This is a genomic window from Actinomadura meyerae (assembly GCF_900188445.1).
Classification (GTDB): Bacteria; Actinomycetota; Actinomycetes; order Streptosporangiales; family Streptosporangiaceae; genus Spirillospora; species Spirillospora meyerae.
Genome location: NZ_FZOR01000014.1, coordinates 1 through 112,669, shown reverse-complemented (window position 1 = coordinate 112,669; position 112,669 = coordinate 1). Strand labels below are relative to the sequence as shown.

Annotated in this window: 102 protein-coding genes, 2 tRNA genes and 1 pseudogene; 37 read left to right on the top strand and 68 right to left on the bottom strand. The window is 73.2% G+C overall.

Annotation, left to right across the window (positions count from 1 at the left end; translation table 11 throughout):
* Nucleotides 1-94: 94 nt before the first annotated feature.
* The 4 genes from CHF16_RS16700 to CHF16_RS16685 all read right to left on the bottom strand — a co-directional run bounded on the left by CHF16_RS16700 (nt 95) and on the right by CHF16_RS16685 (nt 4,066).
* Nucleotides 95-1,024 (bottom strand): 4-(cytidine 5'-diphospho)-2-C-methyl-D-erythritol kinase, encoded by a 930-nt coding sequence (locus CHF16_RS16700; protein WP_281259364.1) that lies wholly within the window; start codon nt 1,022-1,024, stop codon nt 95-97.
* A gap of 21 nt (nt 1,025-1,045) precedes the next feature.
* Nucleotides 1,046-2,164, bottom strand: a complete 1,119-nt coding sequence (locus tag CHF16_RS16695; RefSeq protein WP_143228008.1) for a glycoside hydrolase family 26 protein — start codon at nt 2,162-2,164, stop codon at nt 1,046-1,048.
* A gap of 127 nt (nt 2,165-2,291) precedes the next feature.
* Complete coding sequence (gene rsmA, locus CHF16_RS16690; RefSeq protein WP_089326964.1) at nt 2,292-3,173, bottom strand: 16S rRNA (adenine(1518)-N(6)/adenine(1519)-N(6))-dimethyltransferase RsmA; 882 nt, start codon at nt 3,171-3,173, stop codon at nt 2,292-2,294.
* Nucleotides 3,174-3,190: 17 nt separating this feature from the next.
* Nucleotides 3,191-4,066 carry a resuscitation-promoting factor gene (locus tag CHF16_RS16685; protein WP_245868636.1) on the bottom strand — a complete coding sequence of 292 codons (876 nt, stop codon included), beginning with the start codon at nt 4,064-4,066 and terminating at the stop codon, nt 3,191-3,193.
* 274 nt (nt 4,067-4,340) lie between these two features.
* Between CHF16_RS16685 and CHF16_RS16680 the strand changes: the two genes are divergently transcribed.
* Nucleotides 4,341-5,291, top strand: coding sequence for a hypothetical protein (locus CHF16_RS16680; protein WP_089326962.1), 951 nt, complete (start codon nt 4,341-4,343; stop codon nt 5,289-5,291).
* A gap of 31 nt (nt 5,292-5,322) precedes the next feature.
* Here the strand turns inward: CHF16_RS16680 and CHF16_RS16675 are convergent, their stop codons facing one another.
* Nucleotides 5,323-6,147 carry a TatD family hydrolase gene (locus CHF16_RS16675; RefSeq protein ID WP_089326961.1) on the bottom strand — a complete coding sequence of 275 codons (825 nt, stop codon included), beginning with the start codon at nt 6,145-6,147 and terminating at the stop codon, nt 5,323-5,325.
* Complete coding sequence (gene metG / locus CHF16_RS16670) at nt 6,144-7,940, bottom strand: methionine--tRNA ligase (RefSeq protein WP_089326960.1); 1,797 nt, start codon at nt 7,938-7,940, stop codon at nt 6,144-6,146. The genes CHF16_RS16675 and metG overlap by 4 nt, the downstream gene beginning before the upstream one ends.
* Nucleotides 7,941-8,037: 97 nt before the next feature.
* On the opposite strand from metG, the gene CHF16_RS16665 reads away from it, so the two are divergent.
* Nucleotides 8,038-9,654: an ArnT family glycosyltransferase gene (locus tag CHF16_RS16665; protein WP_089326959.1), complete on the top strand. Its 1,617-nt coding sequence runs from the start codon at nt 8,038-8,040 to the stop codon at nt 9,652-9,654.
* Between the two features lie 48 nt (nt 9,655-9,702).
* On the opposite strand, the gene CHF16_RS16660 is transcribed toward CHF16_RS16665, so the two are convergent.
* Both CHF16_RS16660 and CHF16_RS16655 read right to left on the bottom strand, forming a co-directional pair.
* Nucleotides 9,703-11,574: a hypothetical protein gene (locus CHF16_RS16660; protein WP_245868633.1), complete on the bottom strand. Its 1,872-nt coding sequence runs from the start codon at nt 11,572-11,574 to the stop codon at nt 9,703-9,705.
* Between the two features lie 73 nt (nt 11,575-11,647).
* Nucleotides 11,648-12,997 (bottom strand): glycosyltransferase family 2 protein, encoded by a 1,350-nt coding sequence (locus CHF16_RS16655; RefSeq protein WP_089326957.1) that lies wholly within the window; start codon nt 12,995-12,997, stop codon nt 11,648-11,650.
* Between the two features lie 748 nt (nt 12,998-13,745).
* Between CHF16_RS16655 and CHF16_RS16650 the strand changes: the two genes are divergently transcribed.
* On the top strand, nt 13,746-15,188 hold the full coding sequence (locus CHF16_RS16650) for a hypothetical protein (RefSeq protein ID WP_245868630.1): 1,443 nt from the start codon (nt 13,746-13,748) through the stop codon (nt 15,186-15,188).
* 39 nt (nt 15,189-15,227) lie between these two features.
* Here the strand turns inward: CHF16_RS16650 and CHF16_RS16645 are convergent, their stop codons facing one another.
* The gene (locus CHF16_RS16645) at nt 15,228-15,530 is read right to left on the bottom strand and encodes a hypothetical protein (RefSeq protein WP_089326956.1); all 303 of its coding nucleotides are present in this window, start codon (nt 15,528-15,530) and stop codon (nt 15,228-15,230) included.
* Nucleotides 15,531-15,651: 121 nt separating this feature from the next.
* Nucleotides 15,652-16,497, bottom strand: a complete 846-nt coding sequence (rsmI, locus tag CHF16_RS16640; protein ID WP_089326955.1) for a 16S rRNA (cytidine(1402)-2'-O)-methyltransferase — start codon at nt 16,495-16,497, stop codon at nt 15,652-15,654.
* 115 nt (nt 16,498-16,612) lie between these two features.
* On the opposite strand from rsmI, the gene CHF16_RS16635 reads away from it, so the two are divergent.
* Entirely contained in the window at nt 16,613-18,301 is a 1,689-nt protein-coding gene (locus CHF16_RS16635) for a dolichyl-phosphate-mannose--protein mannosyltransferase (protein WP_089326954.1), read from the top strand.
* A gap of 31 nt (nt 18,302-18,332) precedes the next feature.
* Here CHF16_RS16635 and CHF16_RS16630 read toward each other — a convergent pair whose 3' ends face one another.
* Nucleotides 18,333-19,523, bottom strand: coding sequence for an MFS transporter (locus CHF16_RS16630; protein WP_089326953.1), 1,191 nt, complete (start codon nt 19,521-19,523; stop codon nt 18,333-18,335).
* 114 nt (nt 19,524-19,637) lie between these two features.
* Here CHF16_RS16630 and CHF16_RS16625 point away from each other — a divergent pair, with 114 nt between their 5' ends.
* On the top strand, nt 19,638-20,666 hold the full coding sequence (locus CHF16_RS16625) for a LacI family DNA-binding transcriptional regulator (protein WP_089326952.1): 1,029 nt from the start codon (nt 19,638-19,640) through the stop codon (nt 20,664-20,666).
* A 149-nt stretch (nt 20,667-20,815) separates the two neighbouring features.
* Nucleotides 20,816-21,790, top strand: coding sequence for a class A beta-lactamase (gene bla / locus CHF16_RS16620; protein ID WP_089326951.1), 975 nt, complete (start codon nt 20,816-20,818; stop codon nt 21,788-21,790).
* A 43-nt stretch (nt 21,791-21,833) separates the two neighbouring features.
* Here the strand turns inward: bla and CHF16_RS16615 are convergent, their stop codons facing one another.
* Nucleotides 21,834-23,483: a penicillin-binding transpeptidase domain-containing protein gene (locus CHF16_RS16615; protein WP_089326950.1), complete on the bottom strand. Its 1,650-nt coding sequence runs from the start codon at nt 23,481-23,483 to the stop codon at nt 21,834-21,836.
* A 113-nt stretch (nt 23,484-23,596) separates the two neighbouring features.
* Here CHF16_RS16615 and CHF16_RS16610 point away from each other — a divergent pair, with 113 nt between their 5' ends.
* From CHF16_RS16610 to CHF16_RS16600, 3 genes are all read left to right on the top strand, one after another.
* Nucleotides 23,597-24,559, top strand: a complete 963-nt coding sequence (locus CHF16_RS16610) for a LysR family transcriptional regulator (protein WP_089326949.1) — start codon at nt 23,597-23,599, stop codon at nt 24,557-24,559.
* A gap of 14 nt (nt 24,560-24,573) precedes the next feature.
* Nucleotides 24,574-25,506, top strand: a complete 933-nt coding sequence (locus tag CHF16_RS16605; protein WP_089326948.1) for a serine hydrolase — start codon at nt 24,574-24,576, stop codon at nt 25,504-25,506.
* Between the two features lie 129 nt (nt 25,507-25,635).
* Entirely contained in the window at nt 25,636-28,437 is a 2,802-nt protein-coding gene (locus CHF16_RS16600; RefSeq protein WP_089326947.1) for an AAA family ATPase, read from the top strand.
* A 31-nt stretch (nt 28,438-28,468) separates the two neighbouring features.
* Here CHF16_RS16600 and CHF16_RS16595 read toward each other — a convergent pair whose 3' ends face one another.
* Complete coding sequence (locus CHF16_RS16595) at nt 28,469-29,761, bottom strand: amidase (protein ID WP_089326946.1); 1,293 nt, start codon at nt 29,759-29,761, stop codon at nt 28,469-28,471.
* A gap of 528 nt (nt 29,762-30,289) precedes the next feature.
* Between CHF16_RS16595 and CHF16_RS16590 the strand changes: the two genes are divergently transcribed.
* Together CHF16_RS16590 and CHF16_RS16585 are read left to right on the top strand one after the other, a co-directional pair.
* Nucleotides 30,290-32,647 carry a phosphoketolase family protein gene (locus tag CHF16_RS16590; RefSeq protein WP_089326945.1) on the top strand — a complete coding sequence of 786 codons (2,358 nt, stop codon included), beginning with the start codon at nt 30,290-30,292 and terminating at the stop codon, nt 32,645-32,647.
* 13 nt (nt 32,648-32,660) lie between these two features.
* A complete protein-coding gene (locus tag CHF16_RS16585) occupies nt 32,661-33,728 on the top strand; it encodes an acetate/propionate family kinase (RefSeq protein WP_089326944.1) in 1,068 nt (355 codons plus the stop codon).
* A gap of 11 nt (nt 33,729-33,739) precedes the next feature.
* Here the strand turns inward: CHF16_RS16585 and CHF16_RS16580 are convergent, their stop codons facing one another.
* Nucleotides 33,740-34,285, bottom strand: coding sequence for an Lrp/AsnC family transcriptional regulator (locus CHF16_RS16580; protein ID WP_245868626.1), 546 nt, complete (start codon nt 34,283-34,285; stop codon nt 33,740-33,742).
* A 61-nt stretch (nt 34,286-34,346) separates the two neighbouring features.
* Between CHF16_RS16580 and CHF16_RS16575 the strand changes: the two genes are divergently transcribed.
* The 3 genes from CHF16_RS16575 to CHF16_RS16565 all read left to right on the top strand — a co-directional run bounded on the left by CHF16_RS16575 (nt 34,347) and on the right by CHF16_RS16565 (nt 39,714).
* Complete coding sequence (locus tag CHF16_RS16575) at nt 34,347-37,844, top strand: indolepyruvate ferredoxin oxidoreductase family protein (protein ID WP_089326942.1); 3,498 nt, start codon at nt 34,347-34,349, stop codon at nt 37,842-37,844.
* A gap of 71 nt (nt 37,845-37,915) precedes the next feature.
* The gene (locus tag CHF16_RS16570) at nt 37,916-39,130 is read left to right on the top strand and encodes a protein kinase domain-containing protein (protein ID WP_143228007.1); all 1,215 of its coding nucleotides are present in this window, start codon (nt 37,916-37,918) and stop codon (nt 39,128-39,130) included.
* On the top strand, nt 39,127-39,714 hold the full coding sequence (locus CHF16_RS16565; RefSeq protein WP_089326940.1) for a hypothetical protein: 588 nt from the start codon (nt 39,127-39,129) through the stop codon (nt 39,712-39,714). Before CHF16_RS16570 ends, CHF16_RS16565 begins: the two co-directional genes overlap by 4 nt.
* Before the next feature lie 7 nt (nt 39,715-39,721).
* Here CHF16_RS16565 and CHF16_RS16560 read toward each other — a convergent pair whose 3' ends face one another.
* Nucleotides 39,722-40,534: a transporter substrate-binding domain-containing protein gene (locus CHF16_RS16560; RefSeq protein ID WP_089326939.1), complete on the bottom strand. Its 813-nt coding sequence runs from the start codon at nt 40,532-40,534 to the stop codon at nt 39,722-39,724.
* A 212-nt stretch (nt 40,535-40,746) separates the two neighbouring features.
* Between CHF16_RS16560 and CHF16_RS16555 the strand changes: the two genes are divergently transcribed.
* Nucleotides 40,747-41,166 (top strand): MarR family winged helix-turn-helix transcriptional regulator, encoded by a 420-nt coding sequence (locus CHF16_RS16555; protein WP_089326938.1) that lies wholly within the window; start codon nt 40,747-40,749, stop codon nt 41,164-41,166.
* Here CHF16_RS16555 and CHF16_RS16550 read toward each other — a convergent pair.
* Nucleotides 41,163-41,396 (bottom strand): DUF3040 domain-containing protein, encoded by a 234-nt coding sequence (locus tag CHF16_RS16550; protein WP_089326937.1) that lies wholly within the window; start codon nt 41,394-41,396, stop codon nt 41,163-41,165. The two genes, CHF16_RS16555 and CHF16_RS16550, sit on opposite strands and share 4 nt — an antisense overlap.
* 94 nt (nt 41,397-41,490) lie before the next feature.
* On the bottom strand, nt 41,491-42,189 hold the full coding sequence (locus CHF16_RS16545) for a helix-turn-helix transcriptional regulator (RefSeq protein WP_143228006.1): 699 nt from the start codon (nt 42,187-42,189) through the stop codon (nt 41,491-41,493).
* A gap of 134 nt (nt 42,190-42,323) precedes the next feature.
* On the opposite strand from CHF16_RS16545, the gene CHF16_RS16540 reads away from it, so the two are divergent.
* Nucleotides 42,324-42,863, top strand: coding sequence for a DUF2231 domain-containing protein (locus CHF16_RS16540; RefSeq protein WP_089326936.1), 540 nt, complete (start codon nt 42,324-42,326; stop codon nt 42,861-42,863).
* Nucleotides 42,860-43,288: a hypothetical protein gene (locus CHF16_RS16535; protein ID WP_089326935.1), complete on the top strand. Its 429-nt coding sequence runs from the start codon at nt 42,860-42,862 to the stop codon at nt 43,286-43,288. The genes CHF16_RS16540 and CHF16_RS16535 overlap by 4 nt, the downstream gene beginning before the upstream one ends.
* Nucleotides 43,289-43,681: 393 nt before the next feature.
* On the opposite strand, the gene CHF16_RS16530 is transcribed toward CHF16_RS16535, so the two are convergent.
* Nucleotides 43,682-45,100 carry an MFS transporter gene (locus CHF16_RS16530; protein WP_089326934.1) on the bottom strand — a complete coding sequence of 473 codons (1,419 nt, stop codon included), beginning with the start codon at nt 45,098-45,100 and terminating at the stop codon, nt 43,682-43,684.
* A gap of 65 nt (nt 45,101-45,165) precedes the next feature.
* Between CHF16_RS16530 and CHF16_RS16525 the strand changes: the two genes are divergently transcribed.
* Nucleotides 45,166-45,660 (top strand): winged helix-turn-helix transcriptional regulator, encoded by a 495-nt coding sequence (locus CHF16_RS16525; protein WP_218826693.1) that lies wholly within the window; start codon nt 45,166-45,168, stop codon nt 45,658-45,660.
* A gap of 42 nt (nt 45,661-45,702) precedes the next feature.
* On the opposite strand, the gene CHF16_RS16520 is transcribed toward CHF16_RS16525, so the two are convergent.
* The 15 genes from CHF16_RS16520 to CHF16_RS16455 form a co-directional block, all read right to left on the bottom strand.
* On the bottom strand, nt 45,703-46,338 hold the full coding sequence (locus CHF16_RS16520; RefSeq protein ID WP_089326933.1) for a GTP-binding protein: 636 nt from the start codon (nt 46,336-46,338) through the stop codon (nt 45,703-45,705).
* Nucleotides 46,319-46,765, bottom strand: coding sequence for a DUF742 domain-containing protein (locus CHF16_RS16515; protein ID WP_089326932.1), 447 nt, complete (start codon nt 46,763-46,765; stop codon nt 46,319-46,321). Before CHF16_RS16515 ends, CHF16_RS16520 begins: the two co-directional genes overlap by 20 nt.
* A 6-nt stretch (nt 46,766-46,771) precedes the next feature.
* Entirely contained in the window at nt 46,772-47,191 is a 420-nt protein-coding gene (locus CHF16_RS16510) for a roadblock/LC7 domain-containing protein (RefSeq protein WP_089326931.1), read from the bottom strand.
* On the bottom strand, nt 47,188-50,028 hold the full coding sequence (locus tag CHF16_RS16505) for a sensor histidine kinase (RefSeq protein ID WP_089326930.1): 2,841 nt from the start codon (nt 50,026-50,028) through the stop codon (nt 47,188-47,190). The genes CHF16_RS16510 and CHF16_RS16505 overlap by 4 nt, the downstream gene beginning before the upstream one ends.
* Nucleotides 50,029-50,193: 165 nt before the next feature.
* A complete protein-coding gene (locus CHF16_RS16500) occupies nt 50,194-50,595 on the bottom strand; it encodes a hypothetical protein (RefSeq protein ID WP_089326929.1) in 402 nt (133 codons plus the stop codon).
* Nucleotides 50,596-50,641: 46 nt separating this feature from the next.
* Entirely contained in the window at nt 50,642-51,193 is a 552-nt protein-coding gene (locus CHF16_RS16495) for an ATP-binding protein (protein ID WP_089326928.1), read from the bottom strand.
* Between the two features lie 111 nt (nt 51,194-51,304).
* Nucleotides 51,305-51,886: a PadR family transcriptional regulator gene (locus CHF16_RS16490; protein WP_089326927.1), complete on the bottom strand. Its 582-nt coding sequence runs from the start codon at nt 51,884-51,886 to the stop codon at nt 51,305-51,307.
* A gap of 76 nt (nt 51,887-51,962) precedes the next feature.
* Entirely contained in the window at nt 51,963-52,115 is a 153-nt protein-coding gene (locus CHF16_RS40305) for a hypothetical protein (protein WP_179271552.1), read from the bottom strand.
* A complete protein-coding gene (locus tag CHF16_RS16485) occupies nt 52,112-54,103 on the bottom strand; it encodes a fatty acyl-AMP ligase (RefSeq protein WP_089326926.1) in 1,992 nt (663 codons plus the stop codon). The genes CHF16_RS40305 and CHF16_RS16485 overlap by 4 nt, the downstream gene beginning before the upstream one ends.
* Before the next feature lie 6 nt (nt 54,104-54,109).
* Nucleotides 54,110-56,098, bottom strand: coding sequence for an acyl-CoA dehydrogenase family protein (locus CHF16_RS16480; RefSeq protein WP_218826692.1), 1,989 nt, complete (start codon nt 56,096-56,098; stop codon nt 54,110-54,112).
* A gap of 89 nt (nt 56,099-56,187) precedes the next feature.
* Complete coding sequence (locus CHF16_RS16475; protein WP_143228005.1) at nt 56,188-56,658, bottom strand: nuclear transport factor 2 family protein; 471 nt, start codon at nt 56,656-56,658, stop codon at nt 56,188-56,190.
* A 195-nt stretch (nt 56,659-56,853) separates the two neighbouring features.
* Nucleotides 56,854-57,714: an SGNH/GDSL hydrolase family protein gene (locus CHF16_RS16470; protein ID WP_143228004.1), complete on the bottom strand. Its 861-nt coding sequence runs from the start codon at nt 57,712-57,714 to the stop codon at nt 56,854-56,856.
* A gap of 35 nt (nt 57,715-57,749) precedes the next feature.
* The gene (locus CHF16_RS16465; protein ID WP_089326923.1) at nt 57,750-58,373 is read right to left on the bottom strand and encodes an SGNH/GDSL hydrolase family protein; all 624 of its coding nucleotides are present in this window, start codon (nt 58,371-58,373) and stop codon (nt 57,750-57,752) included.
* A complete protein-coding gene (locus CHF16_RS16460) occupies nt 58,373-58,630 on the bottom strand; it encodes an acyl carrier protein (protein ID WP_089326922.1) in 258 nt (85 codons plus the stop codon). Before CHF16_RS16460 ends, CHF16_RS16465 begins: the two co-directional genes overlap by 1 nt.
* Before the next feature lie 510 nt (nt 58,631-59,140).
* The gene (locus CHF16_RS16455) at nt 59,141-60,154 is read right to left on the bottom strand and encodes a sulfotransferase family protein (RefSeq protein ID WP_089326921.1); all 1,014 of its coding nucleotides are present in this window, start codon (nt 60,152-60,154) and stop codon (nt 59,141-59,143) included.
* A gap of 567 nt (nt 60,155-60,721) precedes the next feature.
* Here CHF16_RS16455 and CHF16_RS16450 point away from each other — a divergent pair.
* The 5 genes from CHF16_RS16450 (at nt 60,722) to CHF16_RS16430 (ending at nt 71,549) form a co-directional block, all read left to right on the top strand.
* A complete protein-coding gene (locus tag CHF16_RS16450) occupies nt 60,722-61,450 on the top strand; it encodes a hypothetical protein (RefSeq protein ID WP_089326920.1) in 729 nt (242 codons plus the stop codon).
* 111 nt (nt 61,451-61,561) lie between these two features.
* Nucleotides 61,562-63,580, top strand: a complete 2,019-nt coding sequence (locus CHF16_RS16445) for a flotillin family protein (RefSeq protein ID WP_089326919.1) — start codon at nt 61,562-61,564, stop codon at nt 63,578-63,580.
* Nucleotides 63,581-63,716: 136 nt separating this feature from the next.
* Nucleotides 63,717-68,768: a DNA repair ATPase gene (locus tag CHF16_RS16440; protein WP_245868623.1), complete on the top strand. Its 5,052-nt coding sequence runs from the start codon at nt 63,717-63,719 to the stop codon at nt 68,766-68,768.
* Nucleotides 68,769-69,139: 371 nt separating this feature from the next.
* On the top strand, nt 69,140-70,402 hold the full coding sequence (locus CHF16_RS16435) for an HNH endonuclease signature motif containing protein (RefSeq protein WP_089326918.1): 1,263 nt from the start codon (nt 69,140-69,142) through the stop codon (nt 70,400-70,402).
* Between the two features lie 637 nt (nt 70,403-71,039).
* A complete protein-coding gene (locus CHF16_RS16430; protein WP_089326917.1) occupies nt 71,040-71,549 on the top strand; it encodes a DinB family protein in 510 nt (169 codons plus the stop codon).
* 15 nt (nt 71,550-71,564) lie between these two features.
* Here the strand turns inward: CHF16_RS16430 and CHF16_RS16425 are convergent, their stop codons facing one another.
* The gene (locus CHF16_RS16425; RefSeq protein ID WP_089326916.1) at nt 71,565-72,170 is read right to left on the bottom strand and encodes a DUF6461 domain-containing protein; all 606 of its coding nucleotides are present in this window, start codon (nt 72,168-72,170) and stop codon (nt 71,565-71,567) included.
* A gap of 108 nt (nt 72,171-72,278) precedes the next feature.
* Between CHF16_RS16425 and CHF16_RS16420 the strand changes: the two genes are divergently transcribed.
* Both CHF16_RS16420 and CHF16_RS16415 read left to right on the top strand, forming a co-directional pair.
* Entirely contained in the window at nt 72,279-73,259 is a 981-nt protein-coding gene (locus tag CHF16_RS16420) for a zinc-binding dehydrogenase (RefSeq protein WP_089326915.1), read from the top strand.
* 128 nt (nt 73,260-73,387) lie between these two features.
* Nucleotides 73,388-74,335: pseudogene (locus tag CHF16_RS16415) on the top strand (DUF6065 family protein); the annotation flags it as partial.
* A gap of 23 nt (nt 74,336-74,358) precedes the next feature.
* On the opposite strand, the gene CHF16_RS16410 reads toward CHF16_RS16415, so the two are convergent.
* The 17 genes from CHF16_RS16410 to CHF16_RS16335 form a co-directional block, all read right to left on the bottom strand.
* A tRNA-Met gene (locus CHF16_RS16410) sits at nt 74,359-74,430 on the bottom strand.
* A gap of 84 nt (nt 74,431-74,514) precedes the next feature.
* Nucleotides 74,515-75,582, bottom strand: a complete 1,068-nt coding sequence (gene hypE / locus CHF16_RS16405) for a hydrogenase expression/formation protein HypE (protein ID WP_089326913.1) — start codon at nt 75,580-75,582, stop codon at nt 74,515-74,517.
* Complete coding sequence (gene hypD, locus CHF16_RS16400; protein WP_089326912.1) at nt 75,579-76,703, bottom strand: hydrogenase formation protein HypD; 1,125 nt, start codon at nt 76,701-76,703, stop codon at nt 75,579-75,581. The genes hypE and hypD overlap by 4 nt, the downstream gene beginning before the upstream one ends.
* Nucleotides 76,703-76,972, bottom strand: coding sequence for a HypC/HybG/HupF family hydrogenase formation chaperone (locus CHF16_RS16395; RefSeq protein ID WP_089326911.1), 270 nt, complete (start codon nt 76,970-76,972; stop codon nt 76,703-76,705). The genes hypD and CHF16_RS16395 overlap by 1 nt, the downstream gene beginning before the upstream one ends.
* Nucleotides 76,972-77,655 carry a D-sedoheptulose-7-phosphate isomerase gene (locus tag CHF16_RS16390; protein WP_089327017.1) on the bottom strand — a complete coding sequence of 228 codons (684 nt, stop codon included), beginning with the start codon at nt 77,653-77,655 and terminating at the stop codon, nt 76,972-76,974. Before CHF16_RS16390 ends, CHF16_RS16395 begins: the two co-directional genes overlap by 1 nt.
* Nucleotides 77,656-77,660: 5 nt before the next feature.
* On the bottom strand, nt 77,661-77,897 hold the full coding sequence (locus CHF16_RS16385) for a HypC/HybG/HupF family hydrogenase formation chaperone (RefSeq protein WP_089326910.1): 237 nt from the start codon (nt 77,895-77,897) through the stop codon (nt 77,661-77,663).
* Nucleotides 77,894-78,490 (bottom strand): D-sedoheptulose-7-phosphate isomerase, encoded by a 597-nt coding sequence (locus CHF16_RS16380; RefSeq protein ID WP_245868619.1) that lies wholly within the window; start codon nt 78,488-78,490, stop codon nt 77,894-77,896. The genes CHF16_RS16385 and CHF16_RS16380 overlap by 4 nt, the downstream gene beginning before the upstream one ends.
* On the bottom strand, nt 78,487-79,023 hold the full coding sequence (locus tag CHF16_RS16375) for a DUF892 family protein (protein WP_089326909.1): 537 nt from the start codon (nt 79,021-79,023) through the stop codon (nt 78,487-78,489). The genes CHF16_RS16380 and CHF16_RS16375 overlap by 4 nt, the downstream gene beginning before the upstream one ends.
* Nucleotides 79,024-79,067: 44 nt before the next feature.
* On the bottom strand, nt 79,068-79,199 hold the full coding sequence (locus CHF16_RS41865; protein WP_281259363.1) for a DUF6893 family small protein: 132 nt from the start codon (nt 79,197-79,199) through the stop codon (nt 79,068-79,070).
* A complete protein-coding gene (locus tag CHF16_RS16370) occupies nt 79,196-79,987 on the bottom strand; it encodes a hydrogenase maturation protease (protein ID WP_245868616.1) in 792 nt (263 codons plus the stop codon). The genes CHF16_RS41865 and CHF16_RS16370 overlap by 4 nt, the downstream gene beginning before the upstream one ends.
* Nucleotides 79,981-80,976, bottom strand: coding sequence for a hypothetical protein (locus CHF16_RS16365; protein ID WP_089326908.1), 996 nt, complete (start codon nt 80,974-80,976; stop codon nt 79,981-79,983). The genes CHF16_RS16370 and CHF16_RS16365 overlap by 7 nt, the downstream gene beginning before the upstream one ends.
* Nucleotides 80,964-81,707, bottom strand: a complete 744-nt coding sequence (locus tag CHF16_RS16360) for a DUF6084 family protein (protein ID WP_143228003.1) — start codon at nt 81,705-81,707, stop codon at nt 80,964-80,966. Before CHF16_RS16360 ends, CHF16_RS16365 begins: the two co-directional genes overlap by 13 nt.
* Nucleotides 81,708-81,817: 110 nt before the next feature.
* Nucleotides 81,818-81,997 carry a hypothetical protein gene (locus CHF16_RS16355; protein ID WP_245868613.1) on the bottom strand — a complete coding sequence of 60 codons (180 nt, stop codon included), beginning with the start codon at nt 81,995-81,997 and terminating at the stop codon, nt 81,818-81,820.
* A gap of 20 nt (nt 81,998-82,017) precedes the next feature.
* Entirely contained in the window at nt 82,018-82,650 is a 633-nt protein-coding gene (locus tag CHF16_RS16350) for a DUF5947 family protein (protein ID WP_089326905.1), read from the bottom strand.
* On the bottom strand, nt 82,647-83,132 hold the full coding sequence (locus tag CHF16_RS16345; protein WP_089326904.1) for a hypothetical protein: 486 nt from the start codon (nt 83,130-83,132) through the stop codon (nt 82,647-82,649). Before CHF16_RS16345 ends, CHF16_RS16350 begins: the two co-directional genes overlap by 4 nt.
* On the bottom strand, nt 83,129-84,931 hold the full coding sequence (locus CHF16_RS16340; protein WP_089326903.1) for a nickel-dependent hydrogenase large subunit: 1,803 nt from the start codon (nt 84,929-84,931) through the stop codon (nt 83,129-83,131). The genes CHF16_RS16345 and CHF16_RS16340 overlap by 4 nt, the downstream gene beginning before the upstream one ends.
* Before the next feature lie 39 nt (nt 84,932-84,970).
* Nucleotides 84,971-86,047, bottom strand: coding sequence for an NADH-quinone oxidoreductase subunit B family protein (locus tag CHF16_RS16335; protein ID WP_089326902.1), 1,077 nt, complete (start codon nt 86,045-86,047; stop codon nt 84,971-84,973).
* On the opposite strand from CHF16_RS16335, the gene CHF16_RS42070 reads away from it, so the two are divergent.
* The 3 genes from CHF16_RS42070 to CHF16_RS16320 all read left to right on the top strand — a co-directional run bounded on the left by CHF16_RS42070 (nt 85,976) and on the right by CHF16_RS16320 (nt 88,495).
* Nucleotides 85,976-86,575, top strand: a complete 600-nt coding sequence (locus tag CHF16_RS42070; protein ID WP_342750097.1) for a hydrogenase maturation nickel metallochaperone HypA/HybF — start codon at nt 85,976-85,978, stop codon at nt 86,573-86,575. The two genes, CHF16_RS16335 and CHF16_RS42070, sit on opposite strands and share 72 nt — an antisense overlap.
* A complete protein-coding gene (gene hypB / locus CHF16_RS16325; protein WP_089326900.1) occupies nt 86,568-87,353 on the top strand; it encodes a hydrogenase nickel incorporation protein HypB in 786 nt (261 codons plus the stop codon). Before CHF16_RS42070 ends, hypB begins: the two co-directional genes overlap by 8 nt.
* Nucleotides 87,354-87,442: 89 nt before the next feature.
* On the top strand, nt 87,443-88,495 hold the full coding sequence (locus tag CHF16_RS16320; RefSeq protein ID WP_089326899.1) for an aldo/keto reductase: 1,053 nt from the start codon (nt 87,443-87,445) through the stop codon (nt 88,493-88,495).
* Here CHF16_RS16320 and CHF16_RS16315 read toward each other — a convergent pair.
* The 3 genes from CHF16_RS16315 to CHF16_RS16305 all read right to left on the bottom strand — a co-directional run bounded on the left by CHF16_RS16315 (nt 88,488) and on the right by CHF16_RS16305 (nt 91,882).
* Entirely contained in the window at nt 88,488-90,632 is a 2,145-nt protein-coding gene (locus tag CHF16_RS16315) for an acyl-CoA dehydrogenase family protein (protein ID WP_089326898.1), read from the bottom strand. The two genes, CHF16_RS16320 and CHF16_RS16315, sit on opposite strands and share 8 nt — an antisense overlap.
* Nucleotides 90,633-90,746: 114 nt before the next feature.
* Nucleotides 90,747-91,226: a ribosomal protein L7/L12 gene (locus tag CHF16_RS42175; RefSeq protein WP_218826691.1), complete on the bottom strand. Its 480-nt coding sequence runs from the start codon at nt 91,224-91,226 to the stop codon at nt 90,747-90,749.
* Nucleotides 91,223-91,882: a TIGR03086 family metal-binding protein gene (locus CHF16_RS16305; RefSeq protein WP_089326896.1), complete on the bottom strand. Its 660-nt coding sequence runs from the start codon at nt 91,880-91,882 to the stop codon at nt 91,223-91,225. The genes CHF16_RS42175 and CHF16_RS16305 overlap by 4 nt, the downstream gene beginning before the upstream one ends.
* Before the next feature lie 128 nt (nt 91,883-92,010).
* Between CHF16_RS16305 and CHF16_RS16300 the strand changes: the two genes are divergently transcribed.
* Together CHF16_RS16300 and CHF16_RS16295 are read left to right on the top strand one after the other, a co-directional pair.
* Nucleotides 92,011-93,039 (top strand): permease, encoded by a 1,029-nt coding sequence (locus CHF16_RS16300; protein ID WP_089326895.1) that lies wholly within the window; start codon nt 92,011-92,013, stop codon nt 93,037-93,039.
* Nucleotides 93,036-93,770 carry a TIGR03943 family putative permease subunit gene (locus CHF16_RS16295; RefSeq protein ID WP_179271551.1) on the top strand — a complete coding sequence of 245 codons (735 nt, stop codon included), beginning with the start codon at nt 93,036-93,038 and terminating at the stop codon, nt 93,768-93,770. Before CHF16_RS16300 ends, CHF16_RS16295 begins: the two co-directional genes overlap by 4 nt.
* 48 nt (nt 93,771-93,818) lie before the next feature.
* Here the strand turns inward: CHF16_RS16295 and CHF16_RS16290 are convergent, their stop codons facing one another.
* On the bottom strand, nt 93,819-94,898 hold the full coding sequence (locus CHF16_RS16290; protein ID WP_089326893.1) for an oxygenase MpaB family protein: 1,080 nt from the start codon (nt 94,896-94,898) through the stop codon (nt 93,819-93,821).
* Between the two features lie 102 nt (nt 94,899-95,000).
* Between CHF16_RS16290 and CHF16_RS16285 the strand changes: the two genes are divergently transcribed.
* On the top strand, nt 95,001-95,627 hold the full coding sequence (locus tag CHF16_RS16285; RefSeq protein ID WP_089326892.1) for a TetR/AcrR family transcriptional regulator: 627 nt from the start codon (nt 95,001-95,003) through the stop codon (nt 95,625-95,627).
* Between the two features lie 53 nt (nt 95,628-95,680).
* On the opposite strand, the gene CHF16_RS16280 is transcribed toward CHF16_RS16285, so the two are convergent.
* Genes CHF16_RS16280 through CHF16_RS16260 form a run of 5 tightly spaced genes read right to left on the bottom strand, consistent with a single transcriptional unit; the run spans nt 95,681 to nt 102,277 of the window.
* Nucleotides 95,681-96,331, bottom strand: a complete 651-nt coding sequence (locus tag CHF16_RS16280; protein ID WP_089326891.1) for an isochorismatase family protein — start codon at nt 96,329-96,331, stop codon at nt 95,681-95,683.
* Entirely contained in the window at nt 96,328-98,223 is a 1,896-nt protein-coding gene (locus tag CHF16_RS16275; protein ID WP_089326890.1) for a hydantoinase B/oxoprolinase family protein, read from the bottom strand. Before CHF16_RS16275 ends, CHF16_RS16280 begins: the two co-directional genes overlap by 4 nt.
* Nucleotides 98,223-100,283, bottom strand: a complete 2,061-nt coding sequence (locus tag CHF16_RS16270) for a hydantoinase/oxoprolinase family protein (RefSeq protein WP_089326889.1) — start codon at nt 100,281-100,283, stop codon at nt 98,223-98,225. The genes CHF16_RS16275 and CHF16_RS16270 overlap by 1 nt, the downstream gene beginning before the upstream one ends.
* 26 nt (nt 100,284-100,309) lie before the next feature.
* Nucleotides 100,310-101,542 carry a CaiB/BaiF CoA transferase family protein gene (locus CHF16_RS16265; protein ID WP_089326888.1) on the bottom strand — a complete coding sequence of 411 codons (1,233 nt, stop codon included), beginning with the start codon at nt 101,540-101,542 and terminating at the stop codon, nt 100,310-100,312.
* Nucleotides 101,543-102,277, bottom strand: coding sequence for a GntR family transcriptional regulator (locus tag CHF16_RS16260; protein ID WP_245868609.1), 735 nt, complete (start codon nt 102,275-102,277; stop codon nt 101,543-101,545).
* Between the two features lie 127 nt (nt 102,278-102,404).
* Between CHF16_RS16260 and CHF16_RS16255 the strand changes: the two genes are divergently transcribed.
* Nucleotides 102,405-103,313 (top strand): hydroxymethylglutaryl-CoA lyase, encoded by a 909-nt coding sequence (locus CHF16_RS16255; protein ID WP_089326886.1) that lies wholly within the window; start codon nt 102,405-102,407, stop codon nt 103,311-103,313.
* 33 nt (nt 103,314-103,346) lie between these two features.
* Here the strand turns inward: CHF16_RS16255 and CHF16_RS16250 are convergent, their stop codons facing one another.
* Both CHF16_RS16250 and CHF16_RS16245 read right to left on the bottom strand, forming a co-directional pair.
* Entirely contained in the window at nt 103,347-103,772 is a 426-nt protein-coding gene (locus CHF16_RS16250) for a VOC family protein (RefSeq protein ID WP_089327014.1), read from the bottom strand.
* A gap of 7 nt (nt 103,773-103,779) precedes the next feature.
* Nucleotides 103,780-104,241: an ATP-binding protein gene (locus tag CHF16_RS16245; protein ID WP_218826690.1), complete on the bottom strand. Its 462-nt coding sequence runs from the start codon at nt 104,239-104,241 to the stop codon at nt 103,780-103,782.
* 298 nt (nt 104,242-104,539) lie between these two features.
* Here CHF16_RS16245 and CHF16_RS16240 point away from each other — a divergent pair, with 298 nt between their 5' ends.
* On the top strand, nt 104,540-105,733 hold the full coding sequence (locus CHF16_RS16240) for a class I tRNA ligase family protein (protein WP_245868607.1): 1,194 nt from the start codon (nt 104,540-104,542) through the stop codon (nt 105,731-105,733).
* 17 nt (nt 105,734-105,750) lie between these two features.
* Here the strand turns inward: CHF16_RS16240 and CHF16_RS16235 are convergent, their stop codons facing one another.
* Nucleotides 105,751-106,536 carry a DeoR/GlpR family DNA-binding transcription regulator gene (locus tag CHF16_RS16235; protein WP_089326884.1) on the bottom strand — a complete coding sequence of 262 codons (786 nt, stop codon included), beginning with the start codon at nt 106,534-106,536 and terminating at the stop codon, nt 105,751-105,753.
* Between the two features lie 143 nt (nt 106,537-106,679).
* Here CHF16_RS16235 and nagA point away from each other — a divergent pair, with 143 nt between their 5' ends.
* The 4 genes from nagA (at nt 106,680) to CHF16_RS16215 (ending at nt 109,354) form a co-directional block, all read left to right on the top strand.
* Complete coding sequence (nagA, locus tag CHF16_RS16230) at nt 106,680-107,795, top strand: N-acetylglucosamine-6-phosphate deacetylase (RefSeq protein ID WP_089326883.1); 1,116 nt, start codon at nt 106,680-106,682, stop codon at nt 107,793-107,795.
* A gap of 74 nt (nt 107,796-107,869) precedes the next feature.
* Entirely contained in the window at nt 107,870-108,499 is a 630-nt protein-coding gene (locus CHF16_RS16225; RefSeq protein WP_089326882.1) for a GNAT family N-acetyltransferase, read from the top strand.
* Nucleotides 108,500-108,714: 215 nt separating this feature from the next.
* Complete coding sequence (locus CHF16_RS16220; RefSeq protein WP_089326881.1) at nt 108,715-109,230, top strand: hypothetical protein; 516 nt, start codon at nt 108,715-108,717, stop codon at nt 109,228-109,230.
* Nucleotides 109,231-109,277: 47 nt separating this feature from the next.
* Nucleotides 109,278-109,354, top strand: a tRNA-Ala gene (locus CHF16_RS16215).
* Between the two features lie 348 nt (nt 109,355-109,702).
* Here the strand turns inward: CHF16_RS16215 and CHF16_RS16210 are convergent.
* The 5 genes from CHF16_RS16210 to CHF16_RS16190 form a co-directional block, all read right to left on the bottom strand.
* Entirely contained in the window at nt 109,703-110,323 is a 621-nt protein-coding gene (locus tag CHF16_RS16210; RefSeq protein ID WP_089326880.1) for a PIN domain-containing protein, read from the bottom strand.
* Nucleotides 110,320-111,180 carry an ImmA/IrrE family metallo-endopeptidase gene (locus CHF16_RS16205; protein WP_089326879.1) on the bottom strand — a complete coding sequence of 287 codons (861 nt, stop codon included), beginning with the start codon at nt 111,178-111,180 and terminating at the stop codon, nt 110,320-110,322. The genes CHF16_RS16210 and CHF16_RS16205 overlap by 4 nt, the downstream gene beginning before the upstream one ends.
* 18 nt (nt 111,181-111,198) lie before the next feature.
* A complete protein-coding gene (locus tag CHF16_RS16200) occupies nt 111,199-111,537 on the bottom strand; it encodes a helix-turn-helix domain-containing protein (protein ID WP_089327012.1) in 339 nt (112 codons plus the stop codon).
* 306 nt (nt 111,538-111,843) lie between these two features.
* Nucleotides 111,844-112,041 carry a DUF397 domain-containing protein gene (locus CHF16_RS16195; RefSeq protein ID WP_089326878.1) on the bottom strand — a complete coding sequence of 66 codons (198 nt, stop codon included), beginning with the start codon at nt 112,039-112,041 and terminating at the stop codon, nt 111,844-111,846.
* Nucleotides 112,038-112,598, bottom strand: coding sequence for a DUF5753 domain-containing protein (locus CHF16_RS16190; RefSeq protein WP_089326877.1), 561 nt, complete (start codon nt 112,596-112,598; stop codon nt 112,038-112,040). Before CHF16_RS16190 ends, CHF16_RS16195 begins: the two co-directional genes overlap by 4 nt.
* Nucleotides 112,599-112,669: the final 71 nt, after the last annotated feature.

Sequence of the window (112,669 nt, the reverse complement as noted above, 5' to 3'; positions counted from 1 at the left end):
TCGCTGTCACGGAGAGTAGGACGTCCGTCGCGGGCCGGTGGTTCGCTTGTGTGCCGAGCGCACCTAGTCGGCGCCCCGACAACGCGGCGGCGCGTCAGATCACGGTCGCGCCCGGAACCGGGCCGGACGCCCGGACGACCTGCGCGGCGACGCCGGCGCCGTCCAGCGCCTCCGCGAGCCCGGCGGCGTCCTCATCGGTCTCGGCGAGGAACGCGCAGGTCGGCCCGGATCCGGAGACCAGCGCGCCGATCGCGCCGAGGTCGCGGCCGGCGTCGAGGGTGCGGCGCAGCGACGGGCGCAGCGACAGCGCGGCGGGCTGCAGGTCGTTGGTCAGCGCGGCGCCGAGGGCCTTGGCGTCGCCGGTGGCGAGCGCGGTCATCAGCGCCTCCGACACCTCCGCCCGCTCCGGCGGCCGTCCCTCCGCCAGGCGGATCCGGTCGCACTCGCCGTAGACCGCGGGCGTGGACAGGCCGCCATCGGCGGTGGCGAACACCCAGTGGAAGACGCCGCGGGTGAGGGCGGGGGTGAGCCGCTCGCCGCGTCCGGTTCCGACGGCGGTGCCGCCGAGGACGGCGAACGGCACGTCGCTGCCGAGGTCCGCGCCGATCTCCACCAGGTCGTCGCGGGACAGGGCGGGCCGCTCCCGGTCGTCCCACAGGCGGGCGCACGCGACCAGCGCGGCGGCGGCGTCGGCGCTGCCGCCCGCCATCCCGCCCGCGACGGGGATCGCCTTGCGGATCCGCAGCGCGACCCGGGGTTCGGTGCCGAGCCGGGCCGCGACGGCGCGGGCGGCCTTCGCGGCGAGGTTGTCGCCGCCGGTCGGGACGCCGCCGACCGCCACCCGGGAGTGGGGCGCGGCCTCGACCCGGATCTCCAGCCGCTCCGCGGGCCGCGCCGTCACCTCGTCGAACAGGGACACGGCGTGGAAGACGTTGACGAGGTCGTGGTACCCGTCGTCGCGGAGCGGCCCCACGCCGAGCTGGAGGTTGACCTTGGCGGGGACGCGTACCGTCACTGCGCTCACGTGCGAAACCCTACGGGACCGCTACCCGCCGCTGATGACGGGGAGGTTGCGGGGATTGAAGTAGGGCGCCGTCGCCAGTTCCCGGAGCGCGGACATCGCGTGCGCGTCCCCGGTCACCGAGTAGGCGCGGCGCGTGTCGCGGGCGCCGTCGGCCTCCTCGTTGGAGTTGAAGTAGACGACGGCCTTGACCTGCGGGTCCTGCAGGGTCTTCGCGGCCTCCCGGAGCCATTCGGCGCGGCGGGTGCCGTAGGACTTCGGCACGCCGAACTCGGCGACCATGATGGGCTTCTGCCGCTTGCGCGCCCACTCCAGGAACGTCTTCATGACCTCCGACAGGTCGCGGTAGTCGTAGCCGCCGCTCGCGTCGGTGTCGGCGCAGATCCAGTCGACCTGGTCGTCGCCCGGGTAGTAGTCGCCGGCGTTCCCGCCGAACCCGCGTGCGGTGGGGCACCAGACCCAGGCGACGTTGTCGACCTTCTCCCGCCGGAAGACCTCGCGCAGGTGCTTCCAGGCGGCGATGAAGTCCGCCGGGGAGTGGACGCGCTTGCCCAGCGCAGCCTTGTCCATGTCCCGGGACCAGCGCACGAAGACCGGCTTCCCGAGGGCCTTGATGGCGCGCGCGCGGCGGGCGATGAGCGCGTCGTGCTCACCCCTGACGATCTCCTGGGTGTCGGCGCCGCCCCAGGTCAGCAGGAGGTACCGGTTGCCGTCCGCGACGGACTTCTCCAGGTCGCCGGGGAAGTCGCTCTTCCAGCCCCGGTAGCTCTGCACGATGTCGAGCTGGCGGCCGAGCCGCTGCTCGAAGCCCGCGACGGGGGCCATGCCGGGCTTCGCGGCGTCCTTGGCCGACGGGGAGCCCGACGGCGAACCCGAGGCCGGACCGGACGGCGTGGACGGATCGGACGGCGTGGACGGATCGGACGGGGAGTCCGACGCGGACGGCTTCGCCTTGGGCTTCTTCGCCAGCCCGGTGCCCTCCGGCGGCACCCACGCGCCGAAGTAGGCGCCCTGCCGCGGCGGGACGGGCGCGACCCCGGCCCGCGCCGTCGTCGTGATCTTGGGTACCGCGCCCGCGCCGTCCCCGCAGCCGGCCGCCACCGTCGCGACCACGACCGCGGTCGCGAGCAGCGCCGTCCCCACGAGGGGCAGCCCCCCGAAGGGCCCCCTGGTCCGCGCCGTACGCGAACGCGCCTTCACATCGACCTCCGGCTCGTGCTGGTGTTGTGCCGCCCCGCGCGGGGACCGCCCCCGGGGGAGATGCCCGCCACTAGGGGGCTGGGGACCGATCTCCCCGGCGGAAAGGACCATACTCGGCAATCCGGGCGAAGGCGGCCACGTCCAGCGCTTCGCCCCGTGACCTGGGGTCGACGCCCGCGGCGCGCAGCGCCTCCTCCGCCGCGGCGGCCGAGCCCGCCCACCCGGCGAGCGCCGCGCGCAGCGTCTTGCGGCGCTGCGCGAACGCGGCGTCGACGACGGCGAACACCTCCGCGCGGGACGCCGCGGTCGGCGGCGGGTCGCGGCGGGTGAACGCGACGAGCCCGGAGTCGACGTTCGGCGCGGGCCAGAACACCGCGCGCCCCACCGCCCCGGCGCGCCGCGCCTCCCCGTACCAGGCGAGCTTCACCGACGGGACGCCGTAGATCTTCCCGCCGGGCGCCGCGACCATCCGGTCGGCGACCTCGGCCTGCACCATGACCAGCGCGGACCGCAGCGAGGGCAGCTCGGCCAGCAGGTTCAGGACGACCGGGACGGCGACGTTGTACGGCAGGTTCGCCACGAGCGCCGTCGGCTCCGGCCCCGGCACCGCTGTGATCTTCATCGCGTCGGCCCGGACGACCTCCAGCCGCCCCGCGAGATCGGGCTCGCGCGCCGCGACCGTGGCGGGCAGCTCCGCGGCCAGCACCGGGTCGATCTCCACCGCGACCACGCGCCGCACCTCCGGCAGCAGCGCGAGCGTGAGCGACCCGAGCCCCGGCCCGACCTCGACGACGACGTCGTCGGCGGACAGCCCGGCGGCCCGGACGATGCGCCGGACCGTGTTGGCGTCGATGACGAAGTTCTGCCCGAGCGTCTTCGTCGGCCTGATGCCGAGCCGCGCCGCCAGCTCCCGCACGTCCGCCGGCCCGAGCAGCCCCCGTGTCTCCCCCATCCGCCGATTGTTTCAGCTCAGGAGAACAGGTACTTGCCGCAGTTGGGCCACTGGCCCTGCCAGCGCCCGTTCACCTTGTTGTAGAGCAGCTGCGCACGGTAGGTCTGCTCGCCCGCGCTGGCGTCCGACGGCTTGCCCGAGCCGCCGACGGACGTCCAGGTCTGCATCGAGAACTGGTAGAGGCCGTAGTACCCGGCGGGGTTCACCGCCTTCGGGTTCCCGCCCGACTCGCACTTGGCGAGGCCCGCCCAGTTCAACCGCGCCGCCGACCCGGTGCCGGCCGACTTCGGGCCGACCGCGAGGATCTTCGCGACCGGCTTGCGCTTCACCTTCTGCGCGATGACCTTCGGGACCTTCTTCCCGCCGCGCCGGACGTACGCCCACTTGACGATCTTGATGCCGTCCTTGCCCTCGCGCAGCACCTTCTCGCTCCACGGCGGCACCGACGAGCTCTTCTTGCGGATCGTCTCGGCCGGCGTCCGGACGACCTTGAGCTTCGGCTCCGACAGCAGCCGCATGATCGTGATCTTCTCGCCCGGCGGCTGGTCGGCGGCGGGCTTGACCAGGTCGTACGGGCCGAGCGCGATCTTCGCCTCGGCCAGCACCTGCTGGACGGTGGTCCCGGTCGTCATCGTCTCGGTCGGCTTTCCGTCCACCAGGACGACGACCTTGCGCGGCGACGGCGCGGCCTGCGGCGCGTCCGCGACCGGCGCGGTGCCCTTCGGCGCGGCCGTCTCGCCGCCACCGCCGCACGCCGTGGCCAGCAGCGCCGCCGCCACGACGACGGAGGCGGCCGGGAGCAGGCGCGTACGGCGCGCGGGGACGCGCGGCGCCGTACCGCCGGGCACGGTGTTGCTGAGCACGGTGCTGCCGAGCACCGAGTTTCTGAGCACCGAGTTTTTGAGCACGGTGTTGCTGAGCGCTGCGAAACGAAGCGCTGTGTACCGAAGCACGGGGGGTTTCCTCCAGGGGGCCGGGCTCGGGGGCGCCCGCTCGATTGGCCAGAGATTAGAGGCACCGGACGTTCTCCGCCACCTCATCGCCCTCATGGGACGCATTCGCGGGCTACATCCCCTCTTGGAGGCTTTGCCGCAGAAATCCGTTCCCGTCCCACTAAAATCGCCGATCATGGCATGGCGACGACATGCGGTCTTAGGTGTACTCACGGTGATCGCGGGCTTCGCGATCTTCTGGCCGGCCATGATGGTGTGGACGTACGCGACCGGCGAGAAGGCCACCGCGACCGTCACCGCCTGCGAGGAGCGGGCGAGCACCAAGTCCTCGGCGGGCGGCCGGTACTGCGAGGGCACGTGGCGTACCGAGAGCGGCGCCGAGGGCGAGGGGTCCATCTACGGGCTCGACACCGACACGCCCGACGGCACCCGCGTGCCCCTGCACATCGGTCCGCTGGGCCCGTACGCGGGCAGCCTCACCGACCAGTACAAGACCTTCACCCCGGCCGTCCTGCTCGCCCTGCTCGGCCTGCTGTGCTCGGTCCGGTCGATCCGGCGGGCCGCGTCCGGCCGCGCGACCGCCCGCGCGCTGCTGAACGCCGGACCGGACGGGACGACGCTCATCGTCGCGCGCACCAAGGCCAGGACGCCCGGCGGCGGCCGCTACGCGACGCTGGAGCCGGCGGAGCCGATCGACGACTACGCCTACCCGCGGGCCGAGGCCCGGCGGCTCGCGACCGCGCCATTGCTCATGGCGCCCGTGTGGTACCTCGGCGCGTTCCTCGACCCGAAGGGCTTCGCCGCGCTGCGCGCCGCCTCCGGGGAGACCCTTCTCTACGTCCACTACAACGCCGTACGGCGGCTCGAACCCGACTACGTGCTGCTCGACCCGTCCGGGAAGGCGCACCTGGTGATCCGGCGGACCCGCTGGAACCCGTCCGCCTACCGGCTGCTGCACGCGGACGGGACCGAGATCGGCCGAGCCGGACCCGCCGAAGGGCGCGGGCCCGGGGTGCTGGAGGTCAGGGACGCGACCGGCGCCCTCGCCGCCACCGCGGCGTGCCGCGGACGGACCTGGGTGCTGCGCGCGGAGCCGTCCGCCACTCCCCTGCTGCGGGACGCGAGCCTGGTCATCGCCTTCCTCCAGCACCGCCTCGGCGACTGACCGGGCACGGCCCGGACTCACCGGCCCCCGGTCACCAGGGGCCGAAGACGCGCTCCCCGTTCGCGGCGATCGCCGTGCACAGCTCCGCCACGTCCACGCCCTTGGCCTCGGCCATCGCCCGGACGGTGTGCGGGATCAGGTACGAGGCGTTCGGCTTGCCGCGGTGCGGGATCGGGGTGAGGAACGGCGCGTCGGTCTCCACGAGCAGCAGGTCGAGCGGCGCCGCCCGCAGCGCGTCCCGCAGCGGCTCGGCGTTCTTGAACGTGACGTTCCCGGCGAAGCTCATCACGTAGCCGCGCTCGGCGCAGACCTCCGCCATCGCGGCGTCGCCGGAGAAGCAGTGGAACACCACCTTCTCCGGCGCGCCCTCCTCGGCCAGGATCGCGAGGACGTCGTCGTGCGCGTCGCGGTCGTGGATGACCAGCGCCTTGCCCGTCCGCTTGGCGATCTCGATGTGCCCGCGGAACGAGCGGTGCTGGTCGTCCTTGGGCGCCCAGTCGCGGTAGTAGTCCAGGCCGGTCTCGCCGATCGCGCGGACCTTCGGGTGCGCGGCCAGCCGCGCGATGTCCTCCAGGACGGCGTCGGTGATCCCCGTCGTGTCGTTCGGGTGCATCGCGACGGCCGCGTACACGTCGTCGAACTCGGCCGCGGCGTCCACCGCGAACCGGGACGACGGCAGGTCGCAGCCGATCGTGACGATCCGGGTGACGCCCGCGGCCTTCGCCGACTTCAGCTGCTCGTCCACCGGCGTGTCGACGACGTCGAGGTGGCAGTGGCTGTCGAAGACGTCCACGGGCAGGCGCTCGGGCAGCGGGGGGTAGGACCGGGCGGCCTGCCCGTCGCCGTCCCGGGTCACGCCTCGCTCTCCAGCCGGGCGAGCTCCTCGTCCACGACGGAGGAGTCCAGCTTCTTGAACAGCGGCGTCGGCTTGGCCAGCGGCACGCCCGGCTTGATCGGGACGGACTCCCAGCGCGCCTCGGTCGCGTAGTCGCCGGTGAGGACGCGATAGTCGGGGCCGCCCTCCTCCGACACCGTCTCCAGGTCCGGCATGCCGCTCCACACGCCCTGGCCGCCGAGCATCTCGTAGACCTTCTGCGAGGAGTTCGGCAGGAACGGCGTCAGCAGCGTCTTCGCGTCGTCCACCACCTGGAGCGCGGTGTGCAGGATCGACTTGACCCGCTCCGGGTCGTCCTTCAGCTTCCAGGGCGCCTGGTCGGACAGGTACTTGTTGGCGTCGCGGACGACGTCCAGCGCCTCGGTGATCGAGCTCTTGAACCGGGACCGGCCGAGCTCGGCGCCCACCGCGCCGAAGGCGTTGCGGCTGCGCTCCAGCAGCGCCCGGTCGGCGTCGGTGAGCTCGCCCGCGTCCGGGATCGCGCCGAAGTTCTTCGCCGCCATGTTCACCGACCGGTTGACCAGGTTGCCCCACGCGGCGACCAGCTCGTCGTTGTTGCGGCGGACGAACTCCGCCCACGTGAAGTCGGTGTCCTGGTTCTCGGGGCCGGCGACCGCGACGTAGTAGCGCAGCGCGTCGACGTCGTAGCGCTCCAGGAAGTCCTTGACGTAGATGACGACGTTGCGGGACGAGGAGAACTTCCTGCCCTCCATCGTCAGGAACTCGGACGATACGACCTCGGTCGGGACGTTCAGCGCGCCGAGCGAGCCGGGCGTGCCGCCCTTGTCGCCCCGGCCGCTGTAGCCGAACAGCATCGCCGGCCAGATTTCGGCGTGGAAGACGATGTTGTCCTTGCCCATGAAGTAGTAGGACAGGGCCTCCGGGTCCTGCCACCAGGCGCGCCACGCCTCCGGGTCGCCGGACCGCTTCGCCCACTCCACCGACGCGGAGAAGTAGCCGACGACCGCGTCGAACCACACGTACAGCTTCTTCGCCGGGTTGTCGCGCCAGCCGTCCAGCGGGATCGGCACGCCCCAGTCGAGGTCGCGGCTGATCGCCCGCGGCTGCATGTCGTCCAGCAGGTTCAGCGCGAACTTCAGCACGTTCGGGCGCCACTGGCCCTGCTTGCCGCGCAGGTACCGGCCGAGGACCTCGGTGAACGCGGGCAGGTCGAGCATGAAGTGCTCGGTCTCCACGAACTTCGGCTTCTCGCCGTTGATCCGCGACACCGGGTTGATCAGGTCGATCGGGTCGAGCTGGTTGCCGCAGTTGTCGCACTGGTCGCCGCGCGCCCCGTCGAAGCCGCAGATCGGGCAGGTGCCCTCGATGTAGCGGTCCGGGAGGGTGCGGCCGGTGGACGGCGAGATCGCGCCCATCGTCTTGGTCGGGAAGATGTAGCCGTTGTCGTACAGGCCCTTGAAGATCTCCTGGACGACCGCGTAGTGGTTCAGCGTCGTCGTCCGGGTGAACAGGTCGTAGGACATGCCGAGGCCGTGCAGGTCCTCGGCGATCACGGAGCTGTAGCGGTCGGCGAGCTCGCGGGCGGTCACGCCCTCCTTGTCGGCCTGGACCTGGATCGGCGTGCCGTGCTCGTCGGTGCCGCTGACCATCAGGACCTTGTTGCCCGCCATCCGCTGGTAGCGGCTGAACATGTCGGCGGGCAGCGCGAATCCGGAGACGTGCCCGATGTGACGGGGCCCGTTGGCGTACGGCCAGGCGGGCGCGGTCAAGATGTGACGGCTTGACGAGGACATGTGTTCAAGGGTAGTCGCGTCGCGGGCGCCCCGGCACGCGAGTAACCTGGTCCGGGTTCCGGGGCAGGTTGATCAGCGGAGGCGGGGGACCCCAGGCATGGCCCAGACCACGTCCGACGAGGCCGTCGGCCGGTCCCCGAGCGCCGCACCGGACGCGCCGCCCCGGCGGCCCGCCGCCCGGCTGCTCGCCCGCGCGCGCCGCACCCGGCGGGTGGTGTGGCTGTCCCTGCTGGTGTCGGCGTCCGCGGTGCTGGCGCAGTGGGTGACCAAGCCGCCGCCGCTGTACTTCGACCCGTACTACGTGTGGCTCGCGGCCCGCGACTGGCCCGACATCCCGCTCACGCAGTGGCCGTTCGACGAGGTCCCGCACCAGGTCACCCGGATCGGCCTGGTGCTGCCGGCGCGGCTCGTCCAGGAGGTCCTCGGCCCCGGCCAGGCCGCCTACTTCACCATCGCGGCGCTCGGCGCGATCGCGTTCTTCACCGGGACGTACCTGGTCGTCCGGTCCCTGTTCGGGGACGTGGCGGGGGTCGCGTCCGCGCTGATCCTGCTGGTCCACCCGTTCTTCACGATGACGAACCCGTTCGGCCACGAGATCACCTGGTCGACCGGGGTGATGCTGCCGGACATGCCGGGCGCCGGGCTGTTCGCGATCGGGATGGCGGGCCTCGTCGTCGCGAGCCGCCGCACCGGGCGGGCGCAGACCCGGATGCTGCTCGCCGCCGGGGTGCTCCTCGGCGCCTCGTTCCTCGTCCGCGAGTTCCTCGCGTTCCTGTTCCTCGCGATCCCCGCCTACCTGGCGCTGCTGCGCATCCCGTGGCGGCGCAACATCACGGTCGGCGCGCCGATGCTCGCGATCCTGCTGCTGAACTTCGCGCACAACCAGCTCGTGTGGGGCAGCCCGCTCGCCGGGCTGATGTCGGCGGCCGAGCACGGCGGCCAGTCCCGCGACTACGTGACCCGCGAGCTCGCCGCCCGCTCGTTCCTGCGCGCGATGCACGACTGGAACCCGCTCGGCCTCGTCTTCACCGCCGCGCTCGCCCTCACGGTCGTCGGCTGGGCCGTCACCCGCGACCGGCGCCTCGCGCTCGTCCTGGTGTGGTTCCTCTCCCTCGCGATCCCGCTGACGCTGTGCGCGGGCGTCCTCGACCCGAACGACATCAAGCTGCGCGCGTGGCTCCAGCGGTACTGGTTCTCGGTGCTGCCCGCGCTCCTCGCCGGCGGGTTCGGGTCGCTGATCCTGATGTTCCGGATGGTGCCGCGGCAGTGGGCGTCGCGGCTGCGGCTCGCGACGGTCGTCGTGCCGGTCCTCGCGGTCGCGCTGGGCGGGACGTACACGGTCGCCGCCGTCCGCGCCGTCCCCGACCTGCCGCGCGACAAGGCGTGGGGCGAGCTGCGCGGCTACCTCGGCGGGCACCGCGACATCACGCTCATCTGCGCCGACCGGCGGCTCGCGCAGACCCTGACCTTCTACACCCGCGACGTGTGGGGCGACCCGGTCTGGCGCGGCGAGATCCGCGACTTCCCGCACTACATGCCGGTGCCGCGCGACGCGATGGAGGGCCCGATGCTCTACACGCGCTGGCGCGGCATGGAGTCGCAGATCGGCGGCGGGTGGCGCCCCGAGCCGGCCCAGGGCTGGACGCTGATGTGGCGATCGTCGGACGGCGTGCTGCAACTCTGGAACCCGCCGCCCCAGCCTCCCTCTTCGTAGGCGCGGCCCGTCCGGGGGCCGGGGGGTTCGGGGTCCGGCGGGCCGGGGTCAGCGGGTCCAGGCGACCCAGTCGCCCTGGACGGTGCGGCGGCTGTCGGCCACGTGCCATCCGGGCGGGGCGCCCTTCGGCCAGGACGCGGTGGCGGGGACGTCCTTCGGCCACGCCAGCACGACCATGTCCACGTTCTGCGGCGGCGCGACGTCGCGGGCGTTGAAGACGATGCCCTCGCTCCACCACGACCAGTAGAACTGGGACAGCCGGATCGTCCAGGGGACGTTCCAGTCGACGGCGACGGACCGCTGCGCGCGCAGGTCGACGTGGTCGCGCAGGTCGGTGTGCGCGGTCTCGGCGCGCACCATCGGCTGCGCGATGCGGTCGATGGCGGTGGCGCACATGGCGACCGCGACGGCGGCGACCAGCGCCGCGAGCAGGGTGGAGCCGTGCCTGCGCAGCCGCATGGCGGCCACCGACAGGGCCAGCAGGACGAGGCCCGCCACGGTGGCGTGCCAGAGGCGGAACGACGTCCAGTCCCAGGTGAGCAGGGAGGTCTCGGGGAAGTCGTAGGCCGTGTAGGTGTACTGGCCGAGCAGGTCGCCCGCGTACCACTGGACGACGCACGCCGCGGCGACGGTCAGCGCGGCGGCCGCCGACGCCGCCCGCAGCAGCGTCCTGGGCGCGGCGCGGAGCAGGACCGCGACTCCGGCCGCGAACAGCACCGGGGTGACGGAGGCGAGGTAGCGGCCGTAGACGTAGTTGCCGATGCGGTACTCGACGGGCAGCGCCGCCGACGTCGCGACCGCGATGCCCGCCACGAGCGCGAGGACGGCGAGGGCCAGCGCCCGGGTCCGGCCCGGCGAGCCCGCCGGCGCGCGCGGCGGCCGGACGGCGGCGCGCACCGCCGCGAGCAGCCCCACGGCGGCGAGGCCGCCGGTCGCCACGGCCGTGTACCAGACCTGGCCGGTGCCGAGCGACAGCATCCAGCCCCAGCCGTCGGCGGTGGTGAGCCGCCGCACGACGTTGCCGCCGAGGTCGTTGTCGCCGTAGGGGTACATGTGCGGCAGCAGGGAGCGGTTCAGCAGCGTCCCGGCGCCCGTCGCGGCGGCGAGGACGAGCCCGGCGGCGGAGGCGTTCCGCCACGACCGCCACCGGAACACCGGCGCGGCCGCGATCAGCGCCGCGTGCACGGCCAGCAGGATCACGCCGCGCGTGTGGCAGGTGGCGGCGTAGGCGACGATGAGGGACGCGCCCGTCCCGTACAGCAGCGGGCGGCGCGGGGCGCGCTCACCGGGGCGCGCGGGGGGCGCGGCCAGCCACGCGTGGGCCAGCAGCAGCCAGCCGGTGAACAGCACCGGCAGGATCGCGTCCGTGAGGACGAACGCGGAGTAGAACAGCACGCACGGCAGCAGCGCGGTGACGTGCGCGAAGACGTACGACCAGCGGCGCCGCACCTGGAGGCGGCGCAGCAGCAGGTAGGCCAGCGGCAGCATCAGCGCGCTGAGCAGCGCGTTGATCACCAGGGCCGTCCGGTAAACGCCGACCGGGCCGGTGCCGAGCCAGATGGCGGGGGTCAGCAGCAGCGGGTAGCCGCCCCGGTAGACCGTTCCGAACGACATGTCCGCGCCGGGGCCGCCGGTGAGGACGCGGGCGGCGAACAGGTAGCCGGACTCGTCCGGCGTCGCGACCGGGATCGTCTGGCCGGCGGCGAACCACAGCCGCAGCGCGACCTGCGCGGCCCAGCCCAGCAGGAACAGCCAGATCCAGCGGCGCCGGGCGGCCGGGGACGCGGCGGCGCCGGGCTCCGCCGGACCGGCCGAGGTCCGCGGGGCGGTGCGCGACGCGGTCCGGGCGCCCGCCGGGGGGCGGGTGCTCATCGGGCCGCGGCGCGGGCGGTCGGTGAAGGAAGATCCATCGCAGGTCAAGCCTGTCACAGTGCGGGCGGCGCGCCGGTCTCCGGGCCCGGGACGTTCAGCGGGCTTTCAGCCCGGGCGCCCGTCAGCGCTCGGCCGCACCGCCCTCGCCGGTCTCGCCGGTCTCCGGCGCGGCCTCGGCCGAGCCCGCGGCGACCTTCTCCTCGCTCCCAGCCTCCGCCTTCTTCGCCTCCACCTTCGCGTCCTCCGCCTTCGCGGCCTCGGCCTTCTCGGCGGCGCGCTTGGCCTTGTGCGCCGCGGCGTCCACGACGCCCGCGGCCTCCTCGGCCGGGTCGGTGAGCGGCGGGTGCTGGCGGCGGCGGATGCCGAGGATGCTGACGAACAGCGAGGCGAAGATCGCCTGGAAGCTCATCACCAGCGCGGTCGCGGCGGGCACGACGATGCGCAGCGAGTGCCGCGGGTCGAGCTCGCCGAAGCTGTTGACCCGCCAGTGCAGCAGCGACGCGACGAGCCCGGCGAGGCCCGCGGCCGCGAGCAGCCCGCCGATCAGCAGGCCGCGCTCCAGGCTCCACCAGTCGATGATCTTCTGGACCCGGCGGTCGTGCGGCAGGAATCCCTCCTGCATCGCGTAGACCTTCGTGAGCAGCGCGAACAGCACCGCCTGGAAGCCGATGACCAGCGCGGCGGACGCGCCGACCAGCGTGTCGACGTCGAAGGCGATCTCCCCGACGGTCACCGGGCCGGTCGACAGCGCGACCCCGGCGACGAGGCCGAGAGTCATGAAGACCAATCCGGGGATGAGGAAGAGCCAGCGGGGGCTGTAGAGGAGGAGGAAGCGCAGATGGCGCCATCCGTCACGCCAGGTGTTGAGGTGCGGTGCGCGGGTGCGGCCGTCGGGCGACAGCGTGGTCGGGACCTCGCGGATGTCGTAGCCCTGGAGGGTCGCCTTGACGACCATCTCGCTGGCGAACTCCATGCCGCCGGTCTGCAGGCCGAGCCGCATGATGGCGTCCTTGTCGAACGCGCGCAGCCCGCAGTGGAAGTCGCCGATCTTGCTGCCGAAGAACAGCCGGCCGATGAAGCTCAGCACCGGGTTGCCCAGGTAGCGGTGCAGCGGCGGCATGGCGCCGTCGGCGATGCCGCCCTTGAACCGGTTGCCCATGACGAGGTCGGCGCCGTCGCGCAGCTCGTCCAGGAACGGGCCGAGGGTGGTGAAGTCGTAGGAGTCGTCGGCGTCGCCCATCGCGACGTACTTGCCGCGCGCGGCCCGGATCCCGCCCATGAGGGCGTTGCCGTAGCCCTTGTCGACCACGGGCACGACGCGGGCGCCGGCGTCCCTGGCGAGCTGCTGGCTGCCGTCCGTGCTGCCGTTGTCGGCGATGACCACCTCGCCGTCGATGCCCTTGTCCTCGAAGAAGCCGATGGTCTTGCGGACGCAGGTCTCGACCGTTTCGGCCTCGTTCAGACATGGCATCACTACGGAGAGTTCCACGCGATCTCCTTCGTTACCCCTGGTGACCGTCTGCGGTGTTTTCCACTAATCTCAGTTGTTCCGCGGGGCGGCCCGTCGTCGTTCATGATGCCTGCCGGGGACGGGTAATGATGGCCGCTCTCGTCAAGAGCACCCGTATCGTGTTGCGCACTTGCAACCGAAAGACCCTCTCCGCCACGGTCGCGGGCGGCAGGCTAGGACGTCAAGCATACGGGCACGGCGGCCCGGAAAGGGTGGGTCTGCTGTGACGCGCGCCGGAGAACGCACCGTCGGCGGAGAGAGCGCCCGCGGAGAGAGCGATGCCACCGGACCGGGGGCCGGACACCGAAGGGGAGGTGCGGCAGTGGCGGGGGAAGCGCCGCGGGGCACCGCGCTGGAGACAGGGCTCGGCACCATGCCCGATGCCGCGGGGGACGCAGACGCGGAGGCGTCCGCCGAGGTCGGAGCGTCCGCCGGGGCCGGCGGCACCGCCCGCAAGGCCGCCGGGAAGGCCGCGGCCGGGGCCGACACGCCCGGCGGGACGGGTGGTGCTGGAAATCCCGGCAAAGCCATTGCGGACGGCTCCGAATCCCCAGCCGGGACCGACCGGAAGAAGGGCCGCGCGGCCTCCGAGGAAAAGGCCGCGGATGCACCGCCGATTGACGGAACCTCCGCGGACGCGACGGTTTCGAGTGGTAAGCGACGCGCGCGCGGGCTGTGGACGCTGGCGCGCCGCCATCCGGCATTCAGTGTGATCATTGCCACAGCGGCACTTCTCCGGCTGGTGGCGATGCTCGGCTACCAGCCGGTCATGTACTTCAACGACAGCTTCGACTACCTGCACGTCGCGACCGACCCGTACCCGCACCCGCTGCGCCCCGACGGCTACGCGTTCCTGCTCTGGATCCTCAAGCCGCTGCACAGCTTCGCGCTCATCGCCGGGCTCCAGCACCTGATGGGCCTGGCCATGGGCGTGATGATCTACGCCCTGCTGCGGCGCCGGTTCGGGCTGCCCGGCTGGGGCGCGGCGCTCGCCGCCGCGCCGGTGCTGCTGGACGCCTACCAGCTCCAGCTGGAGCACCTCGTCCTGTCGGACACGCTGTTCACCTTCCTGGTGGTGAGCGCCGTCACGCTGCTGCTGTGGCGGGACCGCCCGTCCTGGAAGGTCGCCGCGGCGGTCGGGCTGATCGTCGGGATGGCGTGGCTGACCCGCTCGGTCGGCCTGCCGGTGCTGCTCGGCGTGCTGGTGTTCCTGCTGCTCCGACGGGCCGGCTGGAAGCCGATCGCGGTGCTGCTCGCCGCGTGCATGCTGCCGGTGCTGGCGTACATGGGCTGGTACAAGGTCGACGGCGGCAAGTTCGCGATCACCGAGAGCAACGGGATCTTCCTGTACGCGCGGGTCTACAAGTTCGCCGACTGCCACCAGATGAAGGACCTGCCGGTCCGCGAGTACCCGCTGTGCACCGAGCCCGCGAACCGGCTGCCGAACTCCCAGGACGGCATCTGGAACGCCCAGTCCCCGCTGAACCGCTACACCGGCACCCGGTTCAGCCCCGAGAACAACGCGCTCGGCAACGACTTCGCCAAGCGGGCGATCATCGCGCAGCCCGGCGACTACCTGAAGGTCGTCGCGCACGACTTCTTCCGGGTGTTCCGGTGGGAGCGGACGGTCTTCCCCGACCCCGCCACCTACGGGCAGTACGAGTTCGAGAAGACCAGCCGCCCGCTGCCGGACTGGCACATGCCGGGCGGCGGGGTCGCCTCCCAGGAGGCCAAGGCGTACGAGCGCGGCAACGCCCGGACGCAGGTGGTGGAGCCGTTCGCCGGCGTCGCCCGCGGCTACCAGGACGTCTTCTACCTGCGCGGGACGATGCTCGGCGGCGTGCTGCTGCTCGGCCTGGCCGGGCTCGTCCCGCTGTGGCGGCGGTTCGGCGGCGCGGCGCTGCTGCCGTGGACGCTCGCGACCGGGCTGCTGCTCGCGCCCGCCGCGACCGCCGAGTTCGACTACCGGTACGTGCTGCCCGCCGTCCCGCTGGCCGCGCTGGCCGCCGGGGCTGCGTTCGCGCCGGACGTCCGCGCGACGGTCGCCGGGTGGGGGCGGCGGCTGCGGCGCGGGCCGGGCGCGGCGGCGGCCGCACCCGCGGCGGACGCCCCGGAGATCGAGGCCAAGGTCCCCGAGGTCGCCGCGAAGTGACGGTGGCGTGAGCCCGGGAGGGCGTGAGTCTCGGGCCCGCTACCAGGCGTGCATGCGGCGCAGGTGGAAGACCATCGCCACGTCGCTGCCGGAGCGGACCTTCGGGATCTCGCCCTCCCGGCCGCGCGTCGCCGAAAGCGCCTTGACGTTCTGGCTGCCGCACTTCGGGCAGGAGCGGTCCATCCAGGGCGTCGTGCAGGGCTGCCCGCCGCGCTCGTAGATGACGGCCTCGTTGCCGTGCCCGTCGCCCGCATGGCGGACCTCGAGCTCCTCGTTCCAGGTCGTCGTGCAGTTGAGGCACTCGAAGACCCACACCTCGTGGCTCGTCCATGTGTCCAGCACGGCACTCACCCCCTCGGAGACCGTCTCGGGCGCGTCCCGCTGACCGCGTCCACCATCCGGGTTTATGCCCAGTAAAGCCGAGTCTGGACCGCGCGTGCCGGGACTTCGTTCCATCCCGCGCCTACGTCCTGGACTTCACCACGGCGTCGTAGACCACCCGCTTCGGGGCGCCGTTCTCCTTCGCGACCTCCGCGATCGCCTGCTTGCGGGGCGTCCCGGCCTCCTCGCGGGCGGCGACGGCCGCGGCCAGCTCGGCGGGTTCGCGCAGCCCGGACGGCTCGGGCGCGCCCCCGACCACCAGCGTGATCTCACCGAGGACCCCGTCCGCGGCCCAGCCGGCCAGCTCGCCGAGCGTGCCGCGCCGGATCTCCTCGTAGGTCTTGGTCAGCTCCCGGCAGACCGCGGCGGGCCGGTCCGCGCCGAACGCCCCGGCCATCGCGCCGAGGGTGTCGGCCAGCCTGCGCGGCGACTCGAAGAACACCATGGTGCGGGGCTCACCGGCCAGCGCGCCGAACCGGCGGGCCCGCTCGCCGGGCTTGCGGGGCGGGAACCCCTCGAAGCAGAACCGGTCGGTGGGCAGCCCCGACACCGCCAGCGCGGTCGTGACGGCGGACGGCCCGGGCAGCGCCGAGACCGGCACCCCGGCCGCGACGGCGGCGCGCACCAGCCGGTAGCCGGGGTCGGACACCCCCGGCATCCCCGCGTCGGTGATCACCAGCACGTCCCGCCCGGCCAGCAGCTCCTCGACCAGGCCCTCGGCCCGCGCCCGCTCGTTCAGGTCGTTGTAGGACACGACGCGGCCGGCGGTCCGCACCCCGAGGTCGCCCGCCAGCCGGCGCAGCCGCCGGGTGTCCTCGGCCGCGATCACCGGCGCGTCCGCGAGCGCCGCGCGCAGCCGCTCCGACGCGTCCTCGGCCCGCCCGATGGGCGCCGCCGCCAGCAGCAAGGTCCCGGTCACGCGGATCATTCTCCCACCCGGGCGCCGTCTCCGGGCCGCCCGGCACCGCCCGCCGGGCCGCCCGGCGGGCCGCGGCGCCGCCGGGCGGGCCTGCGCGGGGCGGGGCCGCCCGTACGATGACGGGATGGCGACGACGGATACGGCCCCCGCTCCTGCCACCGCGTCCGGGCGCCGGACGTCCGCGCTGCGGGACTGGCTCGCGCCCGCGATCCCGGGCAGCGCGCCGCTGTCCTGGCTGGGCCCGCTGCTGGTGACGGCGCTCGCCGCGTTCCTGCGGTTCGACCGGCTGGGGTCGCCGAAGGCGGTGGTCTTCGACGAGACGTACTACGCCAAGGACGCGCTGGCCCTGCTGAAGTTCGGCTGGGAGCACAACACCGTCGAGAACGCCGACAAGATGCTGATCGCCGACCCGGACGCGAACATCTGGGCGAACGGCCCGGCGTTCGTCGCGCATCCGCCGTTCGGCAAGTGGATGATCGCGATCGGCGAGGCGATGTTCGGCGCGACGCCGTTCGGCTGGCGGTTCGTGCCCGCGCTGGCCGGGACGCTGTCGGTGCTGATCCTCTGCCGGGTCGCCCGCCGGATGACCGGGTCGACGCTGCTCGGCTGCGCCGCCGGGCTGCTGCTCGCGCTGGACGGGCTCGCGTTCGTGACCAGCCGGGCCGCGCTGCTCGACGTCTTCGTGATGTTCTGGGTCCTCGCCGGGTTCGCGTGCCTGGTGAACGACCGGGACCGGTCCCGCCGCGCCCTCGCCGAGCGGATCGACCGCGGCGAGACCTCGGTGTACGGGCCGTTCCTCGCGCACGGGTGGCGGTGGGGCGCCGGGGTCTGCCTCGGGCTGGCCTGCGCCACCAAGTGGACGGGCGTCTTCTACGTCGCCGCGTTCGGGATCATGGTCGTGCTGTGGGACTACGGCGCCCGCCGCGCGGCCGGGGTGCGCTCCCCCCTGACCGGGACCATGCTGCTGGAGGCCGTTCCCGCGTTCGTGCAGCTCGTCGTGGTGGGCCTGATGACCTACCTGGCGACCTGGTGGGGGTGGATCTTCAAGCCGGGCGGCTGGGGCCGCGGCGAGGCGTCCGGCAATCCGCTGTGGCGGCCGTTCGAGGCGATGCCGAAGCTGTGGGACTACCACGCGCAGATCCTCGGCTTCCACACCGGGCTGGACGCCAAGCACCCGTACCAGTCGTGGCCCTGGGACTGGCCGATCCTGCGCCGCCCGGTCGCCTTCTTCTACACCGAGCCGAAGGGCGGCTGCGGCGCGGGACGCTGCTCGCGGGAGATCCTCGGGATCGGCACGCCCGCGCTGTGGTGGGGCGCGCTCGTCGCGCTGGTCGTCGTCGCGTTCCTGTGGCTGATCCTGCGGGACTGGCGCGCGGGCGCGATCCTGCTGGGCTTCCTCGCCGGCTGGGCGACCTGGTTCCCGTCGGCGTTCTCGGACCGGACGATGTTCCTGTTCTACGCGACGCCGCTGATCCCGTTCATGGTGCTGGCGGTGGTGCTGGTGCTCGGCTACCTGATCGGTCCGGCGCCGGCCTGGGCGTCCGGCGTACACGCGGCCCGTCCCGGGGAGGCGTACGGCGCCGTCCCCGGCACTCCCCCCGAGCTTTCCGGGACGCCGTACGGGGAGGGCGGGGCGTACGCGCCCGTCCCGGTCCAGGGGGCGGGGGTCCGGCGGCTGGTCGGCGCCGCCGCCGCGGGCGCGTTCCTGCTGGTGGTGCTGGCGAACTTCGCGTACTTCCACCCGATCCTGTCGGCGCAGACCATCCCGTACGACGACTGGCACGAGCGGATCTGGTTCCAGTCCTGGGTGTGACCCGGCTCCTGGTGCGGCCGGCGATCCCGAACTAGGCGGTGACGGCCGTGCGGCGTCCGGGGCGGATCGTCCGTCCGCCGAGCAGGAAGAGGGCCAGCGCGAGCGCGCCGCCCGCGCCGGCGCCGGCGAACGCGCCCGGGACGCCCGCCGCGTCCTGCCCGACGCCGGCGACGAACGAGCCGAGCGAGCCGCCGGCACCGATCGCGGCGACGACCCACGCGAACGCCTCGGTGACGGTCCCGGCGGGCGCGAGCCGGTCGACGAGCGCGAAGCTGCACGCCAGCACGGGGGCGAGGAAGACGCCGGACACGAACGCCAGCACGGACATGACCGGCAGGGACGGCGCGAGGACGAGCGGGACGTAGCCGGCGGCGAGCGCGGCGAGCAGCCAGCGCAGCCTGCGGTGCGGCTCGCCCGGCCAGGGGCGGGCGCCGTAGCCGATCCCGCCGGCGAGGGCGCCGCCCGCCATGCAGGCCAGCAGCAGCCCGGAGGCGATGTCGCTGCCCTCCTCCTCGGCGTAGGCGACGACGGCGACGGCGTAGACGCCGAGCGCGATCCCGGCGCAGCCGAGCGACACCAGCAGCACCCGCAGGCCCGGGGAGCGCAGCGGCCCGGCCCAGTCGGCGGCGCGCGGCGCGCTCCGCCACCGGCGGGACGGCCCGGACAGCGCCACGACGAGCGTCCCGGCGATGCCGAGCACGCCGGTGAGCAGCAGCGCCGCCTCGGTGCTGAGCGCCGCCGCCGCGACGACGAGGAGCGGTCCGACGGTGAAGAGGAGCTCCTGGGCGGCGGCGTCGAGCGCGTAGGCGGCGTCGACCTGCTCCTGGCCGTCCAGGACGTCCGGCCAGAGCGCGCGCAGCCCGGCCTCCAGCGGCGGGGTGGCGAACCCGGCGAGGATGACGGCGACCACGGCCACCGGCAGCGGGTGGGCGCCCGCGAGCGCCAGGAGCGCGAACCCGGCCGCGGCGGCGCAGGCGGCGGGGAGCAGGACGGGCGGCTGGCCGTAGCGGTCCATGACGCGGCCGAGGACGGGCTGGCCGGCGGCGGTCGCGAGGCCGAGCAGCGCGGCGAGCGCGCCGGCGAGGGGGTAGCCGCCGTCGTCCGCCCGGACGTGCAGCACGACCGCGAGCATGCCCATCCCGTTGGGCAGCCGGCCGAGCAGGGTCCCGCCGAGCAGCCGCGCCGCGTACGGCCTCCGCAGGAAGACGACATAGCCGCGCATCGTTGGCCCCCGGAGTCCCCGTCATACGTAGTACTGAACCCGTCATACGTACCACTTCCGACAAGCCCGGCTCTAGTCTGTTTTTCAGCACAATGTCCGCACAGGGAGGCGCGGGTGCCGGCCATCAGCCGTCCCACCAGCAAAGACGTGGCCCAGGAGGCCGGGGTCTCGCAGTCCACGGTCTCCCTCGTGCTGGGCGGCAAGTGGAGCGGGCGCGTCTCCCCCGCCACCGCGCGCAGCGTCCGGGACGCGGCCGAGCGGCTCGGCTACCGGCCCAACCAGGCGGCCCGGAACCTGCGGCTCGGCACGACCCGGACCGTCCTGCTCATGGTCCCGACCCTGACCGCGCCGTTCTTCGGCCCCGTCTACACGGGCGCGGCGCGGGTCGCGGCCGCGCACGGCTTCGGCGTGGTGGTGTCGACGTGGCCGGACGACGCGCAGGGCCCGGCGGACAGCCCGTTCGGGTCGGAGGAGGCGATCGACGGGGTGCTGGCGTCCTCGATGGCGGTGGACGCCCTGGCCCGGTTCGGCGAGACGCCCGCCGTGATGCTCGACAGCGGCCCCGACCCGCGCACCGCCGGCGCCGTCCCCACGATCGACTTCGGGGTGGCGGACGGCATGCGCGCGATCGCCCGGCATCTCGCCGGCCTCGGCCACCGCCGTTTCGGCCACGTGGCCGCCGCCGTCGACCAGTGGACGTTCCGCGCGCGCGCCGCCGCCCTGGCCTCCGTCGTCGACGACCTGCCGAGCGGCGTCCTGCTGCGGGAGACGTGCGCGATCGATGTCGCGTCCGCGAAGGAGGCCGCGCTGCGGCTGCTGTCGGCCGACGACCCGCCGACCGCACTCGTCTGCGACGACGACCTGATCGCCGCGGGCGCCTACAAGGCGGCGCGGGCGTGCGGGCTGGACGTCCCGTCCGAGCTGTCGGTCAGCGGGTTCGACGACGTGCTGCTGGCCACCGCGCTGGAGCCGGAGCTGACGACCGTGCGGCTGCCCGCCGAGGAGCTGGGCGCGCAGGGCATGGCCGCGCTGCTCGACCTGCTCGCGGGCCGCCGCCCCGCCGCCCGGGTGCTGCCGGGCGACCTCGTCGTGCGCGCGTCGACGGCGCCGCCCCGGGCCGCATCGCCCGGCAGGCGGGCGTGACGGCGTGGCGCGGCGGATCTTCAGGCTCCGGACCCGCCGTGACCCGGACGGACGACCAGGTCAGCCCCCATGCATATGAGGCCGGATATCGCTCGGCGACCGATATCAATATTGGACATCGGTTCCGCGGCTCTGGTCTGCTCACCGGCATGACGAAACACGCTCCCGCCTTCCGGGCGGTCACCGCCGCCCTGCTCGCCGCGTCCGCCGTCGCCGGCTGCGGCGCCGGGAAGGATCCGGCCGCGAAGAGCGCGGCGCCCCAGGCCAACAGCTCCCAGACCGCCACCCCCGCCGCCGTGCGGACGGCCGAAGCGCAGGCGGACGTGACGAGGCAGTTGACCCGCCTTGAGAAGATCCGGAGCACGCGCATCGGCGCCTACGCGATCGACACGGGCACCGGGCAGGTCGTGGGCCACCGGGCGGACGAGACCTTCCCGTTCGCGTCCACGTTCAAGGCCATGGCGTGCGGCGCCGTGCTGCGCAAGGCCCGGCAGAGCGCCCCGGGCCTGCTCGACAAGGTGATCCACTACACCGAGGACGATCTGCAGGAGTTCTCTCCGGTCACCGAGAAGCACGTCGGCACCGGGATGACGGTCGCCGAGCTGTGCCACGCGGCGATCACCCGGAGCGACAACACCGCCGGGAACCTCGTGCTGGAGCAGATCGGCGGGCCCGCGGGCCTCACCGCCTTCTTCCGCTCCCTCGGCGACACGGTCAGCCGCAGCGACCGCACGGAACCCGGCCTGAACCTCTGGAAGCCGGGCGAGAAGCGCGACACGACGGCGCCGCGCCCCTGGGCGGACGACCTGCGCGCGCTCACCACCGGGAACGCGCTCGCCCCCGCCGACCGCACGCGGCTGATCGACTGGCTGAAGGCGACGGTGACCGGCGACAAGCGGATCCGCGCCGGCCTGCCGAAGAGCTGGACGGTCGGCGACAAGACCGGCACGGGCGGCGTCTACGGCAGCGCCAACGACATGGCGATCGCCTACCCGAAGCCCGGCGGCGCCCCGCTGATCATGGTGGTCACCACGACGCGGAAGGGCGAGGACGCCGCCGCGGACGAGAAGTCCATCGCGCTGACCGCCGGCGTCCTCGCCCGCGCCCTGCGGCAGGCGGGCTAGCGGCACGGTGCGCACCGGCCGCCGCCCGCCCGCGGCCGCGGGCTCAGAGGGAGCGCAGGAACTTCGCCGCGATGGGCGCGGCGGCCTCGGCGCCGGTGCCGCCGTCCTCCACGATCACCGCGAACGCGACGTCCTTGCGGTAGCCGATGAACCAGGCGTGGGTGGGCGGGTTCTCCCCCTCGCCGAACTCGGCGGTGCCGGTCTTGCCGGCCGTCCCCGCCGGGAAGCCCACGCCGGACGCGGTGCCCTCGCTCACGACGGCGGGCATCAGGGCGTGCAGCGCCTTCTCGACGGCGGGCTCCAGCTTCTTCGGCCGCTCCGCCTTGCGGCCGCGGGCGTCGGCGGCCTGGCTGACCAGGGCCGCGTCGACCACGCGGGGCGACCGCCACGTGCCGTCGGCCGCGGCGGCGGCGACGCTCGCCATGTTGAGCGGGCTGGTCAGCACCTGGCCCTGCCCGAACGCGGCGGCCGCGAAGGCGGTGTCGTCCTTGGTGGCGGGGAACGCGGCGCGGACGGAGGGCAGCCCGGAGACGATCGGGGCGTTGAACCCGAACTGGGCGGCGACCTGCGCGAGCCGCTTCTCGCCGAGCTTGTCGACCGCGAGCCGCGCGAACGTGGTGTTGCAGGAGTGCGCGAACGCCTCGCGGAACGGGACCGACCCGAAGTCCTCGTGCTGGTAGTTGTGGAAGGACCGGCCGCCGACGGTCGTGGTGGCGGGGCAGCCGACCTTCGTGGCCGGGGACACGCCGTCCGCGACGAGCGCGGCGGCGGTGACGACCTTGAACGTGGAGCCGGGCGGGTACTGGCCCATCAGCGCGCGGTTGTAGCCGCCGGGCTTGTTCGCGACGGCGAGGATCTCGCCGGTGGACGGGCGCAGCGCCACCATCGACGCGGGCTTGCTCGCGCCGGTCAGCGCCTTGCCCGCGGCGGCCTGGACCTTCGGGTCGATCGTAGTCCTGAGCGGCTCGCCGTCGGTGCCGCCGAACCGCTTCAGCGTCTTCACCGCGTTGCCGTCGCCGTCGACGATCTGGACGCTGAGCGCGGGCGTCCCGGCCAGCCGCCGCTCGTACTGCTTCTGCAGGCCGTCCGCGCCGACCAGGTCGCCCTTCTCGTAGGGCGCGCCCAGCCGCTTTGCGGCGTCCGCCGACGCGGCGGCGACCGGGCCGGCGAGCTGCCGCGCCGACCCCGACGGCGAGGAGCCCAGGTCGCTGCCGTCGGCGGCGAGCACGGCGGCGCGGTCGGGCCAGGCGCGTGCGGCGCGCAGCCGCTGGCCCTCCTCCAGCTCCGGGTACAGGAGCTTCGGGGACCACTGGACGAGCCAGTCGCCGTCCCGCTCGACCATCGGCAGCACGCCCTCGTAGGCCCACTTCCGGTCGCCGGCGAGGGTCAGCTCGGCGCTGTAGGCGCCGCCCGCCTTACCGCCGTCCGGCTTGCCGACCGAGGCGACGGTGAAGCGCTGCGCGGTGACGCCGAGGTCGTCGCGCATCCGGGTGAGCCGCTGCTCGAAGTCGGCGGGCGGCCCGTCGGTCAGCCTGCGCATGGCGGCGAGGTCGCCGCCGCTCCAGGCCGCGAGGAAGCGCCCGGCGGCGTCCTCCGGACCCTCGCCGTCGCGCAGGAACCACACCGCACCCGCCCCCACGACCAGCGCCACCACCGCGATCGCGGCGGCGGTGAGCACACGGGATCGGCGCATCGTCGATCTCCCTTCCCCCTGCTATGGAGGCACAAGGACACCAGGCATCGCCCAGAAAGTCCAAGATTGATATCAATGTCACAGATATATCCGAATCGATATCATCGCTGGTCGTGAACCTCGTCGGCCACCTGCGGTGCTTCGTCGTCGTCGCCGAAGAGCTCCACTTCGGCCGCGCGGCGGAGCGGCTCGGCATGGCCCAGCCGCCGCTCAGCCAGCGGATCCAGCGGCTGGAGCGGGAGCTCGGGGTGCGGCTGTTCGACCGGTCCAGCCGGAAGGTGGAGCTGACCGCACCCGGCAGGCTCCTGCTGGAGGAGGCCCGTGACATCCTCACCCGGGTGGAACGCGTCTACTCCGTCGCCGAGCGCGCCCGGCTCGGCGAGGTCGGCGCCGTGCGCGCGGGCCTGCCCGGCGGCCTCGGCGGCCGGGTCGTCGCCGCGCTGATCGCCGCGTTCCGGGACCGCCGCCCCGACCTGCGGCTCGACCTGCGCGAGACCGGGACGGACGAGCAGGTCCGCGCGCTCGCCGACGGCACGCTGGACGCCGGGGTGGTCCGCCACCCGTGCGACTCCCGGGACCTGGAGCTCGGCCCGATGCTCGCGCAGCCGCTCGGCGTGCTGCTGCCCGCCGGCTCCGGCCTCGCCGGCGCGCCGGAGGTGCACCTCGCCGACCTCGGCGGCCACGACCTCGCCGTGGTCCCGCGCGAGGAGGCGCCCGGCGCGCACGACGAGCTCCTCGCGGGCTGCCGGCGGCACGGGTACGCGCCCGCCGCCGTCCACGAGGCGCGCGATCCGCAGTTCATGCTCGGGCTCGTGCTCGCGGGCACGGCCGTGGCGCTCGTCCCGCGCACCGGCGACGCCGCCGGGGCGGTCTGGCGGCCGCTGGTGGGCGAGCCGCTGGCCTGGCGGACGTCCTGCGCGTGGCGGCGCGCCCGCGACCCCGAGCACGCCGGCGCGATCGCCGACTTCAGCGCGGTCGCGACCGCCGTCCTGCGCCTGGAGGCGGGCATGGTGCCGCTGGACGCGGCGCCCGTCCGCCGCGTCGTGCCCCGCCCGTCGTCGGGGTTCCTGGCATGACGGGGACCTCTGGCATGACGGGGGCTTCTGGCAGGAGCGGGGGTCCCGGCACGGGCGGGGCGGACGGCGCGATCCGGCGGATCGAGGCGGAGTTCCGGTCGGCGGGCGTCACCGGGTGGCTGCACGTCGCCGACATCGACACCGGGCGGGATGTCGCGGTCGGCGCGGCCGAGCCGGTGGTGCTCGCGTCGGTGTTCAAGCTGCCGCTGCTGGTGGCGTTCCACCGGCAGGCCGCCACGGGCGTCCTCGACCCGGCCGAGCAGGTCACGCTACGCCCGCAGGACCGCACCGCCGGGCCGACCGGGGTGTCGGCGCTGCTGGACGAGGTGCGCATGTCGCTGCGCGACCTCACCTGCCTGATGATCACCGTGAGCGACAACGCCGCCGCCGACACCGTGCTGGACCGGGTCGGCGGCCGGGACGCGGTGAACGAGGCCGCCGCCGCGCTGGGCCTGCGCGACACGGTCGTCGAGGTCACCGGGCGCGAGCTGCACGAGGGCCTGCTCGCCGACGCCGGCGCGGACAGCTTCGCGGACGTGTGGGCCAGGCTCGACGACCCCGGCCTGCTCGGCCGGCTTCGCGCGCTCGATCCGGCCCGCACCAGCCGCAGCACGCCCCGCGACATGACCCGGCTGGTGTCGCTGATCTGGCGGGACGAGGCCGCGCCCGCCGCGGACTGCGCGGCGATGCGGCGGCTGCTCGGGCTCCAGGTGTGGCCGCACCGGCTCTCGTCGGGCTTCCCGTACGACGACGTCCAGGTCAGCGGCAAGACGGGCACCCTGCTGACCGTCCGCAACGAGGTCGGCGCGGTCGAGTACCCCGACGGCGCCCGCTACGCCGTGGCGATCTTCACACGGTCGCTGCTGCCCGCCGCCGTGCTGCCGCGCGCGGACGCCGTGATCGGCACGACCGCGCGGCTGGCCATTGAGTTTCTCCGCCGCCCCTGACGCGGGGGCGCACCGGCCCCACTGGAACGTGTTGCATCCGATACCGCGCGGCCATGCGACAAACAACCCGGCACCGTCCCGGGAAACGTAGGCTGTACCCCGGTTTTGACTGTTCTTGGGGAGTGTTCTTTGCGGCTGCCGGAGCATCTGGAGCTACTGCTCACCGACGAGCCGGTGCTCGACGTCTATTCGTACGGTCCGTGGCGCGTCCCGGACGGGCTGTTCGAGGAGATCGCGGCGCGGATCGACGGGCTCGCGGCCGATCCGCGCGCGGTGGAGCTGACCACGGAGGAGCACAAGCTGCTCACGCTGCCCGCGTCGCTGGTCACCGCGGAGATCTTCGGGATGCTGGCGTTCCTGCCGGGCGGCGGCGCGATCAAGGCGGGGTCGTGGTCGCAGCTGCCCGAGCGGCTGCTCTACCGGCACCTGGCCGGGCCCGGTCCGCTCAGCACCCGCATGACGCGCTGGGACGCCCCGGGCGGCCGGTGGCGGCCCCCGGTGGACTGGCTGATCGAGGCCCCCGACCGGGGCCTGGCGATCGAGCTGGCCCGCGACTGCCTGTCGGTGCTGGAGGGCATCGAGCCGCTGGAGGAGCGCCGCAAGGCGCTGCTGCGGCTCTACGACGACCCGCCCCAGTGCGAGCTCGGCCTGCCGAAGCAGGAGCTGCGCGAGCACTGGCACGCCCACGCCGGCGACGACATCGTCGCGGCGGTGCCGGAGCTGCTCGGCCCGGTCGGCTACCTGGAGTGGGTGTGCGCGGGCCTGCTCGCGTCCTACGAGCGCGTGATCGAGGCGGCGCCGCGGGACGAGACCGTCGAGGTGCACCTGATCCACCTGCTGCTGCAGGGCAGCATCGAGCAGGTCCCGGCGGAGCTGGCGGTCGCGCTCGGCGAGGACCGCTACGGCGCGCTGCGGCAGCGGTTCGCCGCCGAGCGCCGCGGGTTCAAGGCGGGCGCCTGGCAGGAGCGGACGCGCGCGTGGCTGGCCGAGGCGCTGGTCGCGGGCGCGGCCGACGCCTGCCGCGGCTGGCTCGACATGGCGATGCGGTTCATCGCGACCGTGCAGGGGCTGCCCGGCGACCCGTGGTTCCCGAAGGCCGAGTGGATCCCGGTCGGCCAGTTCCAGACCGACCTGCGGCGCCTGTACGCGCCGCGCCGCCGGGTCGTGAACCCGCTGACCGAGACGCTGCGCAGCGTGCCCGGCGCGGGAGCGGGGGCGGCCGCGGGCGGCGGCTCCGCCGGGCGGGGCGCCCGGCCCGACATCGCGACCGCGCTGGTCGAGCAGCCCGAGGTGACGGCGGCGCTGGCCGAGCTGACCGGCGGCGCCGGCGGCGGCGCGCCGGTCCGGCTGCTGCTGGCGGGCCCCGACGGCACCGGCAAGCGCGACGCCGCACAGGAGCTCGGCCGGGCGCTCTCGCTCGGCCGCGACCCGCACTGGGTGACCGAGAACCTGTTCGCCGGGCAGCGGCTGCCGGACGCCGTCGCCCGGCTGCACGCCGACGCCCGCGACTGCGCGGGCGACCGGCTGCTCGTCATCGACGGCCTGGACGGGATCGTCACCGACCCCGGCAACGGGGAGGCCCTCGCCGCCGAGCTGCACCGGCTCCTCGCCGTCCACCCCGACCTGCACCTGGTGGCGCTGTGCGACGCGGGCGGGGACGAGCGGATCCGGGAGATCAACCCGGTGCTGCCGCAGCTCTTCCGCATCGCGCGGACGCAGCCGTTCACGGCGGACGGGCACGCCGAGCTGTTCCGCCGGGCGCTGGCCGCCCGCGGCGCCCGCGGCACCCGGCAGGCGGTCGCGGCGGCGGGCGAGCTGCTGGCCGCGACGCCGCCGATGCAGACGCTGCGCAACGCGCGGCTCGCGCCGCACCTCGCCGACCAGGTCGTCGCGGCGGCACGGGTGCGGCAGGAGGCGGCGGGCTCAGCGGCGGGCTCGCCGGCGGGCGGGGCGGCGGACGGGACCGCGGGCGGGGCGGCCGACGCCGAGCTCGTCGTCCGCAAGCAGGACCTCCCCGAGACGCTGGACACCTCGCGCGCCGCCGGGAACCCGCTGGCGGAGCTGCACGAGCTGACCGGGCTCGAGACCGTCAAGCACGAGATCGCGCTGCTCGTCGCCGGGACGCACGCGGCGCGGCTGCGCAGCGAGAACGGGCTGAAGATCACCCCGCCGACCCGGCACATGGTGTTCACCGGCAACCCCGGGACGGGCAAGACGATGGTCGCGCGGCTGCTCGGCCGCATCTACAAGCGGCTCGGCGTCCTGTCGTCCGGGCACCTGGTCGAGGCGTCCCGCGCGCACCTCGTCGGCGAGTACATCGGGCAGACCGCGCCCCGCACCCGCCGGCTGGTCGAGCGGGCGCTCGGCGGCGTGCTGTTCATCGACGAGGCGTACACGCTGACGCAGTCGCCGCTGAAGGGCGACTACGGGCACGAGGCGATCGCCGAGCTGGTGAAGCTGATGGAGGACCACCGCGACGACCTCGTCGTGGTCGTCGCGGGCTACCAGCAGGAGATGGCGGAGTTCCTCGCCGCCAACCCCGGCCTGGACTCGCGGTTCCCCAAGCAGATCCACTTCCCCGACTACACCGACGACGAGCTGATCACCGTGTTCGGGCAGCTCGCCGCCGCGGACGGGTTCCGGCTGGCGCCGGGCACCGACGACGTGCTGCGGGCGATGCTGCGCCGCGCGCCGCGCGGGCCGTCGTTCGGCAACGGCCGGCTGATGCGCAACATGCTGGACGTCGCCGTCGCCAACCAGGCCGACCGGGTCGCGTCCGCCGCCGTGCAGGCCAAGAAGGCCGGCAAGGGCAAGGGCGCGGCGCACGCCGAGGACGCCGCGCCCTCGAAGGACGAGCTGGTGACCCTCACCGCCGACGACCTCCCGCCGCTCCTGGACCACCCGGAGGAGTTCTTCGGCCTGTACCTGTAGACGGTTGTCCCTGTAGGCCCGGGACAGGTGGTCAGCCGCGGGCGAGGCGCGCGGCGGCGCGGAAGAGCACGTCCTCCGCGCCGCGCCGGGTGACGAGCTGCACGCCGACGGGCAGGCCGCCCACCGTTCCGGCGGGGACGGTCAGCGCGGGCAGCCCGAGCACGTTCCACGGCGAGGTGAGGCTGACCAGCAGGGCCGTCAGCGGGCCGAACTCGCATTCGGTGGCGCCGATCGGCGGGGCGGTGATCGGCATGGTCGGCATGACGAGGTGGTCGTACCGGTCGAGCAGCGCCGCGATCTCCGCCGCGTAGCGTTCCCGCTCGCGCAGCGCGCGGACGAGCCGCCAGCCCGGCATCCGGCCCGCCTCCTCCAGCCGCCCGAGCGTCACCGGCAGGTAGCGGCCGGGGGCCTCGGCGATCCGCTCGGCGTGCACGTCGTAGGCCTCGCTGAACTCGATCGCGAGGAACACCTCGCGCAGCCCGGCGAAGTCGAGCGGCTCGGCCGGGGCGTCCGGGAACAGGGACCGGACGGTCCGCACCACCTCGGGGTCGGCGGCAGGCGGCTCGATCCAGGCGACACGATCCTGTTCCGCGCGCCCCCGCAGCGGGCCGGCATCGCGGGAAGGGGGACCGCCGGTCAGCACCTCGTAGGCGAGCAGGCAGTCGGCGGCGGTCGCGGCGAGGACGCCCACATGGTCCAGCGAGCGCGACAGCGGGAACACCCCGTCGACCGGGACGGCGCCGTGCGCGGGCTTGAACCCGGCGACCCCGCAGAACGCGGACGGGATGCGCACCGACCCGCCGGTGTCGGTGCCGAGGGCGAGCGGCACCGCGCCCGCGGCGACGGCGGCGGCGCTGCCGCTGCTGGAGCCGCCCGCCATCCGCTCCGGGTCGTGCGGGTTGCGGACCGGCCCGCTCGCCGACACGTCGCCGGTGGCGCCGAACGCGAACTCCTGCGTGCCCGTCTTGCCGACGATCACCGCTCCGGCGTCGCGCAGCGCCGCCACGCAGGCGGCGTCGGCCTCCGCGACGTGCCCGGCGAAGTGCGCGGACCCCATCCCGGTCGGCAGCCCGGCGACGTCGATGATGTCCTTCACCGCGACGGGGATCCCGTGCAGCGGGCCCCGGTCGACACCGGACGCCAGCTCCTCGTCGGCCCGCCGGGCCGCGGCCGCGGCGCCCTCGGGATCGAGGGCCGCGAACGCGTTCAGACGGGGATCGGCCGAGTCGAGGACGCCCGCGACGAGGTCGCGCGCCGTCTCCTTCCCGGAACGCAGCCCCTGCCCGAGGTCCGCGAGCGTCCGCCCGGTGAAGAACCCGCCCATACCGCCTCCTACCTGATCAGCCGTCCCGCATTTGCTAGCACACCGGAGCCCGCCCGGGACAAGCCGAGACGGCGTTCGTAGCACTCCGTCCGCGATCAGTAGCGCTGTGTGAGCCGCTCGTCGCAGCCTTGCTACCGCCGGGCGACCGCACGCCCCGGCGCGTGAACCTACGGGCGAGTACGAGGCAGGCTTCAACACGCCAAAGAGGAGACGCGTCCACCGGTTCGCTGGGGGGCGGGGCGGAACCCGCACGGGGTCCGCCTCTGTAACCGGGTCGCGTCCATCCTGATACCGCGGTGCCTCCGGTGCGCGGACGCCGAGCCGTCCGGCACCGGGGGCGCCGGCGGCCACGCCGGCGACGCCGCCCAGCCCGACCGGCCCGACCAGCCCGGACGCGAGCACCCGCGCGGGGGACGTTGGACCCTGGGCGCGCCGTTGCCCGCGTGATGGGGTTTCCGTGACGGTTCAGCCCGCCGGAGCGGGGGACGTGATCCCTCTGAGACGGGACCGAGAGCGGAAGGACGCGCCATGGCCGAGTCCGTGTTGTCCGACGACGAGGTACGGGCGATCGATGCGTACTGGAGAGCCGCGAACTACCTGTCCGTCGGGCAGATCTACCTGCTGGCGAACCCGCTGCTGCGCGAGCCGCTCGCCCGCCGGCACATCAAGCCGCGGCTGCTCGGGCACTGGGGCACCTCCCCCGGCCTGAACTTCTGCTACGCGCACCTCAACCGCGCCATCCGGGCGCGCGACCTCGACATGATCTACGTGATGGGGCCGGGGCACGGCGGGCCCGCGGCGGTCGCGAACGCGTGGCTGGAGGGCACCTACAGCGAGGTGTACCCGCACGTCTCGCAGGACGCCGAGGGCATGGGACGGCTGTTCCGCCAGTTCTCCTTTCCCGGCGGCATCCCGTCCCACGTGGCGCCGGAGACGCCCGGGTCGATCCACGAGGGCGGCGAGCTGGGGTACTCGCTCGCGCACGCGTTCGGCGCGGCGTTCGACAACCCGGACCTCGTCGTCGCGTGCATCGTCGGGGACGGCGAGGCCGAGACCGGGCCGCTCGCCGCGAGCTGGCACTCCACCAAGTTCCTGGACCCGGTGCGCGACGGCGCCGTCCTGCCGATCCTGCACCTGAACGGCTACAAGATCGCGAACCCGGCCGTGCTGGCGCGCATCCCCGAGGAGGAGCTGGTCCAGCTGCTGGACGGGTACGGGTACCGGCCGCTGCTCGTCGGCGGCGACGAGCCGGCGTCCGTGCACCGCAAGATGGCCGCCGCGCTCGACCAGGCCCTCGACGAGATCGCCGGCATCCAGCGCGACGCCAGGGAGGGGCGCTCCGGGCAGCGCCGCCGCTGGCCGATGATCGTGCTGCGCACCCCGAAGGGCTGGACGGGCCCGAAGGAGGTCGACGGGCTTCCCGTCGAGAACACGTGGCGCTCCCACCAGGTCCCGCTCGCGGGCGTCTGCGACAACCCGGAGCACCTGGCGCAGCTGGAGGAGTGGCTGCGCTCGTACCGTCCGGACGAGCTGTTCGACGCGGACGGCCGCCCGGTCGAGGCGCTGCGGGCCCTCGCCCCCGAGGGCGAGCGGCGGATGAGCGCCAACCCGCACGCCAACGGCGGCCTGCTGCTGAAGCCGCTCGCCCTGCCCGACTTCCGGGACTACGCCGTCCCCGTCGACAAGCCCGGCACGACGTCCACCGAACCGACCCGCACGCTCGGCACGTGGCTGCGCGACGTCGTCAGGGCCAACCCGTCCAGCTTCCGGATCATGGGCGCGGACGAGACGGCGTCCAACCGGCTCGGCGACGTGTTCCAGGCGACCGACCGCGTCTTCCAGGGCGAGCGGCTCGCGACCGACGAGCACCAGGCGCCGTCAGGGCAGGTCATGGAGGTGCTGAGCGAGCACCTGTGCCAGGGCTGGCTGGAGGGCTACCTGCTGACCGGGCGCCACGGGCTGTTCAACAGCTACGAGGCGTTCGTCCACATCGTCGACTCCATGTTCAACCAGCACGCGAAATGGCTGAACGTGACCCGGCACCTGCCGTGGCGGCGGCCGATCGCGTCGCTGAACTACCTGCTGTCGTCGCACGTGTGGCGGCAGGACCACAACGGCTTCACCCACCAGGACCCCGGCTTCCTCGACGTCGTCATGAACAAGAAGCCGGAGATCGTCCGGGTGTACCTGCCGCCGGACGCGAACACGCTGCTGTCGGTCGGCGACCACTGCCTCCGCTCCCGCGACTACGTCAACGTCGTCGTCGCCGGGAAGCAGCCCGCGCTGAACTGGCTGCCGATGGACGCCGCCATCGCGCACTGCACGCGCGGCATCGGCATCTGGGAGTGGGCCTCCACCGACGGCGGTGAAGACCCCGACGTGGTGCTGGCCTGCGCGGGCGACATCCCCACGCTGGAGACGCTCGCCGCCGCCGACATGCTCCGCCGCCTCTTCCCCGACCTGCGCGTCCGGGTCGTGAACGTCGTGGACCTCATGCGGCTCCAGCCGCCCAGCGAGCACCCGCACGGGATGCCGGACCGCGAGTACGACGCCCTGTTCACCACCGACAAGCCCGTCATCTTCGCCTTCCACGGCTACCCGTACCTCGTCCACCGGCTCACCTACCGCCGCGCCGGGCACTCCAACCTGCACGTCCGGGGCTACAAGGAGGAGGGGACGACGACCACGCCGTTCGACATGGTCATGCTGAACGACCTCGACCGCTACCACCTGGTGATGGACGTCATCGACCGCGTCCCGTCCCTCGGCGGGCGGGTCGCGCACGTCCGGCAGCGGATGGCCGACCAGCGCCTCGCGATGCGCGCCTACACGCGCGAGCACGGCGAGGACGCGCCGGACGTCCGCGACTGGACCTGGCCGTACTAGGAGGGCCGCGGCGATGCGCGTCCTCACGGTCAACCCCGGATCGAGCAGCCTGAAGGTGAGCCTGCTCGACGCCGACGACACCGTCCTCGCCGAGGACTCCGGCGCCGGCCACGAGATGGCGGACCTGGTCGCGGGCATGCCGCGGCCGGACGCGTTCGGCGTCCGGTTCGTGCACGGCGGCACCGACTACACCGAGCCCGTCCGCGTCGACGCCGCCGTCACCGAGCGCCTGCACGCCCTGGCCGACCTGGCCCCGCTGCACCAGCCCGCGTCCCTGCACGCCCTAGCCGAGATCACCGAGGCGCTGCCGGGCGTCCCGGCCGTCGCGTGCTTCGACACCGCATTCCACGCGACGCTGCCGGACGCCGCCGCGACCTACGCGCTCCCGGCCGCCTGGCGCGAGCGGTTCGGGCTGCGCCGCTACGGCTTCCACGGCCTGTCGTTCTCCTATGCCGCCCGCAGGACGGCGGAGATGCTCGGTTCGGTTCCGCCCCGGGCGGTGGTCTGCCACCTCGGCTCCGGCGCGTCCCTGTGCGCCGTCGCCGAGGGCAGCTCGGTCGACACGACGATGGGGTTCACGCCCCTCGAAGGGCTGGTCATGGCGTCCCGCGCGGGCAGCATCGACCCCGGCATCCCGTTGTGGCTGATCAAGCACGGCCTCGACCCCGCCGACGTCAACCGAACCCTCGAACGCGACTCCGGGCTGCGCGGCCTCGCCGGCACCGGCGACATGCGCCGCGTCCGCGAACTGGCCGAGGCACACGACGTGAACGCCCTGGCCGCCCTCGACGTCTACCACCACCGGCTGCGCGCCTGCGCCGCCGCCATGGCCGCCTCCCTCGGCGGCCTGGACGCGCTCGTCTTCACCGGCGGCGTCGGCGAGCACGACCCGGCCGTCCGGATGCGGCTCGGCGAGGACCTCGCCCACCTCGGCGTCTCCGTCGATCCCGGCCGGAACGCGGCGGCGGACGGCGACACCGACATCACCGCGCCCGGCGCCGCCGTCCGCACCCTGGTGATCGAGGCGCGCGAGGACCTGGAGATCGCCTCCGGCGTCCGCGCCGCCATGGGGGCCCGGTGACCGCGATGGCGCTACGCGCCCGGCTTGCCCTCCTTGGCCTGGCGGGCGCGGCGCTCCTCGTCCTCCAGCAGCGGGCCGACCCGGAACGGGACCTGGTGGGTGAGGACGATCGAGGTGGTGCTGCGGCGGACGCCGGGGCAGGCGAGGATCGCGTCGATGACCTCGTGGAGCTGCCGGCCGTTCGGGGCGACCGCGCGGACGAGCAGGTCGCCCTGGCCGGTGATGCCGAGGACCTCCAGGACGCGCGGGATCGCCGACAGCGCGGCGGCGGCCTCGCGGAGCCGGCCCTGCGCGACCTCCAGGGTGACGAACGCGGTCAGCTCGAAGCCGAGGGCGCCGAGGTCGACCTCGCGGCCGCGGTGCCCGATGACGCCCTCGCGTTCGAGGCGTTCGACGCGCGCGTGCGCGGTGTTGCGGGCGATGCCGAGCTTGGCGGCCAGTTCGGTGACGCCGATGCGGGGCTGCTCCACCAGGCGGCGGAGGATCTGGAGGTCGAGGAGGGTGGCGCGGGTCACAATGCTCAGCTCCAGCGAGTAACTCGGTTCTGACTTGAGCAATCTGCTCAAGTATTGCTGCGACATCTTGCACTCCGCTCAGCCAGGCGGGCTCAATGCAAGCATGACCACCGTTTCTTCCTCCCCGCTCCGGGACCGGCTGGAGCTGGAGCGCGGCCGGATCGCGCTCGGCGGCGTGCACGCGCTCGTCCGGCTGCTGCTCGACCAGCGGCGGGCGGACGCGCGGCGCGGCCTGCGGACCGCCGGGTTCGTCTCCGGCTACCGGGGCTCCCCGCTCGGCGGGCTCGACCAGCAGCTGGCGCGGGACGCGAAGCTGCTGGAGGGCAACGACATCCGGTTCATCCCCGGGGTGAACGAGGAGCTCGCGGCGACCGCCGTGTACGGGTCGCAGCTCGCCGAGCACCTCCCGGGGCCGCGCTACGAGGGAGTCTTCGGGCTCTGGTACGGCAAGGCGCCCGGCGTCGACCGGTCGCTGGACGCGTTCAAGCACGCCAACTGGCTCGGCACGTCCGCGCTCGGCGGGGTGCTCGCGGTGGTGGGCGACGACCCGTCGTGCAAGTCGTCCACGCTGCCGTCGGCGACGGAGGGCGCGCTGGCGGAGGCGTTCATGCCGGTGCTCGTGCCGGGCTCGGTCGCGGACCTGCTCCGGCTGGGACGGCACGGGTTCGAGATGTCCCGGTTCAGCGGCGCCTGGACCGGATTCAAGGTCGTCACCGACGTCGCCGACTCGCACGAGATCGTCGCCGCCGAGCCGGTCGCCGACCCGGTGCTGCCGGAGTTCGCGTGGCGGGGACGCCCGTGGCGGCCGACGCGCCGGCCGGGCGTCGACCTGAAGGACACGACGTCCCTGGAGCCGGAGGTCCTGGAGGGACGGCTCCAGGCGGCGGCCGCGTACGCGGCGGCCAACGGGCTCGACCGGATCGAGGGCGCCGATGACGCCGCCCTCGGGCTCGTCGCCGCCGGGCGCACCTACCTGGAGCTGCGCGAGGCTCTCGACCGGCTCGGGCTGGACGACGCGGCGCTCGCCCGGCGGGGCGTCCGGCTGCTGCGCCTCGCCATGATCCACCCGCTCGACCGGGACCGGATCCGCGCGTTCGCGCGGGGCCTCCGCGAGATCGTCGTGGTGGAGGAGAAGCGCGGGTTCGTCGAGGCGCAGATCCGCGACGTCCTGTACGACCAGGCGGAGCGGCCCGCCGTCTACGGCAAGTACGGGCCCGGCGGCGCGGCCCTCGTCCCGCCCGACGGGGGCCTGGACGCGGACCGCCTCGTCACGGCCCTCGCCCGGTTCCTCGCCGACCGCGTCGGCGCGGAGCACGTCGACCTGCGCGACCCGGTGCTCGCGCCGCGCAAGCCCGCGATCAACCTGCTCGCGCCCGCGCGCACCCCGTACTTCTGCTCCGGCTGCCCGCACAACCGGTCGACGGTCGTCCCGGACGGGTCGGTCGCGGCGAGCGGCATCGGCTGCCACGTCATGACGGTGTTCCAGGACCGCAGCATCGGCACGACGCAGATGGGCGGCGAGGGCGCGATGTGGGTCGGCGCGGCGCCGTTCAGCGGCACCGGGCACATGTTCCAGAACCTCGGCGACGGGACGTTCTTCCACTCCGGCAGCCTCGCCGTCCGGCAGGCCGTCGCGGCGGGCACGAACATCACCTTCAAGCTCCTCTACAACGCGGCGGTCGCGATGACCGGCGGGCAGGACGCCGACGGCGGCACCGACCCGGCCGCGATCACCCGGATGCTGCACGCCGAGGGCGTCGCGAAGATCGTCGTGGTGGCGGACGACCCGTCCCGCTACCCGCGCGGCACCGCGTGGGCGCCCGGCGTGCGGGTCCGGCACCGCGACGACCTCGACGCCGTGCAGCGCGAGCTGCGCGAGATCCCCGGCGTGACCGTGCTGCTGTACGACCAGGCGTGCGCGGCGGAGTCGCGGCGCAAGCGCAAGCGCGGCCTCGTCCCGGACCCGCGGACGCGGGTGGTGATCAACGAGGCGGTCTGCGAGGGGTGCGGCGACTGCGGCGTGAAGTCGAACTGCCTCAGCGTGGAGCCCGTCGAGACCGAGTTCGGCCGCAAGACGCAGATCAACCAGACGTCCTGCAACAAGGACTACTCGTGCGTGGACGGCGACTGCCCCTCGTTCGTCACCGTGACCCCCGGCGAGAAGAAGGCGCGGCCGTCACTGCCGGAGATCGGTGAGCTGGACGAGCCGGAGGCGCGTCCCGGCACGGCGGACGTCCTGCTCGTCGGCATCGGCGGCACCGGCGTCGTGACCGTCAACCAGGTGCTCGCCACGGCGGCGCTGATCGACGGACTGCACGCCCGCGCGCTCGACCAGACCGGGCTGAGCCAGAAGGCCGGCGCGGTCGTGTCGCACCTGCGGATCGGGGACGCCGACCGGGACCGCCCCGGCATGGTCGGCGCGGGCGGCGCCGACGCCTACCTGGTGTTCGACGCCCTCGCCGGGACCGCCGAGCCGAACCTGCGGCGCTGCGCGCCCGGCCGGACCGCCGCGGTCGTGTCGACCAGCGAGGTCCCCACCGGCCGCATGATCACCGACATGGCGGCGGCGCTGCCGCCGAGCGCGTCGCTCGTCCAGCGGATCGCGGACCGGACCGACGCCGGCCGCCTCGTCGCGCTGGACGCCCTCGCGCTCGCCGAGCGCTGGTTCGGCGGCACGACCACGGCCAACCTGATCGTGGTCGGCGCCGCGTACCAGGCGGGGCTGCTGCCGCTGTCGGCGAAGGCCATCGAGGAGGCGCTCGCGCTGAACGGCGTGCAGGTCGCGGCGAACGTCCAGGCGTTCCGGGCGGGGCGGCGCCTCGTCCTCGAACCGGACTGGGCCGCCGGGCCCGCCCCGGCCGCCGCCGAGTCCGCGCCGCGCCCGCTGGACGCCACCGCCCCGGCGGCGACGGCGCTGGTCGAGGCGTCCGGCGCGGAGGGCGAGCTGGCCCGCGTGCTGCGGATCCGCGTCCCCGACCTCGCCGCCTACCAGGACCTCGCGCTCGCCAAGCGGTACCTGGACGCCGTCCTGCGCGTCGCCCGCACCGAGCGGGAGGCGGGCGGCACGGAGCAGCGGCTCGCGGTCGCCGTCGCGCGCAACCTGTACAAGCTGATGGCCTACAAGGACGAGTACGAGGTCGCGCGGCTGCACCTCGATCCCGCGCTCGCGCGCCGGGTCGAGGAGCAGTTCGGGCCGGGCTCGACCGTGTCGTACATGCTGCATCCGCCGCTGCTGCGGGCGGCCGGCCTGGACCGGAAGATCGCGCTCGGCCGGACGGCCCGCCCGGCGTTCCGCGCGCTGCGCGCCATGCGGCGGCTGCGCGGCACCCCGTTCGACCCGTTCGGCGCCGCCGCGCAGCGCCGCGCCGAGCGCCGCCTCGTCACCGGCTACGTCGCGGTCGTCAACGAGCTGGTCGCGCGCCTGCGCGCGGACCGGATCGACCTGGCGGTCCGGATCGCGGAGCTGCCCGACATGGTCCGCGGCTACGAGGAGGTGAAGACCGCGAACATCGCCCGCTACGAAGAGGCCCTCGGCGAGTTGCTCGCGGCGTGGCGCGCGCAGCCCGTCGAACCCGCGGGGACGGCCGCGCGTACCTCCTGACGCGCGCCCTTGACCGGTCCCGGCGCGGGCGCGCGGACGCCGACATCGAGCGCGGACGAGGGTGACGTCCAGTGGAATCGGGCTTGCGGCTGGCCTCGGGTCTACGGCTGGCGGACCGCTACCGGCTGGTGGAGCGCCTCGGCGACGGCGGGGCGATGGAGGTCTGGCGCGCCGTCGACGAGCTGCTGGACCGCCCCGTCGCGGTCAAGCTCCCCGCGCCCGGCGGGCCGCCGCGGGCGTTCCAGGAGGGCGTCAACCGCGCCGCCGGGCTGTCGCACGCCGCGCTGGAGACGGTCTTCGACAGCGACGTGACGCGGGACGCCTCCGGGCGGCTCATCCCCTACCTGGTGACCGAGTTCCTGGACGGCGAGACCCTCGCGGACCGGCTCCGCCGCGGCCGGCTCACCGCCCCCGAGGCCGCCTCGGTCTGCGGCCGGACCGCCGCCGCGCTCGCCGCCGCGCACGCGGCCGGCGTCACGCACGGCGACCTGCGGCCCGGCAAGATCATGCTGCTGGGGGACGGGGTGAGGCTGGTCGACACCGGCATCGGCGGGATCGTCCGCGGCGCCCCGGCGGAGGTCCCGCCGGCGGCCGACATCCGCGCCCTCGGCGCCGTCCTGGCCGCCTGCCTGCCGCCCGGTACGGCGGGGGAACTGCCCGCGCTCGCCGCCCGCTGCCTGAGCGAGGACGGCCCATCCGCCCGCCAGGTCGCCGACGCCCTGACCCCGGACGACGCGCCGCTTCACCGCGTCCGCGCAGGGCTCCCGGCCACCGCCGCACCGCGGCGGACGATCGTCCTGCCCCCGCCCGCCGAACCGGGCCCGCGCCACCGCCGCGGCCTGCGCGTCGCCGCCGGGCTCCTCGCCGCCGCCGTCCCGGCCGCGGTCGCCGCGGTCCTCGCGGCGGCACCGCGCGCCCCGGTGGCCGTCGTGCCGCCCGTCCGGTCCGGTGCCCTCCCGCCCGCCACGGCGACCGGGCGCCCGCCCGCCGCGGCGCCCGCCGAGCCGGCCGAGCCGGCCGGGACGCGGGTGCGCGGCGCCCTCGGCCGGCTGCGGCCGATCGTCAGCCGCGGCCACGCCGCCGGGCAGATCCGCTCCGACGTGGCCCTCGACCTCACCAACGTGATCACCAATCTGGAGAACGACCTGACCGCCGACCGGGACGTGGACGTCGGCCGCCGGATCGCCCTGCTGCACGACAAGATCGCCACTCGGCGCCGCGAGAACGCGCTGAGCCCCGGGGTCGCGGACGAGCTGAACCGCGTCCTCGCGACGATCGCCGCATGAGCGCCGCACCCGACCCGGGAGGGTGGCGGCGGGAGGAGGTCCGCCACCCGAGGCGCGGCGTGCGGATCCCCTGGCTGGCCCTCGCGGGCGCCGCCGCCACGGCCGTCGCCGCGACCGTCCTCGTCGCCGGGATCGGCGACGCGCTCGCCGGCCCGGACAGCTCCGCCGGCCGCCTGCTCCCCCTCCAGGCGGCCTCCCCGCCGATCACGAAGACGCCGTCCCCATCTCCGTCCTCGCCGCCGACCGGCCAGAGCTACACCCCGCCAGCCACCCCGCCTGCCACCCCGCCGCGCACCGAACCGCCACCGGACCGCGTCCCACCCGGCCTCCGCATCGCCGAAGCACTGGTACGCCTGCGCGCGTCGGTGGACCAGGGAGTCGCGGCCGGCGACGTCCGCGACGACGTCGGCCTCGACCTGGCCAACGTGATCGACGACATGCTGGACCGCCGCCACTCCCCCCTCGACCACCGCCGCGCCGACGTCGCCGCCCTCCAGCGGAAGATCGCCACCCGTGCCCGCGAGGGCGCCATCGCCGGAGGCCGCGCCGCGCGCCTCGACCGCATCCTGGCCGACGCCGTCTGACCGCCCGCTACACGCAGCCCTCGAACTGCGGGACCTCGATGATCGACAGGTCCAGGCCCGTGCCGCCGAACCACTTGTGCATCAGACGCTCGGCGGTGCCGTCCTGGTACATCCCGGTGATGACCTTGTTGAGCGCCTCGCAGCCCTCGACGTCGCCCTGGCGGATCCCGATGCCGGTGTTCTGCTCGCTGATCCGCGCGTTCACCAGCCGGAAGCCCTTGCCCTCGCGCCGGATGAGCCCGGCCAGGATCACGTCGTTGGTGGTGATGGCGTCGACCGTCCGCGCCTTGATCATGCCCATGCACTCGTCGTAGCTCCTGGCGGGGACGGTCCGCGCCGTCATCCCGCTCAGCGCGCGGAGGCGCTGGATCGGGTCCGCGCCCTCGACGGCGCAGAACCGGCGCCCGCTGAGGTCGCGCACGCCCTTGACGCCGCGCTCGTCCGTCCGCACGAGGACGTCCTGGTGGGACATGTAGTACGGGCCCGCGAACGCGATCCGCGTCTTGCGCTCGGGCGTCACCGACAGCGTGGCGAGGACGAGATCGGCCCGGCCCGACGTCAGCACCGGGAGCCGCTCGGACGCCAGCACCTGGATGAACTGGATCTTCTTGCCGAGCCGCCGGCCCACGTACCGGGCCACGTCGATGTCGAACCCCTCGTACCCGCCGGCGGAGTTCCGCAGCCCGAGCCCCGGCAGGTCCGGCCGCACGCCGACCACCAGCGTGGGCTTGTCGAGCAGCGACTCCTCGCCGCCCCGCCCGCAGCCCGCGAGCAGCGCGGCGGCCAGGACCGCCGCCGCGAGCATCCGCCCCGCGCCCATCCCCGAACCTCCAGCCAGTCGAACATTCGGGCATTGCGCGCATGACCAAAGCAGCCCGGGAATTCGGTAAAAGGCACTCTATTTCCCCCAACGGAGATCGTCACGGGTTCGGCCGAAGCAGGGCGCCCGCCGAACCGCGGCCCCGAACACGCAGGGTGAAGTAGCATCGAGGCACCACAGACCGGACTCTCACCTCCAGGGACGGGGTACGCGTGCAGCAGCTCAGCCAGGAGGAGTTCACCGCGCTGCTCGCCTTCCGCACCGGGCTGCGCCGGTATCTGCGTTGGAGCGAGGAGGCCGCCCGCGCCGCCGGGCTGACGCCGGCCCAGCACCAGCTGCTCCTCGCGGTCAAGGGGCACGACGGCCCCCGCCCGCCCACCATCGGGGACCTCGCCGACTACCTGCTGCTCCGCCACCACAGCGCCGTCGAACTCGTCAACCGGGCCGAGCACGGCGGGCTCGTCGTCCGCCGGCGCGACCCCGACGACAACCGGGTGATGCGGGTGCGGCTGACCGGCACCGCCGAGCGGGTGCTTGCCGAGCTGACCCGCGTGCATCTCGCCGAACTGCGCGACCTCGCGCCGATCCTGGACCGCCTGACCGCCGAGCTGAAGACCCTGGAGGAGGGCTAACCGGCCACCGCGGCGGCGATCGCGCCGAGGACGGCGACCGACACCACGACCACCGCCGCCATGATCCAGGACAGCCGCCGCCGCGGTTCGAGGTCCTCCCGGCAGGGCGGCGGCTCACCCGCCGCAAGCCGGTTGAACATCGCGAACCGGGCCGCGAGCTCCCGGTCGTCTCGGCACAGTCCCATCTCGATGAGCGCGAGAACGCGGCTCTCGTGCAACGGCAGGCTCATCGCTCGCTCCTCCGGCTAGACCTTCTGTCTGCCTAACCGGGAGAAGCAAGATCTATCGTCTAAATCCAGTACACCCCGCTAATAACCAGGCATATCACCCATTACGCGGGCCGAACTCGACGCAGCAGTAGCCCTCCTCCGGCGCGAGCCTGGCCTCGACTCCGGACGCGCCGAGACCGTCCACCACACCGGACAGGAAGGCGTGGTTCACCCCGCACACCAGGTCCGGATCGTCGGCCGCCATGGGGTGGAACGGGCAGTTGCGCAGCCGCAGCCGCTCCGGCCCCTCCCGCTCCGGCTCGAACCCGTGCCCCTCCAGGACCTCCGCCGCGCGGGTGAGCGCGCGCTCGGCGCCAAGCCGCCCGCCCCGGACGGGACGGCGCTCCGCCTCGCCCAGCGCGCGGCCCCGCTCGCCGGCCGCCCGCAGCGCCGCGTCCCGCCCGCTCTCGCCCGGCTCCTGCCCGCGCACGGCGTCCAGCAGGATGCCCGCGAGCAGCCCGTGCTCGCGCTGCGGAATGCTGACCCGCACGTCGACCCCGGACGGCTCGTACACCTTCGGCGCCCGCCCCACCCGCCGGACGCCGGACGGGTCGGCGTACCGAGCGCTCAGCAGCCCGGCGTCCACGAGCTTGTCGAGATGGAAGGCCGCCAGCTTCCGGGAGATGCCGACGCTCGCCGCCGCCTCGTCCCGGGTCACCGGCGCCTTCGCCGCACGGATGAACGCGTACATCCGGCGCCGCAGGTCGTCGCTGAGGATCGCGGCGGCCTCCAGCCCGGCGGAGTCGGAAGTCACCCCACCACCCTAGTCGCCGATCACCATAACACCCAAAAACAGAGTCGAACCAACCCAACACCCCGGCTGACCTCCACACCATTGACGTGCTACTGCTATAACACCAATACTTGTTGGTGAAATAGGAGGTCGTCATGGACGATCCGCAGCGGCAGTCGAAACGCCCGGTGAGCGCGCTCGCCGGGAGCTACGGCCATCCCCTGCACCCGGTCCTCGTGACCGTGCCGATCGGGGCGTGGGCGGGCAGCCTGGTGTTCGACGCCGCCTCGCACCTGACCGGCGACCCGGACTTCCTGGCCAGGGGCTCGCTGTGGCTCATCGGGCTGGGCATCGCGGGGGCGCTCGCCGCCGCGGCCACCGGGTTCCTCGACCTGCTCGCCGTCCCGCCCGGGACGCGCGCCTTCCGCACCGCGCTCGTCCACATGTCCCTGAACCTCGCCGTCACGGCCGCCTACGCGGCCGGTTTCGGCTGGCGCTACGGGGACGTCACCGGATCCGTCGCCCCGGGCCGGATCGCCCTGTCGGCGGTGTCCCTGGCGGTCCTGGCCGTGTCCGGCTTCCTCGGCGGCCGCCTCGCCTACCGCTACGGCGTCCGCGTCGCCGACGAGCTGACCCAGTCCGAGGGCTTCGCCCCCGCATCCCGTCCCACCACCGACCGAGGAGAACGACCATGAGCATCGCCGCACTGGCCACCTGGCTGATCACCGCCCTGGGCGGCTTCTCCATGCTGGGCACCTGGATCGCCCGCGGCGGCGTCCGCGGCGGCACGTCCCGCCTCCCCGTCCCCGTGATCTTCGGCCACTTCCTGCTGGCCGCCGCCGGCCTGGTGGTCTGGATCATCTACCTGCTCGCCGACGCGAAGCCCCTGGCCTGGACGGCCTTCGCCCTCCTGCTCCCAGTGGCCCTGCTCGGCTTCGTGATGTTCTTCCGCTGGCTACAGGTGACGAGGACCCCGTCCGTCAACCCGGCGGGTGCCCCCGGCTCAGCGCAGGCCGCAACCCCACCCGAGCGAGCGTTCCCGATCCCCGTAGTCCTGGCCCACGGCGCCTTCGCAGTAGCAACCCTGCTGCTAGTCCTCGTATCCGCCCTACAGTCCTAACCCCTTACCTTCCAGCGCCCCACTCCAGCCCAGCCACCACCCCACCCCAACCACCGCCAGAAAAGGTGGACCACCAACCCCAGCCACCACCTCAGCCCCGCGACAACCGAAACCGTCGCGATTGCGTCCGAAGGCAGGTTCGAGCGAAGCAAAGAACCTGATCGCGAAGCGAGCCGCAAGGCGAGCCGAAGCGATGCAGCAATCGCACGTTCTGCCCGCCGAAGGGAGGGCCCCCAGGGCCCGACCGCCAAGGGCAGAACAATAAATACAGCAGGCACCTCATCCGGATTGAGGTGCCTGCTGTGTGTCGGGCGGTCGGGCGAACCGGGCCTTCCGGTCCGGGTCAAGGCTTCGTCCGATGCCCGGGTTCTGCGGTTCTCTGCAAGGCGGGGGTTAGGTGCCGGCGACCACTTCCTTCTCTGGCTCGGGGACGGTGGTGGAGGGCCGTGGCCTGCGCGGGGTCATGCCAAGGGCGGCGATCGCTGCGATCACCATGAACCCGCCGACCATCAGCCAGGCGTTGGTGTAGGCGGTGTGGGCTTCGGGCCAGCCGCGGGGGGTGCCGAGGGCGGCGACGGCGAGGCTGACGCCGAGGACGGTGCCGATCTGGCGGCTCATGTTCACGACGGCGCTGCCGGTGGCGTAGCGGTGCGGCGGCAGGTCGACGGCGGCGGCGGACAGGATGGTGGGGAGGGCGAGGCCGACGCCGATCCCGCCGATGAGCCAGCCCGGCAGCAGTTCCGTGGCGTAGGCCGGTGCCGGGCCGAGGCTCATCGCGATCATGGCGACGCCGAACCCGCACAGCATGCACCCGGCGGCGGTGATCAGACCGACGGGGACGCGGGCGGCCAGGCGGCCGGCGATGAGCGCCATGACGGGGACCATCAGGGGGCCGGGCGCGACGGCGAGCCCGGTCCTGATGGGCGAGTAGTGCCAGACCTGCTGCATCCACAGCACGCCGAGCAGGAGGTTGGCGGCGAACGCGACGGTGAAGAGCAGGACGGCGGCGTTCGACCAGAAGAAGGTGCGGACGGCGAGGAGGGCGGGTTCGATCACCGGGGCGGGGTGCCGGAGCGAGCGCACGAAGAACCAGGCGAGGCCGAGCAGGGCGGCGCCGACGGCGAGGACGGTGTGCTCGGCGGGCCAGTCGTTGATCTTCACCAGGCCGAGGGCGAGGAGGGCGACGGCGGCGGTCAGCACGGCGGTGCCGGGCAGGTCGGGGACGCGGGCGGTGGTGCCTTCGCGGCTGTCGGGGACGAGCCGCGCGGCGAGCAGCACCGCGGCGATGCCGATGGGGACGTTGACCTCGAACACCCAGCGCCAGGAGATGTCGACCAGGACGCCGCCGACGGCGGGTCCGGCCGCGGCGGCGAGCGCGGAGGCGGCGGACCAGATCCGCACGGCGCCGCCGCGCCGGGCGGGCGGGAACGCCGAGAGCAGCAGGCCGAGGCTGGTGGGGATGAGGGCGGCGGCGCCGGCGGCCTGGAGCACGCGGAAGCCGACGAGCCACCAGAGGTCGGGGGCGGCGGCGCACGCCTGGGAGGCGGCGGTGAAGACGGTCAGGCCGAGGAGGAGCCCGGCCTTGCGCCCGTACCGGTCGGCGAGCCGGCCGAGCGGGACGAGCAGTGCGGCGAACACGATCGCGTAGCCGTTGAGCACCCAGGACAGGTCGGCCATGGCGGTGCCGGCGAAGTCGCGGCCGATGTCGTCGAAGGCCACGTTGACGATGAACAGGTCGAGGCCCGCCATGAAGGAGGCGACGGAGAGCACCGCGAGGACGGGACCGGTGCGTACCTGACTTTGTTTCACCATAGTCAGGGACGCTAGCGCCCGACCTGACTTTGGTCAAGCGAAGTCAGCAGGTTTATAGTGGAGGGGTGACAATCGCACTTGAGGGGCACTTCGCGGACCGCGACGCGTGGTCGATGCAGAACTGCCCGGTCGCCCGGACCCTCGCCGCGCTCGGCCCGCCGTCGGCGGTGCTCGTGCTGAGCGAGGCGTTCTTCGGGACCAATCGTTTCGGCGACTTCGTGCGCAACCTCGGCATGACCGAGTCGGCCGTCACCGCCCGCCTGCGCCACCTCGTCAAGGCGGGGCTGCTCACCCGGGAGCCGTACCAGGAGCCCGGCCAGCGCACGCGCTACGAGTACCACCTGACGAAGATGGGCCTGGACCTCGCGCCCACCCTCGTCAGCCTCATGGAATGGGGCGAGACCTACCTGCCCCACGAGGAGGGGCGCCAGGTCATGCTGACCCACCGTCACTGCGGCGAGCGCGTCACGGCGCAGGTCAGATGCGCGGACGGCCACGACGTCGGGGTGGACGAGATCGTCATGGGCCCGCCGTCCCCCGAGGAGGACGACGCGGAGTAGCGGCGGACCACCCGGCCCGGCGGGGCCACCCGGTCCGGCGGGCTACCCGGTCCGGCGGGGGCTCGCCCCGCCGGCGAGCCGCAGCGCGTGCTCGACCAGCGACACCAGCACCTGCTTCGCCGACACCGTCCGGCGCGCGTCGCACAGCAGGACGGGCACGTGCGGGTCGATGTCGAGGGCCGTCTGGATCTCCGCCGGGTCGTACCGGTCGGCGTCGTCGAAGCAGTTGACGGCGACGACGAACGGGGTGCCCTTCCGCTCGAAGTAGTCGATCGAGGCGAAGCTCGCCATCAGCCGGCGCGTGTCGGCGAGGACGACCGCGCCCAGCGCGCCGCGGGACAGCTCGTTCCACATGAACCAGAACCGCTCCTGGCCCGGCGTCCCGAACAGGTAGATCGCGACGCCGTCGCGCAGGGTGATGCGGCCGAAGTCCATCGCCACCGTCGTGGTGGTCTTGGCGGCGACGCCGTCGAGGTCGTCGACGCCGACGCTCGCGTCGGTCAGCGCCTCCTCGGTGCGCAGCGGCCGGATCTCGCTGACCGCGCCCACCAGCGTCGTCTTGCCGACGCCGAACCCGCCGGCGACGAGGATCTTCAGGGCGACGCGGGGGCCGTCCTCCCGGTCGTCGGCGGGTTCGGCGGCGGCGGGGGGCGGCGAATCAGAGTGCACGGAGTTCATCGAGCACCATCCTGAGCAGGTTCTGGTCGGTGTGCGGAGGGACCGCCGCCGGCTGCCCGGTCGGCGAGGACGGCGTGGACCACCGCTGGACGTCCACGAGGCCCGAGTCGATCAGGTCGCCGGCCAGCACCCGGATCACGCCGAGCGGCAGGTTCAGATCCGAGGCGAGGTCGGCGAGGGCGTGCGGGCGGCGGCACAGCGCGAGCAGCCGGCGCTGCTGGCGCGACAGCCGGCCCGGCTCGGCCGGCCGCCGCCCGGTCGCGACGAGGATCGCCACGATGTCGAGCGGCTCGCCGGTCGGCCGGGTCCGGCCGCGCGTGACCGCGTAGGGGCGGACGATGGGTCCGGCGGCGGCGTCGAGCCACCGCTCCCGGCCCCACTCCCGCCCGGGACCCCGGGGAGCTCCGGGCACGTCACTGGGGTCCATGGCGGGTCACCTGGGTCCGGGGCCGGCGGCGCCCTGCCTGAGTCCGGTGGACAGCTGCCTCCCGACGCGCTTGACCAGCATCGTCATCTCGTAGGCGACGAGGCCCGCGTTCGCGCCGACCTCGCTGAGCAGCGCGAGGCAGCTGTTGGCCCCGGCGGGCACCACGAAGAACAGGCCCTGGTCCATCTCGATGAGCGTCTGCCGGATCTCGCCGGACTCCAGCTGCGGCTTGGCGCCGATCGCGAGGCTGTGGAATCCGGCGGCGAGCGCCGCGAGGTACTCGCCGTCCTCGCGGCCGACGCCGCGCGACTTGCCCATGACGAGCCCGTCCCGGGACAGCACCACGACCTTGCGGATCTGCGGCACCCGGTCGATGAGGTCGTCGAGGAGGAAGTTGAGCTCGGCGGCGACTCCCTGCTGGGTCATGATCTTCCCTCCATGCCGTCGGCCGGTCCTTCGTCCTCGTCCCTGCCCCGCAGCCAGCCGGCCTGCAGGGAGGCGAACAGGTCACGCGACGCCTCCGCCGAGCGCTCCTCCCAGGCCGCGAGCGCGTCCTCGGGCGGCGCGGCGGGCGGCTCGTCGAAGCCGTCCTGGTCGCGCAGCTGCGGCGCCAGGTTGCCGCCCCGCACCCGGCGCGGCAGCGGGGCGCGCCCGCCGCCCGCCTGGACGTAGGACTCGCCGAACGCCTGCCCCTCGCCGAACGCCTGGCCGTCACCGGCCGGCTGCCCGTCCCCGAAGGACGCGGGGGCCTCGTAGCGGCGGCCGGCCCCGGCGTAGGGGTCGTGGCCGTAGGCGGGGAGGCGCGGCCCCGCGGCCTGGAACGGTCGCGTGGCGTCGAACGCGGGCGGCGGACCGGGCGTCCCGTACGACGGTGGGGTGCCGTACGACGTCGGGGGCTCGGTTCCGTCGTAGGCGTTGAACCCCACCGTCGCGCCGGGAGCCGGCCCGTCCTCCAGGGACGCCGGGGTATCGGGTGCCGCGCTCTCGTAGCCCGGCGCCGGGTCGTAGCCGGGCGCCTCGTAGGAGGGCGCCTCGTAGCCGGTCGCCTCGTAGCCGGTCGCCTGGTGGCCGGGCGCCTCGTAGCCGGGCGTCTCCTCGTAGGTCGGCGCCGGGTCGTAGCTCGGCGCCTCGCGAGCGGGCGGGGCGTCCTGGACGGGCGGCGCGTCGTGCACCGGCGCGTTCAGCATCGCCGTGGACGACGACGCGGACGGCGGCGTGGGCCACTGGCGCGTCGATCCGTTCAGCGGCGCGTGCCCGTTGCGCGCGGCGCCCCCGGCGACCGGGACGTCGGCGCCGGGCGCGGCGGCCCCGTCCTCGTCCTCGGGCTGCTCGACGTCCACGATCAGCTCGCGCGGGATCAGCACGACCGCGCTGACGCCCCCGTACAGCGACGGCTGGAGCGCGACCTTGATGCCGTGCCGGCCGGCGAGCCGGGCGACGACGAACAGCCCGAGCCGGTCGGTGACGGCCAGGTCGAACTCCGGCGGCCGCGACAGCCGCAGGTTCAGCGCGTCCAGCTCGGACTGGTCGAGGCCGATGCCGCGGTCGATGACGTCGACGGCGAACCCGTTGGCGCCCATCTCGCCGCGCACCAGCACCTCGGTCGGCGCGGGCGAGAACACGGTGGCGTTCTCGATCAGCTCGGCGAGCAGGTGGATGATGTCGGCGACGGCCTCGCCGATCAGCGCGGCCTGCCCGGACACCACGACGACCTCGACCCGGGTGTAGTCCTCGACCTCGGCGACGGCGGCGCGGAGCACGTCCTCGACGTGCACCGGCCGGCTCCAGCCCCGGCCCGGGGACGTCCCGGACAGGATGACCAGGCCCTCGGCGTGCCGCCGCATGCGGGTGGTGAGGTGGTCGAGCCGGAACAGGTCCTCCAGCGCCTTCGGGTCGGACGCGCCGCGCTCCATCTCGTCCAGCATCCGGAGCTGGCGGTGCAGCAGCGACTGGCTGCGCCAGGCGACGTTGAGGAACACGCGGCTGATGCCCTGCCGCAGGTACGACTCGCGGACGGCGGTGTCGATCGCGGTTCGCTGCACCTTGGTGAACGCGTCGCCGACCCGCGCGACCTCCTTGGTCTTGCCGATGACGAGCGGTGGCGCCTCGGCGTCCACGTCGACCTCCTCGCCGCGCCGGAGCCGGGCGACGACGCCGGGCAGCCGGTTGTCGGCGAGGTCCAGCGCGGCGCGCTGGAGCCCGCGCAGCTCGCGGGACAGGCTGCGGGCGGCGAGCAGCGACAGCACGATCGACGCGACGACCGCGAGCAGCCCGAACCCGCCGGCGAGGACGAGCCGCAGCACGATCCGCTCGCCGATCGGCTTGGCCATCTCGTTGAGCGCGAGGCTCGCCTCGGTGACCTTCTGCGCCCACGCCTGCGACAGCAGCTGGGTGGTGGCCTGCCAGCCGGCCGCCTCGGACGGCAGCCGGTCGCCGCGCGCGTCCACGATCGCGGCCTCGGCGGCCCGGTACCGCTGGAACTGCTCGGACGCGGCGAGCGCGCTCAGCGGCCCGCGGATCCGGTCGTTGAGGTCGGCGAGCCCGGCCTCGAACTCGCGCCGGCCCTCCGCCGCCCACTGGATGAACGCGGTGTGCTCGGCGGCGGTGAACCGGCCGTTGCGCGCCATCGCGGCGGTGACGAGCGAGTCCTGCCGCAGCATGTAGGCGCGGGCGTTGCCGATGCCGATCAGCGCGCGGCCCTGGGTGAGGATCGCGGCGTCGTTGACCGTCACCAGGCCGTCGAAGACCCTGATGACCTGGTCGAGCATCGTGCTGTAGGAGTTGATGACGTCGAGCGGCGCGGCCCGGCCGGAGTCGACCCTGCCGCGCAGCTGCGGCAGCCTGTCCAGCGCCTTGATCGCCTCGGCGAGCCGCTTCTTCGTGTCGGGCTGCGCCGCGTCCTGCGCCTCGGACGACAGCGCCGTCCCGCGGAAGGACTTCTCGACCGCGCTGACCCGGGCGCGCTGCGCGCCGAGCTTCTGCTTGGCCCCGTCGTCGCGGGAGACGAGCGCGACGACGCTGAGGGAACGTTCCGCCTGGAGCTGGTTCACCAGGTAGATGCCGGGCAGGCCCATCTTCTCGTACGTCGTCGAGAAGTCGTACTTGTCGAAGGCGTCGCCGAGCGTGATGTTCGCGGCGAACGCCCAGAGGGTGATGAGCGACACCAGCGGCACCAGCAGCAGCGCCGTGATCCGCAGGCGGATCGGACGCCTCCGCCGGGGGCCGCCGCCGGGGACGTCGTCGCGGGGTGTCTTCGAGGCCATCTGATCACAACCTCATGCCGGGGACGGGCCGGGTGCGCCGGGCCCGTGTCGTGGGGGATGCGGGACGGGAAGCGGGGTCGTCGTGCTCGCGTCGTGTGCGGGGTCGGGGTCCTCGCGGGGTCGGGCCCGCGCGGATCAGATCCGCGCGGATCAGATCCGCGCGGATCAGGCCCGCGCGGGTCGGGTCCTCGGCTGGGGGCGTACCTCGTCCATGGCCGCGCGGGCCACCAGCCCGCGCAGCCGTCCGGAGATCATGGCAACGGCCTCCGCGTGGCCGCGCGCCGCCTTCTCCCGGGACGTGTACTGCCCGATGTCGGCGTGCATCGCGTGATCGGACACGATCGTCTGCCACAGCAGCGGCCGGCCGTTCGCGGCGATGCCGAGGTCCACCACGGTGAACCACGTCGAGACGACCACGACGGCGGCGCCGACGCGGATGACGTCCTGCGCGAGCAGGCGCCCCCGAACGTCCAGCAGCAGCCGCTGGGCCTCCTCCGCCGTGGCCGGGCTCCCGTCCGACCGGTGGTAGCGAGGGGGACGGCGGTCAGCGGGCGCGTATTCGGGCATGGCGGCACTTCCGTTCGCCGAACCGGGGGTCTGCGAAAGGGGGTGCTCAGTGCCCGGGGTACTCGTCCCGCGGCCAGGCGCGCACTTCGCACCACACCGACTTTCCGGCCGGGGTGTGCTCGGTGCCGTGCCGGTCGGCCATGACCGCGACGAGGAACCAGCCGCGTCCCGTCTCCTCCATGAGGTCGACCTGGCGCGGCCGCGGGACGCCGCCGCCCTGGTCGTGCACCTCGACGCGGAGCAGGGCGCCGGTGCGCAGCAGGCGCAGCCGCAGCGCCGGCCCCGTCGCGTGCCGGACGGCGTTGGTCACCAGCTCCGACACCAGGACCTCGGCGTCGTCGCGGATGTGCGCGATGCCGGACGCGGCGGTGACGGACCGGCTGAACCGCCGCGCCCGCGGCACGGACTCCCGTTCGGCGGGCAGCCTCAGCTCGCCCAGCAGCAGCGGGGGCGGTTCGTCGATCGTGGGCAGGCCGTGCGGCGGGGCCGTCGTGGCCGTGCCGGCGGCCGGTGCGTCGCCGGGAAGCGGGGTGCTCGGGAGTGCGGTGTTGGGGAGTGGACTGCTAGGGAGTTCGATGGTGTGGTGTTCGCCCGACATGGTGAACGCCTCCTTGACTAAGGCGTGTCGCCCGGGTCCAGCCCGGCCGGGGTGCGAGGCTGGTGAGGGCGTGGGGGGTCGGCGCCGGGGGCGCCGTGTTCGAGGAGGCCGTCATGACGGCTCGCCCTCCTCGGCCTGGATGCCCGCCCGGCCGCGCAGCAGCCGGGCGGTACTGGTGAACCACTCGTAGTTCTCCTGCTCGAAGCGGCGGCCTCGCAGGCAGGTGAGGTACGGACCGAGCGGCGATCCGGTGCGCAGGAACGCCTCTTCGTCCATGTCGCCGCGCAGGTGCTTGAGGGTGCGCTCGAAGACCTCGACCTTGGCGGCGGCCGCGACCGCCCTGTCCTCGAGCTGCGCGATGACGGCCTCGGCGGAGATGTGGTCCACGGCCTGGACCATCACGAGCAGGTTCTCGCGGATGATCCCGGGTTTGGCGGGGGTCTCGGCGAACCGCTCGAGCTCGTCGACGCCGGCCTGCGTGACCGTGTACACCCGCTTGTTGGGACGGTCGTGCTGGATGATCTGCCGCCCGCGGATCAGGCCCTCCGTCTCCAACCTCGACAGCTCCGAGTAGAGCTGCTGCGGTACGGCATGCCAGAAGTTGGAGACCGACAAATCGAAGATCTTGGCCAGCTGGTAGCCGCTGTACTCGCCGTCGAGCAGCGCCGCCAGCACCGCGTGACGTAGCGCCATCGGCCTTCTCTCCCCGCCTTGACTCAGGGTTGCGACCGACGTTATCAGACAAAGACATGATTAGTCATGCTTTTGACTAGGATTGGTTGCGGAGAATTTCTTGATCTTCGGAATTGCAGGTCACGGGGGTCGTCATGATGATCGTCCCGGCGGCCCTGACGGCCGTCGCGGGGGCGGTCATGACGGCGGTCATGCGGATGGTCCGGCGAGTGGTGACGCGGGCGGTCATGCGGGGGCCCTCCTGAGCTCCGCGACCCCCGGTTCGAGGTCGTCCGCGAGGGCGGCGATCTCCCCGGAGAGGAACGCCTCCCGGGTCAGCCGGCGCTGCATCTTGCCGCTCGTCGTGCGCCGCACGGTGCCTCGCGGGGCCAGCACGACGCTCACGGCGGGAAGCTCGAAAGCCCGTGCCACACGGGCCTTGAAGAGCGACGCCAGCTCGTCCAGGGGCGTGCCCGCGGCCGCCCGCGTGCTGATCTCCTGGACGAGGACGACGTGCTCCCGGCCCGCGTCCAGCCCGCCGCCCGCGCCCCCGTTTCCGGGCCCGGCTCCGGCCCCGTTCACGCCCCCGCCGGGCCCGCCGGGACCGCCGTGGAACTCCCCGTCGAGCTCCCCGTCGAGCTCTCCGTCGAGCGTGCCGTCGAAGGCGCCGTCGAGGGCGAACGCGGCGCCGATCAGGGCCGCCGGATGGGCCGCCCGCGCCGCCTCCTCGATGTCGTGGGCGTGGATATTCCGGCCGTTCACGATGATCAGATCCTTGATCCTTCCGGTGACGAACAGTTCGCCGCCGAGCCGGAATCCGAGATCACCGGTGCGCAGATAGGGGCCGTTCCCGGAGATCGTTCTCGCCTGGAAAGTCTTGGCGCTTTCTTCCGGGCTGCCCCAGTAGCCTCGTGCGACGCTGCCGCCCCGCACCCAGATCTCGCCGACGCGCCCCTCCGGGCGCTCGGCACGGGTGTCGGGGTCGACGATCCGCACGTCCAGCGTGACGGGCCGGCCGCTGCTCACCAGCCGCCGCGCGCGCCCCGGTCCGGTGCGCGGCACGGCCTCGTCCTTGCTGAGGGCGTCGGCGTCGAAGTCGCGGATCACCGGGCCGCCGCCGAGCGGCGCGCCGGTGACGAGCAGCGTCGTCTCCGCCATCCCGTAGCAGGGCATCCACATCTCGGGCCGGAACCCGATCGGGCCGAACCGCTCGGTGAGGGCCTCCAGGGTCGCCGCCCGCACCGGCTCGGCGCCGTTCTTCACGACCGTCAGCGACGACAGGTCCAGCCCCTCCAGCTGCCGGTCGGAGATGCGGCGCAAGGCCAGCTCGTACCCGAAGTTGGGCGCCACGGTGATCGTGCCCCGGTAGCGGGTGATCAGCTCCAGCCACAGCACCGGGCGCTTGATGAACGTGATCGGCGAGGTGAAGACGTACCGGCAGCCGAGGTAGAGCGGTTCGAGGAACTGCCCGACCAGCCCCATGTCGTGGTAGTGCGGCACCCAGCCGACGCCGACCGTGTCGGACGAGCCCTCGATCCGGCGCTTGATCTCCTCGCCGTTGCACAGCAGGTTCCCGTGCGTGACCATCACGCCCTTCGGGTCGCTGGTCGAGCCGGAGGTGTACTGGAGGAACGCGAGGGTGCCGGGCGTGAACTCCGGCGGCGACCAGTCGCCGGGGTCGACGTCCTTGCCCGCCTGGGTGTCGAGGCAGTGCAGGCGGCTGCGCAGGCCGGCCGCGCGCAGCCACGCGTCGAGCGTCCCCCGGTGGGCGGTGTCGGTGAGGATCAGCGCGATGTCGGCGTCCTCGATGATGCGGCGGGTGCGGCCGAACCGTCCCGCGTCCAGGTCGGGCAGCGGCGCCGGGACGGCGATGACCCGCGCGTACAGGCACCCCAGGAACGCCGAGATGAACTCCAGGCCCTCCGGGTACAGCAGCAGGACCGCCCTGTCGCGCAGCCCGCGCGCCTCCAAGCGGCGGGCCAGCGCGCGCGCCTTCCGGTCGAGTTCGGCGAACCCGAGCACGTCCTCCTTATAGGTACGCCCCGACCCATAGGTACGCCCGGAGCCAGAGGTGCGCCCGGAGCCAGACGTGCGTCCGGACCCGGAGGTGCGCTTGGACCCGGAGGACAGGGAGCTGCGCCCCCCGGACGCGGGCGCCTCGCTGATGAAGGTGAACGAGCGGTCGTCACCGTGGGTCCGGATGTTGTCCCGGACCAGCGACACGAAATCCGAGTACACGGCCTATCACTCGTCCTCGGCGAGAGAGAGCAGGGAGAACCAGCGCCCTCCGTCGGAGTCGCGGAACATCGCCTCCTCCAGCGACGGGAGGAACTCCTCCGACAGCACGGCGTCGGGCTGCGCGCGCTGGAGCAGCCGCTGCAGGCACAGGACGAGCCACTGGCCCTCGGCGAACGCGCCATCGAACTCCTGCCTGTTGTGCAGCCACGTCAGCATGCAGGAGGACATCGCGTGCAGCTCGCAGTACCGCTTGGCGCGCGCGAGCGCGGCGACCGAGGAGACGTCGCCCTCGCTCGTCCGGATGCCCTCGTCCACCTTGGCGCGCAGCCCGCCGATGCTGGACATGAGGTCCTTCAGCTCCGCCGCGACACCGGGCGCCGCGTGCGCGTTCGCGGCCTCCAGGACCTCCTCGGCGATCTGCTCGAACCGCTGCCCCACCTCGTCACGCCCCTCGTTGGTGAGCTGGAGCAGCCGCCCGTCCGGCGCCCACTCCGGCGGGGTGCGCGTCCAGCAGAACAGGTCGGCGAGCAGCTCGCCCTCGCGGCCCGTCTCCTCCGGCGGCTCGATCAGGTACGGGAGCTGCCCGGCGACGTTCGCGAGGTTCACGTGCGTGGTGCCCTCGAAGATGCTCGCGATCGCGTGGTCGCGCTGGAGCTTCTGGAACACCCCGTGCGCGACGCCCTCGCGCAGGTAGCCGCGGGCGGCGAGGACGGTGCCGATGCTCGCCACGACCTCCTCCCCCACGACCGGGACGAAGTACTTCACGATCGACGACCACAGGCTCAGCCGGCCCGGCGCGACCGTCAGGCAGCGCGCCACCGGGATCGCCACGCACTCGGCGATCAGCAGGTCCAGATGGGCTTTCAGCAGGTGGTCGCGGATCACGGGGATCCTGTAGATGTCCGAGCCGTAGAGGGTGCGCTCCCGGGCGTACCGCGTCCCGATCCGCACGACCGCGTCCATCGTGCCGACCGACAGCGCCGCGATCGCCGTCCGGGTGATCTGCAGCGTCTTCAACGTCTGGACGAGCCCGGACCCGCGCCGCCCGATCACCCGGTCCGCGGGCACCCGCGCTCCGGAGAACGCGACGCCGGACAGGTCGTGGCCGCGCAGCCCGACCGTCCGGACGGGCGGCAGCGTCGACCAGACCGCCGGGTCCAGCTCCCGCTTGTCGACCAGGATGAGGGAGAAGTCGCGCGGCCCGGTCCTGGCGTAGGTCGTCACGAACCGGCCGCGGGTCGCGTTGCCCACCGGCCACTTCACGCCCGTCAGCACCAGCTCGTCGCCCTGGATCTCCGCCTCCGACTCCGACGCCATCACGTCGCTGCCGTGGTCGGCCTCCGAGACTCCGAAGCAGGCCAGGTCGCCGCGGAGCACCCCGTCCGCGACCGTCCTGCGCTGCCAGGTGCTCCCCCACAGCCACACGGGGTTCACGGCCAGCAGCCCCGACCCGTACATCACCGCCATCGTGACGCTGCGGCGCGAGATGCCGCGGGTCACGAAGAACAGCTCCTCCAGGGTCGACAGCCGCCCGCCGAGCGGGACGGGCACCAGGTACGTCGGGAAGCCCCAGGCGCGCAGCGCGTCCACCGCGCCCGGCGGCAGCTCGTCGCGCTCCTCGGCCTCCACGATCGCCCGGTAGGAGAACGGGCCCGCCTCGTCGTCCATCGGGTCGCCGAGGTAGCCGTCCAGGTCGGCGGCGATCCCGTGCGCCGGGGACAGCCCTTCCGTAACCCGGCCCGCGCCCGGCGGGGCGCCCGGCTCGTGCCGTTGGGACTCCTGCCCGTCGGACTCCTGCCCGTCGGACTCCTGCCCGTCGGGCTCCTGCCGGACGGGCTGCTGCCGGTCGGGCTCCTGCCGGACGGACGCCTGCCGGTCCGGTGCCGGCCGCGCGGGCGCCGGGTCGGCGGACGCCGGCCCGGCGGGGGCGGGGTCCGCGAGCGCCGGGACCGCGAGCGCGGGGCTCGCGGGGTGTGCGGGGACCTTACTGTCCATCGTTCCTTCCACTCCCTTTGATCCTCGGTCGGCTCCAGCGGCCGCGCCGTCCGGCCGCGCCGTCGGCCGCGCCCGCTGACCGGCGCGCCCTAGGGCGCCGTGCCGTGCGTGTCCCCCGAGCCGTGCGCGCCGCCCACCCCCGCGGCGCCGTCCGCGGCTCCCCCCGCGGCCTCCTCCATCCGCTTCCCCACCACCCGGGCGAGCGTCATCGCCGCGGGCAGCGGGCGGACCATGACCGTCAGGCCGGTGACGAGACCGGTGTCGCCGAACCTGAGCCAGTCGAGCCCCTGCACCTCCTTGCCCAGCACCCGGGCGTCGAAGATCAGCGCCTGCGCGGGCGGGCCCGGCCCGTCCGGGACGCGGCTGACCAGGTCGTCGAGGTAGCGGAAGTCCTCGAAGACCTCGAACAGGATCGCGATCAGCGCGGTGACGGTGGAGCGGCCGAGATAGGGCTTCACCATCACCGGGCTGCGGAACTCGATGCCCGGGTCCAGGGTGCTGGTGACGGCGGCGAGGTCCTTGGCCTCCACCGCCGATCGGAACGTTCCGGCAACCGTCATCCGAGCTGCTCCCTTCGCTCGACGTGTCGTCTCGAGCCGGCGCGTCGGTCCGGGGTCGGGCCCGGACCGGCGTGGGTGCCGGACCGGCACGGTGCCGGTCCGGCGTCGGGCCGGACCCGCTCGTGCCGGTCCGGCGTGGTGTCAGTTCGGTGTCATGTCAGTTCGGCGTCGTGTCGGTTCTCGGCGTCGGTCGGGTCAGTTCGGTGCGGCCACGGCGTGCGCGAGGTCGCGCGCCCAGGCCCGGTAGCCGGCGGGCGACGGGTGGAAGCCGTCGGAGGCGAACAGCCCGCGGTCCCGCGCCATCGCCTCGTCCATGGGAGCGTGGACCGCCCCGCCCGCCCGGGCCGCCTCCCGCATGATCCGGTCCATGGTCCGCGCGCGGGCGCCGAGCACGTACCGGAGCGGCTGCGGGATGGCGGGGAACCTGTGCACCGGCGGCATGCCCGCGACCAGCACGGTCGCGCCCGCGTACCGGCCGCGCAGGACGCCGACCAGCTCGCTGACGTCGGCCGCCCAGCGGCGCAGCGGCCGCCGCCGGATCAGGTCGTTGATCCCCACGGTGACGACGACGAGGTCCGCCGCACAGCCGCCGGCGGTGCCGCCGGCCGTGTCACCTGCGGTGCCGTTGGGTTGCGCCGCGCCGTTGGACGCGCCGTTGGACGCGCCGTTGGACGCGCCATTGGGCATGCCGCCGGCCGCCGGAATGAGACCGGTGGTGATCCGGCGGGCGGTGGCGCCGTTCTCCCCGGTGACCGACCACGCGACGCTGCGCCGGAGCCGCTCGCGCAGCGCCTCGGCCAGGTAGCCCGGCAGCGCCTCGGTGTGCCGGGTCGCGCCGACGCCGACCGCGGTGGACTCCCCGATCACGACCACGCGGAACGCGGGACGCCCGGTGCCGGGGTTCGCACCCTGCACGAAGCCGTGCTCGTCCCCGCCGGCGGGGTCCAGCCGGGGGGTCCGGCGCACCGTCCGCCACGCCTGGAAGGCCAGCACGGGAGCCAGCGGAATCAGCAACATCGACTGGGGGACGCGCGCGAGCGCGAATGGTCTGTTCATCTGTTTCCCACACTGCTGGAATCGGCCCCCGAGGCTCAGCTCACCCGCTCACCGAGCAGGTCTCCGGCTATCTGTGCGATCACCTCCGCCACATAGGCGTGCCCGTCCGGATTCAGGTGGATTCCGTCGGGACTCCACATCGAACGGTCAGCGACTTTCGCCACCGTCGCCCGATCGGGGAACGCCATTCCGTGGTCCCGGGAGACACGGTCGAGCTCGGCGTTGAAGTCGTGAATGCGCTGGACGGTGCGTTTCTTGCGGAACTGCGAGATCGGGGACAGGTCGAGCAGCGGGGGCCGCGGCACCGGGATCGCCAGCGCCACCGCGCCGCGCCCGCGCGCCCAGCCGAACAGCTCGTCCAGCCGGCGCGCCGCGGCGGGCCGCTCGAAGCCGCGCAGCGCGTCGTTCATGCCGCAGCCGAGCACCACCAGGTCCGGCCGCAGGTGCCGGACGGCCGGCAGCTGGTCGCGGACCACGTCCTCGACCGTCGCGCCCGGGTCGGAGGCGTTCAGCATCAGCTCCCGGGGGATGCCCAGGTGAGCGGCCAGTCGCCCGGCCCAGCCGAGCCACCCGCCGGCGGGATCCGGATCGTCCTGGCCCTCGGCGACGCTGTCGCCGAGGACGACCAGCGCGGGCCCGTCGTCCGGCCGGCCGCCCATCACGCGACGAGTTCGAGCAGGTAGTCGGTGAGGGCCGTCACGGTCTCCCGGCGCCGGGCCTCGGCCACGTCGACCTCGACCTGCAGGTGGTCCTCGATGTCGCTGATGATGCTGATCGCGTAGACGGAGTCCACTCCGTAGCGGGCGAGTTCCACCGCCGGGTCGATGTTTTCCGGGGGCCTGTCGAGGTAGAAGGCGATCCTGTCAAGAAGCCACGATTGCAGCTCGCCGTGGGAAATTGTTTCCGAACTGGTCACCGCACTCCTCCTTATGTCAGAGGATCTCGAATCAATCGCGATAGCTATCGAGTGACGAGCAACACGCAAGATACAACCAAAAGCATGGCGTGTCTCAAGTCCGGATGTGAACGAACGGACACGACCATGTCTCTGTCGCGTAAATTAAGTCAGCCGCGCGGTAAAAACGGCAACTTGTTACTGACAGGTAACCCCCGCCGATAAGGGGCCCAGCCGATCAAGATCGGAAAACGCTGTCCCCGTCCGTCCCAGCGGTCCGCTTCTCCCCCGCGGAGCGCACCACGGCACGCCACCTGCGCGGTTCCCCAGCGGGCGCGCCGCGTCGGGGCGCCGGCCCGCCCGGCACGTTCCATGAGAATTTCGGACAACGGGCCGGAAGGGTCCCTCGGGGCCGCGCCACGCCCTACTTGCCCCGGAGACAGGGTCTCCTGACTCCGCCGTGGCAGTCCTCACACCCTCCGGTAAAGAACCGCGGCCGTGATCACCCGTCGGTCACCACCCGGTCACCGCTCAGTGGCCGGGGTGGGGCGGCACCGGGCCGGTGAGGCGGGAGACGACGGGGTTGGGCTCGCGGGCCTCCGCGAGCCGGTCCCGGACCGTCTGCGCGTGCCGCGACCGCCAGCGGTGCGCCGCGAGCCGCTGGAAGCGCGCGAGGTGCACGGCGGCCGGGCGCGGCACGCCGGTCAGCTCGTAGCCGTGGTGGCGCAGCCGGTCGGCGAGGACGTGCTCGACCAGATCCGCCTCCCAGTCCGCCATCCGGTCGCGCCAGGCGCCGACCTGGCGGGTGTTGGGGGCCTCATGGGTGCGCAGGTGCCACTTGCGCGACGACGGCACGGTCTCGCGCGCGTGGCGGTACGCCTTCGTCATGGCGGGGTCGTACTCCTCGCCGAGGAACGCGCACAGGCGCCGCAGGGCGTCCTCCGGCTCGCCGACGAGGTCCTCGTAGCGGAACTCGTAGAAGGTGCCCGGCCCGAGGCTCTCCCCGAGCCGCCGGCCGGTGTCGACCGCCTCCCGCCAGGTGAGCGCCGCCGCGTACAGGTCGCCCTTGAACCACGGCATCCGCATCAGGGAACTCACCGCGTCCCGGCCGTCGCGGACGAGGTGGACGAACTGCGCCTCCGGGAACATCCGCTGCAGCATCGGCACCCGCCGAAAGTAGCTCGGCCGCTTGTCGCCCCAACGGGGCTTGCCGTGCTGCCGCGCGTAGGCGCGGAAGACGGCCGCCAGCGCCGAGCCGAGCGTCGGCGGCCCGTGCACGATCTCGTCGACGACGCCCGCCGGGTCCAGGCCGAGCACGTGGAACTTGGTGTCGGCGCCGCCGGTGATCCATTCGGCCAGCGCCCGCCGGTTCGCCTCCTGCTCCAGATCGCCGAAGTCGAGGCGGCGCTCGTAGGCGACGTGGACGAACCGCGTCTCGGACGGGAACGCGATGCGGGGGTGCGAGTGCAGCATCTGCTGCAGCAGCGTGGTTCCGGATCGCGGGCACCCGAGGACGATGATCGGCCGGCTGGACTCCCTGGTCATGGCGGGCGAACGTACCCGCAGGACCTGACCCGAAGCTCCAGCGCGCCTCAAGGAAACCTGAACATCCCCGGAGCCCCGACAGGCAGGGGTCTCGCGCCTCCGGCAGGATCGCCGTTTTCCTGCCGAACGGCAAGGTCCGTAAGCGTCGACTGGCGTTCCGTCGCTTAAAGACTTCCCTTCTGGCGAGAAATAAGCTAAAGTAACTATCGGTGTGCCGGGAAGTCTGGTCGGCGGGACAGGAGATGTCTCCGACCAGGAGGGTATTTAATGACTCCCCGGCACTTTGTCGTTGCGCCGAGGGCCGCTCTGCCGGCCGCGCCGGCGCTGCCGCGCCGCGGCCGGCCTGGGGACGTCAGGCCCTATGACCTGAGCCACATCATCTGGGCGCACGCCTTCCCGGATAGCTGAGCACGGCCTTCACCTCGTAGATACCGCGTGCGTCGCTGCGCGCGCCTGCGTGCATCACCGCGCATCACCGCGCGCCCAGCGAACCCCTACGCATTACCGGGACGCCGTTTCGGCCGCCCGGTCGGTCAATGACGTCTCGATGCGGGAGCGTGCATTTCCTTGAGTGAATTCATCGATGCCGCGCTCGGTTTTCCGACCGCGCTGTTCAGCTTCTCCCTTCTGGTCGTCGCCGGTTACTGGACGCTCGTCCTCCTCGGCGGCCTGGGCGTCGACTTCCTCGGCGCCGGCACCGATGCCGATACGGGGGCCGGTGCCGGCGCCGGGGACGGGGGCGCCGCCGGGGGTGACGGCTCCGACGGCGGGGACGGGTTCGTCGCCGAGCGGCTCGCGATGCTCGGCCTCGGCGGCGTGCCGGTCACGGTCGTGCTGTCACTGCTGATCGCGCTCGCCTGGTTCGTGAGCCTGGCGGCGTCGGCACTGTCCGACGGCCTCCCCCTGCGGCTGCTCGGCATGGCCGCGGCGCTGGTCGTGGCCTGGTTCGGGACGCGGCTCGCCGTGCTGCCGCTGCGCCGTGTCTTCCAGGACCAGGCCGCGGCGTCCCTGCGGGACTTCGTCGGGCTGCCGTGCGTCATCCGCACCGGCCGGGTCGGCCCCGACTTCGGCCAGGCCGAGGTGACCGCCCCGGACGGGTCGTCCGCGATCGTCCAGGTGCGGCGGCCCGCGTCCGACCTGGCCGTGGCCGGCGCGGCGAAGGACCTCGCCGGCCCGGACGCCGACCTCACCGCCGGCAGCGTCGCGCTGATCTTCGACATCGACCCGGACGGGCGGTTCTTCTGGGTGATGCCGCACGGCACGGCGTCCGACCTGGCCCAACGCCCGGCCACCTGACCTGCCCCTGATCCCGCCCCCTGACCCCGCTCCTGCCCCCGCGCACCATCCCGCGCGCTTCCCGCGCCCTTCGACCCCGCGACCTCGTTCCCCCAGTAGAGAGGGATCCCGTTGGACACCATCACCATCGGAGCCGGTGTGCTCCTCGCGCTCGCCCTGCTGATCGCCCTCGGCCTCGTGCTGATGGTGACCCGCCTGTTCCGCAAGGTCGACCAGGGCCGGGCGCTGATCATCTCCAAGCTGAAGAAGGTCGACGTCACCTTCACCGGCGCCATCGTCCTGCCCGTCCTGCACAAGGCCGAGCTGATGGACATCTCGGTCAAGACGATCGAGATCGAACGGACCGGCCGGGACGGGCTGATCTGCAAGGACAACATCCGCGCCGACATCCGCATCACGTTCTTCGTCCGCGTCAACAAGACCGTCGAGGACGTCATCAAGGTCGCGCAGGCCATCGGCACCGAGCGCGCCAGCAACCAGGAGACGCTGCAGGAACTGTTCGCCGCGAAGTTCTCCGAGGCGCTGAAGACCGTCGGCAAGCACCTCGACTTCGCCGACCTCTACACCCGCCGCAACGAGTTCCGCGACCACATCATCCAGGTCATCGGCACGGACCTGAACGGCTACAGCCTGGAGGACGCGGCGATCGACTACCTGGAGCAGACGCCGCTGCTGTCGCTCGACAAGTCCAACATCCTGGACGCGCAGGGCATCCGGAAGATCACCGAGCTGACCGCGATCGAGCACGTCCGCACCAACGAGTACACCCGCAACGAGGAGAAGGAGATCACCCGCCAGAACGTGGAGGCCCGCGAGGCGATCCTGGAGCTGGAGCGCCGCCAGGCCGACGCCGAGCTCCGCCAGGAGCGCGAGATCGAGACCGTCCGGGCCCGCGAGCAGGCGGAGATCGAGCGGGTCAAGGCCGAGGAGCGGCTCCGCGCGCAGACCGCGCACATCCGCACCGACGAGCAGCTCGGCGTCCAGCACGAGAACAAGGAGCGCGAGGTCTCCGTCGCGGCGAAGAACAAGGAGCGCGTCCTCGCGATCGAGAGCGAGCGCATCGAGAAGGACCGGCAGCTGGAGGTCATCAGCCGCGAGCGGGAGACGGAGCTGACCCGCATCGCCGCCGACAAGGAGGTCGAGGCCGAGAAGCGGGAGATCGCGAACGTCGTCCGGGAGCGGATCGCGGTCGAGCGGACCGTCGCCGAGCAGGAGGAGAACATCAAGCGGCTGCGCACGGTCGAGGAGGCCGAGCGGGACCGCCAGGCCGTCGTCATCCGGGCCGAGGCCGAGGCGCAGGAGAACCTCGTCAAGGACATCAAGGCCGCGGAGGCCGCGGAGGCGGCCGCGCAGCACCGCGCCCGCGAGGAGCTGACGATGGCGCAGGCGCGGCAGGAGGCCGCGGAGATGGACGCGCAGGCCAAGATCCGCCTCGCCGAGGGGCTGCGCGCGGAGGCCGCCGCCGCCGGGCTCGCCGAGGTCCAGGTGCGCGAGCGCGGCGCCGAGGCCATCGAGAAGGTCGGCCGCGCCGAGGCCGCCGCCGCGACGGAGATGGCGGCCGCGGAGGCCGCCCGGATCCGCGAGACGCTGCGCGCCGAGGCCGAAGGCCTCAACGAGAAGGCCGGCGCGATGGCGGCGCTGGACGAGGCGTCCCGCCAGCACGAGGAGTACCGGCTGCGGCTGGAGGCGGAGAAGGACGTCCGGCTCGCCGGGATCGAGGTGCAGCGGCAGGTCGCGGAGGCGCAGGCCACCGTGCTCGCCACCGGGCTGGAGCAGGCCGACATCAACATCGTCGGCGGCGACAGCGTCTTCTTCGACCGGCTCGTCGGGTCGATCGCGCTCGGCAAGAGCGTGGACGGCTTCGTGCAGAACTCCGATGTCGCGCAGTCCCTCGCCGGGCCGTGGCTGGACGGGACGTCGTCCTTCACCGACGACGTCGCCCGGATGCTCGGCTCGATCGACACCGCCGGCGTCCGCGACCTGACCCTCTCCGCGCTGCTGCTGCGGCTCATCAAGTCGGGCGGGCCGGAGGCCGCGCGGCTCCAGGACCTGCTGGACACCGCGCGCCGACTCGGCGTCGCCGACGCCCCCCTGTCCGAAATCAATGGAACCGCCGTGACCGCGAATTGATCCAAGACCTGCGACGGGTCGCCGGTACCGGGGGCCGCCGGGCCGGCGACCCGTCGCAGCCCACCGAACCCCCCTCGCGCGACCGGTGCGCGGGCGAGGCGCCGCCATCACAGCGACACGCAGACGGGAGAGATGGGTGAGCAAGGTCGTCAGGGACGCCGCCGAGGACATGACCGAAACCGCGACGGGCGCTGCCGGGGGCAACGGTTCCGGGGGCAACGGTTCCGCGGGAAACGGTTCCGCGGGAAACGGTTCCGCGGGAAACGGTTCTGGGAGGAACGGAGCCGGAGGGAGCGGTTCCGGCAGAACCGGCGCCGAGGGAAACCCCGCCGGGACGGAATCCGGGGCCGAGGGCCGGCCGGAGCTGGACCACGGGACGTACGAGGTCCTGCGGGCACGCCTCGCCGAGCGGGCCGGTGAGCTGGCGCGGCGCGCGGAGGCGCTGAACGCGCGGCGGCTGGAGGTGTTCGGCGGCACGGAGCTGCGCCTCGCCGGCACCGAGCGGATCCGGACGGCGCACAACTGCGTCCCCCGCGACGTGGTGGCGCTCGGCGGGGTGATGCTGTTCGGCTACAACGTCTTCCTCGGGCTGAAGCCGGAGACGACGGTCGACGACGTGTTCTCGCTGCACCGGTTCACCCGGACGGAGGACGGCATCGCGTTCGCCCCCGCCGAGCCGGAGGCGGTGCCGGGGCTGCTGGACGACCCGCGCTTCCTGCGCGACTTCGCCGACATGTACCGGTACTACCGGCAGGCGCGCCTGCTCCAGCTGAGGCTGGTCGACGGGCGGCTCCTCGCCGTGTTCCAGACCGGGCCGCGCCTGTCGGACCTGCGCGTCCTGCGGTGGCGGACCAGCCCGGACGGCGGCGTCGCCTACGAGGACAACCAGGGCGAGCGCGACCACGTCTTCCCGCCCGCGCACGACGTCGACTGGGTCGAGACCACCCGGGACGACCACGTCCTCGGGCGGCACCCGCACATCTCGATCGAGGGCGAGGTGTTCGTCGAGACGATCGGCGGCACCCTCACCGTCAAGATCGAGGACAACACCGACAGCGGCGAGGGCGTCTACTCCGAGCCGGTGGACGAGCCGCTGCAGTCGCTCGCGGACGCCGACGTCCTGCACGCCCGGGTCGGCGCGCTGATCCTGCTGCGGATCCGCCCGTACAACGAGCAGGCGTGGCGGCACCTGGTGTTCAACGTCCGCACCAAGGAGGTCACGCGGCTCGACGGGATCGCGCAGGCGTGCCGGCGGCTGCCGGACGACCACGGGATCATCTTCCCGGGCGGCTACTACCTCGACACCGGCACCGCGAAGACGTTCGACACCGACGTGACCGGGCTGGAGTACGAGCGGGTCATCCGCTCCCCCAACGGGGAGGACGTCCTCTACGTCTTCCACTCGCGGGAGGACGGGCGCTCGCTGCTGCTGCCGTACAACGTGATCCGCAAGCGGGTCGCGACGCCGATCACCTGCCACGGCTACTCGCTGTTCGCGGACGGGACGCTCGTCGTGATGCGGGCGTTCTCCGACGAGCCGTCGCGCGTGCACCCCATGCAGATCTGGGCGACCCCGTACGTCTCCGACGCGTACGCCGCCGCGCAACCGGTCGGCACCGGGCCGCTGGAGCGGGTCGGGAACGCCGAGCTCGTGCGCGGCATCTCCGAATGCCTGTCGGTCACCCGGATGGTGGACGAGATGTCGCCGTCCGCCCGGGTGTTCGAGGCGCTGATCGCGGCGTGCACGCGCGCCGCGGACCTGTACCACTGGCTCGCCGACGAGGACCTCGGCGCGGTGGCGGCGCCGCTCGCGGACGTCCGCGCGACCGCGGGCCAGGTACTGGACGAGTTCGAGAAGGTCCAGGCGCTCACCGAGCAGGCGGTCTCCGCTGTTTCCGCGGCGGCCGACGACATCGCCGCGATGATCCGCCTGGCGCACGCCGAGCCGCCGTCCACGGCGGACGGCTGGGTGTCGCAGCTCGCCGGGTTCCGCCGCGCCCAGGGACGGCTGGAGACGCTGCGCGACATGCGCTACGTCGACGCGTCCCGGCTGGACGAGCTGTCCGAGACCGTCCAGGCCGAGCTGCGGGACGCGGGGCAGGGCGCCGTCGAGTTCCTCCAGCGCGAGGACGCCTTCACCGGGTACCACGCCGAGGTCGAGCGCATCACCGAGGCGGCGGGCGCCATCGAGACCGCCGCCGACGCCGCGCCCCTCACCGACCTCCTCGCCGCGCAGAACGAGGGGCTGGAGGTCGTCACCGAGGTCGTCGGCGACCTCGACATCACCGACGCGACCGCGCGGACCGCGATCCTGGAGCGGGTCGGCGAGGTGCTCGGCGGACTCAACCGGGCCCGCGCCGTCCTCGACAACCGGCGCCGCGACCTGCTCGGGCGCGAGGGCCGCGCCGCGTTCGCCGCCGAACTCGCCCTCCTGGACCAGTCGATCGCCGGGGCCCTCGCGTCCGCCGCCACCCCCGAGGACTGCGACGAGCAGCTCGGCCGGCTGCTGCTCCGGCTGGAGACGCTGCAGGCCCGGTTCGCCGAGCTGGACGAGTTCCTCGGCGAGCTGGAGACGAAGCGGACCGAGGTCTACGAGGCGTTCTCGTCCCGCAAGCAGACCCTGCTGGACGAGCGCGCCCGCCGCACCGACCGGCTCACCGAGTCGGCCGACCGGATCCTCGCTGGGGTCCGCCGCCGCGCCGCCGCCCTCACGTCGCCGGACGAGGTCAACACCTACTTCGCGACCGACGCGATGGTGGCGCGGCTCCGGTCGATCGCCGACGAGCTGCGCGGGCTGGACGACGGCGTCCGGGCGGAAGAGCTGGAAGGGCGCGTCAAGGCGGCCCGGCAGGAGGCGGGCCGCGCGCTGCGCGACCGCCTGGACCTGTACGGGGACGGCGGCGGGACGATCCGGCTGGGCCGGCACCGGTTCGCGGTCAACACGCGCCCGATCGAGCTGACCCTCGTCCCGCACCGCGACACCGTCGCGTTCGCGATCACCGGGACCGACTACCGGGCGCCCGTCCGCGACGAGGGCTTCGCCGCGACCCGGCCGCTGTGGGGCCAGACCCTCATCTCGGAAACAGCGGAAACGTATCGGGCCGAGTACCTCGCGACCTCCATCCTGGCGTCGTCGCCGCTGGACGAGCTGCTCGAAGCCGCCGCCGGCGGGCGCCTGCTCGGCCTCGTCCGGGAGGCGGCCGCGGACCGCTACGACGAGGGCTACGAGCGGGGCGTCCACGACCACGACGCGGCGCGCATCCTGGAGGCACTGCTGCGCCTGCGCGCCGACGCGGGCCTGCTCCGCTACCCCGGACCGGCCAGGGCCGCCGCGCAGCTGTTCTGGACGCACGGCCCGGACAAGGCGGAGCGCGCCATGTGGACGGCGCGCGCACGGTCACTCGTCCGCGCTCGGGAGGCGTTCGGCCTAGCGGGCGCGTTGACCGACCTGACCGCCGAGCTGTCCGCGTCGATCGGCGAGTTCGCCGAGCACCACCGGTTGGAGCGGCCCGACCCGCTGGCCGCCGAGTACCTCATCGAGGAACTCGCCGCCGCCCCGGACGGCTTCGTCACGAGCCAGGGCGCCCGTGCCCTGCTGAAGGGCTTCACGCAGGCGCTCGACGGCACGTCGCTGGAGACGGACTTGCGCGAGGCCGGCACGCTGGCCGCTCGCCACCAGCTCGCCGAGGCGTGGCTGGCCTCCTACCTGGCGACCGGCGGGAGCGGCGACGAGGCCGACCTCCCCGAGGCCGTGGCGACGCTCCTGTGCCCGGCCGCGCGCTACGACTCGCCCGCCGCGCTGACGGCCACGGTCGAGGGCCTCCTCGGCGACCACCCGCGCATCATCGACCGGCGCCTGGAGCTGCGCCTGGACGAGACGCTCGCCCGCACCCACCGCTTCCGGGCCGAGCGCGTCCCCGCCTTCCGCGCCTACCAGAAGCAGCGCAACGAGCTGATCGCCGTCGAGGAGAAGCGCCTCGGGCTGGCCGACTTCAAGCCGCGGACGATGAGCGCGTTCGTCCGGAACCGCCTGGTCGACGAGGTGTACCTGCCGCTCATCGGCGACAACCTGGCCAAGCAGCTCGGCGCCGCGGGGGACGGCAAGCGGACCGACCAGATGGGCATGCTCCTGCTCATCTCCCCGCCCGGGTACGGCAAGACGACACTGATGGAGTACGTCGCCGACCGCCTCGGCCTGGCGCTGGTGCGCATCGACGGCCCGGCTCTCGGACACGACGTCACGTCCCTCGACCCGGCACAGGCCCCCAACGCGACGGCGGCCCGCGAGGTCGAGAAGATCAACCTTGCTCTGGAGATGGGCAACAACGTCCTGCTGTACGTGGACGACATCCAGCACACGTCGCCGGAATTCCTGCAGAAGTTCATTCCGCTGTGCGACGCCCAGCGGCGGATCGAGGGCGCCACCCGCACCTACGACATGCGCGGAAAGCGGTTCGCGGTGTGCATGGCCGGAAACCCGTACACCGAATCGGGGCGGCGCTTCCGCGTCCCCGACATGCTCGCCAACCGCGCCGACGTCTGGAACCTCGGCGACGTACTGTCCGGGAAGGACGATCTGTTCGCGCTCAGCTACATTGAGAACGCGCTGACCTCGAACCCGGTCCTGGCGCCTCTGACGACCCGCGACCGGAACGACGTGGAACTGCTCGTGCGCCTCGCCTCGGGCGACCAGACCGTCCGTCCGGACCGCCTGTCGCACCCCTACTCGCAGGCCGAACTCGACGAGATTCTGTCCGTGATGGAGAAGCTGATACACGTGCAGCAGGTGGTGCTGACGGTCAACCGCGCGTACATTGCCTCCGCCGCCCAGGACGACGCGTCCCGCACCGAGCCGCCTTTCCGTCTCCAGGGTTCCTACCGGGACATGAACAAGCTCGCCGAGCGGATCCTCCCGGTGATGAACGCACGGGAACTGGAAGCGGCACTGGACGACCACTACCGGGCCGAGTCGCAGACGTTGACCTCGGACGCCGAGGCCAACCTGCTGAAGCTCTCGGAGCTGCGAGGCACTCTGTCGGGCGTCGAGGCGGAGCGGTGGGCCGAGGTCAAGGCGGGCTACCAGAGGTCTCAGACTTTGGCCGGCAACAGCGAAGATCCGTCGGTTGGCGCCCTGCTTCACCTGGCAGACAAACTGGCCGCCATAGAGAAGGCTCTTCGTCACGGGTAAGTTTGTTCTTCGTTCGTTCAGGCGTCATTGTCTGATCGGTGTTCGTGGAATTGTGGTGGGGGCGGCGCTGCGTACGGGGCCGCCCCTCCAAAGTCAAGGGCGCCTTCGGCGTCGCTTCGCGATGGGACTTCGTCCCACCCTTGACTTTGGAGCCTCTGCGGCCCCTGAGTGCAGCTTTCGTCGGGCAGGCTCCGCCTGCCCTCTGCCCGACGCACCGCCCCCACCCCAAAAAGGAACGACACGGCAATTCGAATGCCCGAGATGAGGCATTTGCGATAACACCCGATGATGATCAAGAATCCCCCAAAAGAATCATGGTCGAATTCTAGTTCGAGAGCACAAAGCAGCCTCCGGCCGGATATCATGGATACATGAGTTTGATTGCGGTCGACCCCGACGCCGCGTCCACCATGGAATTGGTGCACGCGGTATCGGCGATCGCCGCAGCACTCGCCTCCCGCACCACCCCCGACTCCCCAGCCACCTGCCTGGAACTCGCCGAAGAACTCGCCACCGCCAACGATCTACAAGAGGCCGCACTGGCCGGACTCGTCGGCGTGGTGGACAGCGCCCGGGAGGTGCAGCGGTGGGGTTTCCCCTCCACCCGCTCCTGGCTGCGGTCCCGCATGGGCATGCGCGAATCCCGCGCCAAGGAACGGCTGACCCTGGCCCGCCAGCGCCACCGCCTGACAGAGGTCACCGAGCGATGGACCACCGGTGAACTGTCGACCGGATACGCCGCCACGATCGCCGAAGCCACCGCCCGCCTGGACGATGACGACTGCCCGGCCGCTGAGGACATCCTGCTGGACATGGTCGACAAGGGCTTCTCCGCGGGGAAGGTCGCCAGCTTCGGTAAGCGGATCCGCGACGTCATCGCCGAACGCGACGGACGCGAGCAAGCCCCCGAGGACGTGAAGCGGGGGTATGAGCGGTCCTGGATCGACTCGACCCGGTCGCTGGACGGTGGCCGCTACATCAAGGGCTGGTTGAACGCCGAGGACGCCGCGATCTGGGACGGCACCCTGGGCCCGTTGGCCAAGCCCGCCGGGGCTGACGACCGGCGTGATCTGTCGGAGCGGACGGCGGCGGCGCTCACCGGTGTGTTGGCGGGTGGGCACAGGGCCACCAAGGTCACCGTCATCTGCGACCTGGACACCCTCACCGGCGGCACCACCCCCGCACGCCTCACCGACGGCACCCCGATCCCGGCAGCCCAGGCCCGCAGGATCGCGCTCACGGCGGGGGTCTCGCCCCTCCTGCTCGGCACCGGCAACACGCCGCTCTACCTCGGCCATCGGGTCAGGTTCGCCAACGCCTCCCAACGCCAAGTCCTGGAAACGCTGTACGACACCTGCGCGGTGCAGGGCTGCGAAGTACCGGGCACGCTGTGCGAGGTCGACCACGTCCACGGCTGGGCCCTCGGCAACAGCCCCACCGACATCGACAAACTCGCCCTCACCTGCGGCTGGCACAACCGCTACAAACACACCCACCCCGACCGACTCCACATCACCAAGGCGCAGGACGGCCGGTACACCTACCGGCTCCACCCGCCCGGCACTCGAACACTCCAGGCGGGCGGAGATTCCGAACCCGGGCGCCCACCACCCACCTGGTCCCAAGCCGCCTGATCACCAGACCACCGCCCGAGCCCGGCCGCCCCGGCGGCACGGGCCGGGCCCGCCTGCCCACACCCTCCCGCCCACCTACCGCACTGGCACTGAAGCCGTGTGATCGGCGAGCCGCATCCGGCCGTGCCACCAGCTCCGGCCGGGCAGCCACCCCCTCACCCCGGCAGCACCCACCGCCCCGGCAGAGGCCCATCGCCACACTCCGACCAAGTCGGGGCGCCTGAGGCGGCCCACCCTGACCAAGACCGGGCAAGAGCAGGCCGCGGCCTTCTAGTGCTTGGGGGTGATGGGGATGTGGTTCCTGTATGGGGTGGGGGCGGCGCGTCGGGCAGAGGGCAGGCGGAGCCTGCCCGACGAAAGCTGCACTCAGGGGCCGCAGAGGCTCCAAAGTCAAGGGTGGGACGAAGTCCCATCGCGAAGCGACGCCGAAGGCGCCCTTGACTTTGGAGGGGCGGCCCCGTACGCAGCGCCGCCCCCACCACAATTCCACCAACACCCAACACCCAACACTCGACACCGAACCTCAGCGGAGTGATCCCCCAGGCCCCTGGCCCCCAGCCCCCTAGATCCCCCAGGCCCCTTACATCCCCCAAGTCCCCCACATCCCCCAGATCGCACGCGGGTTAGGCTGCCGCCAGTGACCACCGAACGACCCGACGTGCCGCTCATCGCAGACGAGCGGGCCATGCTCCGCGCCAGCCTCGACTTCCATCGCGCCACTCTCGCCTGGAAATGCGACGGGCTCAGCGACGACGAGTTGCGCGTACCAGCCTCGAAGCCGTCATCGCTGTCGCTGCTCGGGCTGGTCCGTCACATGGCGGAGGCCGAGCGCACCTGGTTCCGCAAGGCCGTGAACGGTGAGCGAGACCTGCCCAACGTCTGGTCCCACGCCGACGACTACCAGACCGCCTACGACCCCGCCGGTTGCACCCGCGAGGAAGCCTTCACCGCCTGGCAGACCGAAGTCGACCACGCCCGCCGCATCGAGCAGGCCGCCCCGTCCCTCGACCTGGTCGTCTACCAGCCCCGCTGGGACCAGAACGTCTCGCTCCGCTTCGTCATGCTGCACATGATCCACGAGTACGCCCGGCACAACGGGCACGCCGACCTCATCCGGGAGGCCGTCGACGGCACCGTCGGCGCCTGAGGTTGACCGAAAGGGTTAGCGGCCGGTCTCGGCGTATGCCTGGGGACGGGTGAACCAGTCGATGTCGAGTCTCTCGCCGGTCAGCGACTCCAGGGTGGCCATCGCGGTCTCCCAGTCCGGGCCGGGAAGGGGCTGGGCGTGGAGGGCGCGCAGCGCGTCCAGATGGTCGTTCAGCGCGTCGGGGTCGGCGCCCTGCGGGTTCGTCGGGTCCAGCGGGTCCACCTCGGTGATCAGTTCGCCGTCGACGAGGTGGAGGAGCCCGCTGTAGTTGTTGATCATCCAGAAGACCGTGTGCAGGGTGGCGCCCCGGCTCAGGCGCTGGAGCACCTCCACCTCCGACATGTCGGTGAGGTAGCCGACGATGACGACGGCGTCGCCGCGCTGTTCCAGGAACACGCCCTCGTCGAGGTCGAAGTCGTCGGAGTCCTCGGCCGGTCGGCGCGTGGTCAGGGCGGCCGGGTCGCCGTTCAGGCGGCGCACCGCCTCCTGGACGGTCATTCCCGGCCCGCGGACCACCGTCCAGCACAGGTTCTCCGTGGCGCCGGGGTCCGGCGGCAGCTGGCTCAGGCGTTCGAACAGGCGCACATAGTGCTCGATCTGCTCCGGTGAGGGGCCGGCCATGATCGTCTCCTTTGGGTCAACGCGCGCATGATCTTAGCGGCATTTGACCTCGACATTGGTTGAGGTTGAAGGGTGGGACGACATGGTTTCGACGAGAAGGGGAGTGCCATGCGTGCGATCCAGGTGAGGGAGTTCGGCGGGCCGGAGGTGCTGGAGCCGGCGGAGGTGCCGGATCCGGTGCCGGGGCCGGGGCAGGTCGTCGTCGGCATGGCCGCGGCGGACGTCATCTTCCTGGACACCCTGCTCCGCAGCGGCTGGGGCCAGGACATCTTCCCCCGGACGCTCCCGTACGTGCCGGGCGGCGGTGGAGCGGGCGAGGTGCTGCGGACGGGCGAAGGCGTCGATCCGGCGTGGGTCGGGCGGCGGGTCGTCGTCCGGACCGAGACCGGTTACGCCGAGCAGGTCGTCGCCGGTGCGGGCGAGATCATGCCGGTGCCCGGCGGGCTGACGGCCGAGACGGCGGCGGCGCTCGTCCACGACGGGGTGACGGCGCTCATGATGGCGCGGCTGGGCGTGCCCGAGAAGCGGGAATGGGTCCTCGTGTCGGCGGCGGCCGGTGGCGCCGGGTCGCTGCTGGTGCAGCTCGCGGTCGACGCGGGATCGCGGGTGGTGGCGGCCGCGTCGAGTGAGGCCAAGCTGGCGCTCGCGCGTGAGCTGGGCGCGGAGGTCGTCGTCGACTACACGCAGGAGGGCTGGGTCGAGCGCGTCCGTGAGGCGACCGGGGGCGGGGTCGCGCTCGCCTACGACGGCGCCGGGGGCCGGCTGGGGCTGGAAGCCTTCGAGACCGTGGCCGACGGCGGACGGTTCGTCACCTACGGCACCGCCGAGGGCTTCACCGACCCGGACAAGGAGGTCGCCCGGCGGCGGGCCGTGCGGGTGCTGACCCCGCTGATGGACGGGCCTCCGGACGAGGCGACCGTGCGCGAATCGCTCGGCCGGGTGCTCGAACTGGCCGAAGAGGGGCGGCTGAGGCCGGTGGTCGGGGCCACCTATCCGCTGGAGCGGGCGTCGGACGCGCACCGCGCGCTGGCCGCGCGCGCCACGATCGGCAAGTCGCTGCTGGTCGTGGACGCCGAACGGGCCCGCTGAGCGAGGCGCCTACGTCGGAGGCGGCCGGGTGTCGCCCGTTTGGCCCTTCCTGGCCTTCTTCTCCCGGCCGCCTTCAGGGTGTTCGACCGGCGCCGTAACCTTCCGCACAGACCGGCGCCCACCGCGACTGGCGGGACGAGGACGAGCGGACCAAGGGGCACGCGCGGCACTGCCTGCCGCTGCTGATGGCCAACCGGCTCGGCTACGTGGTCAGGTCGCCGGGGTCGTTCCAGGTGACGTGGTCGGGGAACTGGAAGCGGCCGCCCGCGATCGATCACCGGCGTGCACCATCTGACGCGGAGGCGGAGGCGGTCGTCCGGCGGTCGTCGCGGGTCTTCCCGGTCGACTCGACGCCGGGCGTCGCGGAGTACCTCGGCACGCTCTGCCCTCGGGTGACCAGCCTGCTGTCCCTGTACGAGGAGGGGCACGACCGGCTGACCACCTACCGGCGGATGGCGGCGGCCGTGGCCGCCGCGCTGGAGGAGCCGCCGGTCTGCTTCGCGACCTACGGCCACCCGTGGGCGTTCTGCTTCCCGACGACGCTGATCCGGCGCGCGACCCCGCTGCTGGACCTGCGGGGCGACGTCGTCCCGGGCATCTCGTCGCTCGACACCCTCATGGTCGACCTCGGGTACGACTTCTCGGCGGACGGGCTGCAGATGTACGACGCCACCGACCTGCTGCTGCGGAGGCGGCCGCTGCAGGACGACGTGGCGTGCGTGATCTGGCAGGTCACGTCCATCGCCGACCCGACGTACCAGGCGGGGGCGCGCACGCCGGAGCATTTCGCCGGGCTGCGCGACTACCTGCTGGAGTTCTATCCGCCGGAGCACGCCGTCTTCTCGGTGTTCTCGCGGACGCATCCTGCGCTCCGGTCGATGGTGCGCAGGCAGCGGCTGGACGAGCTGGCGGAGGCACTGGCGGGGGACGCGCAGTCCGGCACCCTTTTCATTCCGCCCGTTCGGCGGCCTCCCGTCGTGGACGAGGACATGGCCGACCGCATCCAGGATGCCTACCGGCAGGCTCCGCCCCTCCGAATAGCCGCGTGTCATGGCGAAGAGAAAGGCGCACCCTAATGGTCGGGCGCGCCTTTCACTAGAGGCGGGGGCGGGATTCGAACCCGCATCACCAGGCTTATGAGACCTGCATGCTCCCGTTGCACTACCCCGCACCGGTTCTTCGATGGTAAAAGGCCGGTACGGAGCGGCGCCAATTATTTTTCGGGGCCTTGTTTTCGGAGCGGGTCCGCAGACCGTCAGCAGATGCGCGGCAGCGGGTCGCCCACCAGGACGTCGATGATGCGGGTGCCGCCGAACGCCGTCTTCAGCAGGACGGTGCCGGGCGGGTCGTCCCGCACATGGCCGATGACGGCGGCGCCGGTGCCGAGCGGGTGGGCATGCAGGGCCTCCAGGGCCGCGTCCGCCCGCTCGGGCGCGACCACGACGACGGCGCGGCCCTCGCACGCGACGTACAGCGGGTCGATGCCGAGCAGTTCGCAGGCCCCCCGGACGGCCGGGTGGACGGGGATCGCGTCCTCGTCCACGACCACGGCGAGGCCCGCGTCCGCCGCCAGTTCGTTGAGGACGGTCGCGACCCCGCCGCGCGTCGCGTCCCGCATCCGGCGGACGCCGCCCCGGCAGCGGGCCGCGAGGTCGGCGAGCAGGCAGTTCAGCGGCGCGGTGTCGGAGGCGAGGTCGGCCTCGATGTCGAGGTCGCCGCGCGCCAGCATGATCGTGACGCCGTGTTCGCCGATCGGGCCGGTGACCAGCACGGCGTCGCCGGGGCTGAGCTCGCCGGTGGGCGGGGAGTGGACGACGCCGACCCCGGCGGTGTTGATGTAGCAGCCGTCGGCCTTGCCGCGCTCGACGACCTTGGTGTCGCCCGCGACGATGTCGACTCCGGCGGCCTCGGCGGCGGCGCTCATCGACGCGGTGATGCGGCGCAGCGACGCCACCGGGAAGCCCTCTTCGAGGATGAACCCGGCGGACAGGTGCAGCGGGGTCGCGCCCGCGACGGCCAGGTCGTTGACCGTGCCGTTGACGGCGAGGTCGCCGATGTCGCCGCCCGGGAAGAACAGCGGCGACACCACGTAGGAGTCGGTGGTGAAGGCCAGGTCGGCGCCGTTGACGGCGAAGCGCGCCGAGTCGTCCAGGCGGTCGAGCAGCGGGTTGCCGAACGCCTCCCGGAACACCGCGTCGACCAGGGTGCGGGTGGCCTTGCCGCCGGAGCCGTGCGCGAGCGTGACGGCGTCCTCGCGGAGGCGGGCCCTGCGGCCGCGGGCCCGCGCGATGCGGTCGAGGACCTGCTCTTCGCGGATCGTCATCGGGTGGCCTCCTTGACGCGCTCCCGGGTGAACCGGCCGAAGTTGTAGTAGGCGGCGCAGGCGCCTTCGGACGACACCATGCAGGTGCCGATCGGCGTCTCCGGGGTGCAGGCCGTGCCGAAGACCTTGCACTCCCACGGTTTCAGGACGCCCTTGAGCACCTCGCCGCACTGGCACGCCTTCGGGTCCGCGACGCGCCCGCCCGGGATGTCGAAGATCCGCTCGGCGTCGAAGGCGGCGTACTCGTCCCGCAGGCGCAGCGCGGAGTGCGAGATGAACCCGAGGCCGCGCCATTCGAAGTACGGGCGCGGCTCCATCGTGCGGGCGATGGCGTCCAGCGCCTTCGGGTTGCCGTCCCACGGGACGACTCGGCCGTACTGGTTCTCGACCTCGGCGCGGCCCGTGTCGAGCTGGGTGAGCAGCATGTACACCGACTGGAGCAGGTCGAGCGGTTCGAAGCCGGCGACGACCAGCGGCTTGCCGTAGTCGCCGGGGATGAACGCGTAGGGCCGGCAGCCGATGACGGTCGAGACGTGGCCGGGGCCGAGGAAGCCGTCCAGGCGCAGGTCCGGCGAGTCCAGGATCGCCTTGATCGCCGGGAGGATCGTCACGTGGTTGCAGAACACCGAGAAGTTCGAGACGCCGGCCGCCGCCGCGCGCAGCACGGTCATCGCGGTGGACGGCGCGGTCGTCTCGAACCCGATCCCCATGAACACGACGCGGCGGGACGGGTTGCGCTCGGCGAGCTTCAGGGCGTCCAGCGGCGAGTACACCATCCTGATGTCGGCGCCCGCGGCCTTGGCGTCAAGGAAGGAGCCCTTCCCGCCGGGGACCCGCATCATGTCGCCGAACGTCGCCAGGATCACGTCCGGCTGGGACGCGATGTGGACGGCGTCGTCCACCCGCCCCATCGGGATCACGCACACCGGGCACCCCGGCCCGTGCACGAGGGAGACGGTCTCCGGCAGGTAGTCCTCGACGCCGTGCTTGTAGATGGTGTGGGTGTGGCCGCCGCACACCTCCATGAACTTGTAGTGCCGTCCGGGCTCGCACAGGGCGGCGATCGAGGCGGCGAGCGCCCGCGCCTTCCCCGCGTCCCGGTACTCGTCGACGAAGCGCATCAGCCGATCCCCGATTCCCGCAGCGCGTCGATCTCGTCCCGATAGGCGTCCCCGAGGCCCTGGAGCAGTTCCAGCGTCGCCCGCGCCTCCGCCTCGTCGATCTTGGACATGGCGAAGCCGACATGGATCAGCACCCAGTCGCCCGGGGCGAGCCCCTGCCCGTCCAGCAGGCCGATGTCGACCGCCCGGCGGACGCCGGTGACGTCGACCTCCGCCACCGGCCGGTCCTGCCGGACCGACACGATCTCACCCGGTATCGCCAGGCACATCAGCCCGCCTCCCCTGCCGGTTCCGCCTGCGCCGGTTCCGCCTGCGCCGGGTCCGCTCGCGCCAGTTCCGCCTGCGTCAGCTCCCACAGCGCGTGGTAGACGGTCGTCTGCGCCTCCTGGATCCGGTGCACCGACGACGACGGCACGACGAACAGGTGGTGCAGGCCCGGCGTCTCCGCCATCCGCCCGCCGGTGCCGCCGGCGAGCCCGACCACCGTCATGCCGCGCCGCGACGCCTCCCGCAGCGCGGCGACGAGGTTGTCGGAGTCGCCGCTCGTGGACAGCGCCAGGGCGATGTCGCCCGGCCGCCCGAACGCGGCGAGCTGCCGCGCGAACACCACCTCGAACCCGATGTCGTTGGACAGCGCGGTGATGGCGGCGGTGTCGTTGGTCAGCGCGAGCGCGGGCAGCGGGCGCGCCGTCCCGCCCGGGTTGAGGAACAGCGCGGCGACGTCCTGCGCGTCCGTGGCGCTGCCGCCGTTGCCGAACGCGAACAGCCGGCCGCCCGCGCGGAACGCGCCCGCCATCCGCGCGGCGCACGCGGCGAGGTCGTCGCGGTACGCGGCGAGAACGGCCTCCCGGAGCCGGACGATCTCGTTCGCCTTGTCGGCCGTCGAGCGCCGGACGTCCTCCAGCAGCGTGTCCAGCCCCGAGCCGCCCGCGTACAGGAACGGGTAGAGCATCTCGGTCACGTCACGACCCCGATCGCCTCGCCGGCGTGGACGAGCACGGTGCCGCCCGGACGGGCGTCCACCAGCGCCACGCTGATCCGCTCGGTCTCCCCGCCGCCGGTGTCGACGTCGGCGAAGCCGCCGTCGAGGAGCCGGAGCACGGTGGCCGGGCGCGCCTCGTCCGCGCAGGTCGCGCAGTGGCCGTCCTGCGCGTCTCCGCCGCACCGAGCCCCGCCGGCCTCTTCTCCCGTCATGCGGGCACCTCCTCGCTGAGCACCTCGGGCCGCTCCAGGAAGACGTGGACCAGTTCCCAGAGCAGGTGGTAGGCGGTGACGTGCACTTCCTTCACGACGCGCGGGTCGGTGGACGGCACGGTCACCAGATGGTCGACGGACCCGGGCAGCGCCCCGCCGTCGCCGCCCGCGAGCGCGACCGTGAGCATCCCGAGGCCGCGCGCGGCCTCCATGGCGCGCAGGACGCTGCCGCAGCGCCCGTCCGGCGAGATCCCGAACGCGATGTCGCCGGGCCCGCCGAAGCAGCGGACCTGGTGCGCGAAGGCGTCGTCGAACCCGGCGCCGGCGCAGATCCCGGTGAGGGTCGCGACGTCGCCGGTGAGCGACAGCGCGGGCAGCGCCCGCTTCCCGACGATCACCGGATGGACGAACTCGACCGCGACGTGCTGGGCGTCGGTGGCGGCGCCGCCCGCGCCGAACGCGAGCAGGCGCCCGCCGCGGTGGAACCGCGCCGCCATCGCATGGCACGCGGCCGCGATCGCTCCGGCCTCCCCCGCGAGCGCCTCGCCGGGCGCGGCGCGGCGCGCGAAGACCTCCGCCGCCGTCGCGCTCACCGCGCACCGCCGCTCGGCCCGCTGTCGCCCGGCGGAGGGACGTCGCGCAGGCCGTGCTGGCGGAGCGACAGTTCCACCGCGAGGTCCCAGCGCTCCGACAGCTCCGCCGACAGCGCGTGCGCGTCGTCGCACAGCGCCGTCGCGATCCGCGCCGTCTCGGCGTCCCCGGCGCGGTCCGCGACGCGGCGCAGCATCTCCGCGGACGCGATCTGCAGGTGCGCGGCGACGTAGGCGTCCCGGATGTGGCGCCCGGCCGGGTCGCGGCGGGCGCGTCCCAGCCCCGCCTCCAGCACGGCCGCGAACAGCCGCCCCGCGTCCCGGGCGATGGACGGTGCGGAGCCGTGCGCCCGCAGCCGCGCCTCGATCTCCCGCGTGTGCGCCCGCGTCCGCTCGGCGTAGCGGCCGAGGCGCCGGCAGACGTCCGGTTCCTCCGCCACGGCGGTGAGCAGCTCGCTCAGCGTGGCCTCGACGTGCTCCTGGAGCGCGTGCGCGTCCTTCAGGTAGCCGACGAGCTGCCGGTCGATCGTCGTCATGGCCCGTGTCCGATCCCGTGTCCGATCCTGTGTCAGCGTCGGTGTCACATCGACTCGGACTTGATGTACCTGCGCATCGCCGGTATCTCCTTGACCACCACGACGGCCAGCGAGAGCGCGAGCAGCGCGACCGTCAGCCGCACCATGCCCGGCCCGATGTGGATGCCCTTCCTCATGCCACAGATCCCCCTTCTGTGCCCGCCCGCGCGTCCCGCGCGAGCTCCTTCTCCAGCAGCCGCTCGATCAGCCGGACGGCCTCGCCGACGGCCGCGCGGACCGGCGCGCTGAGCTCCATGTCCCAGGTGCCGTCCCCGGTCCGCGCGGACGGCTCGCACGCGACCAGCAGGATCCGCGGCGGCACCTCGCCGTTGCCGCGGGCCAGCCGCAGCACCCGCGCCGGGTCGAGCCCGTGCGCGTCGACCGCGGCGCCGCCGAAGTCGTCGGCGCCCGGTTCCGGCTCGACGAGCGAGACGGTGCCGGGCTCCTCGCCGCGCGCCGCCGCGTCGACCAGGATCGCCGTCCGGTAGCCGTCGCCGAGCGCGTACATCAGGTCGATGCCGCGGATGCCGAAGTCGGTGACGGCCACCCCGTCCGGCACCGGCCGCTCCGCCAGCCGGCGGACGACCTCCACCCCGAACCCGTCGTCGCCGTGGAACACGTTGCCGATCCCGGCGACGAGGACCTTGCGGGCCGCCGCGTCCTGCGGCAGCGGCTCCACCTCGTCCAGCCGGACGAAGAACCGGTGGCCGAGCCCGCCCCTGGGGCCGATGTCCCGGCCGGGGTCGTCGTCGACCGCGACGACCAGGTGCAGGCCGCCCTCCATGTCCTCCTCGACCCGCTCGACGGTCGCGGTGCGGCCGAGCAGGGCGAGGTCGAAGACGTCCGCGCCGCCGCGGGGCCGCAGCCGCACCCGGCTCCCCGCGGTCAGCTCCCGCCCGCCGACGACCGCCCTGGCGTTCACCACGCGTCCCTCCGCGGGTCGCGCATGGTGCCGTGCAGGGCGAGCAGCTCGTCGGACGACAGCGCGCCGCACCGCTCCAGGATCCGGCGCGCCTTCGGGTCGGTCGCCGCCATCTCCCGGCGCTCGTCCTCGCTCAGGCCGAGCACGCTGAGGATGAGCAGCCGGTCGATCTCCGTCCCGTCGAACAGGTCTCCGGGGCTCTCCGGGGCGACCTGCGGCCAGTCGTAGAGGACGATCGGCGCCGCCAGCACCGTGTCGTATCCGCCGGGCCTTCCCGCCAGCACCGGCCACAGCCCTTCGCTCGCGCATCCCGCGACGGCGGCGGCGAGCCGCTCCGGCGGATCGGTGGACGAGGCGAACGCCCCGCCACCGGTGCGTGCGACGACGTGGGCGGACAGCATTCCGGCCCGGACGGCGTCGGCGTGCTCATCGGCGTCCCCGTCGTTGACCACCTCGACCCGGACCCGCACCGCTCCGCCCTCCACCGGGACGGCCGAAACGTCGAGCCGGCCCGTCACGCGTCCCCACGACCGCGTGAACCGGGCGCCGCCGCCGATCTCCTCGTCCTCGGAACCGGCCGGCACCTCGACCGGGATGGTCACCGGGGCGTCCAGCAGGCGCGCCAACGGGACGACGCCGCCGCCGACCTCGCGTTCCCGGGCCTCCTGCCAGGTCGTGTAGGTCGCCGTGCCCCGGTGGAGCTCGTCCACGGGGGTGTCGCCGTCCATGACCTGGCGGTGCACCTCGTGCAGGAAACGCAGCGTGACCTCGATGCCGGGCTCGGCGGCGGGCTCGATGCCGGTCTCGGCGCCGGAATCTAGGACGAATTCGGCGTGCACCGTCCAGCGGTCGTCGTGGCGTTCGGCGTAGCGGCGCGGATAGACGCCGCCGATCGTCCAGCGCCGCTGGTTCTTCAGCGCCGACCGCCGGTAGGGCCACAGCAGGTAGCCCTCGTAGAGGACCGTGTCCGCGACCGCCCTCACACGGTCCACTCTTCCTCCCCCTCGCGCGCCGCCTCTCCCCCGCGCGCCCGCTCTTCCCCGCGCGCCCGCTCTCCCTCGCGCTCCGCCTCCGCACGCCGCAGCAGTTCGTCGACCGTGTCGTCGAACGAGGAGTGCGCGCGGCGCGCCCGGTAGGCGGCCAGCCGGCCGAAGCACGCGTCGTCCAGGCGGAGCCAGCGGGCACCGCCGTAGTAGCGGTCCATCAGGTCCCGCCACGCCTGGACGGGCAGCACGCCCGTCGCCTCGTGGTGCCACGGGATCTGCCCGGTGCGCAGCTTCCCATCCTCGCCCGGGTAGAACACCGTGCCGTTGAACGTGAGGTCGAGCGGGACGTCGCCGTCGTCGAGCGCGTGGAGGTAGCGGTCGGCCGCGACCTGCATGTCATGCCCGCACGGCAGCGACAGCGTCGTCTCCGTCCCGCCGCGGAACGTCGGCACCGTCGCGCCGACGCGCGCCCAGGTCAGGCCGCGCAGCGACCGGTCCCACATGTCGGGCGTGCCGAACACGCCGGTGAGCCGCTCCCGCTCCTCGTCGCCGTACTCCCGCCGCGCCGCCGCGATCGTCACCGTCGTGGTCAGCAGGACGCACTGCACCGGACCGCCGTCCAGCCGCCGCAGCCCGATCCGCAGGTTCAGCGTCGGCGTGGCCGCGAACGCCTCCGCCTCGATCCCCAGCAGATCGAGCCCCAACTCCGGCACCCCGGCCCCCTCCCCCGAAATCATGCCCTGCTCATCCGAGGGGGGACGACCCCCCACACCCCCCGGTTCGCTGGCGCTCATGCCCTGCTTTCCCGAGGGGGGACGACCCCCCACACCCCCCGGTTCGCTGGCGCTCATGCGGGTGAAAGATTCGGCATCGAATCGAGGATCGGCTCGCGGTGCTTCGCGTTGATCCCCGTGGAGCGGCGCTGGGTCGACGTGCCGTCGGCCAGATGGCCCGGCTGCCTCTCGTAGTTCCCCGTCGCGTTCCCCTCGCGGACGCCCCGCGTGTGCGACGGCGTGTCGGGTTTCACATCGGGTCTCCCCAACCTGATCATCTGTCCCCCTTCAACTCCTCGAAGAACGTGCGGACGCGGTCCCGGACGGCGTCGCCGCCGTTGAAGCCCGTCCAGTGCGCGCGCAGCAGGGCGGTCAGCCGGAAGCAGTCGTCGACCGGGAGGATCCAGTGCTCGCCGGCGCCGAGGGCGCGGTGGACGACGAGCGCCTCCACGTCCGGGCGCAGGTCCGCCAGCACGGGGTTCGCGCGGGTCAGGCGCTCCCAGCTCGCGGCGTGCACGGGCGCGTGCAGCGCGCCCACCGGGCTCGGGTAGCGGGCGGTGACCTCGCCGGACGCGGCGGCGGTGAAGAACGCCAGGTCGACCGGGACGCCGAGGGCGGCCCAGAGCAGGCCGTCCAGATGGAAGGCGGTCAGCCGGCGGCGCTCGTCCGGGATGAGCCGGTAGTGGCGCCCGCCCGCCGCGTGGTCGGCGAACAGGACCGTGCAGGCCCCGCACGCGCACAGCGGGTCGCCCGCGTCCAGGTCGAGGAGGTGCCGGTGGGCGTCCGGCAGCGGCTCTCCGCACAGCTCGCACCGCTCGGCGGCGTCCGCCGTCGGGGAGGCGGCAGGCGCGCGAGGCTCTCGGCGGGCCAGGGCGGCCAGCCGGGGCGTGGACAGGGCGGCGGTCATGTGCGGCTCCGCACCCGGTCGAGGGTGATCAGCACCGGTTCGGGGGCGGGCGCCGCGATGTCGACGCGGTCCAGTTCCGGCGCCGCCGCGCGGACGGCCCGCTCGACGGCCTCCAGCACGGGCCGGGGCGGCGCGGCGCGGTTCTCGGCGGCGACCGCCAGATGCAGCGTGCCGTCCTCGATGCGGCCGAGCTCGGCGGTCGTCCGGTGCTTGGCGAGGAACTCCGCCAGCCCGCCGAGCGCCCGCCGCACCCGCTCCTCCGCCGGCTCCGGGTGGAGGCCGTGCACGAGCAGCAGGTGGCGGATCAGCTCGTCCTCGACCAGCGCGGCGGCGTCACCGGACAGCCGCATCACCCGGTCGAGCGCCTCCCCGTACAGCTCCACCAGCGCCTGGACGGCGTCCGCCGCGCCGGGGTCCAGCCCTTCCAGCAGCCCCTCAAGGCGCTGGACGTGCTCGCGGACGCGCTCGTCGTCCCAGCTCATCGTTCCTGCGCACCGAACATCGGGGAGTGCCGCTTCTCGATCGTCCGGCCGCCGCCGAGGTACATGTGGACGCCGCACGGCAGGCACGGGTCGAAGCTGCGGACGGTCCGCATGATGTCGATGCCCTTGAAGTCGTCCGGCCCGTTCTCCTCGAAGATCGGCTGCCCCTGGACGGCGTCCTCGTACGGGCCGGGCGTGCCGTAGGAGTCGCGCGGGCTGGCGTTCCACGGCGTCGGCGGGTACGGCTGGTAGTTCGCGATCTTGTGGTCGCGGATGACGAGGTGGTGCGACAGCACGCCCCGCACCGCCTCGTGGAACCCGACGCCGATCGCCTCGTCCGGGACCTCGAAGTCGGTGAACACCTTCGTCCGGCCCGCCCGGACCTCGTCGAGGGCCTTCTCGGCGAAGTACAGCGCCATCCCCGCCGCGTAGGCGACGAAGTAGGCGCGGGCCCGGTCGCGCTCGATCGTGTTGGCGTACCGCGGCGGCGTCCACTCCAGGTTGACCTCGGGCATGCCCGGCGTCTTCGGCAGGTCGATCTGGACGCTGCGCCCCGTGGACCGGACGTACGGGGTGTCCACCAGCCCGGCCAGCGCGGTCGTCCACAGCCGGGCGAGCGGCCCGCCGCCGGTGTCGAGGGCGAGGTGCTCCTCGGTCACCGGGTGCAGCCAGCGCGGGCTCATCACCCAGCTGTACTTGCCGCCCTCCAGGTCGCGCTTCTGCGGGTGCGGCAGCGTCGTCTGGTTCCACGGGTGCCGCTGGTCGATGGGGTTGCCGAGGGGGTCCTGCTTGACGAACGTCTCCTCGTTCGCCCAGTCGTCGTAGTAGGAGCTGCCGAGCAGGATCCGCATGCCGAGGTTGATGTCGACCAGGTCGGTGGTGAGGAGCTGGCCGTCCACCACGATGCCGGGCGTGACGTACGCGGCCCGGCCCCAGTCGGACATGTGGCGGTAGTCGTAGTCGCACACCTCGGGGTTCTGGAACGCGCTCCAGCAGCCGAGCAGCGTCCGGCGCCGCCCCACCTGGTCGTAGCCGGGCAGCGCCTCCAGGAAGAAGTCGAAGATGTCGTCGTTCATCGCGACGGACCGCTTGATGAAGTCCAGGCAGCGCGTCAGCCGGACGAGGTAGTCGGTGAACACCTGCGGCGTCGCGACCGTCCCCACGCCGCCCGGGTACAGGGTGGACGGGTGGACGTGCCGCCCCTCCATCAAGCAGCACATCTCGCGGGTGATGCGGCTGAGTTCGAGGGCCTGCTTGTAGACCGACCCCTCGAACGGGTTGAAGGCCGCCATGATGTCGGCGATGGTCTTGAAGCCGTGGACGGAGCCGCGCGGCGCCTCGGTGGTCCGCGCGGTGGCGAGCAGGCCCGGGTTCGTCTCGGCGACCATCCGCTCGCAGAAGTCGACGAACACGAGGTTGTCCTGGAACAGCGTGTGGTCGAACATGAACTCGGCGGCCTCGCCGAGGTTGATGATGTAGTCCGCGAGCGGCGGCGGCTTGATCCCGTACGCCATGTTCTGTGCGTAGACCGAGCAGGTCGCGTGGTTGTCACCGCAGATGCCGCAGATGCGGCTGGTGATGAAGTGGGCGTCGCGGGGGTCCTTGCCCTTCATGAACACGCTGTAGCCGCGGAAGATCGACGAGGTGCTGCGGCACTCGGCCACCTCGCGGTTCGCGAAGTCGATCTTGGTGTAGATGCCGAGGTTGCCGATGATCCGGGTGATCGGATCGAACGCGACCTCGACGAGGCTCCCCTGCCCCGCGGCGGTCTCACTTCTCGTGCTGGTGCCCTGTTTCATCGGTGGTCGCCCCGGTTCGTCGTCAGTTGTGCGGCCAGGTCAGTTGTGCGGCCAGCGGGGCTGGTAGCCGCTGGTCAGCCGGTCCTTGTTGTGGCGCCACCGCGGTTCCTCGTTGACGCTCCGGTTGGTGATCGACCGCATCTTCCGGATGAACGGCCCGTAGGTGCGCAGCAGCCGGGTGGACAGGCTGCCGCCGGGCGGCTCGTCCATGAACGGCATGAACTTGTCCGGGAAGCCGGGCATCGTGCAGCCGATGCAGATCCCGCCGACGTTGGGGCAGCCGCCGACGCCGTCCATCCAGCCGCGCTTGGGGACGTTGCAGTTCACCACCGGGCCCCAGCACCCGATCTTCACCTGGCACTTCGGCGAGTTGTAGTCGTAGGCGAAGTCGGCCTGCTCGTAGTAGGCGGCGCGGTCGCAGCCCTCGTGGACGGTCTTGCCGAACAGCCACGTCGGGCGGAGCTTGTCGTCCAGCGGGATGACCGGCGCCTGCCCGGCCGCCTGGTGCAGCACCCACAGCAGGGTCTCCATGAAGTTGTCCGGCTGGACGGGGCAGCCGGGCACGTTCACGATCGGCAGGCCGCCGGCGGAGCGGAAGTCCCAGCCGAGGTAGTCGGCGAGGCCCATGCAGCCGGTCGGGTTGCCCGCCATGGCGTGGATGCCGCCGTAGGTGGCGCAGGTGCCGGCCGCGACGACCGCCCACGCCTTGGGCGCGAGCCGGTCGATCCACTCGTTCAGCGTGACGGGCTCGCCGGTGACCGGGTCGTTGCCCATCGCCGTCCAGTAGCCGTCGCCGTTGATGTTCTCGTTCGGGATCGACCCCTCGACGACCAGGATGAACGGGTCCAGCTCGCCGCGCGCGGCCCGCCGGAACGCCTCCACGAACGCGTCGCCGTTCTCGTAGGCGAGCACCTTGTTGTGCAGGTGCACCTTGGGCAGGCCGGGGATGGCGCCGAGCACGACGTCCTCGATGCTCGGCAATTGGGCCGCGGTGACCGAGACCGTGTCCCCGTCGCAGCTCATGCCCTCGGAGGTCCACAGAATGTGGATCTCCTCCGCCGGCGGCTGCGACGTCGACTGCGGCGCGGACGGCTGCGGCGCGGCGGCACTGGCCATCACGACTCCCCCCAGGCAGAGATCATCACCGTTTCGGCCTGCCCTGCGGAAGAGGGCCGAAACACCGCCCGAAAAGCCGTTCAAGGGCGTTCCCTAATTTGGTCAACGCATTGTTTGACGAGGGAAGATCGGGGCACCGGAACAGCGGCCCCGCAACGGAAACGGGGACCCGGACGGGACGGAGGACGCGTGCACGAACTGGCCGTCACGGAGAGCGTTATCGCGGCAATAACTGCACAATTGTCGGATTCGCGAGTGGTGGTGGTCCACCTCGAAATAGGGAGACTTTCCGGAGTCATGCCGGACGCGGTGCGGTTCTGCTTCGCGCTCGCCGGGGAGGGGACCTGCGTGGAGGGGGCCCGGCTCGACATCACCGAGCCGGACGGGGTGGGCGACTGCGCGTCCTGCGGGCTCACCTTCCCGGCGCGCGCGCCGTTCGCCGTCTGCCCCTGCGGCAGCACCGACGTGGCGGTCACCGGCGGCGCCGACCTGACGATCAAAGCGGTGGAGGTCGCCGACGATGTGTGAGACCTGCGGCTGCGACGCCGACGCCGGGGGCACCCGCCTGACCACCCTCGCGCCGCCGGACCACGACCACCCGCACGAGCACGGCCACGACCACGGGCGCGACCACGAGCACGCCGGCGAGGACGGGCAGGGCCGCGGGCACACCATCGCCCTGGAGCGGAAGGTGCTGGCCCGCAACGACGACCTGGCCGGACGGAACCGGGCCTGGCTGGCCGAGCGCGGCATCGTCGCGCTCAACGTGATGAGTTCCCCCGGCTCCGGCAAGACGACGCTGCTGGAGCGGACCGTCGCCGACCTCGGCGCGGACCGCCCGATCTCGGTGATCGAGGGCGATCAGGAGACGCTGCTGGACGCGCGCCGCCTCACCGCCGCCGGGGCGCGGACCGTCCAGGTCAACACGGGCGCGGGCTGCCACCTCGACGCGTCGATGATGGCCGGCGCGCTGGCCGCGCTGGCGCCCCCGGACGGCTCGACGGTGTTCGTCGAGAACGTCGGCAACCTCGTCTGCCCCGCGCTGTTCGACCTCGGCGAGCGGGCCCGCGTGGTGCTGATGTCGGTCACCGAGGGCGACGACAAGCCGCTGAAGTACCCGCACATGTTCCGCGGCGCCGACGTCCTGCTGCTCAACAAGACCGACCTGCTGCCGTACGTCGACTTCGACGTGGACGCGTGCCGGGACGCGGCCCGCAGGCTGTGCCCCGGCCTCACCGTCCTCCCGCTGTCGGCGACGCGCGGGGACGGCCTCGGCGCCTGGTACGACTGGCTCGCCGCCCTGTGACCGGCGCCCGCGGGCTCTGAACCAGTGCTTGACCTGGAGCGCGCTCCAGGTCGTAGCGTGCTGCGCGATCACCTGACGAGGGAGCGCAGATGCAGTACCGCAAGCTCGGCCGTACCGGCGTGGAAGTCAGCACCCAGTGCCTCGGCGCCATGATGTTCGGGGCCGTCGGCAACCCCGACCACGACGACTGCGAGCGGATCGTCCACCGGGCGCTGGACGCCGGGATCAACTTCATCGACACGGCCGACATGTACTCCGCCGGGGAGAGCGAGGAGATCCTCGGGCGGGCGCTCAAGGGCCGCCGGGACGACGTCGTCCTCGCGTCGAAGTTCTTCTTCCCGCTCGGCGAGGAGCGCAACGCCCGGGGCGGGTCGCGCCGCTACATCGTCCGCGCCGTGGAGGACAGCCTCCGCCGGCTCGGCACCGACCGCATCGACCTGTACCAGATCCACCGCCGCGACTGGGACACCGATCTGGAGGAGACGCTCGACGCGCTGACCGACCTCGTCCGGCAGGGCAAGATCCTGTACGCGGGGTCGTCGTCGTTCCCCGCCGACCAGATCGTGGAGGCGCAGTGGGCCGCCGAGCGGCGCGGCGGGGTCCGGTTCGTGTGCGAGCAGCCGCAGTACTCGATCTTCGCGCGGTCGATCGAGCGGGCGATGCTGCCGGCCGCGCAGCGGCACGGCATGGGCGTCATCCCGTGGAGCCCGCTCGCGGGCGGCTGGCTGACCGGCAAGTACCGGCGCGGCGAGCAGCCGCCCGCCGGGTCCCGGTTCGCCGCGTCGGACGACACGGCGTGGCCGGGCCGCACCGTGGACGTCGACCCGAGCGCCCCCGTCCGCTACGACGCCGTCGAGCGGCTCACCAAGATCGCCGAGGGGGCCGGGCTGACGCTCACCCACCTGGCGCTCGCCTTCGTCGGCGAGCACCCGGCCGTCACCTCGACGATCATCGGCCCGAAGACCATGGCGCAGCTGGACGACCTGCTCGCCGCCGCCGACCTGCGCCTGGACGCGGCGGTGCTGGACGCGATCGACGAGGTCGTCGCGCCCGGCACCGACATGGCCGGCATCGACCACCGCGCCGGCGAGCCGGGGCTGTTCGCCGGGAACCGCCGCCGGTCCGCCGCGTCCGCTACTTGATCAGCGGGTCCCGGGGCAGCTTGAGGATGCGCTCGGCGATCTGGTTGCGGGTGATCTCCGAGGTGCCGCCCGCGATCGACATGCCCCGGGAGCCGAGCCGCATCAGCCCGGCGAACTGGCCGAGGCCGTCGTTGAACGCGGCGCCGGGGCCGGCGAACTCGGCGAGCAGGTCGGCGGTGGCGTGGCCGTGCTCGGCGAGGACCAGCTTGGTGATGTTGCCCTCCGGGCCGGGCTCGCCGCCGGCGACGGCGCGCTCGGCGGAGCGCAGGTTCAGCAGCCGGAGCGCCTGCTCCTCGGCCAGGTAGGCGCCGACCCGCTCGGCCCCGGCCGGGACTCCCGCACCGTGCTCGCGGTAGAGCGAGACGATGTCGGGCCCGGCGGGGCCGCCGGCGCCGCCGCCGATGCTGACGCGCTCGTTGCCGAGCGTCGCGCGGGCGACCGTCCAGCCCTGGTTCGGCTGCCCGACCACGTCGGAGTCGGGGACGAACACGTCGGAGAAGAACACCTCGTTGAAGTCGGAACCGCCGGTGATCTGGCGGAGCGGCCGGACCTCCACGCCCGGCTGCTCCATGTCGATCACGACCATGGTGACGCCGGCGTGCTTGGCCGCGTCCGGGTCGGTGCGGACGGTCGCGAAGCCCCAGCGGCAGTGCTGGGCGCCGCTCGTCCAGACCTTCTGGCCGTTGACGACCCAGCCGCCGTCGACCTTCACGGCGCGGGTCTTCACGGCGGCGGCGTCCGACCCGGCCTCGGGCTCGCTGAAGAGCTGGCACCAGACCTCCTCGCCGCTGAGCGCGGGCCGCACCCAGCGGTCGATCTGGTCCTGGGTGCCGTGCTGGACGAGGGTGAGGATCACCCAGCCGGTGATGCCGAGCTGGACGCGCTTCACGCCCGCCGCGCGGAACTCGTCCTCGATGACGAGCTGCAGCCCGGCGCTCGCCTCGACGCCCCACGGGCGCGGCCAGTGCGGCTGCGCGTAGCCGGTGTCGATGAGCCGCCGCCGCTGCTCGTCGGCGGGCAGCGCGGCGATCTCGCGGGCCAGCTCCCGGATCCGGGGCCGCTCGGCCTCCGCCTCGGGCGGCAGGTCGAGGGTCGCGGCGCGGGCGACCCCGGCCTCCCGCAGGCGGGTCACGTCCCGCTCGGCGGAGTGCGGGTCGAACACGGCCTCCAGCGTCGCGGCGCGGCGCATCAGCAGGTGCGCGTCGTGCTCCCAGGTGAAGCCGATGCCGCCGTGCACCTGGATGTTGAGGCCCGTGTTGGACGTGAACGCGGGCAGCGCGAGCGCCGCCGCGACGGCCGCCGCGAGCTCGAACTGGTCGGCGGGCCCGGTCGCGGCCCGCGCGGCGTCCCACACGGCGGCCGTGGCGAGCTCGGCGGCGACGAGCATGTTCGCGCAGTGGTGCTTGACGGCCTGGAACGTCGCGATCGGGCGGCCGAACTGCTGCCGCACCTTGGCGTACTCGACGGCGCTCTCCACGCATTCGAGCGACCCGCCGACCGCCTCCGCGGACACCAGGGTGCGGGCGATGGCGAGGGCCTGTGCGCGCGCGCCGGGCAGGACCTCGGCCGCGGCGCCGTCGAGGCGGACGCGAGCGGAGCGGCGGGACGGGTCCAGGTTCTCCGGGACCTCGACGCTCGCGGCGTCCGCCCGGACGACGACCATGTCGTCGCCCGCTGGGAGGACGAGCAGGTCCGCGAGGCCGCCGCCCAGCACGACGCCCGCGTCACCGGTCGCCACGCCGTCCGCGACGGTCAGCGAGCCGCCGATGCCGAGGGCCGCCGGGGTCGCGCCGGACGCGAGGCCGGGCAGCAGGCGGGCCCGCTGCTCGTCCGTCCCGGCCGCGTCGATCACGGCGGACGCGATCATCGTGGGCAGCATCGGCCCGGGCGCGGCGGCGCGGCCGAGCTCCTCGGCGACCACGACCAGCTCCTGCAGCCCGGCCCCGCCGCCGCCGTGCTCCTCGGGCAGGTGCAGGCCGAGCAGGCCGAGCTCGGCGAACCCGGTCCAGAAGGCGGGCGGCGCCTCCTTCTCGGCGTCCAGCAGCGCGCGGTTCGCGGCCCGCGCCTCGTGGTCGCGCAGGAAAGCGCGCGCCGTCCGTGCCAGCTCGCGGTGCTCCGCGCTGATGGCGATCGCCATGGGCCCCTCCAGGCATATGGTGCGTCAGACACCAGAATGGCATTCGGTTGCCCTCCGGGGCGAGAGCCGGTCCCGATCTCTTGGACCTGCCCGAGCACCGCTACTCGGGCACCACTACCCAAGTGCCGCGACGAAGCGCTCCGCCTCGTCGGGACGCATCCCGGTCTCCGCGCACACCAGCGCGACGGCCGAGGCGTGGTCCCCTGCCGCCAGGAACGCGCGGACCCGGTCCGACAGCAGCCCGCCGGGGCCGGTGTCCGCCGGGGCGTGGACCCGCCCCTCCCGGAGCGCGTCGATGAAGTCCTTGGCCGCCCGCAGCCCGAGCCCGGTCTCGGCGCGGACCATCTTGACCGCGGGCTTCGTTCTGCCCTCGCCGATCATCGCGCGCGCCTTCGCCTGCACCTCCGGCGGCACCTGCTGGGCGAAGACCTGGCCCTTCAGGCCGTCCACGTACTCCTTGGCCTCCTTGAGGCCGAGCCCCGTCGCCTCCCGGACGAGCTTGATGGCGGGGATGTACTTCTCCTCCGCGACGAGCCGGACCACGCGCTCGTACGCCTCGGGGAGCAGGTACTGGGCGGACACCGGATACTTCACCGGGTCTCCCTCCAGGGGCCGGGGGAACGGACGGGACGATTCTCCTGGAAGCCTCCTAAGTGCGCATCCTCCTTCCGCAGGGCGGCCGCCGGACCGTGGCAGGGAAGGGCGCGGCGGCCGAGGAGGGCGACGAGCCGGTCACTCGGCGTCGCACCCGGCGGCGGCTCCACCGGATCGGCGAACAGCGGGCCGCGCGGCGGCGCGGGCAGCACCAGCGGGACCACCGCCAGCAGGTCGGCCGCCAGGACCGGCGGGATCGGCCGTTCCTCCCCGGTCGCCTGGGCGATGTCCCAGCCGTGGACGGCGACCTCCACCGCCCCGGCCGCGGCCAGCAGGTCGCCCGCCAGCCGCCGGTCGCCGACGGTCACCACGCTGCGCGCGCCGGACGCGCGCAGCACGCGGACGGCATGCACCCGCATCTCCGAGACCGGGTCGTCCGCCCCGGCCGGTTCCGAGCGCCGCTCGACGTGCCCGCCGGCGATGGCCTCGTGCAGCGCGTCCAGGGAATCGGCGAGGTGCAGCAGGAGCATGCCGAGGTCCCACGACGCGCACGGCGTGCGGCGGGCGAGCATATGCGGCGTGATCCCCTGGGCGGCCGTCAGGGCGAAACCGATCGCCCGGTCCAGCAGCCTGCCGCGGTTCGCGTCCACTCGCACATCCGGCCTCCGTTCGGGTGACGGCCCACGTTCTTAGGACCGCCGCCGCGACGGAAAGTCATCGCTGACGGGTGACCGGTGATCACAACCGGCCGTCACGCACTGCGAGCCCATGGCATCATGGCGTGATGCCCCGGTCCCCCGCCCCCGCCGCCGCATGGGACGAAGAGCAACTGCCCCCCGCCGACTGGGGAAGGCCCCGCACCCCCGCGCTTGGCGGGACGCTGTGGCTGTTCGGCGCAGCGGCGGCCGTGCTGGTCGCGGGGCGCCGCTGGGTGGCGCCCGGCCTCTCCGCCCCGGCACTGGACGCCTGGTCGACGATCTTCGTCGCGGTGTGCGTGCAGGCCCTGCCGTTCCTGGTGTTCGGGGTGGCGCTGTCCGCCGCGATCACCGCGTTCGTCCCGGCGCGGTTCTGGACCCGCGTGCTGCCCCGCCGCCCCGGCTCGGCCGTCCCGGTGGCGGGCGCGCTCGGCGCCGTGCTGCCGGGCTGCGAGTGCGCGTCCGTGCCGGTCGCGGGCGGGCTGATGGCGCGCGGCGTGGCGCCCGCCGCCGCGCTGACGTTCCTGCTCGCCGCGCCCGCAGTGAACCCGGTCGTGCTGGCGGCGACGCTCGTCGCGTTCCCCGGGCGGCCCGAGATGGCGGCGGCGCGGTTCGCGGCGTCGCTGGTCACCGCGGTCGCCGCGGGGTGGGCGTGGCTGCTGTTCGGGAAGGGCGAGTGGCTGCGCGTCCCGCACCGGCGCCCCGCCGAGGGCGCCGCCCGCTGGACGGCCTTCCGGGACGCGATGACCCACGACATCATGCACGCGGGCGGCTTCCTCGTGGTCGGCGCGCTGGCCGCCGCGACGATCAGCGTGCTGGTCCCGCCGGAGTGGGTCACGGGCGTCGGCGGGAGCGCACCGGCGTCGATCCTGGTCCTGGCCTTCCTCGCGGTGCTCATGTCGATCTGCTCGGAGGCGGACGCGTTCGTCGCCGCGAGCCTCACCGGGTTCTCCCCGACCGCCAAACTGGTCTTCCTCGTCGTCGGGCCGATGGTCGACCTGAAGCTCATCGCGTTGCAGACGGGGTTCTTCGGCCGGTCGTTCGCCGTCCGGTTCGTCCCGCTGACGTTCGTCCTCGCCGTCGCCTGCGGCACCGCCGCCGGAGGGGTCCTGCTGTGAACCGGCACGCGCAGTCGCTGCTGCTGATCACGCTCGGCGCGGCCACCGGCTGGATCACGCTGCCGACCGGCGAGTACCTGAACTACGTGCGGCCCGGGTTCCGGATCCCGCTGCTGCTCGCCGCCGCGGTGCTGATCGCGCTCGGCGCGGCCGGGCTCGTCCGCCGACCCGCCGAGGACGCCGTCCAGGACGGGCACGGGCACGACGGGCACGGGCACGACCACTCGCGCGGGCCGCGGGTGGCATGGCTGCTCGGGCTGCCCGTGCTGGTCATCGCCGTGGTCGCGCCGCCCGCGCTCGGGTCGTACATGGCCTCGCGCGGCGCCGGACGGCCGCCCGCGCCCCCGGCGGACGCGCGGCCGTACGACGCGGTCGCGGTGTCCGCGGCGCCGGCGCAGATGTCCATGGGCGAGTTCATCGGGCGGGCGTTCCAGGCGCAGCGCGGCGACCCGGCGGCCCTCGACGGGGTGCGGGTGCGGCTGACCGGGTTCGCCGCCCCGCGCCGCGAGGGCGGCTGGTACCTCACCCGGATGAAGATCGCGTGCTGCGCGGGCGACGCCGTCGCGTTCCGCGTGATCGTGCACGGGGTGCCGCAGCCGCCCGCCGACCGGTGGGTGCAGGTCACCGGCACCTGGCGCCGCCCGCCGGCGGGCACCCCGCCGACGGACGAGCAGGCGCTCGACGCGACACGGGCCGTCCCGATCCCCCGGCCGGAGCAGCCCTACGACTGAGCGGCACGACTGAACCGGCACGACTCAACCGGCCGGGGGGCGGGCACGTCAGGCGGTCGCCTCCACCTCGTCCCGGGTGAGGACGGGGTCGGGCGCGGCCGGTGCCGTCGAGGCGACCGGCGCGGAGGCGCCGCCCGCGACGCGGGCCTCGGCCTCGCGGTACTCCCGGATCGGGCCGGTGGCGTCGTGCAGGCCGTTGAGGACGAGCCACAGCGTCGTCCGGCGCGCGCGCAGCGCGAGGGGGTTCGGCGGCTTGTAGAGGCAGAGCTTCTGCGCCCACTTGGGGAGCATGTCGCGGGCGGCCCAGTCCATGAAGGGGCTACCGGGCTCCCACGGCTTGGCCTTGCTCTCACGCAGGTTCGGGCCGGTCGCGAACGCCTTGATCGGGGTGACGGCCAGGCGCGGCAGGTAGGACTCCAGGCACTCGGCGACCTCCGCCTTGCTGGCGGGCAGGTCCGTCCCGCCGAGGGCCTCGCCGACGCGGACGAACTCGCGGTAGTAGCGGTCCAGGGCGGGGCCGCGCAGGGGACGCTTGTGGTAGCGCTCGTGCGCCGTGGCCAGCCCCCACACCACGGTGGCGTAGTTCCAGCGCAGCCATTCGGGGTCGTCCGCGTCGTAGGGCAGGCCGTCGGGGCGGGTGCCCTTCACGGTGTGGTGCATCGCGCGGACGGTGCGGGCGAGCCGCTCGGCGGTCGCGGTGGAACCGTAGGCGGTCCCGATGAAGAACGACAGGGAGTGGCCGAGCCGGACGGCGGCGCCCTCCGGGTCGATGTTGCCGGTCGGGATGCCGTCGACGCGCTCGGGGATGCGCGAGTGGTCGTAGGCCATCCAGCTGATGCTCGGGTCGAGGCCCTCGATGTAGGCGGCGCCGACCAGGCCGAGGATCAGCGTCGGCAGGTGCGAGTGCACGTACCAGACGGCGCTGCCGGGCCCGAACCAGCCGGGGTCGCCCTCGGGGCCGGCGAAGTCCAGGCCCTTGAAGAACCTGGAGCGGATGTCGGCGTCGAAGGCCTGCTCGAAGCGCGTCGCGACGGGGTTCGTCTTGCCGGGCGCGGGCTTGCGGTGCCCCGCCCCGCCGGGACCTGGCGTGCGGTGGCCGTTCTTGCCGGGGCTCGCGGTGGCCGTCATCTGGACTCCCAATTCTGGCTACAACTGTGACCAGAGTAAGCGTCTGGGTACACCCGTGTCCAGACCGGGAGGCGCGGCGCGGGCGCGGTATATCGTCGGGGCATGGCGAACGCGCGCACGGCCACGTCCACCCGGTGGGCCGGGGTGCCCGCGAGCCGGCGGCGGGACGAGCGGCGCGACATGCTGGTCAGGGCCGCGTACCGGCTGTTCGGCGAGGAGGGCGAGGCGGCGCTGACGGTGCGCGCCGTGTGCCGGGAGGCCGAGCTGCACACCCGGTACTTCTACGAGAACTTCCCCGGCACCGACGAGCTGCTCGCGGCCGTCTACGACCGGGAGGCGGCGGCCCTCGGGGAGGCGCTGGCGGCCGCGCTGGACGAGGCGGGCCCGGGCCCGGACGCCCGCACCCGCGCGGGCATCCGCAGCGTGCTCCGCTTCATCAGCGACGACCCGCGCCGGGGCCGGGTGCTGTTCGCCGAGGCGCGCGGCAACGAGGTGCTGGCCGAGCGGCGCCGCGCCGCCCAGACCGCCCTGCTGGACGGCGTCCTCGCGATGAGCAACATCGAGAACCCGCGGCTCCCGGTCGTCGTCGCCGCGACCATGTTCACCGGCGCGATGACCGAGCTGGCCCAGCGGTGGGCGGACGGGCGGCTCGGCGACGACCTCGACGCGGTCGTCGACAGCGCCGTGGAGCTCTCCCTCGCCCTCCACGACACCGCCGCGGCCGGTTGACCGGCCCGGTCGATCGAAGACCCGGTCGGCCGGTCTGCCGATCAGTCAGCCCGTCAGCCGATCAGTTCCAGGGCGCGGTCGAGGGAGACGACGTCCGCGTACTTGGCCTGGAGGTCGAGCAGGTTGGCGGCGTGCAGGCGCGGGTCGCGGTCGCCGCACGCCTCGTCCACCACGAGCGGGCGGAACCCGTGCTGGAGCGCGTCCGTGGCCGTGGCCCGGATGCAGCCGCTCGTGGAGAGCCCGCAGATGAACAGGGTATCGATGCCGGACGAGGTCAGCGTCGCCGCCAGCGACGTCCCGTGGAACGCGCTCGCGTACTGCTTGGTGACGACGGTCTCCCCGGGCAGCGGGGCGACCCCCTCGGCGAAGTCGCCGAGGGGGCTCCCCTCCTCGAACACGCGCAGCGCGGGCACCTTCCGGCGGAACAGCCCGCCGTCCGCGCCGCCCGGCTGGTACGACACCCGGGTGAACAGCACCGGGACCCCGGCGGCCCTCGCCGCGCCGATCAGGGCGATCGCCGCGGCGAGGGCGTCCTCGACGGGGGCGCGCAGCGGCGACCCGTCCTCCAGGTAGGCGCGGGCGAAGTCGACCACCAGCACCGCCGGGGCGTCGCCGCAGCCGAGGCTCTCGCCGAAGCCCGACGCGCGGTAGCCGGCGACGAGGTCGTCCGCGCCCGCCGCGGGGCCGTTCTCCGGGCCGGTCATCGGCGCAGCGCCTCCGCGGAGCGGACGTCGACCGGCGGGTGCGGCGCGGGCAGCCCGGTCTCCTCCTCGCAGCGGGCGAGGATCTCCTCCAGCGGCGGGCCCATGTCGAACACGGGGATCTCCGTCCGGTCGGCGGCCATCTTCGCCCGCAGCAGCTCCGTGGCCTCCTCGTCGAGGACGCCGTCGGCGGTGCAGACGACGCCGTACCCGTCGCGGGCGCCCTCGGCGGTCACGAGACCGCGCAGCACCTCCGCCGCGACCAGCTCGGCGGGACGGGCGAGCGGGTCGCCCCATCCGCCGCCGCCCCACGTGACGAAGTGCAGCACGTCGCCCGGCGCCACCGGCACGTCGTGGACCTTGCTGGGCAGCACCTCGCGGGTGCCGTCCGCCCGGTCGATCCACTTGCGGCCCCGCTCCCCCGGACGTCCGCCGTTCACGCCCCACGGGTAGGTGAGCCAGCGGTCGTCGTGGATCGCGATCGTGCCGGGCTCCTCGAAGTGGTACGCGACGTCGACGCCGTTGCCGCCGCGGTGCAGGCCGGCGCCGCCGGAGTCGGCGATCGTCTCCCACCGCTCGATGCGCAGCGGGTAGTACGACTCCAGGTACTCGCAGGGGATGTTGACGAACGACGGCCACAGCGAGTGCCCGTCGGGGCCGTCCCCGACCGGGCGCCCCGGCACGCCGCCGAACCCGATCGAGTACAGCTGGAACCACTCGCCCTCGCGCGGCCCGGACGTGTAGTGCCCCGAGTACATGAAGTGCGGCGAGGACGAGAACCCGGCCGCGTTCAGGATCTCCGGGTTCGTCTGCCCGAGCAGCCCGCCGAACAGGTCGAACACGCGGCCGATGCCGTGGTTGCGGGCGTTCAGCGCGGCCGGGTGGCGCGGCTTCCAGAACGAGTCCTCGGGGATCGTCACGTCGATCAGCGGGTAGAAGCCGTCGTTCCACAGGATCTGCGGGTCGGCGACCGTGATCACGTAGATGCCGAAGAACATCCGGACGAGGTTCTCGTTGATGAAGTAGTTGATCGGCCCGACCGCCTGCGGCGCCGCGTGGCTGAAGTCGAGATGGACCTTCTCCCCGGTCCGGGTGAGCGAGATCTTCAGCTCGTAGGGGCCGTAGCCGCAGCCGTCGTCGCAGATGTAGTCGGCGAACTCCAGCGTCTGCCCGTCCTCGAAGAGGGTCGCGAGCAGCACCTTCATGGCCTGGTAGTTGCGGTCGAGCAGGGCGTCCAGCGCGGACAGGTAGGTCTCGACGCCGAACCGGTCGCACAGCTCGGTCACCCGCCGCGCCGCCGTCGTGCAGGCCGCGACGAGGCCGTTCAGGTCGGCGCGGTTCCAGTCGGGCATCCGCACCTGGTTGAGGATGATGCGCAGCGCCGCCTCGTTCAGCTCACCGCCCTCGTAGAGCTTGAACGGCGGGACGACCACGCCCTCCTCGTAGATGGTGCGGGCGTCCGCGGGCATCGAGGACGGCGTCTTGCCGCCCACGTCCGACATGTGGCCGAACATCGACGACCAGCCGACGAGCCGGCCCCGGTGGTAGATCGGCACGACCAGCAGCCAGTCGTTGGCGTGGCTGATCGCCGCGCCGCAGGCGTACGGGTCGGACGTCATCAGGATGTCGCCCTCGCCGATCGTCCCGTCGAAGTTCTCCAGGAAGTCGGGCACCGACAGGCCGAACTGGCCGACGACCATCTTCCCGGACGGGTCCGCGATCAGCGGGAACTCGTCGTGCTGCTCGCGGATGCCCGGGGACAGCGCGGTGCGGTACAGCACCTCGTCCATCTCGTGCCGCGCGTTGCGCAGCGCGTTCTCGATGATGTCCAGGGTGACCGGGTCGACCTCCACCCGGCCGACCGGCTCGGTGGTGGTCTGCAGGATCTCGGCCATCAGCCCTCCTCAGTGGGACGGATCAGCAGGCTGCCGCTCGGGTGGACGGTCGCGGCGTGCCCGGACAGGACGAGGGTGGTGGAGTCCATCTCGACCACGACGGCCGGACCGGCCACCACGTCCCCGGCGCGCAGCTTGGAACGGTCGAAGATGCGGGCGGGCGCGAGCGCGCCGTCCATCCACACCTCGGTCTCGCGGACCAGCGCCGCGGACGGGTCGCCGTCGCCCTCCGGGAGGGTGCGCCAGGCGACCTCGGGGCGCGGGCCGCTCACGGTGACCCGCAGGTTGATCACTTCGCGCTCGTTGTCGAGCAGGAAGGAGAACAGCCGCTTGTGCTCGGCGTCGAACGCGGCGCCCAGCTCGGCGAGCAGGTCGCCGTCCACGGTCGCGCGGTCGACCTCGACGGGGATCTCGAAGCCCTGCCCGTGGTAGCGCAGGTCGATCTGGTACGTCGCGGTCTGGCTGTCGCGCGGGACGCCCTCGGCCTCCAGCCGCGCGGCGGCGGCGTCGGCCAGCTCGGCGAGCGCGGCGCGCAGCTCGGCGTCGTCGAGGGTGGAGAAGCGGCGCACCATCGTGCGGGCGCTCTCGTCGCGGGCGCAGGTCGTCGCGTCCCCGTAGGCGCACAGCACGCCCGGCGACGGCGGCACGATCACCGGCCACGAGCCGGTCAGCCGGCCGAGCGCGTTGGCGTGCAGCGGGCCCGCGCCGCCGAACGACATCAGCGCGAAGTCGCGCGGGTCGAAGCCCTGCTGGACGCTGATCAGCCGCAGCGCGCCCAGCATGTTCTCGTTGACGATGTCGATGATCCCCGCCGCGGCGGCCTCCACGCTCGGCAGGCCCATCGCCTCGGCGACGCGGCCGACCGCCTTGCGGGCGGCCTCGACGTCCAGCGAGATCTCCCCGCCGGCGAGCTGCGTCGGCAGGTAGCCGAGGACCACGTTGGCGTCGGTGACCGTCGGGTCGGCGCCGCCCGCGCCGTAGGCGGCCGGGCCCGGGTCGGCGCCCGCCGACTGCGGGCCGACCCGCAGCGCCTTCGTCAGCTCGGGGACGTGCGCGATCGAGCCGCCGCCCGCGCCGACCGTGCGGACGTCCACGCTCGTCGCCCGGACGGTCAGGTCGCCGACGCTCGTCTCCCGGCCGATCCGCGGGCGCCCGCCGAGGACCAGCGCCACGTCCGTGGACGTCCCGCCCATGTCGAAGGTGAGGAAGTCGCGGAACCCGGCCTGCTCGGCGAACCACACCGCGCCGGTCACCCCGCCCGCCGGGCCGGACAGCAGCAGCGACACCGGGTCCTCGGCCGCCTTGTCGGCGCGGGTGAGGCCGCCGTCGCTGCGCAGCACCGCGAGCGGCGCCGCGATGCCGCTGCCGGTCAGCGACCGGTCGAGGTTGCCGACGTACCGGGCGACCTCCGGCTGCACGTAGCTGTTCGCCACGGTCGTGACGGTGCGCTCGTACTCCCGCATCTCCGGCAGGACGTGGCTGGACAGCGACACCGGCACGCCCGGCAGCTCCTCGGCCGCGAGCTCCGCCACCCGCCGCTCGTGCGCGTCGTTCGCGTACGAGTTGATCAGCGAGACGGTCAGCGCCTCGATCCCGGCCCCGGCCAGCCGGCGCAGCGCCTCGCGGGCGCGGTCCTCGTCCAGCGGGGTGACGATCGTGCCGTCGGACCTGATCCGGCCGGGGATCTCCACGGTGTGCTCCAGCCGGGCCAGCGGCTCCGGCTTCGGCCAGATGATCCAGCCCGCCAGCCCGCCCGGCACGAACGACCGGCCGATCTGCAGCACCTGCCGGAACCCCTCGGTCGTGACCAGGCCGACCCGCGCTCCCCTGCCCTGCAGGATCGCGTTGGTCGCGACCGTCGTGCCGTGCAGCACGTGCGCGACCTCGGACGGCTCGATCCCCGCGTCCCGGCACACCTTGCGGATGCCGTTGAGGACGCCCTCGGACTGGTCCGCCGGTGTGGACGCTGTCTTGGCGCGGTGGCTGACGCCGGTCTCCTCGTCCACCAGCAGCACGTCGGTGAACGTGCCGCCTACATCGACGCCTAGGCGATAACCCATGTCGGTCTCCCGAAGCCGTACCTGCTCTAGATGGTTCCGCGCTCGGCCAGCGCGGCGATCTCGTCTTCTCCGAGGTCCAGGAGGGCGCCGTACACCTCCCGGTTGTGCTCGCCGAGCGCCGGGCCGGCGTGCCGCACCGATCCCGGCGTCTCGCTGAGCTTGGGGAACGCGTTGTGCATCGGGAGCTCCCCGAAGTCGGGGTGGACGAGCCGCACGATGGCCTCGCGGGCCGCGAAGTGCGGGTCGTCGAACATGTCCTTGGCGGTGTAGATGCGGCCCGCGGGCACGCCGCCCTCGTGCAGTGTCTCCAGCAGCGCCTCGGTGTCGAGCGTCGCCGACCAGGCGGAGATGAGCTCGTCCAGCTCGGCCATGTTGCGGCCCCGGTCGGCGTGCCCGGCGAAGCGCGGGTCCTCGGCCAGCTCGGGGCGGCCCATCGTCTTCGCGAGCCGTCCGAACACGGTGTCCTGGTTGGCGGCGATGAGGATCATCTCGCCGGACGCGGTCGGGTACACGTTGCTGGGCGACACGTTCGGCAGCACCGAGCCGGTGCGCTCGCGCTGGTAGCCCGCCACGGCCCACTCGGGCAGCAGCGACTCCATCATCGCCAGCACCGCCTCGTAGATGGCCGAGTCGACGATCTGGCCGCGGCCGGTGTTGCTCCGGTGGTGGACGGCGACGAGCGCGCCGATCGTGGCGAACACGGCGGCGAGCGAGTCACCGAGCGAGATCCCGGCGCGGGACGGCGGGTTCTCCGGGTCGCCCGTGACGTACCGGATGCCGCCCATCGCCTCGCCGATCGACCCGTACCCGGCGCGCGGCGCGTACGGGCCGCTCTGCCCGAAACCGGACACGCGGACGAGGATCAGCCCCGGGTTCTCCGCGCGGAGCCGGTCGAAGTCCAGGCCCCAGCGCTCCAGCGTGCCGGGCCGGAAGTTCTCCACGACGATGTCGGCCTGCCCGATGATCCGCCGCGCCAGGTCCTGGCCCTCGGGGGTGCGCAGGTTGCACGTCACCGACTTCTTGTTGCGCGCCACCACCGGCCACCACAGGGACTTGCCGTGCGGCTTCTCCCGTCCCCACTGGCGCATCGGGTCGCCCACGCCCGGCGACTCCAGCTTGATCACCTCGGCGCCGAAGTCGCCGAGCAGCTGGCCGCAGAAGGGCCCCGCGAGCAGCTGCCCCATCTCCACCACGCGCAGGTCGGCGAGGGGACCCCGGGCGGCCGGGGTGTCCTGGGTGGCGCCGTCGTGCGTTGACATCTAGCGGATCCTCGTTTCGGTGTCGTCGTTGCCGGGAGGGTCGCCGGCGGCTGGGTCACCGGCGGCCTGGGCTTCGGCCTGGGCTTCGGCGGCCTGGGCTTCGGCCTTCGCGGCGGCCCGGAGCAGCACCGCCTTCGCTGCGAGAACGTGCGCCCGCATCACCGACTCGGCCCAGGTCCCGTCGCCCGCCCGCAGCGCGGCGGCCAGCTCCCGGTGGTGCGCGGAGCTGCGGGCCAGATCGTCCGGCGCGTACCCGTGGAAGGTGCGCATCACCAGCGGGAGCTGGACGACGGCGTTGAGCATCGACACCAGCCGGGCGCTCGCCGCCGCCGCGCGGACGATCCCGTGGAACTCGGCGTTCAGTTCCGCGACGCGGTCGAGGTCCTGGCGGTCGCCGGGGGCCGCGGCCCGCTCCATGAGATCGCACAGCTCGTGCATGCGGTCCACGTCCTCCGGCTCGATGCGGGTGGCGGCCCGCCGCGCGGCGGCGCCCTCCAGCAGCATCCGCAGGTCGTAGATCTCCTCCAGGTCCTCCGGCGTCCAGTCGGGGACGCGGGCGCCGCGGTGCGGCAGCACCTCGACCAGGCCCTCGACCTCCAGCCGGCGCAGTGCCTCGCGGACCGGCGTCCGGCTGGAGCCGGTCTGCTCGGCCAGCTCTGCCTCGCCGAGCCGCGCCCCGGGCGGGTGGACGCCGTCCAGGATGTCGGCGCGCAGCCGTGTGTACACACGGTCCACGGCACGGACCATCCGAACCTCCTCAGCGGTCGATTGCATGCAAGATAAGCATTTCGGTCGCTTGACACAAGGGTTAGACCTGGCCGATTCTCGGCATGTCGACAGATTGCATACAAGGGAAGGCCCCATGGCGCACGTCGAAGTCATCGAGGTGGGACCCCGGGACGGGCTGCAGAACGAGGCCGCGATCCTGCCCACCGCCGACAAGGTGCGGCTCATCGAGCGGAGCATCGCCGCCGGGCTGCGGCGGATCGAGGCGGTCAGCTTCGTCAACCCCAAGCGCGTCCCGCAGATGGCCGACGCGGAGGCCGTGATGGAGCGCGTCCCCCGGCCGGACGGGGTGCGCTACGCGGGGCTCGTCCTCAACCCGCGCGGTCTCGACCGGGCGCTCGCCGCGGGCGTGGACGAGGTCAACGTGGTGGTCGTGGCCACCGACGAGTTCAGCCGCCGCAACCAGGGCTGCTCGGTCGAGGAGGGGCTGGCCAACTGGGCGCGGATCGCCGCCGACGCGCGCGCCGCCGGGCTGTTCCGCAGCGTCACGATCGCGGCGTCCTTCGGCTGCCCGTTCGAGGGCGAGGTGCCGGCGGCGCGCGTCCTGGACCTGGTGCGGCGGATCGCCGAGAGCGAGCCCGACGAGATCGCGCTGGCCGACACCATCGGCGTCGGCGTCCCGGCGCAGGTGCGCGAGCTCCTGACCGGCGCCGCGGAGATCGCGCCGGGCGTGCCGCTGCGCTGCCACTTCCACAACACGCGCAACACCGGCTACGCGAACGCGCTCACCGCGGTCGACCACGGAGTCAGCGCCCTGGACGCGAGCACCGGCGGGTTCGGCGGCTGCCCGTTCGCGCCCGCCGCGACCGGCAACATCGCCACCGAGGACCTGGTCTACGCGCTGGACCGGACGGGCGTCAGGACCGGCGTCCAGCTGGGCCCGGTCACGGAGACGGCGGCCTGGCTGGCGGAACGGCTGGACAGCCCGGTGCAGGCGCTGCTCGGCCGCGCCGGAAACTTCCCCGCGGCGCCCTCCGCGTCCTGACGGGCGGGGCGGACCGGCGGGCGGGGCGGGCGGTCACCACTCGGCGGGCGAACCGTCCGGCTGCAGGAACTCCAGCCGGTTGCCGAGGTTGTCGAAGGCGTAGAAGCGGCGGTGGCCCGGGAAGTCGTCGTCCCAGGCCACCTCGGTGCCGTGCCGCGCCAGCCGTTCGGCGAGGGCGTCCAGGTCGGCGACGCGGATGCCGGGATGCGCCTTGCGGGCCGGGCGGAAGTCCTCCTCGACGCCGAGGTGGATCTCCAGGGCGTCCGCGCGCACCCAGAGCCCGCCCCGCGCGGCCAGCACCGGCGGTTTCGCGATCTCCTCCATGCCGAGGGCGTCCACGTAGAACGCGCGGCAGGCGTCCTCACTGCCGGGCGGGATGGCGATCTGGACGTGGTGCACCCCGAAGGTGAACGGCGTGGCGTGCTCGGGTCCGTAGCCCTGTGCCGGGAGTCGCGTCATGATCACATCATGCGCGGGTGAAGTAGGCCCGGATGACTGTTCTACCGGGCTCTGTCCGGATGCGGACGAAGTCGGCGAGCTTGTGGACGAGCAGCAGGCCCCGCCCGCCGATCGAGTCGGCCGGCACCGGACGCCGGCCCGCCAGCGGGTCGGCGATGTGCCCCGCGTCGCAGACCTCGATGACCAGCTGGGTGGCGTCGTACCAGATCCACAGCTCGCCCCTGCCGCCGCCGTGCTCCACGGAGTTGGCGGTCAGCTCGCTGGCGACGAGCTCGGCGTCCTGGACCCGGTCCTCGTCGAGCCCGGCCTCCCTCGCGCCCTCGACGACCAGCGACCGCACCGCCTTCAGCGCGGCGGCGTCGAAGGGCAGCCGCCGCGTACGCGCCGCCGGCGCGGCGGCGGCCGGTACGGCGGCGGGCGGCGCCTCCGCGTCCGGCGGATCGCCGACGCGCTCCCCGCTGCCGGTCATGACGTCCTCCGACCCCACTCGTTGCCTAGGACAATCGTCCATGGTCCCCTTCGCGAGCGAACGGCGAGGCCCGCCCCACCTCCGGGTCTCTTCCCTGACCACCGGCACGTTAGACGGGACCTCTCAGGTTCGGCATACCCGCCCCCGCCGCGAACCCGCCGGACGCCCCGCGCCGGGTCCGGCCAGGTCGCCAAGCGGAGGGACGCCGGGGGTACTGCCTTTACCGCATCATTCGCACACTGGGAGGAAACCCCATCGAGTGCCGGGCCACCGGGCCCGGCGTGAGGAACGCGTTCCCGTGGACTCCACCGCACCCGCGAACGCCGGCGCACCTTCGGCCGGATCCGGCGCGCCCGCGACCGGAACCGGCGCGACCGGAACCGGCGCGCCCGGCCGCACCCTCCGGCTCGGCGGCCGCCCGCTGCCCGTCGCCGGGCCCGCCCGCATGTACGTCTGCGGCATCACCCCGTACGACGCGACCCATCTCGGCCACGCGCGCACCTTCGTCTGGGCCGACATCGCCGCCCGCGTCCTGCGGCACGCCGGCGTGGGCGTGCGCGTCTGCCGCAACGTCACCGACGTCGACGACGTGCTGGACCAGGCCGCGCACCGCGCCGGCAGCCCCTACGACAGCTTCGCCGCCGTCCAGCAGTACTACTTCGAACGCGACCTCGACGTGCTCGGCGTCCACGCCGTCGACCACCAGCCGCGGGCGCACAACCATGTCCGGGAGGTCATCGCGCTCGCGCAGGGCCTCCTCGCGTCCGGCCGCGCCTACCTGCGGGACGGCGCGGTGCGCTTCCGCGGCGCCGACGTCCCCGGACGGGTGGGAGTCGGCGAGGAGGAGGCGCGCGCGCTGCTGGACGAGTACGGCGACGAACCCGGCGACCCCGACAAGGAGCATCCGTTCGACGTGGCCGTATGGCGGCCGTCGCGCGCGGGCGAGCCCGCCTGGCCCAGCCCGTGGGGCCCCGGCCGCCCCGGCTGGCACGCCGAGTGCGCCGCGATGGCCATGACCGTCTTCGGCCCCGCGATCGACCTGCACTGCGGCGGCACCGACCTGTGCTTCCCGCACCACGCCTACGAGGCCGCCATGGCCGAGGCGCTGACCGGGGTGCGGCCCTTCTCTCGCGCCTGGCTGCACGTCGGCATGGTCCGCCGGGACGGCCGGAAGATGGCCAAGTCCACCGGGAACCTGGTGCTCGTCTCCGACCTCGTCCCGGACCACCCGGGCGCCGCCGTCCGGCTCATGCTGATCAGCGAGCCCTGGAGGCACGCCTGGGACTACACCCCGGAGGCCCTCGACGAGGCCGCCGCCTTCCTGGACCGGCTCCACACCGCGGCCGGGCGGCGCACCGCGTCCGCCACCGCCGAGGAGGCCGTGACGCAGGCGCTTCTGGACGATCTCGACGTCCCCGCCGCGCTGGCCATCGCCGAACAGGAGGGCGCCGGATCCGCGCGGCTCGCCCTGCACCTGCTGGCCCTCGCGTGAGCGGCGCGGGGCGCTCGCTAGGCCCGGATCACGCGGACGCCGGCCTCGGTGAAGGCCGCGACCTCCGCGTCCGGCACCGTCTCGTCCGTGACCAGGACGTCGATGTCGCCGACCGCGCAGATCCGGGCGAACGCCCGGTGCCCGACCTTGGAGCCGTCCGCCACCACGACGACCTGCTCGGCGCGCTCGGCCATCAGCCGGTTCACGTCGGCCTCGCCCTCGTTGTGGCAGGTCGCGCCGTGCCGGGCGTCCACCCCGTTCACCCCGATGATCGCGACGTCCAGCGTCACCTGGTCGAAGATCCCGGTGGCCAGCGGCCCGGTCAGCTCGTAGGACTGCGGCCGCGGCACCCCGCCGGTCAGCACGATCTTCACATGCGGCCGGACGGCCAGCTCGTTGCCGATGTTCAGCGCGTTCGTCACGATCGTCAGCGCCGGGGTCGCCCCCTCGGCGTGCAGGTCGGCGCGGGTGGCGAGGACCCGGGCGACCTCCGAGGTCGTCGTCCCGCCGTTCAGCCCGATGATCGACCCCGGCACGGCCAGCTCCGCGGTCGCCGCCGCGATCCGCTGCTTCTCCGACGCGTGCCGCGCCGCCTTGTAGCGCAGCGGCAGGTCGTAGCTGACGCTCTGCGCCACCGCGCCGCCGCGGGTGCGGGTCAGCATCTGCTGCTGCGCGAGCTGGTCGAAGTCGCGGCGGATCGTCGCCGCCGACACCCCCATCCGCCGGGCCGCCTCCTCGACCGTCAGCCGGCCCGCGCCCGCGAGCAGTTCGAGCAGCGCGTTCCAGCGCTCGTGCCGGGTCACACCGGCCCCCTTTCCAGCGGGTGGGGGACTGTCCGGGGCGGAGGTCATCGATGGATTCTAGCCCTGCGCTCCCCTGGCTCTACCTGCTCGTTACGGCAGTGGAACAATCAGCAACGAGCAGAGGCGCGCAGTGAAGGAGTCCCATGACGAAGCCGGCCACCGGGCTGACCCTGACCAACGCCCGCATCGTCCTGCCGGACGGCGTCCGGCACGGGGACCTGCACATCGCCGACGGCAGGATCGTCGCCGCCGGGGCGGGCGAGGAGATCGACCTCGCCGGGCGGCACGTCGTCCCCGGATTCGTGGACATGCACGTCCACGGCGGCGCGGGCGCGTCCTACCAGCGCCCCGACGAGGCGCACCGCGTCGCGTCCTTCCACCTGGCCCACGGCACCACCACCACGATCGCGAGCCTGGTCACCGGCAGCACCGCCGAACTCGCCGACGCCGTCACCGGCCTCGCCGACCTCGCCGCGGACGGCGTGATCGCCGGGATCCACCTGGAGGGCCCCTACCTGTCCCGCGACCGCTGCGGCGCCCACGACCCGGCGCTGCTGCGCGACCCCGACCCCGCCGAGTTCGCGCGCCTCGTCCGGCTCGGCCGCGGCCACCTGCGCATGATCACCCTCGCGCCGGAGCTGCCCGGCGGCCTCGACCTCGTCCGGGACGCCGTCGACGCCGGCGTCATCGCCGCCGTCGGCCACACCGAGGCCGACGGCGCCACCGTCCGCGCCGCGTTCGACGCCGGCGCCCGCGTCGCGACCCACCTGTTCAACGCGATGCGTCCGCTGCACCACCGCGAGGGCGGACCGATCGCCGCCGCGCTCAACGACCCCCGGGTCACCGTCGAGCTGATCAACGACGGCGTCCACGTGGAGCCGGCCGTGGCGCGCCTGGCGTTCGCCGCCGGCCACCGCGTCGCGCTGATCACCGACGCCATGGCCGCCACCGGCATGGGCGACGGCTCCTACCGCCTCGGCGTCATGGACGTCGAGGTCCGCGACGGCCGCGCCGTCCTCGCCGGCGGGACGTCCATCGCCGGCAGCACGATCACCATGGCGGACGCGTTCCGCCTCGCCGTCACCAGCCTCGGCCTGCCGATCGAGGACGCCGCCCGCGCCGCCTCGCTCGTCCCCGCCCGCGCGCTCGGCGTGGACGGCCGCACCGGCTCCCTCGAACCCGGCAAAGACGCCGATCTGGTCGTCCTCGACGACGACCTCCGGGTCGACTGGGTGATGCGGCGCGGGCGCCGACTGTGACGAACGTCCCGGGTGCCCGAATTCTCGGCGAGAATTGATGGCGTCCAGGCGTCCGACAAGGGAATCATGGAACCGTGGAACGTCTACGGGGATGGCCGGTCACGCTGACCGAGGGTCCCGTCGGGCTGCGCCCGCTGCGGCACCGCGACGCCGCCGCCTGGCGCGAACTGCGCGTCCGCAACGCCGACTGGCTCCGCCCATGGGAGCCCACCAACCCCGAGACACCGCTGTTCCGCAGCGGCCTCGGGCCCTACATCAGCATGGTGCACACGATGCGCCGCGAGGCCCGGCAGGGCCTCGCCCTGCCCTGGGTCGTCACCCACGACGACGACTTCGCCGGCCAGCTCACGATCGGCGCGATCGTCTGGGGCTCGGCCCGCTCCGCGCAGATCGGCTACTGGGTCGACAAGCGGGTGGCCGGACGCGGCCTCATTCCGACCGCCGTCGCCCTCGCCGTCGACCACTGTTTCTTCACCGTCGGCCTGCACCGCCTCGAAGCGAATATCCGCCCGGAGAACGCCGCCAGCCGCCGCGTCGTGGAAAAGCTCGGATTCCGGGAAGAGGGAATTCGGCGCCGCCACCTTCACATCGACGGCGCCTGGCGCGACCACATCTGCTACGCCCTCACCGTCGAGGACGTGCCCGGCGGCCTGCGCGCACGCTGGCTCGCCGACCGCAAACAGGCATTTCCCCGCGGCGGCTGAGCCGCCCGTGACTTTCCGGCCGTAAGAATCCTGCGAACGAGAAGGCCGGGCAAACGGAGAGTAACGGCGAGATCGATCTCGCGACACACCGCCCCTTATGCTCGTCAACCTCTGACAGCCCCTCGTACCGTGCGGGGCGTGACCCTGCTCCCATTGCACGTTCGCGCGCCGAAAGTCGGCCCGCCTACCGAGCGTGCCCTGGGACGGTGGGGCCGGTGAGCAGCACCGTTCTCTACCTCGCCATCGTCGCCGTCTGGGCGGTCGTCCTGGTACCCATGTGGCTGCGCCGCGACACCGAGGCGACCGGGATCTCCCGGCTGCTCCACAAGCGCGACGAGGAGGCCGAGGAGCCGGAGGAGACCACGGCCCCGAGGCCCCGCCGCCGCGTGACCCGCGCCACCGTCATCGCCCGGCGCCGCCGCCGCACCACGGGCCTCACCGCGCTGCTCGTCACCGCCGCCGCCGTCGTCGCGTCCGGCGTCGCCCCCTGGTGGGTCACCCTGCCCCCGGCCGCCCTGCTGGCCGGCCACCTGGTCCTGCTGCGCGTGGCCGTGGGCATGGACGCCGCCCGCCGCCGCACCGAGGCCGCCCGCGCCGCCGCCGCGCGCGCCCGCGCCCTCGAGGCCCGCCGCGCCGCCGAGGAGACCGAACCCGCCGAGGTCATCGAACTCGTCACCCCCGACGAGGTCTTCGACCAGTACGCCGACGACCGCCGGGCCGTCGGCGAGTAACCGAGGCGCGAGCACCCCCCGATGTTTGCTAACCTTACGGAGTCGTTGGGGCTGTAGCGCAGTCCGGTAGCGCACCTCGTTCGCATCGAGGGGGTCAGGGGTTCAAATCCCCTCAGCTCCACCAACGAACCGCAGGTCAAGGGCCTGATCGGAGCACACTCCGATCAGGCCCTTGATCTTTTGTCATCGAGATGCTCGTCGGAATCCAGCAACAGATGACACGATTCGGCCGCCTCACCCAACCGGTTGGGTGAGTGTGGAACAAGGCGCTACTGGAGCACCCCTTTGGACATGCGTGCGCCGCGCGGCGAGCTGGACGGGGGACGGCCCGAGCGCACGAGGTGTGCGGAGGGCGTTACCGTCTCTGTAGAGCGAGACGCCGTGGACAGTAACCCGCCGCAGTGGGGCACGGGCAGTGGTGCTCAGTGCAGCCGACGAAGACGAGGCCGTCGCGAAGAAAGGGGCGGCGAGGTCACTGCGAGGGCCAGAGGGCAGCGGACAAGAGGTTCGTGGTTTCGAGAGGCGGCAGTCCGTCGTCGAGTTGGCGGAGGCGGTCGTAGACGGTGCGCATCGCTCCACGGTCCGGAAGGTATTGTCCGCCTGCGGCCTTCTCTAGGACGGTCAGTGTGCTGGCCAGACGCAAGGCTCCGACACGGGCGCCGCCGTCGCGGAGAAGCCTCAGGCGGTTGCTCTCCGCCTCTGCGACCCGCGCGCCGGGCCCGTCATCGATCAGCACGATCACTTCGTGGCCGGCTTGGGCGGCGACGACCGCATGCGCGATCACCATCGTTTCGCCGAGATCTTTCGAATGCCGCAGCCGCTCCTCCAGAGGGAGCCGGGTGATTCGGTGGACGACTGCTGCCAGCTCAGGGGTCACGTCGTCGGAGAGAACCCGCATGTAGCGTTCGGGCAGTTTGTTCCATACCCTTACGGCATTTCGGAACCGGTTGTCCTGCCGGGACTTACGCAGCAGTTCGTTTTTGACCGTCTCCGGTGCGCACAGTGGCCCCAGGGTCCCGATGAGGAGGCGCTCCTTGTTGATGGAAAAGAAGTTGAGTCCGGGGCCGGCGTCGATGATGGGCCGGTGCCTCATCCCGGGTCTCGCTTCGCCGCGGCTCCTGGCTCGTCCTCATACCGTGTGTCGTCGTCCAGGTCGGACAGATCCATGTCCACATCGGGAAGATCGGCGGCCTTGGCCCAGGTGACAGTGGTGTCGGTGGGCTCAACGCCCGCTTCGCGCAGGTCGGCCTCGGCCTCCGCAAGGGTGATGCCCCGCAGTGTGGCTATGGCCTGGGCGGGCAGCACTCCGATCGCGTAGCCATTGATCGCGCGAGCGAGCAGCCGCTGCGGTGTCCGCCGCTTGCTGGACTCCGCCTGCAACGCGCGGTACTGGTCGGTCCACCCGAAGCGTGCTGCCAACTGGGGGGTGTAGAACTCCCCCCACTCCTCGCTGGTCGCGTGGTCAATGTATCCGGCCTGCTCAAGGGCGATCGCGGCGATCGCGGGGGATACCAGGAACCGCTGTACCACTGCCGACAGCGACGCCAAGGTCAGCTCCTGCCCGTCCCGCAGGAACTCGCGCACTCCCTCGACGGGCACGAGGAGGTGCCGGGCGAAGGCGCGGCACCTGTCCTCCCTCGGGGATGCCTCGCTCCAGTCGCCCACCTCGGCGTCAGTCCAGTCCTCGAAGAGGACGTGGGCGAGTTCGTGCGCGAGCGTGCTGCGTTGCCGCATCGGATGCTCGGTACGTGCGACCCCGATGAACACGACCCCGCTATCCGGGTCCCGCATTGCCAGGCCGTGCTCGTCCGGGCCCACGTCGAGCACCGCTACGTCCACCCCCGTCGTCTGCTCGATGACCGTCACCAGGTCCCCGAGCGGCTGCACCCCCAGACGGTGCTCACGACGGAAGCGCTGCGCGGCGGCGCGGCCTTCCGTTTCGGTGTCCACCGTGCTCCGGCCTCCAGGTCAGACCGTCGCGGGAACGGCCTGATCGTCCAGGTAGTCGTTCAGTTCGAGGAAGCTCAGCAGCGCCTCGCGCATCTCCTCCATACCGGAGCCGTTCGTCGCCCGTGCCGCGTACTGCACGCGCTCCGCCACCGTCCCGGTGCCGCTGAGTTGGGGGATCGTGTGACCGGTCGCCTGAGCGATCAGCACGATCTCTGGCATCTTCGCCACCCGATCTCCGGAGATGATCCGCGAGAGAGTGGGCTGGGAGATGCCGGTTGCATCCGCGAGGCCCCGTTGGCTCAGCCCAGCCGCCACGCGGGCGCGCTCGATCAGTGCGCCGACATTCGTCGTTGCCATGATCACCCCTGAATCACTTTGCTACTCTGTGATTCAGACTAGGTGGTCTAACACCACCAGTCAACTGCGAGGCCGGCAGCCATGCCTTGCAGTCCGCTTAAGACCAGGTACGTGGGCCCTCGACCGTGAGCTTTACGACTCTCGTGTGGAACCGTCAGGACCGCATCCCCGCGTCCCGCTCGCAGAGACCGGCCACGAGGCGGCATTTGCGGCCATCACCACTGGCGATCGGGGCGCGGTAACCCGGCTGTGGACCATCTCGGGGAAGTCCTTCTGCAGCGAGGGACGCTCTATCCGGCCCTTCCGTCACCTCAGGCCAAGCTCGTCTCGCTTCGCACTGGCGATCAGCTTGGCGAAATCTTCCGCAGTAAGCGAGAGATGGCTTCCGCCTGGGGCCTTGCTGTCTCGCAGTCCGATGGCGTTGTCGAGCCGGGCGACCTCCACGCACTTGCCGCTCGTCCCATCGCTGGACCGGCTGCTCTTACGCCACTGGGGGGAAGTCACGTCATGGTCTCCATCAGTTGCTCGATCAGACTCCGACTGGAGTCTACGGGGAGAGCAACCGCCCCAATACGGTCGAACCTGTCTAGCAGCCCATCGACTTCAGAGGCGTCCGCGACGAGCCGGCCGCCAGTGGGAGCCTCGACGTAGCCGACCTGCCCCTCCTTGACCCTGATGACCTTGAACGGCCCGTCCAGACCCGCGTTGGCGCCTGCGGTGTTGGGGACGATCCGCAAGGTCACATTGGGAAGCTCGGACAGTTCGATGAGCCGCGCGAGTTGCTCGCGCATGACCGTCCTCCCACCGACCAGGCAGGGCAGAGCCGTCTCGGCCAGGATCACCCAGAGGTCAGCGGGGCTGTCCCTCGTCAAGATCTTCTGCCGCGCCATGCGCGCCTCGACCATTGCGTCGATCCCCGGTTCGCGCCCCTCGATCAGGAGCGCCCGCGCGTACGCAGGTGTCTGCAGCAGAGCGGGGATCAGCTGGCCGCTGTACATCCTCAGGACACTGGCTCGCCCCTCCGAGTCGGTGAAGGTCTTGGTCGGGTAGCGGGGACGCATTACTGCGTCCCCGCCCCCTCAGAACCGTGCGTGCCATTCGTCACGGCACACGGCTCAAGCAGATCCAAGCG

Excerpts from the sequence above, each read along its gene's own strand:
- CHF16_RS16285 (WP_089326892.1), top strand. The coding sequence starts at position 95,001 with ATGGCGAACGCGCGCACGGCCACGTCCACCCGGTGGGCCGGGGTGCCC.
- CHF16_RS16655 (WP_089326957.1), bottom strand. The coding sequence starts at position 12,997 with ATGCCATGTCTGAACGAGGCCGAAACGGTCGAGACCTGCGTCCGCAAG.
- CHF16_RS16495 (WP_089326928.1), bottom strand. The coding sequence starts at position 51,193 with ATGTCGGGCGAACACCACACCATCGAACTCCCTAGCAGTCCACTCCCC.
- CHF16_RS16335 (WP_089326902.1), bottom strand. The coding sequence starts at position 86,047 with ATGGCCAGTGCCGCCGCGCCGCAGCCGTCCGCGCCGCAGTCGACGTCG.
- CHF16_RS41865 (WP_281259363.1), bottom strand. The coding sequence starts at position 79,199 with ATGAGGAAGGGCATCCACATCGGGCCGGGCATGGTGCGGCTGACGGTC.
- CHF16_RS16290 (WP_089326893.1), bottom strand. The coding sequence starts at position 94,898 with ATGACGGCCACCGCGAGCCCCGGCAAGAACGGCCACCGCACGCCAGGT.
- CHF16_RS16300 (WP_089326895.1), top strand. The coding sequence starts at position 92,011 with ATGCCCCGGTCCCCCGCCCCCGCCGCCGCATGGGACGAAGAGCAACTG.
- CHF16_RS16345 (WP_089326904.1), bottom strand. The coding sequence starts at position 83,132 with ATGAGCTGGGACGACGAGCGCGTCCGCGAGCACGTCCAGCGCCTTGAG.
- rsmI (WP_089326955.1), bottom strand. The coding sequence starts at position 16,497 with ATGATCCGCGTGACCGGGACCTTGCTGCTGGCGGCGGCGCCCATCGGG.
- CHF16_RS16270 (WP_089326889.1), bottom strand. The coding sequence starts at position 100,283 with ATGGGTTATCGCCTAGGCGTCGATGTAGGCGGCACGTTCACCGACGTG.
- CHF16_RS16470 (WP_143228004.1), bottom strand. The coding sequence starts at position 57,714 with ATGAACAGACCATTCGCGCTCGCGCGCGTCCCCCAGTCGATGTTGCTG.
- CHF16_RS16605 (WP_089326948.1), top strand. The coding sequence starts at position 24,574 with ATGACGGGGGCTTCTGGCAGGAGCGGGGGTCCCGGCACGGGCGGGGCG.
- CHF16_RS40305 (WP_179271552.1), bottom strand. The coding sequence starts at position 52,115 with ATGACCGCCCGCGTCACCACTCGCCGGACCATCCGCATGACCGCCGTC.
- CHF16_RS16540 (WP_089326936.1), top strand. The coding sequence starts at position 42,324 with ATGGACGATCCGCAGCGGCAGTCGAAACGCCCGGTGAGCGCGCTCGCC.
- bla (WP_089326951.1), top strand. The coding sequence starts at position 20,816 with ATGACGAAACACGCTCCCGCCTTCCGGGCGGTCACCGCCGCCCTGCTC.
- hypB (WP_089326900.1), top strand. The coding sequence starts at position 86,568 with ATGTGTGAGACCTGCGGCTGCGACGCCGACGCCGGGGGCACCCGCCTG.
- CHF16_RS16560 (WP_089326939.1), bottom strand. The coding sequence starts at position 40,534 with ATGGGCGCGGGGCGGATGCTCGCGGCGGCGGTCCTGGCCGCCGCGCTG.
- CHF16_RS16575 (WP_089326942.1), top strand. The coding sequence starts at position 34,347 with ATGACCACCGTTTCTTCCTCCCCGCTCCGGGACCGGCTGGAGCTGGAG.
- CHF16_RS16565 (WP_089326940.1), top strand. The coding sequence starts at position 39,127 with ATGAGCGCCGCACCCGACCCGGGAGGGTGGCGGCGGGAGGAGGTCCGC.
- CHF16_RS16520 (WP_089326933.1), bottom strand. The coding sequence starts at position 46,338 with ATGAACTCCGTGCACTCTGATTCGCCGCCCCCCGCCGCCGCCGAACCC.
- CHF16_RS16535 (WP_089326935.1), top strand. The coding sequence starts at position 42,860 with ATGAGCATCGCCGCACTGGCCACCTGGCTGATCACCGCCCTGGGCGGC.
- CHF16_RS16585 (WP_089326944.1), top strand. The coding sequence starts at position 32,661 with ATGCGCGTCCTCACGGTCAACCCCGGATCGAGCAGCCTGAAGGTGAGC.
- CHF16_RS16615 (WP_089326950.1), bottom strand. The coding sequence starts at position 23,483 with ATGCGCCGATCCCGTGTGCTCACCGCCGCCGCGATCGCGGTGGTGGCG.
- CHF16_RS16210 (WP_089326880.1), bottom strand. The coding sequence starts at position 110,323 with ATGAGGCACCGGCCCATCATCGACGCCGGCCCCGGACTCAACTTCTTT.
- CHF16_RS16425 (WP_089326916.1), bottom strand. The coding sequence starts at position 72,170 with ATGGCCGGCCCCTCACCGGAGCAGATCGAGCACTATGTGCGCCTGTTC.
- CHF16_RS16360 (WP_143228003.1), bottom strand. The coding sequence starts at position 81,707 with ATGATTTCGGGGGAGGGGGCCGGGGTGCCGGAGTTGGGGCTCGATCTG.
- metG (WP_089326960.1), bottom strand. The coding sequence starts at position 7,940 with ATGTCCTCGTCAAGCCGTCACATCTTGACCGCGCCCGCCTGGCCGTAC.
- CHF16_RS16455 (WP_089326921.1), bottom strand. The coding sequence starts at position 60,154 with ATGACCAGGGAGTCCAGCCGGCCGATCATCGTCCTCGGGTGCCCGCGA.
- CHF16_RS16465 (WP_089326923.1), bottom strand. The coding sequence starts at position 58,373 with ATGGGCGGCCGGCCGGACGACGGGCCCGCGCTGGTCGTCCTCGGCGAC.
- CHF16_RS16435 (WP_089326918.1), top strand. The coding sequence starts at position 69,140 with ATGAGTTTGATTGCGGTCGACCCCGACGCCGCGTCCACCATGGAATTG.
- CHF16_RS16395 (WP_089326911.1), bottom strand. The coding sequence starts at position 76,972 with ATGTGCCTGGCGATACCGGGTGAGATCGTGTCGGTCCGGCAGGACCGG.
- CHF16_RS16385 (WP_089326910.1), bottom strand. The coding sequence starts at position 77,897 with ATGACGGGAGAAGAGGCCGGCGGGGCTCGGTGCGGCGGAGACGCGCAG.
- CHF16_RS16515 (WP_089326932.1), bottom strand. The coding sequence starts at position 46,765 with ATGGACCCCAGTGACGTGCCCGGAGCTCCCCGGGGTCCCGGGCGGGAG.
- CHF16_RS16475 (WP_143228005.1), bottom strand. The coding sequence starts at position 56,658 with ATGACGGTTGCCGGAACGTTCCGATCGGCGGTGGAGGCCAAGGACCTC.
- CHF16_RS16500 (WP_089326929.1), bottom strand. The coding sequence starts at position 50,595 with ATGCCCGAATACGCGCCCGCTGACCGCCGTCCCCCTCGCTACCACCGG.
- CHF16_RS16420 (WP_089326915.1), top strand. The coding sequence starts at position 72,279 with ATGCGTGCGATCCAGGTGAGGGAGTTCGGCGGGCCGGAGGTGCTGGAG.
- hypD (WP_089326912.1), bottom strand. The coding sequence starts at position 76,703 with ATGCGCTTCGTCGACGAGTACCGGGACGCGGGGAAGGCGCGGGCGCTC.
- CHF16_RS16490 (WP_089326927.1), bottom strand. The coding sequence starts at position 51,886 with ATGGCGCTACGTCACGCGGTGCTGGCGGCGCTGCTCGACGGCGAGTAC.
- rsmA (WP_089326964.1), bottom strand. The coding sequence starts at position 3,173 with ATGGGGGAGACACGGGGGCTGCTCGGGCCGGCGGACGTGCGGGAGCTG.
- nagA (WP_089326883.1), top strand. The coding sequence starts at position 106,680 with ATGACGAAGCCGGCCACCGGGCTGACCCTGACCAACGCCCGCATCGTC.
- CHF16_RS16340 (WP_089326903.1), bottom strand. The coding sequence starts at position 84,931 with ATGAAACAGGGCACCAGCACGAGAAGTGAGACCGCCGCGGGGCAGGGG.
- CHF16_RS16505 (WP_089326930.1), bottom strand. The coding sequence starts at position 50,028 with ATGGCCTCGAAGACACCCCGCGACGACGTCCCCGGCGGCGGCCCCCGG.
- CHF16_RS16320 (WP_089326899.1), top strand. The coding sequence starts at position 87,443 with ATGCAGTACCGCAAGCTCGGCCGTACCGGCGTGGAAGTCAGCACCCAG.
- CHF16_RS16590 (WP_089326945.1), top strand. The coding sequence starts at position 30,290 with ATGGCCGAGTCCGTGTTGTCCGACGACGAGGTACGGGCGATCGATGCG.
- CHF16_RS16510 (WP_089326931.1), bottom strand. The coding sequence starts at position 47,191 with ATGACCCAGCAGGGAGTCGCCGCCGAGCTCAACTTCCTCCTCGACGAC.
- CHF16_RS16375 (WP_089326909.1), bottom strand. The coding sequence starts at position 79,023 with ATGACGACGATCGACCGGCAGCTCGTCGGCTACCTGAAGGACGCGCAC.
- CHF16_RS16390 (WP_089327017.1), bottom strand. The coding sequence starts at position 77,655 with ATGCTCTACCCGTTCCTGTACGCGGGCGGCTCGGGGCTGGACACGCTG.
- CHF16_RS16315 (WP_089326898.1), bottom strand. The coding sequence starts at position 90,632 with ATGGCGATCGCCATCAGCGCGGAGCACCGCGAGCTGGCACGGACGGCG.
- CHF16_RS16200 (WP_089327012.1), bottom strand. The coding sequence starts at position 111,537 with ATGGCAACGACGAATGTCGGCGCACTGATCGAGCGCGCCCGCGTGGCG.
- CHF16_RS16255 (WP_089326886.1), top strand. The coding sequence starts at position 102,405 with ATGGCGCACGTCGAAGTCATCGAGGTGGGACCCCGGGACGGGCTGCAG.
- CHF16_RS16635 (WP_089326954.1), top strand. The coding sequence starts at position 16,613 with ATGGCGACGACGGATACGGCCCCCGCTCCTGCCACCGCGTCCGGGCGC.
- CHF16_RS16550 (WP_089326937.1), bottom strand. The coding sequence starts at position 41,396 with ATGAGCCTGCCGTTGCACGAGAGCCGCGTTCTCGCGCTCATCGAGATG.
- CHF16_RS16595 (WP_089326946.1), bottom strand. The coding sequence starts at position 29,761 with ATGGGCGGGTTCTTCACCGGGCGGACGCTCGCGGACCTCGGGCAGGGG.
- CHF16_RS16630 (WP_089326953.1), bottom strand. The coding sequence starts at position 19,523 with ATGCGCGGCTATGTCGTCTTCCTGCGGAGGCCGTACGCGGCGCGGCTG.
- CHF16_RS16245 (WP_218826690.1), bottom strand. The coding sequence starts at position 104,241 with ATGACCGGCAGCGGGGAGCGCGTCGGCGATCCGCCGGACGCGGAGGCG.
- CHF16_RS16250 (WP_089327014.1), bottom strand. The coding sequence starts at position 103,772 with ATGACGCGACTCCCGGCACAGGGCTACGGACCCGAGCACGCCACGCCG.
- CHF16_RS16530 (WP_089326934.1), bottom strand. The coding sequence starts at position 45,100 with ATGGTGAAACAAAGTCAGGTACGCACCGGTCCCGTCCTCGCGGTGCTC.
- hypE (WP_089326913.1), bottom strand. The coding sequence starts at position 75,582 with ATGACGATCCGCGAAGAGCAGGTCCTCGACCGCATCGCGCGGGCCCGC.
- CHF16_RS16190 (WP_089326877.1), bottom strand. The coding sequence starts at position 112,598 with ATGCGTCCCCGCTACCCGACCAAGACCTTCACCGACTCGGAGGGGCGA.
- CHF16_RS16665 (WP_089326959.1), top strand. The coding sequence starts at position 8,038 with ATGGCCCAGACCACGTCCGACGAGGCCGTCGGCCGGTCCCCGAGCGCC.
- CHF16_RS16265 (WP_089326888.1), bottom strand. The coding sequence starts at position 101,542 with ATGTCAACGCACGACGGCGCCACCCAGGACACCCCGGCCGCCCGGGGT.
- CHF16_RS16275 (WP_089326890.1), bottom strand. The coding sequence starts at position 98,223 with ATGGCCGAGATCCTGCAGACCACCACCGAGCCGGTCGGCCGGGTGGAG.
- CHF16_RS16280 (WP_089326891.1), bottom strand. The coding sequence starts at position 96,331 with ATGACCGGCCCGGAGAACGGCCCCGCGGCGGGCGCGGACGACCTCGTC.
- CHF16_RS16480 (WP_218826692.1), bottom strand. The coding sequence starts at position 56,098 with ATGGACAGTAAGGTCCCCGCACACCCCGCGAGCCCCGCGCTCGCGGTC.
- CHF16_RS16350 (WP_089326905.1), bottom strand. The coding sequence starts at position 82,650 with ATGACCGCCGCCCTGTCCACGCCCCGGCTGGCCGCCCTGGCCCGCCGA.